At 67.8% G+C, this 115,343-nt stretch carries 88 protein-coding genes, 3 tRNA genes and 1 riboswitch (2 of these 92 running past the window's edge); of the genes, 35 read left to right on the forward strand and 56 right to left on the reverse strand.

Annotation, left to right across the window (positions count from 1 at the left end; genetic code table 11):
- A protein-coding gene (locus AC0VYP_RS19185; protein ID WP_285757457.1) for an Lrp/AsnC family transcriptional regulator crosses the window boundary here: on the forward strand, positions 1 to 196 show its 3' portion. The gene continues 38 nt to the left of window position 1, outside the view; the window shows 196 of its 234 coding nt (coding positions 39-234); its start codon lies beyond the left edge, outside the window; its stop codon occupies positions 194 to 196.
- Between the two features lie 18 nt (positions 197 to 214).
- Entirely contained in the window at positions 215 to 697 is a 483-nt protein-coding gene (locus AC0VYP_RS19190; RefSeq protein ID WP_285757458.1) for a DUF3515 domain-containing protein, read from the forward strand.
- A gap of 30 nt (positions 698 to 727) precedes the next feature.
- Here the strand turns inward: AC0VYP_RS19190 and AC0VYP_RS19195 are convergent, their stop codons facing one another.
- Positions 728 to 1,438 (reverse strand): DUF3105 domain-containing protein, encoded by a 711-nt coding sequence (locus AC0VYP_RS19195; protein WP_475471079.1) that lies wholly within the window; start codon positions 1,436 to 1,438, stop codon positions 728 to 730.
- Positions 1,439 to 1,524: 86 nt separating this feature from the next.
- Between AC0VYP_RS19195 and AC0VYP_RS19200 the strand changes: the two genes are divergently transcribed.
- The 6 genes from AC0VYP_RS19200 (at position 1,525) to AC0VYP_RS19225 (ending at position 9,388) form a co-directional block, all read left to right on the forward strand.
- Positions 1,525 to 2,196: a DUF305 domain-containing protein gene (locus AC0VYP_RS19200; protein WP_432707421.1), complete on the forward strand. Its 672-nt coding sequence runs from the start codon at positions 1,525 to 1,527 to the stop codon at positions 2,194 to 2,196.
- Positions 2,197 to 2,442: 246 nt separating this feature from the next.
- On the forward strand, positions 2,443 to 3,873 hold the full coding sequence (locus AC0VYP_RS19205; RefSeq protein WP_475471081.1) for a cytochrome ubiquinol oxidase subunit I: 1,431 nt from the start codon (positions 2,443 to 2,445) through the stop codon (positions 3,871 to 3,873).
- Positions 3,874 to 3,883: 10 nt separating this feature from the next.
- A complete protein-coding gene (gene cydB, locus AC0VYP_RS19210) occupies positions 3,884 to 4,915 on the forward strand; it encodes a cytochrome d ubiquinol oxidase subunit II (protein ID WP_285757462.1) in 1,032 nt (343 codons plus the stop codon).
- A gap of 15 nt (positions 4,916 to 4,930) precedes the next feature.
- Positions 4,931 to 6,703, forward strand: coding sequence for a thiol reductant ABC exporter subunit CydD (gene cydD / locus AC0VYP_RS19215; protein WP_475471083.1), 1,773 nt, complete (start codon positions 4,931 to 4,933; stop codon positions 6,701 to 6,703).
- Positions 6,700 to 8,433 (forward strand): thiol reductant ABC exporter subunit CydC, encoded by a 1,734-nt coding sequence (gene cydC / locus AC0VYP_RS19220; RefSeq protein ID WP_475471085.1) that lies wholly within the window; start codon positions 6,700 to 6,702, stop codon positions 8,431 to 8,433. Before cydD ends, cydC begins: the two co-directional genes overlap by 4 nt.
- A 169-nt stretch (positions 8,434 to 8,602) precedes the next feature.
- Positions 8,603 to 9,388, forward strand: coding sequence for an EI24 domain-containing protein (locus tag AC0VYP_RS19225; protein ID WP_285757465.1), 786 nt, complete (start codon positions 8,603 to 8,605; stop codon positions 9,386 to 9,388).
- Between the two features lie 46 nt (positions 9,389 to 9,434).
- On the opposite strand, the gene AC0VYP_RS19230 is transcribed toward AC0VYP_RS19225, so the two are convergent.
- The 4 genes from AC0VYP_RS19230 to AC0VYP_RS19245 all read right to left on the reverse strand — a co-directional run bounded on the left by AC0VYP_RS19230 (position 9,435) and on the right by AC0VYP_RS19245 (position 13,689).
- Complete coding sequence (locus AC0VYP_RS19230) at positions 9,435 to 10,550, reverse strand: D-alanine--D-alanine ligase family protein (protein ID WP_475471087.1); 1,116 nt, start codon at positions 10,548 to 10,550, stop codon at positions 9,435 to 9,437.
- A gap of 103 nt (positions 10,551 to 10,653) precedes the next feature.
- A complete protein-coding gene (locus AC0VYP_RS19235; RefSeq protein WP_475471089.1) occupies positions 10,654 to 11,871 on the reverse strand; it encodes a trans-sulfuration enzyme family protein in 1,218 nt (405 codons plus the stop codon).
- 46 nt (positions 11,872 to 11,917) lie between these two features.
- Positions 11,918 to 12,928 carry an NAD(P)H-dependent glycerol-3-phosphate dehydrogenase gene (locus AC0VYP_RS19240; RefSeq protein ID WP_285757468.1) on the reverse strand — a complete coding sequence of 337 codons (1,011 nt, stop codon included), beginning with the start codon at positions 12,926 to 12,928 and terminating at the stop codon, positions 11,918 to 11,920.
- A complete protein-coding gene (locus AC0VYP_RS19245) occupies positions 12,925 to 13,689 on the reverse strand; it encodes a lysophospholipid acyltransferase family protein (RefSeq protein ID WP_285757469.1) in 765 nt (254 codons plus the stop codon). Before AC0VYP_RS19245 ends, AC0VYP_RS19240 begins: the two co-directional genes overlap by 4 nt.
- 229 nt (positions 13,690 to 13,918) lie before the next feature.
- Between AC0VYP_RS19245 and cofC the strand changes: the two genes are divergently transcribed.
- Positions 13,919 to 14,533 carry a 2-phospho-L-lactate guanylyltransferase gene (cofC, locus tag AC0VYP_RS19250; RefSeq protein WP_475474293.1) on the forward strand — a complete coding sequence of 205 codons (615 nt, stop codon included), beginning with the start codon at positions 13,919 to 13,921 and terminating at the stop codon, positions 14,531 to 14,533.
- An 81-nt stretch (positions 14,534 to 14,614) separates the two neighbouring features.
- Here the strand turns inward: cofC and AC0VYP_RS19255 are convergent, their stop codons facing one another.
- From AC0VYP_RS19255 to leuC, 4 genes are all read right to left on the reverse strand, one after another.
- Positions 14,615 to 14,893, reverse strand: a complete 279-nt coding sequence (locus AC0VYP_RS19255) for an HU family DNA-binding protein (RefSeq protein WP_285757470.1) — start codon at positions 14,891 to 14,893, stop codon at positions 14,615 to 14,617.
- Between the two features lie 77 nt (positions 14,894 to 14,970).
- Entirely contained in the window at positions 14,971 to 15,240 is a 270-nt protein-coding gene (locus AC0VYP_RS19260; RefSeq protein WP_475471090.1) for an SCO5555 family protein, read from the reverse strand.
- Positions 15,219 to 15,809, reverse strand: a complete 591-nt coding sequence (gene leuD, locus AC0VYP_RS19265) for a 3-isopropylmalate dehydratase small subunit (RefSeq protein ID WP_475471092.1) — start codon at positions 15,807 to 15,809, stop codon at positions 15,219 to 15,221. The genes AC0VYP_RS19260 and leuD overlap by 22 nt, the downstream gene beginning before the upstream one ends.
- Positions 15,810 to 15,838: 29 nt before the next feature.
- On the reverse strand, positions 15,839 to 17,236 hold the full coding sequence (gene leuC, locus AC0VYP_RS19270; RefSeq protein WP_285757472.1) for a 3-isopropylmalate dehydratase large subunit: 1,398 nt from the start codon (positions 17,234 to 17,236) through the stop codon (positions 15,839 to 15,841).
- A gap of 200 nt (positions 17,237 to 17,436) precedes the next feature.
- On the opposite strand from leuC, the gene AC0VYP_RS19275 reads away from it, so the two are divergent.
- Entirely contained in the window at positions 17,437 to 18,123 is a 687-nt protein-coding gene (locus tag AC0VYP_RS19275) for an IclR family transcriptional regulator (protein ID WP_285757905.1), read from the forward strand.
- Positions 18,124 to 18,166: 43 nt separating this feature from the next.
- Here the strand turns inward: AC0VYP_RS19275 and AC0VYP_RS19280 are convergent, their stop codons facing one another.
- The 6 genes from AC0VYP_RS19280 to AC0VYP_RS19305 all read right to left on the reverse strand — a co-directional run bounded on the left by AC0VYP_RS19280 (position 18,167) and on the right by AC0VYP_RS19305 (position 23,444).
- A complete protein-coding gene (locus AC0VYP_RS19280) occupies positions 18,167 to 19,273 on the reverse strand; it encodes a PQQ-dependent sugar dehydrogenase (RefSeq protein ID WP_475471094.1) in 1,107 nt (368 codons plus the stop codon).
- A gap of 206 nt (positions 19,274 to 19,479) precedes the next feature.
- A tRNA-Glu gene (locus AC0VYP_RS19285) sits at positions 19,480 to 19,555 on the reverse strand.
- 120 nt (positions 19,556 to 19,675) lie between these two features.
- Positions 19,676 to 19,751: transfer RNA gene (locus AC0VYP_RS19290), tRNA-Glu, on the reverse strand.
- Between the two features lie 68 nt (positions 19,752 to 19,819).
- A tRNA-Gln gene (locus tag AC0VYP_RS19295) sits at positions 19,820 to 19,891 on the reverse strand.
- A 144-nt stretch (positions 19,892 to 20,035) separates the two neighbouring features.
- Positions 20,036 to 21,415, reverse strand: coding sequence for a glutamate--tRNA ligase (gene gltX, locus AC0VYP_RS19300; RefSeq protein WP_475474295.1), 1,380 nt, complete (start codon positions 21,413 to 21,415; stop codon positions 20,036 to 20,038).
- A gap of 1,222 nt (positions 21,416 to 22,637) precedes the next feature.
- On the reverse strand, positions 22,638 to 23,444 hold the full coding sequence (locus AC0VYP_RS19305; protein WP_475471095.1) for a fumarylacetoacetate hydrolase family protein: 807 nt from the start codon (positions 23,442 to 23,444) through the stop codon (positions 22,638 to 22,640).
- A 515-nt stretch (positions 23,445 to 23,959) separates the two neighbouring features.
- Between AC0VYP_RS19305 and AC0VYP_RS19310 the strand changes: the two genes are divergently transcribed.
- The 4 genes from AC0VYP_RS19310 to AC0VYP_RS19325 all read left to right on the forward strand — a co-directional run bounded on the left by AC0VYP_RS19310 (position 23,960) and on the right by AC0VYP_RS19325 (position 27,780).
- Positions 23,960 to 25,732: a glycoside hydrolase family 6 protein gene (locus AC0VYP_RS19310; protein WP_475471097.1), complete on the forward strand. Its 1,773-nt coding sequence runs from the start codon at positions 23,960 to 23,962 to the stop codon at positions 25,730 to 25,732.
- Between the two features lie 133 nt (positions 25,733 to 25,865).
- Positions 25,866 to 26,204 (forward strand): antibiotic biosynthesis monooxygenase family protein, encoded by a 339-nt coding sequence (locus AC0VYP_RS19315; RefSeq protein ID WP_285757477.1) that lies wholly within the window; start codon positions 25,866 to 25,868, stop codon positions 26,202 to 26,204.
- Between the two features lie 109 nt (positions 26,205 to 26,313).
- The gene (locus AC0VYP_RS19320; RefSeq protein WP_475471099.1) at positions 26,314 to 27,108 is read left to right on the forward strand and encodes a DUF3152 domain-containing protein; all 795 of its coding nucleotides are present in this window, start codon (positions 26,314 to 26,316) and stop codon (positions 27,106 to 27,108) included.
- A 213-nt stretch (positions 27,109 to 27,321) separates the two neighbouring features.
- Positions 27,322 to 27,780 (forward strand): Rieske (2Fe-2S) protein, encoded by a 459-nt coding sequence (locus AC0VYP_RS19325; protein WP_475471101.1) that lies wholly within the window; start codon positions 27,322 to 27,324, stop codon positions 27,778 to 27,780.
- A gap of 81 nt (positions 27,781 to 27,861) precedes the next feature.
- Here the strand turns inward: AC0VYP_RS19325 and cimA are convergent, their stop codons facing one another.
- From cimA to gatB, 10 genes are all read right to left on the reverse strand, one after another.
- Complete coding sequence (cimA, locus tag AC0VYP_RS19330; RefSeq protein WP_475471103.1) at positions 27,862 to 29,451, reverse strand: citramalate synthase; 1,590 nt, start codon at positions 29,449 to 29,451, stop codon at positions 27,862 to 27,864.
- Positions 29,452 to 29,845: 394 nt separating this feature from the next.
- Complete coding sequence (locus AC0VYP_RS19335) at positions 29,846 to 30,718, reverse strand: hypothetical protein (RefSeq protein WP_285757481.1); 873 nt, start codon at positions 30,716 to 30,718, stop codon at positions 29,846 to 29,848.
- A gap of 161 nt (positions 30,719 to 30,879) precedes the next feature.
- Complete coding sequence (locus tag AC0VYP_RS19340) at positions 30,880 to 31,998, reverse strand: branched-chain amino acid aminotransferase (RefSeq protein WP_285757482.1); 1,119 nt, start codon at positions 31,996 to 31,998, stop codon at positions 30,880 to 30,882.
- Between the two features lie 212 nt (positions 31,999 to 32,210).
- Entirely contained in the window at positions 32,211 to 33,275 is a 1,065-nt protein-coding gene (locus tag AC0VYP_RS19345; protein ID WP_475471106.1) for a 3-isopropylmalate dehydrogenase, read from the reverse strand.
- 699 nt (positions 33,276 to 33,974) lie between these two features.
- Positions 33,975 to 35,561, reverse strand: a complete 1,587-nt coding sequence (gene serA / locus AC0VYP_RS19350) for a phosphoglycerate dehydrogenase (protein WP_475471107.1) — start codon at positions 35,559 to 35,561, stop codon at positions 33,975 to 33,977.
- 256 nt (positions 35,562 to 35,817) lie between these two features.
- Entirely contained in the window at positions 35,818 to 36,813 is a 996-nt protein-coding gene (ilvC, locus tag AC0VYP_RS19355; protein WP_475471109.1) for a ketol-acid reductoisomerase, read from the reverse strand.
- A gap of 71 nt (positions 36,814 to 36,884) precedes the next feature.
- Positions 36,885 to 37,409, reverse strand: a complete 525-nt coding sequence (ilvN, locus tag AC0VYP_RS19360) for an acetolactate synthase small subunit (protein ID WP_285757486.1) — start codon at positions 37,407 to 37,409, stop codon at positions 36,885 to 36,887.
- A gap of 11 nt (positions 37,410 to 37,420) precedes the next feature.
- Positions 37,421 to 39,193 (reverse strand): acetolactate synthase large subunit, encoded by a 1,773-nt coding sequence (locus tag AC0VYP_RS19365; RefSeq protein ID WP_475471111.1) that lies wholly within the window; start codon positions 39,191 to 39,193, stop codon positions 37,421 to 37,423.
- A 579-nt stretch (positions 39,194 to 39,772) separates the two neighbouring features.
- Entirely contained in the window at positions 39,773 to 42,484 is a 2,712-nt protein-coding gene (locus AC0VYP_RS19370; protein WP_475471113.1) for a putative bifunctional diguanylate cyclase/phosphodiesterase, read from the reverse strand.
- A gap of 436 nt (positions 42,485 to 42,920) precedes the next feature.
- Positions 42,921 to 44,471 carry an Asp-tRNA(Asn)/Glu-tRNA(Gln) amidotransferase subunit GatB gene (gene gatB, locus AC0VYP_RS19375; protein WP_475471115.1) on the reverse strand — a complete coding sequence of 517 codons (1,551 nt, stop codon included), beginning with the start codon at positions 44,469 to 44,471 and terminating at the stop codon, positions 42,921 to 42,923.
- Between the two features lie 398 nt (positions 44,472 to 44,869).
- On the opposite strand from gatB, the gene AC0VYP_RS19380 reads away from it, so the two are divergent.
- Both AC0VYP_RS19380 and AC0VYP_RS19385 read left to right on the forward strand, forming a co-directional pair.
- Complete coding sequence (locus tag AC0VYP_RS19380) at positions 44,870 to 45,289, forward strand: hypothetical protein (protein ID WP_475471116.1); 420 nt, start codon at positions 44,870 to 44,872, stop codon at positions 45,287 to 45,289.
- Positions 45,290 to 45,902: 613 nt separating this feature from the next.
- Entirely contained in the window at positions 45,903 to 47,159 is a 1,257-nt protein-coding gene (locus AC0VYP_RS19385; RefSeq protein ID WP_475471117.1) for a thioester domain-containing protein, read from the forward strand.
- Positions 47,160 to 47,386: 227 nt separating this feature from the next.
- On the opposite strand, the gene gatA is transcribed toward AC0VYP_RS19385, so the two are convergent.
- The 7 genes from gatA to mnmA form a co-directional block, all read right to left on the reverse strand.
- Positions 47,387 to 48,883, reverse strand: a complete 1,497-nt coding sequence (gene gatA / locus AC0VYP_RS19390) for an Asp-tRNA(Asn)/Glu-tRNA(Gln) amidotransferase subunit GatA (protein WP_475471119.1) — start codon at positions 48,881 to 48,883, stop codon at positions 47,387 to 47,389.
- A complete protein-coding gene (gene gatC / locus AC0VYP_RS19395; protein WP_285757493.1) occupies positions 48,880 to 49,179 on the reverse strand; it encodes an Asp-tRNA(Asn)/Glu-tRNA(Gln) amidotransferase subunit GatC in 300 nt (99 codons plus the stop codon). The genes gatA and gatC overlap by 4 nt, the downstream gene beginning before the upstream one ends.
- 280 nt (positions 49,180 to 49,459) lie before the next feature.
- Entirely contained in the window at positions 49,460 to 51,520 is a 2,061-nt protein-coding gene (locus AC0VYP_RS19400; RefSeq protein ID WP_285757907.1) for a putative bifunctional diguanylate cyclase/phosphodiesterase, read from the reverse strand.
- 342 nt (positions 51,521 to 51,862) lie between these two features.
- Positions 51,863 to 54,058, reverse strand: a complete 2,196-nt coding sequence (gene ligA / locus AC0VYP_RS19405; RefSeq protein ID WP_475471121.1) for an NAD-dependent DNA ligase LigA — start codon at positions 54,056 to 54,058, stop codon at positions 51,863 to 51,865.
- Positions 54,059 to 54,081: 23 nt separating this feature from the next.
- Positions 54,082 to 55,104: a methionine synthase gene (locus AC0VYP_RS19410; protein WP_475471122.1), complete on the reverse strand. Its 1,023-nt coding sequence runs from the start codon at positions 55,102 to 55,104 to the stop codon at positions 54,082 to 54,084.
- A gap of 39 nt (positions 55,105 to 55,143) precedes the next feature.
- Positions 55,144 to 55,662, reverse strand: coding sequence for a DedA family protein (locus AC0VYP_RS19415; RefSeq protein ID WP_285757496.1), 519 nt, complete (start codon positions 55,660 to 55,662; stop codon positions 55,144 to 55,146).
- A 133-nt stretch (positions 55,663 to 55,795) separates the two neighbouring features.
- The gene (mnmA, locus tag AC0VYP_RS19420) at positions 55,796 to 56,881 is read right to left on the reverse strand and encodes a tRNA 2-thiouridine(34) synthase MnmA (protein WP_285757497.1); all 1,086 of its coding nucleotides are present in this window, start codon (positions 56,879 to 56,881) and stop codon (positions 55,796 to 55,798) included.
- Positions 56,882 to 56,987: 106 nt separating this feature from the next.
- On the opposite strand from mnmA, the gene AC0VYP_RS19425 reads away from it, so the two are divergent.
- Positions 56,988 to 58,142, forward strand: a complete 1,155-nt coding sequence (locus tag AC0VYP_RS19425) for a DUF695 domain-containing protein (protein WP_285757498.1) — start codon at positions 56,988 to 56,990, stop codon at positions 58,140 to 58,142.
- A 127-nt stretch (positions 58,143 to 58,269) separates the two neighbouring features.
- On the opposite strand, the gene AC0VYP_RS19430 is transcribed toward AC0VYP_RS19425, so the two are convergent.
- From AC0VYP_RS19430 to glgP, 11 genes are all read right to left on the reverse strand, one after another.
- A complete protein-coding gene (locus AC0VYP_RS19430) occupies positions 58,270 to 59,439 on the reverse strand; it encodes a cysteine desulfurase family protein (RefSeq protein WP_475471125.1) in 1,170 nt (389 codons plus the stop codon).
- A gap of 124 nt (positions 59,440 to 59,563) precedes the next feature.
- Positions 59,564 to 60,508, reverse strand: a complete 945-nt coding sequence (locus AC0VYP_RS19435) for an electron transfer flavoprotein subunit alpha/FixB family protein (RefSeq protein ID WP_475471126.1) — start codon at positions 60,506 to 60,508, stop codon at positions 59,564 to 59,566.
- Between the two features lie 29 nt (positions 60,509 to 60,537).
- Positions 60,538 to 61,317, reverse strand: coding sequence for an electron transfer flavoprotein subunit beta/FixA family protein (locus AC0VYP_RS19440; RefSeq protein WP_475471128.1), 780 nt, complete (start codon positions 61,315 to 61,317; stop codon positions 60,538 to 60,540).
- A 250-nt stretch (positions 61,318 to 61,567) separates the two neighbouring features.
- The gene (locus AC0VYP_RS19445) at positions 61,568 to 63,379 is read right to left on the reverse strand and encodes a serine/threonine-protein kinase (protein WP_475471130.1); all 1,812 of its coding nucleotides are present in this window, start codon (positions 63,377 to 63,379) and stop codon (positions 61,568 to 61,570) included.
- 342 nt (positions 63,380 to 63,721) lie between these two features.
- On the reverse strand, positions 63,722 to 64,264 hold the full coding sequence (locus tag AC0VYP_RS19450; RefSeq protein ID WP_475471132.1) for a YbaK/EbsC family protein: 543 nt from the start codon (positions 64,262 to 64,264) through the stop codon (positions 63,722 to 63,724).
- 12 nt (positions 64,265 to 64,276) lie between these two features.
- Positions 64,277 to 65,065: an enoyl-CoA hydratase/isomerase family protein gene (locus tag AC0VYP_RS19455; RefSeq protein ID WP_285757504.1), complete on the reverse strand. Its 789-nt coding sequence runs from the start codon at positions 65,063 to 65,065 to the stop codon at positions 64,277 to 64,279.
- 122 nt (positions 65,066 to 65,187) lie between these two features.
- Positions 65,188 to 67,011, reverse strand: a complete 1,824-nt coding sequence (locus AC0VYP_RS19460; protein WP_475471134.1) for a hypothetical protein — start codon at positions 67,009 to 67,011, stop codon at positions 65,188 to 65,190.
- A 223-nt stretch (positions 67,012 to 67,234) separates the two neighbouring features.
- On the reverse strand, positions 67,235 to 68,038 hold the full coding sequence (locus AC0VYP_RS19465; protein ID WP_285757506.1) for an energy-coupling factor transporter transmembrane component T family protein: 804 nt from the start codon (positions 68,036 to 68,038) through the stop codon (positions 67,235 to 67,237).
- A complete protein-coding gene (locus AC0VYP_RS19470) occupies positions 68,035 to 69,528 on the reverse strand; it encodes an ABC transporter ATP-binding protein (protein ID WP_285757909.1) in 1,494 nt (497 codons plus the stop codon). The genes AC0VYP_RS19465 and AC0VYP_RS19470 overlap by 4 nt, the downstream gene beginning before the upstream one ends.
- 61 nt (positions 69,529 to 69,589) lie before the next feature.
- Entirely contained in the window at positions 69,590 to 70,189 is a 600-nt protein-coding gene (locus AC0VYP_RS19475) for an ECF transporter S component (RefSeq protein ID WP_285757507.1), read from the reverse strand.
- Between the two features lie 109 nt (positions 70,190 to 70,298).
- Positions 70,299 to 70,407, reverse strand: a riboswitch (TPP riboswitch).
- Between the two features lie 121 nt (positions 70,408 to 70,528).
- Positions 70,529 to 73,150: an alpha-glucan family phosphorylase gene (gene glgP, locus AC0VYP_RS19480; protein ID WP_475471137.1), complete on the reverse strand. Its 2,622-nt coding sequence runs from the start codon at positions 73,148 to 73,150 to the stop codon at positions 70,529 to 70,531.
- A gap of 538 nt (positions 73,151 to 73,688) precedes the next feature.
- Between glgP and AC0VYP_RS19485 the strand changes: the two genes are divergently transcribed.
- The 7 genes from AC0VYP_RS19485 to AC0VYP_RS19515 all read left to right on the forward strand — a co-directional run bounded on the left by AC0VYP_RS19485 (position 73,689) and on the right by AC0VYP_RS19515 (position 83,945).
- Positions 73,689 to 75,671 carry an alpha-1,4-glucan--maltose-1-phosphate maltosyltransferase gene (locus AC0VYP_RS19485; protein WP_285757509.1) on the forward strand — a complete coding sequence of 661 codons (1,983 nt, stop codon included), beginning with the start codon at positions 73,689 to 73,691 and terminating at the stop codon, positions 75,669 to 75,671.
- A gap of 107 nt (positions 75,672 to 75,778) precedes the next feature.
- Positions 75,779 to 77,593 carry a maltose alpha-D-glucosyltransferase gene (gene treS, locus AC0VYP_RS19490; RefSeq protein WP_475474297.1) on the forward strand — a complete coding sequence of 605 codons (1,815 nt, stop codon included), beginning with the start codon at positions 75,779 to 75,781 and terminating at the stop codon, positions 77,591 to 77,593.
- A gap of 21 nt (positions 77,594 to 77,614) precedes the next feature.
- On the forward strand, positions 77,615 to 79,030 hold the full coding sequence (locus AC0VYP_RS19495) for a maltokinase N-terminal cap-like domain-containing protein (protein WP_475471138.1): 1,416 nt from the start codon (positions 77,615 to 77,617) through the stop codon (positions 79,028 to 79,030).
- A gap of 223 nt (positions 79,031 to 79,253) precedes the next feature.
- Positions 79,254 to 81,425: a 1,4-alpha-glucan branching protein GlgB gene (gene glgB, locus AC0VYP_RS19500; RefSeq protein ID WP_475471140.1), complete on the forward strand. Its 2,172-nt coding sequence runs from the start codon at positions 79,254 to 79,256 to the stop codon at positions 81,423 to 81,425.
- Positions 81,426 to 81,526: 101 nt separating this feature from the next.
- The gene (locus tag AC0VYP_RS19505) at positions 81,527 to 82,585 is read left to right on the forward strand and encodes a DUF418 domain-containing protein (RefSeq protein ID WP_475471142.1); all 1,059 of its coding nucleotides are present in this window, start codon (positions 81,527 to 81,529) and stop codon (positions 82,583 to 82,585) included.
- Positions 82,586 to 82,870: 285 nt separating this feature from the next.
- Positions 82,871 to 83,722 (forward strand): helix-turn-helix domain-containing protein, encoded by an 852-nt coding sequence (locus AC0VYP_RS19510; RefSeq protein WP_475471144.1) that lies wholly within the window; start codon positions 82,871 to 82,873, stop codon positions 83,720 to 83,722.
- Positions 83,723 to 83,735: 13 nt separating this feature from the next.
- A complete protein-coding gene (locus tag AC0VYP_RS19515) occupies positions 83,736 to 83,945 on the forward strand; it encodes a DUF397 domain-containing protein (RefSeq protein ID WP_285757514.1) in 210 nt (69 codons plus the stop codon).
- 6 nt (positions 83,946 to 83,951) lie between these two features.
- On the opposite strand, the gene AC0VYP_RS19520 is transcribed toward AC0VYP_RS19515, so the two are convergent.
- Positions 83,952 to 84,659: a hypothetical protein gene (locus AC0VYP_RS19520; protein ID WP_285757515.1), complete on the reverse strand. Its 708-nt coding sequence runs from the start codon at positions 84,657 to 84,659 to the stop codon at positions 83,952 to 83,954.
- Positions 84,660 to 84,772: 113 nt separating this feature from the next.
- Here AC0VYP_RS19520 and AC0VYP_RS19525 point away from each other — a divergent pair, with 113 nt between their 5' ends.
- The 3 genes from AC0VYP_RS19525 to AC0VYP_RS19535 all read left to right on the forward strand — a co-directional run bounded on the left by AC0VYP_RS19525 (position 84,773) and on the right by AC0VYP_RS19535 (position 88,287).
- Positions 84,773 to 85,972 (forward strand): glycoside hydrolase family 18 protein, encoded by a 1,200-nt coding sequence (locus AC0VYP_RS19525; protein WP_285757516.1) that lies wholly within the window; start codon positions 84,773 to 84,775, stop codon positions 85,970 to 85,972.
- Between the two features lie 90 nt (positions 85,973 to 86,062).
- Positions 86,063 to 87,775, forward strand: a complete 1,713-nt coding sequence (sppA, locus tag AC0VYP_RS19530; RefSeq protein ID WP_285757517.1) for a signal peptide peptidase SppA — start codon at positions 86,063 to 86,065, stop codon at positions 87,773 to 87,775.
- Positions 87,776 to 87,819: 44 nt separating this feature from the next.
- On the forward strand, positions 87,820 to 88,287 hold the full coding sequence (locus tag AC0VYP_RS19535) for a flavin reductase family protein (RefSeq protein WP_285757913.1): 468 nt from the start codon (positions 87,820 to 87,822) through the stop codon (positions 88,285 to 88,287).
- A 281-nt stretch (positions 88,288 to 88,568) separates the two neighbouring features.
- Here AC0VYP_RS19535 and AC0VYP_RS19540 read toward each other — a convergent pair whose 3' ends face one another.
- From AC0VYP_RS19540 to AC0VYP_RS19565, 6 genes are all read right to left on the reverse strand, one after another.
- A complete protein-coding gene (locus AC0VYP_RS19540; protein ID WP_475471147.1) occupies positions 88,569 to 89,477 on the reverse strand; it encodes an ABC transporter substrate-binding protein in 909 nt (302 codons plus the stop codon).
- A gap of 40 nt (positions 89,478 to 89,517) precedes the next feature.
- Positions 89,518 to 90,192, reverse strand: coding sequence for an ABC transporter permease (locus AC0VYP_RS19545; RefSeq protein WP_285757519.1), 675 nt, complete (start codon positions 90,190 to 90,192; stop codon positions 89,518 to 89,520).
- The gene (locus tag AC0VYP_RS19550; protein ID WP_475471149.1) at positions 90,189 to 90,944 is read right to left on the reverse strand and encodes an ABC transporter permease; all 756 of its coding nucleotides are present in this window, start codon (positions 90,942 to 90,944) and stop codon (positions 90,189 to 90,191) included. Before AC0VYP_RS19550 ends, AC0VYP_RS19545 begins: the two co-directional genes overlap by 4 nt.
- A complete protein-coding gene (locus tag AC0VYP_RS19555; protein ID WP_475471151.1) occupies positions 90,937 to 92,091 on the reverse strand; it encodes an ATP-binding cassette domain-containing protein in 1,155 nt (384 codons plus the stop codon). The genes AC0VYP_RS19550 and AC0VYP_RS19555 overlap by 8 nt, the downstream gene beginning before the upstream one ends.
- Positions 92,092 to 92,295: 204 nt before the next feature.
- Positions 92,296 to 92,973 carry an HAD family hydrolase gene (locus tag AC0VYP_RS19560; RefSeq protein ID WP_475474299.1) on the reverse strand — a complete coding sequence of 226 codons (678 nt, stop codon included), beginning with the start codon at positions 92,971 to 92,973 and terminating at the stop codon, positions 92,296 to 92,298.
- Between the two features lie 55 nt (positions 92,974 to 93,028).
- On the reverse strand, positions 93,029 to 93,766 hold the full coding sequence (locus AC0VYP_RS19565) for an NUDIX hydrolase (protein ID WP_475471153.1): 738 nt from the start codon (positions 93,764 to 93,766) through the stop codon (positions 93,029 to 93,031).
- A gap of 146 nt (positions 93,767 to 93,912) precedes the next feature.
- On the opposite strand from AC0VYP_RS19565, the gene nadA reads away from it, so the two are divergent.
- Both nadA and AC0VYP_RS19575 read left to right on the forward strand, forming a co-directional pair.
- Positions 93,913 to 94,911, forward strand: a complete 999-nt coding sequence (gene nadA, locus AC0VYP_RS19570) for a quinolinate synthase NadA (protein WP_475471154.1) — start codon at positions 93,913 to 93,915, stop codon at positions 94,909 to 94,911.
- Positions 94,912 to 95,156: 245 nt separating this feature from the next.
- Positions 95,157 to 96,602, forward strand: a complete 1,446-nt coding sequence (locus tag AC0VYP_RS19575) for an RNA polymerase sigma factor (protein ID WP_475471156.1) — start codon at positions 95,157 to 95,159, stop codon at positions 96,600 to 96,602.
- A gap of 24 nt (positions 96,603 to 96,626) precedes the next feature.
- On the opposite strand, the gene AC0VYP_RS19580 is transcribed toward AC0VYP_RS19575, so the two are convergent.
- Positions 96,627 to 97,481: a hypothetical protein gene (locus AC0VYP_RS19580; protein ID WP_475471158.1), complete on the reverse strand. Its 855-nt coding sequence runs from the start codon at positions 97,479 to 97,481 to the stop codon at positions 96,627 to 96,629.
- Positions 97,482 to 97,968: 487 nt separating this feature from the next.
- On the opposite strand from AC0VYP_RS19580, the gene AC0VYP_RS19585 reads away from it, so the two are divergent.
- Genes AC0VYP_RS19585 through AC0VYP_RS19595 form a run of 3 tightly spaced genes read left to right on the forward strand, consistent with a single transcriptional unit; the run spans position 97,969 to position 101,106 of the window.
- Positions 97,969 to 99,246 carry a glycosyltransferase family 4 protein gene (locus tag AC0VYP_RS19585; protein ID WP_285757526.1) on the forward strand — a complete coding sequence of 426 codons (1,278 nt, stop codon included), beginning with the start codon at positions 97,969 to 97,971 and terminating at the stop codon, positions 99,244 to 99,246.
- A 58-nt stretch (positions 99,247 to 99,304) separates the two neighbouring features.
- A complete protein-coding gene (locus AC0VYP_RS19590; RefSeq protein WP_475474300.1) occupies positions 99,305 to 100,033 on the forward strand; it encodes a class I SAM-dependent methyltransferase in 729 nt (242 codons plus the stop codon).
- A complete protein-coding gene (locus AC0VYP_RS19595; protein WP_285757527.1) occupies positions 100,030 to 101,106 on the forward strand; it encodes a glucosidase family protein in 1,077 nt (358 codons plus the stop codon). Before AC0VYP_RS19590 ends, AC0VYP_RS19595 begins: the two co-directional genes overlap by 4 nt.
- 68 nt (positions 101,107 to 101,174) lie before the next feature.
- Here the strand turns inward: AC0VYP_RS19595 and AC0VYP_RS19600 are convergent, their stop codons facing one another.
- The 5 genes from AC0VYP_RS19600 to AC0VYP_RS19620 all read right to left on the reverse strand — a co-directional run bounded on the left by AC0VYP_RS19600 (position 101,175) and on the right by AC0VYP_RS19620 (position 108,583).
- Positions 101,175 to 104,684: a transglycosylase domain-containing protein gene (locus AC0VYP_RS19600; protein ID WP_475471160.1), complete on the reverse strand. Its 3,510-nt coding sequence runs from the start codon at positions 104,682 to 104,684 to the stop codon at positions 101,175 to 101,177.
- Positions 104,685 to 105,062: 378 nt separating this feature from the next.
- On the reverse strand, positions 105,063 to 105,683 hold the full coding sequence (locus AC0VYP_RS19605; RefSeq protein WP_432707437.1) for a class I SAM-dependent methyltransferase: 621 nt from the start codon (positions 105,681 to 105,683) through the stop codon (positions 105,063 to 105,065).
- Between the two features lie 142 nt (positions 105,684 to 105,825).
- The gene (locus tag AC0VYP_RS19610) at positions 105,826 to 107,016 is read right to left on the reverse strand and encodes a pyridoxal phosphate-dependent aminotransferase (RefSeq protein WP_475471162.1); all 1,191 of its coding nucleotides are present in this window, start codon (positions 107,014 to 107,016) and stop codon (positions 105,826 to 105,828) included.
- An 88-nt stretch (positions 107,017 to 107,104) separates the two neighbouring features.
- Entirely contained in the window at positions 107,105 to 107,485 is a 381-nt protein-coding gene (locus AC0VYP_RS19615) for a BlaI/MecI/CopY family transcriptional regulator (RefSeq protein WP_285757531.1), read from the reverse strand.
- 192 nt (positions 107,486 to 107,677) lie between these two features.
- Positions 107,678 to 108,583 carry an SDR family oxidoreductase gene (locus AC0VYP_RS19620; protein WP_285757532.1) on the reverse strand — a complete coding sequence of 302 codons (906 nt, stop codon included), beginning with the start codon at positions 108,581 to 108,583 and terminating at the stop codon, positions 107,678 to 107,680.
- Between the two features lie 287 nt (positions 108,584 to 108,870).
- Here AC0VYP_RS19620 and AC0VYP_RS19625 point away from each other — a divergent pair, with 287 nt between their 5' ends.
- From AC0VYP_RS19625 to AC0VYP_RS19635, 3 genes are all read left to right on the forward strand, one after another.
- Positions 108,871 to 109,917, forward strand: a complete 1,047-nt coding sequence (locus tag AC0VYP_RS19625) for an NAD(P)H-dependent amine dehydrogenase family protein (RefSeq protein ID WP_285757533.1) — start codon at positions 108,871 to 108,873, stop codon at positions 109,915 to 109,917.
- Positions 109,918 to 110,466: 549 nt separating this feature from the next.
- Entirely contained in the window at positions 110,467 to 114,168 is a 3,702-nt protein-coding gene (locus AC0VYP_RS19630) for a multifunctional oxoglutarate decarboxylase/oxoglutarate dehydrogenase thiamine pyrophosphate-binding subunit/dihydrolipoyllysine-residue succinyltransferase subunit (RefSeq protein WP_475471163.1), read from the forward strand.
- 323 nt (positions 114,169 to 114,491) lie between these two features.
- Positions 114,492 to 115,343: the 5' portion of a DUF4097 family beta strand repeat-containing protein gene (locus AC0VYP_RS19635; protein ID WP_475471165.1), read on the forward strand. Its footprint extends 6 nt past the window's final position; the window shows 852 of its 858 coding nt (coding positions 1-852); the start codon lies at positions 114,492 to 114,494; its stop codon lies off the right edge, out of view.

Below are 115,343 nucleotides of genomic sequence, written 5' to 3' on the forward strand. Positions count from 1 at the left end.
CCGGGCCGCTCAGGTCGCCCGGGAGATCGCCGGGATCGAAGGCGTGACCGAAGCCGAGGACGTCACGGGCCCCTACGATGTAGTGGTGCGAGCCCAAGCCGACGACGTGGACGCTCTCGGTCGCCTCGTGGTCGCCCGGATCCAACGGCTCGAAGGCATCGCCCGCACCCTCACCTGCCCGATCGTCAACATCTGAGTCCGTCTGGAGTGGAACATGCGCGCCTGGGTGCTCGAACGCGCAGCTGGGCGTGTACCGGCGGTGGTGTTGGCGACCGTGGTTCTGGCACTGAGCGGCTGTGGCGCCGTCCGTGTACCCGCGACCGAGCCCGAGGGCCCCGCCGCCGCGGCGTGCCGGACGCTTATGCCGGGGCTGCCGGGCACCCTCTACGAGCAGGAGCGGGTGGAGGTCGAGCCGGACTCGGAGTTCGTGGCGGCCTGGGGCTCACCGACGATTGCGCTGCGCTGCGGGGTTCCGCGCCCCGAGGGCCTGCGCCCCGACTCGGAGCTGTTCGTGGTCAACGACATCACGTGGCTGGGCGAGCCGGCCGAACGGCCGACCCTTTTCACCGCGGTGGGCCGGGAGGCCTATGTGGAGGTGTCGATCCCCCAGGCGTACCAGCCGCCGGCCCTCGGCCTGGTCGCGCTCAGCGAACTCGTCGCCCAGGACGTCCCCGCGCTGCCTGCCGGTGAGCTGTAGCCGGTCTGCGCGGGGAGTCCGGGGCCTTGCTCACCCCGCAGGGGTCTCCTCTTCGGCTGGGGCGCCCTCCTCCTCAGCGGCGGGGTCGTCAGCGGCCCCTTCCTGCTGGGCACGCAAGTCGTCGATCTCGGCGGCGGTGAGGTCCACCTGGCCCGAGCACGCGGCACCGGGCTCCGGCACGTTGGGGTTGCGCTCGTAGAGCTGGACGAAGTTCTTCAGCCGGTCGTCGTCGGGGCCGTCCACCGCGAGCATCTTGCCCCAGGCGGTGGCGACGACGGGCGATTCGAGTTCGCCCTCGTAGGGGGAGACGATGACGTAGCTTCCAGGGGTGTAGAAGGCGTCCAACTGCTCGACCTGGTCGGCGGGCAGGTCGGGATCGTAGTTGATCCAGACCGCCCCGTGCTCCAGGGAGTGGACCGCGTGCGTGGGCTCCAGGGGCGCGGCGTAGACACCGCAGTTCTGCCAGAGGGAGTTGTGGTCGCCGCCGACCGGGGGGCTCTGGTCGTAGTTGACCGACTCGGTGACGTGGTTGTTGGTCAGGCCGGAGAACTCCTGGACGCCGTCGATGTTGCGGCGCTTATACTCCATGTAGCCTGCGAAGCCAACCCCGCCGACGACGACAACGGCGGCGGTGACGGCACCCGCTGTCTTGAGGATCTTGTTCCTCCGGGCCTCGCGCTGCCGCTGGGCACGGATTTCCGCGGCTTTCTCACGCCGTCTCTGCGCTGAGCTCTTGCTCACCCGGGTTTCCTCCTCGACCGTGGTACAGATGTGATTGGTTATGTTCCAGGGATGATATTCGCCCAGAAAACGTTGAATTGACCAGGATGGTTCCCGTGGATAACGAAGGCGCCGAGAGGGACGCACCGTTGACGGCGGAGAAGACCCGACGCACGGTTCCGCTCCCCCTCACGGTCTTCTTCGTCGTGGCTGCGCTCGTCGCCGGTTTCGTACTGGGCCGTCCCGGCCATCCCCTGGACACATCGGCCGACGCGGGCTTCCTCCGCGACATGAGTACTCATCACGCCCAGGCCGTTGACATGGCGATGATCATCTATGACGAGACCGACGAGCCCCGGCTCAAGGCGGTCTCCTACGACATCGCCCGCACCCAGCAGGCCCAGATCGGCCGCATGCAAGGTTGGCTGGTGCAGTGGGGGCTGACCGCTCGGGGTTCGCAGCCGCCGATGACCTGGATGGCCGGTCACGACCACGGAGGCCCCTCAGGTGGGGCCCCCGACCGAATGCCCGGACTCGCGACCGACGAGCAGATGCGCTCCCTCGCCGACGCCTCCGGGACCGACGCCGAGATCTTGTTCCTCGAACTGATGATCGCCCACCACAAGGGCGGCATCGAGATGGCCGAGGCCGGAGCCGATCTCGCCGGGGACCAAATGGTCGTCACCCTGGCCGGCGGCATGGGAACCGCTCAACAGAGCGAGATCGACCTGATGAACGACATGCTCGTCGAGCGCGGAGCCGAACCGGTTGACGACTGATCGACCAGGGCGTGGCCGGACTCACACCGCCTCCGCCCGCCTCCCCCCACGCATCGCCCCCCGTCGCCTTTTCTGGCTTTGGCGCAGCTCACACTGCCTACGAGGCCGCACCGCACTCCTTTTCCCATAGGCGTTTTCGGCTACCGGGAACCCATAGCGGGCACAGCTGCGCTGGATTACTACAAGCCGTAGAACTACACTTCGTAGTACTACCGGCCGTCGGGTCGGGGCGTCTGGAGAGGCCGCATGGAAGCACTAGATCTCGCACGGTGGCAGTTCGGAATCACCACCGTCTACCACTTCCTGTTCGTTCCGCTGACGATCGGGCTGTCCGTGATCGTGGCGAGCCTGCAGACCGCCTGGTACCGAACCGGCAAGCACGAGTACCTCCAGGCGACGAAGTTCTTCGGCAAGCTCTTCCTGATCAACTTCGCGATGGGAGTGGTCACCGGGATCGTGCAGGAGTTCCAGTTCGGAATGAACTGGAGCGAGTACTCGCGTTTCGTCGGCGACGTCTTCGGGGCGCCACTGGCAATGGAAGCGCTGCTGGCCTTCTTCCTGGAGTCCACCTTCATCGGACTGTGGATCTTCGGCTGGGACAAGCTGCCCCGCGGAGTTCACCTGGCATGCATCTGGGCCGCCGCGATCGGTTCCAACCTCTCGGCCTACTTCATCCTGGCCGCCAACTCGTGGATGCGGAACCCGGTGGGCTACACCGTGAACCCCGACACCGGCCGCGCCGAGCTCACCGACATCTGGGCGGTCCTCAGCAGCCCCCAGTCCTCGTCAACCTTCGTCCACGTCCTCGCCGGCTCCTTCATCACCGCCGGCCTGTTCGTGGTCGCGGTCAGCGCGTTCAAGCTCTGGCGGGCACGCTCGGGCGGCGACGGCGGCGCGACCACCGGTGAGCACGAACTGTTCCGCAAAGCTCTGCGAACCGGTCTGATCGTGACGATGATCGCCGGCGTGCTCTCCATCTACTCCGGTGACAACCAGGCCAAGCTCGCGGCCGAGTACGAACCCATGAAGCTCGCCGGCGCCGAGGCACTGTGGAACACCGAAGACGCCGCGCACTTCTCGATGTTCGCCGTCGGTGACACGGAGGCCGGGAACAACATCGTGGACCTGGGGGTGCCCTACGTGCTCAGCTTCCTGGCGACCGGGGAGTTCGGCGGCACGGTCGAGGGCATCAACGACATCCAGGCCACGTACGAGGCCGCCTACGGCCCCGGTGACTACACGCCCAACATCTTCATCCTCTACTGGTCGTTCCGCCTGATGATGGGGTTCGGGTTCTTCGGGATCGGGATCGCCGTCCTGGGACTGTGGCTCACCCGCAAGGGCCGGCTCCCGCGCAGCGGCTGGTTCTACCGCGCAGCGATCCTCGGACTGCCCGCCGCACTGCTGGCCAACACGTTCGGTTGGATCCTGACCGAGATGGGCCGTCAGCCCTGGACGGTGCACGGCGTCCTGCTCACCGCGGACAGCGTCTCACCGGGGGTGAGCCTGACCGAGGTCGCCTTCTCCCTGACGGTCTTCACCCTGCTCTACGGAACGCTGGCCGTGGTGGAGGCGGGCCTGCTGTGGCGTTACGTCAAGGCGGGTCCCACGCACGTCACACCTCCCCAGGACGACGACCCCGACCACTCCGCCAACGTCCCCGCGTTCGTCTACTAGGAGAGCGGCCATGGATCTCGCACTCATCTGGTTCCTCGCCATCGCGGTGTTGTGGACCGGGTACTTCATCCTCGAAGGCTTCGACTTCGGGGTGGGCACCCTCCTCCCCTTCCTCGGACGCACCAATACGGACCGGCGCGTCATGATCAATTCGATCGGACCGGTCTGGGACGGCAACGAGGTGTGGGTCATCACGGCGGGCGGCGCGATGCTCGCGGCGTTTCCGGCGTGGTACGCGTCCCTGTTCAGCGGCTTCTACCTCCCGCTCCTGCTCATTCTCGTGGCGCTGATCGTGCGCGGTGTGGCCTTCGAGTACCGCGCCAAGGTTGACGACGACCGTTGGCGGGCCCGCTGGGACCAGGCGATCTTCTGGGGAAGCGCCGTGCCGGCGCTGCTGTGGGGAGTCGCGTTCGCCAACATCGTGCGGGGCGTGGAGATGGGCCCCGACCAGATCGTCACGGCCAGTCTGCTCGACCTGCTCAACCCCTACGCACTGCTCGGCGGACTGACCACGTTGTCGATGTTCACCCTGCACGGCGCGGTGTTTTTGACCCTCAAGACCGACGGCGAGGTGCGCGTACTGGCCCGACGCGCGGTCGGACGGGTCGCCCTGGTGGCGCTGCCCGCGGCAATCGTCTTCCTGGCCTGGACCCAGGCGGCCTACGGGAAACCGTGGACCCTGCCACTGGCGCTCGGGGCTGCTCTGGCGCTGGCGGCCGGGGTGTGGCTGGCCGTCCGGGGACGCGAGGGGTGGTCGTTCACCTCGACCGCGGTGGCCATCGCCGCGGCGACCGTGCTGTTGTTCGGCTCGGTCTTCCCCGATGTACTTCCCTCCACGACGGACCCCGCGTACAGCCTGACCATCGCCAACGCCTCCTCGGCCGACTACACGCTGACCCTGATGTCGTGGGTCGCCCTGGTGGCGCTGCCCGTCGTGATCGGCTACCAGAGTTGGAGCTACTGGGTGTTTCGCAAACGGGTCACCCGCGAGCACATCGAACCGACCCCCGCTTACGGTGGCAGCGCACCGTCCGCCGGTTAGACAAGGACGACCGCGATGAAGCCCCTCGACCCCCGGCTGGTCCGCGCAGCCAGCGCGGTACGCCTGCACCTGGCGGTGACGGCGGTGTGCGGTGTGGGCGTCACCGCCCTGGTCCTGGCCCAGGCATGGCTGCTCGCTCACGTCATCGCCGGGGCCACCGCGGGGTCGGGGCTGGCGGACCTGTCCTGGGCGGTCACGGCAGTGGCGGCCGTAGCCGTTGCGCGAGCCGCACTGGCCTACGGGTCGGAGGCCGCGGCTCTCCGCTCGGCCGCCAACGCCAAATCGCAGTTGCGCCGCCGGCTCATCGCACACGTGACCGGCACGACCGAAGCCCCCGCCCGCTCCCACGGAGCGGGCGGACCGGGTCCGGTCTGGCTGTCCGGTCAGACCAGACCCGACGAAACGGGAACGAGTACCCCGCGCGCCGGCGAACTGGCCACGCTCACCACCCGCGGCCTGGACGCGCTGGATGACTACTTCGCCCGGTATCTCCCGCAACTGGTGCTCGCGGTGCTCGTTCCCATCGCCGTCCTCGTGGTGGTGGTCCGGGCCGACTGGATCTCGGCCGTCGTCATCGGGCTCACCCTGCCACTCATCCCGGTCTTCATGGCGCTGGTCGGCTGGCACACCCAGGCCAGGACCCAGCGCCAATGGGGGTTGTTGAACCGTCTGGGCGGCCATTTCCTCGACGTGGTGGAAGGCCTGCCGACGCTCGCGGTGTTTCGTCGGGCCAAGGCCCAGGCAGCAATCATCCGACGCATCACCGACGAACACCGCGCCGCCACCATGGGAACCCTGCGCGTGGCGTTCCTGTCCGCGTTCGTTCTCGAACTTCTGGCCACGCTCGCCGTTGCGCTGGTGGCGGTCGAGGTGGGGCTGCGTCTGATGTACGGACAATTGGACTTCGAGACCGCACTGCTGGTCCTGATCCTCGCCCCTGAGGCCTACCTGCCGCTACGCGAGGTCGGAGCGCGTTTCCACGCCAGCATGGAGGGTGTGGCCGCAGCCGAGCAGGTGTTCACGGTCCTGGAGGAGCAGGCCGACACCGGGGTCCCGTCCACCGCATCGACCGAAGCACAGCGTGTCGCCTCACTGCCGGACGGGCCGCTCCAGGTCCGTTTGGAGGACGTGGGGCTGACCTACCCCGACCGCGAGTTCCCTGCACTGTCGGGAATCTCGTTGGTGGTCGGACCGCAGCACCGTCTGCTGCTGAACGGGCCCAGCGGATCGGGCAAGAGCTCGTTGCTGACACTGCTGCTGCGTTTTGCCGAACCCACACAGGGGGCGATCTGGGTGGAGCGTCCTGACGGCAGCCACCCGGCCCTCCTTTCCGAGGTGGACGTACAGCGCTGGCGCGAACGGATCGCCTGGGTCCCCCAACACCCCTACCTCTTCGACGACACCGTGCTGGACAACATCCGGCTGGGCGCACCAGCTGCGAGCACGGCCAGGGTGCGCCGTGCCGCCGAGCTCGCCGAGGCCCACGACTTCATCACCGCACTTCCCGAGGGCTACGGCACCCGGCTGGGCGAACGGGGTGCCCGGCTGTCGGCCGGGCAGCGCCAGCGCATCGCGCTGGCCCGCGCCTTCCTGCGCGATGCCCCCCTCGTGCTGCTGGACGAACCGACCGCGCACCTGGATCCCGACAACGCCGCAGCGGTGCGGACAGGAGTCGCCCGGCTTCTTCAGGGCAGAGCCGGGATCATCGTCGCCCACGACCACGGATGGGCCGATCTGGTGGACGAAACCCTCCACATCGATGCCGGCCGGACCGGAGCCGTCGCATGAGCCGCCTCACTACCGAACCGCTGTGGCGAATGGTCGCGCTGGCCCGCCCGCGGGGCGCCCGATTCGCGCTCGGCGTGCTCCTGGGCGCACTGGCCACCGCTTCAGGGGTCGGACTGCTGGCCACCGCGGCCTGGCTACTGGCCACCGCAGCCACCCACCCGCCGATCACCGCACTGAGCGTCGCGGTCGTGGCAACCCGGGCGCTCGGCGTGAGCCGGGGGGTAACCCGCTACCTGGAACGCCTGGTCACCCACGACGCGGCCTTCCGCACTCTGGCAGACGTGCGCGTTCGGGTGTACGAGCGGTTGGCCCGCACCGAACCGATTCGCCGGTTCCGCTCCGGGGACCTGGTGTCGCGACTGGTCAACGATACCGATGCCACTCAGGACCTTCTGGTCCGCGGACTCACTCCGCCCCTGGTCTCCTTTCTGGTGGGGGCTGCGGTGGTGGGGCTGAGCACCGCCCTGCTCGTCCCGGGCGGCCTGCTCCTGGCGACCGGCCTGTTGCTGGCCGGGCTCGCCGTGCCTCTGGTCGCGGCTGCCCTTGGCAAGGGTCCCGGTGCACGCCAGGCAGCGGCGCGCGGCGAGCTCTCCTCGTCCTTGGTGGACACCCTCTACGGTGCACCGGATCTGGTGGCCTACGGCGCAATGGATCAGGCCGTACGGCGTGTAAAGCGCGCCGACGGCGAGTTGACCCGGATCGCGCGCCGCGACGCGGCACTGTTGGGTTTCGGCGCGGGAGCCAGCGCGCTGGTCGCCGGCCTCACCGTGTGGGCGACACTGCTGCTGGGAGTAGCCGCCGTCGAGGACGGCACGCTGGGCCCGATCCCGATGGCGGTCCTGGTGCTGACGGCACTGGCGGCCTTCGAAGTGGTCGCGCCCCTGCCCGCGGTGGCGGCGCGACTGGGATCGGTACGAGCCAGTGGCGCACGGCTGTTCGACGTCTTGGACACCGAATCAGCGATCGGCGGCACCGACTCCGCCGAGATACTGCCCGAGGGCGACCTCGCCCTGAAGGTACGGGACCTGCGCATGCGCTACGGCACCGACGAGCCCTGGGCCCTGGACGGGATCGACCTGGACCTGGAACCGGGGCGACGGATCGCGGTCCTCGGCCCCAGCGGCGCGGGCAAGAGCACTCTCGCATCGGTACTGCTGCGGTTCCGCGACCCTGACGGTGGCACGGTCGAGCTGGGTGGGACCGCCATAACCGCCTATCCGGCGGACGAGATCCGCCGTGCGATCAGCGGGGTCCCCCAGGATCCACACGTCTTCGCCAGCACGCTGCGCGAGAACCTGCGCCTGGCCCGGCCCGGCTGCACGGACGAGGAACTGTGGTCGGTACTGGAACGGGTCCGGCTGGCCGAGGACGTGCGCGCGATGCCCAGTGGCCTGGATACGGAGGTGGGCTCGCACGGCACCCGGTTGAGCGGTGGCATGCGGCACCGTCTGGCGCTGGCCCGCGCGCTGTTGGCCGCGCCGCGCATCCTGGTACTGGACGAGCCCACGACTCACCTGGACCCCGAGACCCGGGACGTGGTGCTGGCCGACCTGCTGGACGCCGCACGCGGCTGCGCGACCCTGCTCATCACCCACGACCTGACAGGGCTCTCGGAGATGGACAGGATCTACGTGATCGTGGCGGGCAGGGTGGTCCAACAGGGGTCGCACGCCGAACTGCTGGGCACCGAGGGCTGGTACCGCCGCGCGCACGGCCTGGCGTCCCGATGACGTCTTCGAACCGGTCGCCGGTTCGGTTGACGGTCACGGCGTCCTGGGCCGTGGGGGCGCATACGGCACGCCTGCGGTCCGGCCCGCTCGGCCCACCCCGAGGCGCGTATCCGACTCGGCCACACCTCCCGCGCGAGCCGGAACCCCGATACGGCGCTATTGTCGCCTCGTGAGCAATCCCCTGCGTGAGATCTTCACTGGTGTCGGCGTACTGTTGCGCGGATTCGGCATGATTGTGCGTCGTCCCCGACTGTTCCTGCTCGGCGCGATCCCGCCCCTGATCACATCGGTGGTGTTCCTGGGCGCGCTGATCACCCTGTTGTCCCAGATCGACGACATAGCCGTGTGGATGACGCCGTTCGCCCAGGGGTGGGACCCGGCCTGGGCGACCCTGCTGCGGGTGGCGGCGGGCGCCGCCCTGGTGGCCGCATCCGTGCTGGTGATGGTGATCTCGTTCACCACGATCACGCTGGCGCTGGGCTTCCCGCTGTACGACAAGATCGCCGAGGCCGTCGAGGACGAGCTCGGGGATGCCCCTGAACCGGTGGACGAGCCGCTGGTGGGTTCAGTGGTGCGCAGCATACGGCAGTCCGCTGCACTCATCCTGATCTCGGTGAGCGTGGCGATCCTGCTGTTCGCATTCGGCTTCGTCCCGGCCGTCGGGCAGACCGTGGTCCCGGTCGTCTCTGCGGTGTTCGGCGGCTGGATGTTGTGCATCGAACTGGTGGGCGCGGCCTTCGACCGGCGGGGACTGCGCCGCCTGCGCGACCGGCGCGTGGGTATGCGGAGGCGGCGGCTGCGGGTGCTGGGGTTCGCGGTTCCGACGTTCCTGCTGCTGTCGATCCCGTTCGTTGCGGTGGTGGTGTTCCCCGCGGCCACCGCGGGGGGAACCATCCTGGCCCGCTCCCTGACCCCGGCGGGGCCCGTGGCCCCGCAGCCTCCCGCGGCCGCCTGAGGAGCGGACCCGCGGCGGGGCCGCACCGGGGTGCGGCCCGTAGGGCCTAGCGCAGTCCGGTGTCCCTGCGCAGCGCCGTCTGGATCAGCCGGTCCACCAAGGCTGCGTAGTTGACACCGGTGGCCGCCCACATCTGCGGGAAGGCCGAACTGGGAGTGAAACCGGGCATGGTGTTGATCTCGTTGACGTAGATCTCACCGTCGTCGCCGTAGAAGAAGTTGACGCGGGCCAGCCCCTCGCACCCCATGGCCTCGAAGGTCTCCGCGGCCAACGTGCGCAACCGCTCGGTGACGCCCACGGGCAGTCCAGCCGGGATCGTCAGGCTACTGGTCGAGAGGTACTTGGCTTCGAAGTCGTAGAAGTCGAAGCCTTCGGCCACGTGGATCTCGGCAGGCAGCGATACGTCGGGGGCCCCACCGTCCAGGGACTCCAGCACCCCGCACTCGATCTCACGACCGCTGATGCCCGCCTCGACGATGACCTTGGGGTCGTGAGCACGAGCCGTCTCGATCGCGGCCGAGACGGCCTCGGTGTCAGAGGCGTCGGCGACCTTGCTGATGCCGATGCTGGATCCCGCGCGAGCAGGCTTGACGAAGACCGTGCCGCCGAGCGCGGCGACGTCGTCCAGGACACGCTTGCGCTCCCGGGTCCACGCACGGTCGGTGACCGCTACATAGGGGCCGGTTTTGATCCCCTGACCGGTGAGCATGGCCTTCATGAAGACCTTGTCCATCGACGCGGCGCTGGCGAACACCCCGGCGCCCGCGTAGCGCGCGCCCACCATTTCGAACAGGCCCTGGATGGTGCCGTCCTCGCCGAACGGCCCGTGCAGCAGGGGCAGGACGACGTCCACACGCTCCAGGGCACGCGGCGCCTGTCCCGGGGACACCTCCAAAAACGTGGAGTCGGCGTCGAAAGGCAGCGCCAGCGCGGTGCCGTCACCAGACACGGTGGGCAACTCTTTGTCGGTGATCGCCAACGACCGGGGGTCGCCCGCACTGAGCACCCAGCCCCCCGCCCGGGTGATCCCGATCGGGACGACCTCGTAGCGGTCGGTGTCGATGACGGACAGGACGCTTCCCGCTGTCACGCAGGAGATCTCGTGTTCGGAGCTGCGCCCGCCGAAGACGACGGCGACCCGAATCTTTTGCTGCTCGGCCATGGTGCATGACCCTATCTCGCTCATCCCCGCATCCGGAAACACTGGAAGCGTTCCGAAACGGGGAGTTCGACACAATCGAACGGCTCGGTGGTGCACACCGGGGTCAGGCCGTGCCGCACTGGTCGAGTGCGGCCAGGGTGTCGGCGATGAGATCCGCCGGGTCTTCCAGGCCGATGGAGAAACGCACCGCGGCGGGGTCGATCCCGGCCTCGGACAGCGCGGCGTCCGGCATCTGGCGGTGCGTGGTCGATCCCACGTGGCCGACCAGGGTGTGGGTCCCCCCCAACGAGGCGGCGATGGTGGCCACGTGCAGATGGTCGGCCAGGGCCATGCCCGCGGAGCGCCCACCGTGCGGTGTGACGGTGACGACCGCACCATAACGGGTGCCGTGCCCGTCGGCATCGAAGAGCTTGCCCGCGAGCGCGTGCCCTTGATGGTCGGGCAGGCTCGGATGATCCACCCGGGCGACAGCAGGGTGGTCGCGTACAGCCGCTGCGAACTCCGAGGCCGAGGCGCACTGGCGGGCCACCCGGAGCGGAAGCGTCTCCAAACCGCGGTGCAGGAGGAATGCCTCATCCGGGGAGAGGCAGGGGCCCAGGTCCACACGGGCCGAGCGGACCCGCCCCACCAGTTCGGGGCGTCCGACGACCACCCCCCCGGTGGCGTCGGAGTGACCGCCCAGGTACTTGGTGGCCGAGTGCAGAACGAGGTCCGCACCCAGCGCGAGAGGACGGCACACCGCCGGCGAGGCGAACGTGGAGTCCACCACGAGCAGCGCGCCGGCGTCGTGGGCGATCCCGGCCAGCGCGGGCAGGTCGGAGACCACCATGGTGGGGTTGGAGAGCGTCTCGGTGAAGATGAGCGCGGTGTCCGGGCGCACCGTCGCGCGCACCGCATCCAGGTCGGTGATGTCAACGAAGTCGGTGTGCACACCGAACCTGCGCAGCAGCCCGTCCAGGAGCGAGTAGGTGTTTCCGTAGATCGAGACGGCCGCGACCACGTGCGCCCCAGCTCCGGTCAACGCCAGCAGGGTGGTGCTGATGGCGGCCATCCCGGAGGCGAACGCCTGGCCGCGCACGTCGTGGTTGACCCCGTGTCCTTCGAGTGCCGCGACCGCATGGGCGAACGCCTCGGCGGTCGGGGTGTCGATACGGGCGTAGGAATAGCCGTCGCCGCTGTCGAGGACGTCGGCGTACTCCTGGGAGGTGGCGAAGGCATAGGTGGTGCTGCGATGGACCGGGATCCGCAGGGGATCGCCCACCGGGGCGGGAGGCGCAGGGAGACGGAGGGCTCGGGTGTTCTCACCGTGTTCGTGCGACATGTGGACCTTCCAGTGTCCTGCTCGGTGTGGATCCGCCGGTTGGGGGTCAGACCCCATAACGCTCGGGCTTGGAACTGCGCGACATGAATGCCAGCAGCGCCTCGGCCGGGGGGAGTTCGTGGTGCATCATCCCCACGACCGCCTCCGTGATCGGCATGTCCACGCCGTTCGCGCGCGCCAGGGCGAGGATCGACTCCGAGGACTTGACGCCTTCTGCGGTCTGTCGGGTCTCGGCGATGACCTCGGCCAGGGTCATTCCGGTCCCCAGCTTCTCCCCGAAGGTGCGGTTGCGCGAGAGCGGCGAACTGCACGTGGCCACGAGGTCGCCCAGGCCGGCCAGCCCGGCCAGAGTGTGCTCGTCCGCCCCCAGGGAGACCGCCAGGCGCACCGTCTCGGCCAGGCCACGGGTGATCAGGGACGCCTTGGCGTTGTCGCCGAATCCCATCCCGACCGCCACTCCCACTGCGAGTGCGATCACGTTCTTCACCGCGCCCCCTACTTCCGCGCCGACGACGTCGGTGTTGGTGTAGGGGCGAAAGTACGCCGACTTGCAGATGTGCTGGAGACGGGTGGCGGCGTCCTCGTCAACGCAGGCCACCACGGCGGTCGCCGGTTCGCGCTCGGCGATCTCCCGGGCCAGGTTGGGCCCGGAGACCACCGCGATCTGCCCCTCGGGCAGTTGCAGGACCTGGGCGATGACCTCGCTCATCCGGCACGACGTGCCGACTTCGATGCCCTTCATCAGGCTGACGACGATGGCGTGCCGCGGGACCAGCGGCGCCCACGCGGTGAGGTTGGCGCGCAGCGTCTGGGACGGCACGGCGATGACGACGACGTCGGCTCCAAAGAGCGCTTCCGCCGGATCGGTGGTGGCACGCAGCGCCGGGTTGAGCGCGATCCCGGGGAAGTAGTCGGGGTTCTCGTTCCGGGCATCGATCGCTTCCACGACCGAGGCCCGTCTTCCCTGCACCACGACCTCGGCGGCCCCGGCGTCGGCCACCACGTTGGCGAAGGCCGTCCCCCAGGAACCGCTGCCGAGTACGGCGACCTTGGTCATTTCGCCTCCTCGGCAGTGGTTCCGCCCTCGCCCTGCCCAAGGCTCTCCTGCCGGGCCCTCTTGGGATCGAACAGTTCAGCGGGCGGCTCCTCGCCCCGCTGCTGCGCCTGAAGCGCCACGATGGCGGCCATGATCTCGGCGGTCGCGGCGCGCAGCGTCGTCGCCGTCATGGGCTCGTCCCGGTACTTGGACAGGTCCACCGGCGGACCGGCCGTGAACTGGATCTTCTTGCGGGGGAAGGGACGGAACCTGGCGGTTCCGTAGGGCAGCAGGTGCTGTTCTCCCCAGTGGGAGACGGGGATGACCGGGGCCCCGGTCTGCAGTGCGAGCCGTGCGACACCGGTCTTGGCGACCATCGGCCACAGCTGGGGGTCCCGGGTGCAGGTGCCCTCCGGGTAGAAGATCACCGAGGAACCGTCCTGGGTGAGGGCCTTCTCCGCCTCCCGCAGGGCCTTGACCGCGTCGCTGCTTCCCCGGCTGACCGGGATCTGCCCGGTGGCTCGGGCGACCGCGCCGACGAGGGGAATGCGGAACACGCTCTCCTTCGCGGTGAAGGTCGGCCACCGCCGACCAGCCACGTAGAGGTAGTGCGCGATCGTCAGCGGGTCCGACATCGAGATGTGGTTCGCCGCGATGATCACGCCCCCCGAACGCGGGATGTTCTCCTGACCGCGCCAGCTCACCTTGGTGACGAGGGTCATGATCGGGCGGACTATGGAGGCCACGACCACCTTTACCAACGGCGATTCCCGGCGTTTCATGGTGGTCTCCTTCATGTTCGGCGCACCAGCGACCGCGCCGTCCACGGCCCGGCGGTGCGTCTCGTGCCGCGCAACCGCTTCAGTCTAGGTCGTGTCCGGGTGCCCTCCATCGTCGGGCACGAGGTCGGGGCGGGTGCGCAGGGGTGGACTGGGACATACTCTCTTCTGTCGGCCTGGGCGAGACGGAGGGGGGCCGGTGAACGGCGAGCAGTCACGAACGGGTTGGTCGATGGTGGTGCCCGTCAAACGGCTGACCGCGGCCAAGAGCCGGCTCGCCGGCTTCGCCGGACGGCACCGGCACGATCTGGCCCTCGCGGTGGCCACCGACACCGTCCTGGCCGTCCTGGCCACCCCCGGCGTGGGGGCGGTGTTCGTTGTCACCGACGATGCCCGGGCCGCCGCCGTGCTTGCCGGACCAGGCGCGAGGATCGTGGGCGGCGAGCCCGGTCCGGGGCTCAACGCGGCGCTGTGTCATGGCGCCCGGCACGCCGACGCGATACGTCCAGGATCAGGCGTGTGCGCCCTGTCGGCTGATCTGCCTGCGCTGCGCCCGCAGGAGCTCGATCGGGTGTTGGTTGCGGCGGCCGCACATCCGAGGTCCTTCCTGGCAGATGCGCCCGGGGTGGGGACCACCCTGTACGCGGCACGCGGTGCTGTCAACTTCGCGCCCGCGTTCGAGGGGGAGTCCCGACTGCGCCATCTGGCCGGCGGAGCCGCGGAGATCGCTCTGAGCGACGTGGAAACGGTCCGCCGCGACGTGGATACCCCTGACGACCTGCGCGCCGCCGCAGCACTGGGTCTGGGGCCGCACACGGCCAAGGTACTGGCCGAACTGGACGGGTGACGTCCTCGTTCTGCAGACACACGGCTGCCCGGGGCCCTTGGTAAGGGTGTCCCGGGCAGTCCGTGCTTCTGGGTATCGCTACTACTTGTCGCCGTTGACCAGGGCCTTGAAGTCGGCGCCCGCACGGAACTTCGGAACGAAGCTCGCAGGAACGTCGATGCTGGCCCCGGTCGCGGGGTTGCGTGCGGTGCGAGCCGCACGCTCGGACTTCTCGAAGACCCCGAATCCCGTGATGGCAACCTTGTCGCCCTTGGCCACGGTCTGCTGGATGGTCTCCAGTACAGCGTTGACGGCTTCGGTGGCGGTCTTCTTGTCCCCCAGCCGATCCGAGATCGCGTCAATCAGGTCACGCTTGTTCATGGTTCCTCCGGTTCCCCCTTGCTCGCTCGAAATTAGGGGACACCAGGGGCCTTACACAAATACAAACGCCTGGAAAATCAGCGTGTCGGGGGGTCAGGGGCCTGTTCTGACAGCTCTGCGAGCATCCGATCGAGGCGTTCCGAGGCTTTCAGCGGATCCCTTTTGACCCCTTCCGTGACCGTCAAAAGCCTACGTATAAGCGGAATCCGGACAGGCTCCGGCAGCGAGTCCGCTCTGCGGTGGGCTTCTTTGAGCCGCTGTGCCAAGCGAAGGTAAAATTCCTGTCCCTGAAAGGCTTTCGGTCCGCCGTCAGCACCCTCCGGCACTACTGGGTGACCGGCAGCCACGGCTTGCGCTGCTTCTCGAACTCGGTGATGGCGTTGACATGGCGCAGGGTCAGGCCGATGTCGTCGAGCCCCTCCAGCAACCGCCAGCGGGTGTAGTCGTCGAGCTCGAAGGGCTCGGTGAGGCCCTGGGCGCGCACCTCGCGGGCCTCCAGGTCCACCGTGACCTCTGCCGTGGGGTCGCCCTCCACGAGGTTCCACAGGTATTCGATGCTCTCCTGCGGCAGGACAACGGTCAGCAGGCCGCCCTTGAGCGAGTTCCCGCGGAAGATGTCGGCGAAGCGGGGCGCGAGCACGGTCTTGAAACCGTAGTTCTGCAGCGCCCAGACCGCGTGTTCGCGCGAGGATCCCGTACCGAAGTCCGAGCCCGCGATCAGAACGGTTCCGTCCTTGTACTCGGGCTTGTTGAGCACGAAGTCCGGATCGCCGGCTCGCCAGGCGGCGAACAGGCCGTCCTCGAACCCGCTGCGGCTGACCCGCTTGAGGTAGACGGCGGGGATGATCTGGTCGGTGTCCACGTTGCTGTAGCGCAGCGGCACGGCGCGGCCGGTGTGGACGGTGAACTTCTCCATGTCGGCGTTCCTAAAGGGTCGAGGGCTGGCTACAGGTCGGCGGGCGAGGACAGCGTGCCCCGCACCGCGGTGGCGGCTGCGACGAGGGGCGAGACCAGGTGGGTACGGCCCCCCTTGCCCTGACGGCCCTCGAAGTTGCGGTTGGAGGTGGAGGCGCAGCGCTCGCCGGGCTTGAGGGTGTCGGGGTTCATCCCCAGGCACATCGAGCAGCCGGCCTCGCGCCACTCCGCCCCTGCCGCCGTGAAGACCTGGTCCAGGCCTTCGGCCGCCGCCTGTTCCTTGACACGCATGGAGCCCGGGACGATCATCATGCGCACCCCCTCGGCGACCCTGCGCCCCTTGATGACCTCGGCCGCTGCGCGCAGGTCTTCGATGCGGCCGTTGGTGCAGGAGCCGACGAAGACGGTGTCCACGGCGACCTCGCGCAGCGGGGTCCCCGGGGTCAGGTCCATGTAGGCCAGTGCCTTCTCCGCCGCGGCGCGCTCACTGGCGTCGGCGAAGGACGCCGGGTCGGGCACGGAGGTGTCCAGAGGTGCTCCCTGGCCGGGGTTGGTGCCCCAGGTGACGAACGGGCTGAGCTCGTCGGCGTCCAGCTCGACCTCGCGGTCGAAGACCGCGCCCTCGTCGGTGGCCAGCGTCTGCCAGTGCGCGACGGCCTGGTCCCACAGCTCGCCCTCGGGCGCGTGCGGACGGCCCTTCAGGTAGTCGAACGTGGTCTGGTCGGGGGCGATCATGCCGGCACGGGCTCCGGCCTCGATCGACATGTTGCACACGGTCATCCGGGCTTCCATGGACAGGGCCCGCACGGCCTCGCCCCGATACTCGATGACGTATCCCTGCCCGCCGCCGGTGCCGATCTTGGCGATGACGGCGAGAATGATGTCCTTCGATGTCACGCCGGGCTTGAGGCTGCCCTTGACGTTGACCGCCATCGTCTTGAACGGTGCCAGCGGCAGCGTCTGGGTGGCCATCACGTGCTCGACCTGGCTGGTTCCGATACCGAATGCCAGCGCACCGAACGCACCGTGCGTGCTGGTGTGGCTGTCACCGCAGACGATGGTCATTCCCGGCTGGGTGATCCCCAACTGCGGGCCGATGACGTGGACGACGCCCTGTTCGATGTCGCCCATCGGATGCAGGCGCACACCGAAGTCGGAGGCGTTCTTGCGCAGCGTCTCGATCTGGGTGCGCGACACCGGATCGGCGATCGGCAGAAAGATGTTCTCGGTCGGGACGTTGTGGTCCTCGGTGGCGATGGTGAGGTCGGCGCGACGCAGCGGCCGGTCGGCGATGCGCAGCCCTTCGAATGCCTGCGGGCTGGTCACTTCGTGGACCAGGTGCAGGTCGATGTAGAGCAGATCGGGTTCTCCGTCGGCACGCCTGACGACGTGCTCTTCCCAGACCTTCTCGGCCATCGTGCGAGCCATGTGCGACGCCTCCTCGCGTCTCGACGGTGTTGTCGGAAGCTTCTCGCCACCACACACGACCCCGACGGGGCGGCGTGGAAGTCCCCCACGCAGATCCGCCCGTGCGGGCGAGCGAATTTGCATTCCAAATAGCGAGACGGCAATATCAAGCCATGGACAACTCTAGCCCATCCAGTGGCGTAGGTGTGCTGGACAAGACGATGACGGTGCTCGACGCACTGGAATCCGGGCCCGCGTCATTGGCCCAGTTGGTGCAGATCACCGGCTTGGCAAGACCCACAGCGCACCGACTGGCGGTCGCCCTTGAGCGCCACCGCATGGTCACCCGTGACAGCCAGGGCAGGTTCGTGCTCGGCCCTCGCCTCGGCGAGCTCTCCATCGCCACCGGCGAGGACCGGCTGCTGGCTGTGGCCAACCCCGTTCTGGTGCAGTTGCGCGACCTCACCGGCGAGAGCGCCCAGCTCTACCGCCGACAGGGCGACACCAGGGTGTGCGTGGCCGCGGCCGAGCGCACGAGCGGACTGCGCGACACCGTTCCGGTGGGCTCTGAGCTCCCGATGAACGCGGGCTCGGCCGCGCAGGTCCTGGTGGCCTGGGAGGACTCCGAACGAATCCGTCGGGCGCTGCGCGGGGCGCACTTCACCACCGCCACCCTGTCGCAGGTGCGGCGCCGCCGCTGGTCCCAGAGCGTCGGTGAGCGGGAGCAGGGGGTGGCCTCGGTGTCGGCCCCGATCGCCGGTCCGGGAGGACGCGTCATCGCCGCGGTCTCGGTTTCGGGACCGCTGGAACGGCTGACCCGCTCACCGGGACGATTGCACGCCCAGGCCGTCATCGCCGCGGCCGAGCGCATCAGTGAGGCGCTGCACGGCCAGGAGGCCGATCGCTGAGCCGGGCCCGCACCTTTTGGACGCGGAGCGGGCCCGGCCTCGGTCAGTCCTCCAGCGGAACGCGCAACAGGCGGTCGTCGTCCTCCGCGGCGACACCCCGGCCGTCGTGGTTGCTGGTGCTGACCCAGACGGCCGCGCCACCGGGCTCGGCGGCAACTGCGCGCAGACGCCCGTACTCCCCCACGTACAGCGCCTCGGGCTCCAGTACCGGGGCGTCCTCGTCCCCGGTCAACGGCACCCGCCACAGTCGCTCGCCTCGCAGGGCCGCGACCCACAGCGATCCGTCCGCCACCGCCACTCCGCTGGGGGACGCCTCCTCCGTACTCCAGGTGACGATGGGGTCAACGTAGTCGTCGCCCCCGCCCGTCCCTTCGACCTCGGGCCAGCCGTAGTTGGCGCCGGGCTGGATCATGTTGACTTCGTCGAAGGTGTTCTGGCCGAATTCGACCCCGAACAGCTGTCCGTCCTCGTCCCAGGCCAGCCCCTGCACATTGCGGTGACCGTAGCTGTAGACCAGATTGTCGAACGGGTTGCCCTCGGCCGGCTCGCCCTCCGGGGTCATGCGCAGGATCTTTCCCGCGGGGGAATCGATGTCCTGCGAGCGTTCCGGGCTCCCGGCGTCGCCGGTACCCGCGTAGAGCATCCCGTCCGGGCCGAAAGCGATCCGGCCGCCATTGTGCGTACTGGCCTTGGGGATTTTGTTGACGACCACCTCCGCGGCTCCCAGTCCTTCGGCCCGGTCGTAGTCCATGCGCACGATGCGGTTGTCGTCGTCGGTCGTGAAGTAGGCGTAGACCGCGGAGTCGGAGGCGAAATCCGGGGAGATCGCCAGCCCCAGCAGCCCTCCCTCGCCACCGGAAGCAACCCCCTCGACAACACCGGCCTCCTCGGTGTCTTTGCCGGGCTCGACCCGGACGACCCGCCCGGAGTCGCGCTCGGAGACCAGGGCGGCGCCATCGGGCAGGAACGCGATATCCCAGGGGGTACGCAATCCCGTGGCCACGTTCTCGGGTTCCCCTGGCGGCAGCGAACGGCCCTCGGCACCTTCCGGCTGCCGAGCCGGATCGCCGACCTCGGCCGGTCCTCCGGCACACCCGGAGGCCGCCAGCACCAACGCGGCTGCTCCGGCGACCGTCGATCTCATCCGCATGCGCACCCTCCGTGTCGGTCACTCGGTTCGCCCTCGGCCTCCCCCGCCCATCGGCTTTCACACCTGGGACGGGATGCACCGCCGGCAAGGACGACCGGGAAGCACATCGGGCTCGGTACACGGGACCGCTGTCGAAACGACGGGTGGGCAGGAGCGGGGAAAACAAGAGGAGCGCCGCACCTGTGCAGGTGCGACGCTCCTCTTTGTGGTACCCCCGACCGGATTTGAACCGGCGTTACCGCCTTGAGAGGGCGGCGTCCTAGGCCGCTAGACGACGGGGGCCTTGGACTGCTTCGGGACTTATGCTACCCGAATCGGGAAGGCGACTTGTCCCATTGTGAAGGCGAACCCCACGGCTCGACTCCGAGAAAAAAGCTCCCACCGAAGTGGAAGCTGTTTTCTTGGTACCCCCGACCGGATTTGAACCGGCGTTACCGCCTTGAGAGGGCGGCGTCCTAGGCCGCTAGACGACGGGGGCCTTGGACTGCTATTCGCAGTAGAGTTGGAGACCAACTCGGTGCGGGTTTTCGTGAGAGAAACCCGACGCTGGGGTACCAGGACTCGAACCTAGACTAACTGAACCAGAATCAGTCGTGCTGCCGATTACACCATACCCCAGTGCTCTTAGGGGGACGTTGCCCTTTGGCTCTGTTCCCCTCGGCGCAGGAATAACTCTAGCGGACATCCGGAGTGCTCGCGAACGGGTTGACCGGCGGCCGGGAGTGGGGCGCCGAACGGGTCCGCGCCCCACTCCCGAGCCGTTTAAGCGCCGATACTCTCCGCCTTGGCCAGGGCTGCGCGCAACCGCTCCTGAACACGGGCACGGCCCAGTAGCTGCAGCGACTCGAACAGCGGAAGTCCAACGGTGCGGCCGGTGACCGCCACCCGGATCGGGGCCTGCGCCTTTCCGAGCTTGAGTCCGAGGCCGGTACCGACCTCTTCCAGCGCGGCCTTGAGCGCTTCGGGCTCCCAGACGAGGCCGTCGTCGGAGAAGCGCTCGATCGCCGCAGCCAGCATCTCCTTGCCCACGCCGGGTTTCATCGCCTTGTTCCAGCTCTGCTCGTCCTCGACCGGAGCGTCCAGGAAGAGGAAGTTGACGTTGGCCACAATCTCCCCGAGCACCGCGATCCGGCTCTGAGCCAACGGCGCGATGGCGTCAAAGGCAGCGGCATCGAAGTTGGCCGCCGGCCACGGGGCCTTGTCCGGGCCCAGCCACGGCGCGCAGCGCGCGACGAACTCCTCCGGTTCGAGGGCGCGGATGTATTCGCCGTTGAACGCCCGCAGCTTCTTCTCGTCGAAGAAGGCACTGGAGCTGTTGACATCCTCCAGCCGGAACAGCGGCTGCATCTGGTCGAACGGCATGATCTCGCGGTCGTCGCCCGGCGCCCAGCCCAGCAGCATCAGGTAATTGACCATGGCCTCGGGCAGGTAGCCCTCCTCCAGGTACATCTCCAGCGAGACCTTGTCCCGACGCTTGGACAGCTTCTGCCGCTTCTCGTTGACGATGACCGGCAGGTGGGCCCACACCGGTGGCGTGTGCCCCAGCGCCTCCCACAGCAGTTGCTGCTTGGGGGTGTTGGACAGGTGCTCCTCACCCCGGATCACGTGGGTGACGCCCTGGGTGATGTCATCGGCCACGTTGGCGAGGACGAACAGCGGGGAGCCGTCTCCGCGCGCGATCACGAAGTCCTCGATCGCGGAGTTGGGGAACTCCACGTCACCGCGGATCGTGTCGCGCACCACCGTCACGCCGTCGTCAGGGGCACGGAACCGCAGTGCCCGGCCGGGGGCCCAGTCGAGGCCGGCGTCACGGTGACGCCGGTCGTAACGCGCCCCGGTGGGCGCGTCGTCGCCTTCGACCCCCTTGGCCTCCTCGTAGTAGGCGTTCCCGCCCTTGAAGAGCCGCTCGCACAGCTCACGGTGGGCGTCGGCCAGCTGCGACTGGTAGTAGGGCCCTTCGAAGTGCGGGTCCTCCTCGTTGATCCCCAGCGCGGACAGGGCGCGCAGGATGCCCTCGGTCCACTCCGGTTTGTTGCGCGCGGCGTCGGTGTCCTCGATGCGCAGGACGAACTTGCCGTCGGGCTGCTGGCGGGCGATCGCCCAGTTGAACAGCGCTGAGCGCGCCCCGCCGACGTGGAACATGCCGGTGGGCGAGGGCGCGAAGCGTACACGGATCGGATTATCAGACACCCGGCCAGCCTATCGGGGGTGCGCGGGGCAGGGGGGTGAGCCGGTCGGGCCGTATCGGTCGAGGCGACGGCCCCTTCGGCGGGCGGCCCGGCGAGGGGAAACGACCCGGGGCCACCGGGTTCCCCGCACTCGACCGGTCACGACGGGCAGACTGCGAATCGCCCTCGAACAGGGGTTCCGGGAAGGCCGTCCCCGTCGCCACGAGGGACACGCCGGCCGTGTCGTCCGACCGGGCTGGGCGGCTTCCGCATGGCGTCCCCTCCCGCTCGGCGCGAGGCTCCGGCCGGTACCGGCCGGTGGGGATTTCACATCCCCCGCCACGCGAAAGAGGATGAATACGCGACCTCCTTGCCGGGCCGAGAACGCATGGACGACAGAGGAGTTCGTCCCGGCTCGTCGGCGCGGCACCGCCGGGCAGGAAAGAAAACCCCATGGGCCCACGGGCAATCCGTCAACGGGGAAAGCACTGCCGGCACCATCCGGACCATCGAGGCTCTTCCGGATCTACAGCGCGAACGGAAATGGATTCCCAAAAGGACCTCAGCGGCCCGCCTGCCTCAGACAACCCACTCGAACTGCGCGAACGCAAGGGGAAGCATCTCGGACCAATGCGGAGATCCTGCGGATCGGCGCCCCGAGGATAACCAAGGAGAAGAAATTCGCCGTGGAATCGGCAAAGAAATCCAAAGCCTTGTTCCAGGCTCAAGAAGAAGGCGGTCGGGCAATTACCGTTTCGACCACGAAGAACAACAGGAAAAACAGGTTGTGCGGCTCACGAAAACACGAACGGCCGGACTCCGGGCGCTGTCCGACTGGCGGCCTCGCTGTCGCACGGTCATGTGGAAAGGGGTTCGACGCACCGTTCATCGACGACGTCGCCCCTGCGAATACGCCGGAGCGCCGAAGTCCTCCACCGCACGGCCGCAGAACGGAACCCAGGCACAGGACGAGGGGAAAGAGGGGCGGTCCCCCGAACACCCGGCACGTGCACAACCTGCGTCCGCGTTCCCGGGTGGGGCGCCTTCTCGCACGCCCACCGGCACGGCCGCCGTCGGCGGGGCGGCCCACAGCCGGTCGGCGGGAGAAGCTCCCCCGCCGACCGCCGACCCCGGCACCACCCGCTGGTCCTGGCGGAGGACGCACGAGCGGGGCCTCATCGGTCCCGGTCCCCGCCTCAGTCCCGGGTGACGACGGGGTTGGTCAGCTCACCGATCCGCTCGACCGCGACGGTCATGCGCTGCCCGGCTTCGACCGGGCCGACCCCGGCCGGGGTGCCCGTGAGGATCACGTCGCCGGGAAGCAGGGTCATGAACGAACTGACGTAGGCGATGATCGCGGGAATGTCGTGGATCAGCTGAGTGGTGCTGCCGTCCTGGCGGACCTCGCCGTCCACGGTTGTGGTGATCCGAAGGTTGCCCGCCTCCTCCACGCTCAGGCCCGTCTCGATCCACGGCCCGAGCGGGCAGAAAGAGTCGAACCCCTTGGCGCGGGTCCACTGCTTGTCGGTCTTCTGCAGGTCACGGGCGGTGATGTCATTACCGATGGTGTAGCCGAAAACGACGTCCTTGGCCCGCTCCCGGGGAACCTCCCGGCAGACCCGGCCGATGACGATGGCGAGTTCGCCCTCGTAGTCGACGCGTTTGGCAACGGCGGGGTAGAAGACCGGGTCGCCGGGACCGGCAACCGCCGTGAACGGCTTGAGGAAGACCACCGGCTCGTCGGTGGTCTCACCGGTGACGTCCTTCATCTCTGCGACATGGTCGGCGTAGTTCTTGCCGATGCACACGACCTTGCTCGGCAGGATCGGCGACAACAGCCGGACGTCCTCCAGCTTCAGGGGCTCACCGGTGAGCTTGATCGGCCCGAGGAGCGGATGGCCGGCGATCCGGGAGACGAGCCGGTTCCCGTCCGCGTCCGTGTCAACCAGGCCGAAGGCGACCTCGCCTTGGTCGTCAACGGTTGAGAATCTTGCGATGCGCACGGCTGCCTCACCTTTGTCCAGCTGGGAACTTGCGCCGTCCAGGCTATCGATCCGGGTGACCGCCACCGGGCCCACGGCTCCGATGAGGCCGTGCCGGGGCCGATTCGGCGGACGCGGGCAGCCCTGCCCTGCGGCGATCACCGTCTGCGCGGTTTACCCGGAAATCTCGATTTCACAGAACGTTTACACCAGATCCCAAAATAGTTACTCTCATTGGGAGCGCTCCCGTGACCCTCGTCACAGTGGTAGGACCACGAGGGTTTCGGTCAGGGGCCTCGCTGTCCGCAAAACTGAACCGGTTCACCAAAGCCCCCCGCATTTGGGAGCGCTCCCAAATGCGGGCCGTCCGAACCTGACCCCGACCCTCCACCACGGAGACGGCCAGTGCTCCGCACGCTCCGTCCCTCCACAGCAGTCCGCCCACTCACAAATCCGCACACCGGTCGCACGGCAAACCGTTCGGCCCTCTGTTCTCTCCTTCCGACTGACCCCCCGAACACAAGGAAGAAATCGAGATGAGCAAAAACCCCCGTACCGTGGACAGACGTTCATGGGTGCGACGCTGCACAGCAGCCGCTTCCGCTCTGGCACTCGGCGGCACCATGGTGGCCGTCACCTCGGCTCCCGCCGCGGCCGCGACCGGTTGTGCGGTCAACTACCAGGTCAACGACTGGGGCTCGGGCTTCACGGCGAACGTCTCCATCAAGAACCTGGGCGACCCGGTGAACAACTGGACCCTGGGCTGGAGCTTCGCGGGCAACCAGCAGGTGACGAACCTGTGGAACGGTTCACACACCCAGTCCGGCGGGAACGTCAGCGTCTCCAACGCCGGCCACAACGCATCCATCGCCTCGAACGGCACCGTCACCTTCGGGTTCAACGGGTCCTACTCGGGCACCAACGCCAAACCGACCACGTTCTCGCTGAACGGCGTGGTCTGCAACGGGAGCACCGACCCGGGTGAGCCCGGTGAACCGGGCGAGCCGGGCGAGCCGGGCAACCCCGGGAATCCGGGAAACGGCGACCGCGTGGACAACCCCTACGTGGGCGCGGACGTCTACGTGAACCCGGTCTGGTCGGCCAACGCAGCCGGCGAGCCGGGGGGCGCTGCCGTCGCAAACGAGCCGACGGGCGTCTGGCTGGACCGCATCAGCGCCATCGAGGGCAACAACAGTCCCACGACCGGCAACATGGGGTTGCGCGACCACCTCGACGAGGCGGTCGAGCAGGCCGGTGACGATCCCCTGGTGTTCCAGGTCGTCATCTACAACCTCCCCGGCCGCGACTGCTCCGCGCTTGCCTCCAACGGCGAACTCGGCCCGGAGGAACTGGACCGCTACGAGAGCGAATACATCGATCCGATCGCCGAGATCATGGCGGACCCGGCATACGCCGACCTGCGGATCGTCACGACGATCGAGATCGACTCCCTGCCGAACCTGGTGACCAATGTCAGCGGCCGCCCGACCGCGGTCAACGAGTGCGACACGATGCTGGCCAACGGCAACTACGTCAACGGTGTGGGCTACGCCCTGGCCCAACTGGGCGCCATCCCCAACGTCTACAACTACATCGACGCCGGCCACCACGGCTGGATCGGCTGGGAGGACAACTTCGGTCCCTCCGCCGACATCTTCTACGAGGCCGCCAACGCCAACGGGGCCTCCCCCGACGACGTGCACGGCTTCATCGCCAACACGGCCAACTACTCGGCGCTGAAGGAAGACCACTTCGCCATCGGGCAGACCGTCAACGGCCAGCAGGTGCGCCAGTCGAGCTGGGTCAACTGGAACAACTACGTCAACGAGCTGTCCTTCGCCCAGGCCCTGCGCCAGGAGCTGGTCTCCACCGGCTTCGACTCCGGCATCGGCATGCTGATCGACACCTCCCGCAACGGCTGGGGCGGCGCCGCCCGGCCCACCGGTCCCGGCCCGACGACCAGCGTCAACGCCTACGTCGAAGGTGGGCGCTACGACCGCCGCATCCACCCCGGCAACTGGTGCAACCAGGCCGGCGCCGGCCTGGGCGAGCGTCCCACCGCGGCTCCCGAGCCCGGTATCGACGCCTACGTGTGGATGAAGCCCCCGGGCGAGTCCGACGGTTCCAGCTCCCTCATCGACAACGACGAGGGCAAGGGCTTCGACCGGATGTGCGACCCCACCTACACCGGCAACCCGCGCAACAACAACCACATGAGCGGCGCCCTGGCCAACGCGCCGGTCTCCGGTCACTGGTTCCCGGCGCAGTTCCAGGAACTGCTGCGCAACGCCTACCCGCCCGTCTCCTAGCAGATCGGCCGGCGCCCGCCCACCTTCACGGTGGGCGGGCGCCGCCGCGCGCGGCCCCCTCCCTCCAGAGAGGACCCCTTGCCGTGGTCTAGGTTGGCCGGTGTCCTACCTGTGAGCTCTGAGAGGTGACCGTATGGCCGGCGTGGTCAAGTTCAACGTCCTGACCGTTCCCGAAGACGCGGGAAGGACCCTGGAGGAGCGGTTCGCCAAGCGGGCCGGGCTGGTGGAGGACCAGCCCGGTTTCGAAGAGTTCCAGCTCCTGCGGCCGGTGGAAGGCATCGACAAGTACCTCGTGTACACGCGCTGGCGCTCGGAGGAGGACTTCCAGAACTGGCTGAAGAGCCGATCGTTCCAGCAGGGCCATGCCGGCACGGCGAAGGACGCCGGCCAGGCCGGCCACGGCACGCCCGCGGCGACAGGCAGCGAGATCTGGGGGTTCGAAGTCGTCCAGCGGGTCACCGGCAAGGAGTAGCACCGGTTGGCGGAACCGCTCCACCGCCGACCACAGGATCGGGCGTGCGCGCGGCGGCGCCCGATCTGCGATGCTAGAGCGGTCCCCGACCACGCAGAAAGGCCGCACTGTGTCCACGCCCGCGCCCAAAGCAGCCCGCTTGCGTGCGCGTGGGCGGCGCAGACGTCGCCGCGCAGCCCCTTTGGCCATGTTGTCGGGTCTGGCGCTGGCCACCGGAGGCCTCGGTGTACTGATCAGCGGTGGACTGGATCCGGAGCGGTTCGCCCCGCACTCACCGGTCGCGGCCTCCTCCCCGTCGGAGCGTGTGCCCGGATCGGTGTTTCGGCCGCCCATACCCGCGCCGTCGCCCACTCCGGTGCTCTCCCGCTCGGTGGTCAACGAGGTCACCGAAGGCAGCGGTGACCTGAAGGTGGTCAAGGGAAAGAGTGAGGTCTACGGTTCGGGGCCGCTCAAGCGTTTCATCGTCGAGGTCGAGGACGGACTTCCCGGAGAGGCCGACGACTTCGCCGCGGCGGTCGAGAGGATTCTCGGCGACGAACGCAGCTGGGGTCATGAGGGGGCGATGTCCTTCCAACGGGTGGACTCGGGCAGCGTGGACTTTCGCGTGTCCCTCGCCGCCCCGACCACCGTGGACGAGCACTGCGCTCCGCTCAGGACCAACGGATACGTCTCCTGCCAGCAGGGCGACCGCGCGGTGATCAACCAGAACCGCTGGGTGTCGGCGGTACCGCACTTCGACGGGGACCTGGAGAGCTATCGGGTCTACGTCATCAACCACGAAGTCGGCCATGCACTGGGGCACGGCCATGTGGACTGCCCCAAGGACGGCGTGAACGCACCCGTCATGCAGCAGCAGACATTCGGGCTCCAGGGGTGCGAGCGCAATGGCTGGGTCCACCCCTGACCAGGGTGGTCGAGCACCCTCCCGCTTGGCCTCGGAGGAGCGGCCGTGGAGAGACACCGCGACCTTTCCGGAATCCCGTCCGCGGTCGAATCCGATTGCGGTGAGCAGGAGCAGCTCCCTGAACTGAACCTTTGCCGCCCGCCATACGTATTCATGGGTGAGCGCCGGGAGGACCGACGACCCCCGGCACCGTTCACGACGAGGAGATCGCCAATGACCGACGACCGCTATACGTGGACCTGCTCCTCCCGCCGGACCGCGTTCGCCGTGGCCGGCGGGACCGTGGTGGCCGGAGTACTGGCCGGCTGCGGGACCGAGGAGACCCCGGAACAGGAGTCCGGTCGGCAGGACTCCCCGAGTCCCGAAGGCGACGGCGGGGCCGGCGGCACCCCCCTGGCCCAGGTCAACGACATCCCGGTGGGCGGGGGAACCGTGTTCACCGACGAGAAGGTCGTGATCACCCAACCGGAGGCCGGGACGATTCTGGCCTTCTCCGCGCTGTGCACGCACCAGCAGTGCCCGGTCTCCGAGGTCGCCGATGGCACGATCATCTGTCCGTGTCACGACAGCAAGTTCAGCATCGCCGATGGCTCCGTGACCTCCGGCCCCGCGCCGAGCCCGCTGCCGGGGGTCGAAATAACCGTCGAGGGTGACACGATCACCCTCGCCTGACCAGGGCGAACCGTCGCAGCACCGTCGTGGGGGCGCCTCGTGCCGGGGCACCCCCACGACTGTCGAACCGGCTCCGTTTCCCTACCCCGGGTCCGATGCGTGCCCTTGGCGCATGAGGCCGTAGTTGACGGCCGACTCCAACGCCGTCCAGGAGGCGTCGATGACGTTCTCCCCCACCCCGACCGTCGTCCATTCGGAACGGCCGTCGGTGGAGCCCAGCAGTACGCGGGTGATGGCGTCGGTCCCGGAACTGCCTTCCAGGATGCGGACCTTGTAGTCGGAGAGTTCCAGGCCGGCAAGCTCTGGGTAGACGCCCTCCAGCGCGGAGCGAAGAGCGCGGTCGAGGGCGTTGACGGGACCGTTTCCCTCGCCGGTGGCGATCACCCGTTCTCCCTTCACGTGCAGTTTCACCGTCGCCTCGCTGACGTTGGAGCCGTCGTGGCGGCGTTCGGAGATCGCCCGCCAGGACTCCGCCTCGAAGTAGCGGACCGGTTGGCCCAGCTCTTCGCGCAACAGCAGCTCGAAGGAGGCGTCGGCAGCCTCGAAGCTGTACCCGGCGAGTTCCATCGCCTTGACCCGGTTGACGATGCGTCCGAGCGTCTCGCGGTTCCCCTCAAGGTCGAAACCCAGCTCCCTGGACTTGAGTTCGATGGAGGCTCGCCCGGCCATGTCGGAGACCAGCATGCGCATGTCGTTGCCGACGAGTACCGGATCGATGTGCTGGTAGAGGTCGGGATCCACCTTGATCGCGGAGGCGTGCAGCCCGGCTTTGTGCGCGAACGCCGAGATCCCGACATAGGGCTGGTGAGTGGCCGGGGCGATGTTGACGATCTCCGCGATCGCCTGGGAAACCCGGGTCGCCTCACGCAAGCACCCCTCGGGCAGGACCGTGCGGTGGTGCTTGAGGACGAGAGCGGCCACTACCGAGAACAGGTTGGCGTTGCCGACGCGCTCGCCGTAACCGTTGGCTGTGCATTGCACGTGGGTGGCACCCGCGTCCACCGCGGCCACGGTGTTGGCCACCGCACAACCGCTGTCGTCCTGGGCGTGGATTCCCAGGCGTGCGCCCGTCGCCGCGTGGACTTCGGTGACGACGCGGGTGATGTCCGCAGGAAGCATTCCCCCGTTCGTGTCGCAGAGCACGACCACGGACGCCCCTGCCTCCGCAGCCGTGCGGACAACGCCCAGGGCGTAGTCGGGGTTGTGGCGGTAGCCGTCGAAGAAGTGCTCGCAGTCGAGGAAGACCCGCTGACCGTTGTCGCGCAGATAGGAGACGGTGTCGGCGATCATCGCAAGGTTCTCGTCGAGGGTTGTGCGCAGGGCCAGCTCGACGTGGCGGTCATCGCTCTTGGCGACAAGGGTGACGACCGGCGCACCCGAGTCGCGCAGGGCGGCTACCTGGGGATCGTCCGCGGCCTGGACACCGGCTCGGCGGGTGGCACCGAAAGCGGTGAGTTGTGCGTGTTTCAGCGTCAGCTCGGTGCGGGCCCGTTGAAAGAACTCCGTGTCCTTGGGGTTGGCTCCGGGCCACCCGCCTTCGATAAAGCCCACTCCGAAATCGTCGAGCAACGCGGCGATGGCGAGTTTGTCGGCGACCGTGAGGTTGACGCCTTCCCGCTGCGCTCCGTCACGCAGGGTCGTGTCGAATACGTGAAAACCGTCGTCGAGCATGAGTGGAACTCCCAGCAGTGGATATCGCCTGGTGACCGATCCGGTACGTGCCAATAAAAAAGACCCCTCGTGGACACGAGAGGTCAGCGCGCCGGTATGGTCCGATTAGCCGGCGCGCCTCACGATAATGATCACCTGAGACGGCACACGAATAAGTGTGCCACACCCCGCTTGAATCGCAGGCGGGGGCCTCAACATTGGCGCAACTCGTCTCACCAGGTGGAATGACCCTAGGACGACAGAGCAAAAAGCCGAATTGCACGCTTTTTCGCAAACGGTTCCTGGCCGCGGGGCAGCTTCTCCCCCGTGCCCGGTCCGCCCGGGCAGGGAGGCATCGGATTCACTTTCCACGCCCTGGTCGCAACCATCCGCCGCCCTGAAGAAACGGGCCGACTCAGCCCAGGGCAGCGGCGATCTCCTGGACCGCCTGGCGTGCGGAGTGCCGAGCGACAGGGGCCACCGGCGCGTACCCACCGGGCTCTCCTTCGGTGTAGGAGAGGACAGCGACCACGTTGGCCGCCCGAATGCCGCCGGTTATCGCACCGTCGGCGGTACCGGTCAAAAACGTCTCGTCGGCGACATCGGGGGCGCCCAGATCCTCTCCCCCGGAGTCACGGCGCGCCTGGACGAACCAGGAGCGCGCGGCCTCGGTCGCCGTGGTTGCACTGGCCGCATCCGGTCCGGCGAGCAAATAGGTAACGGTGAAGGTGCGTTGCCCGGGGCCCCGGCTCCAGACACAGGTGCTCTTGTCCGCGACGTTGTCGCCGTCGCCCTGCCGGGCGCCCACTCCTCCGAGACAGGTGGTGGTGGCGTCGCTCGCAGCCGAGCACGAGGCCGGAAGGGCAGCGCGTTCACCAGGGGCGAATCCCATGAACTCGCTGCTCAACGGAGGAGGAAGCACCGCCGCGAGGCGGTTGGGCCCGTCGTCGGACTCGACCGCCCCCATCGTCTCCCCGATGGAGGCCCACCACTGCGGCACTCGCGGAGCCGCTAACACTGCAGCGCCCAGCAGCAGCCCGCCGGCAAGCACGAGGGCCGCGACGCGCACCCTGCGCCGGCCGGACGGCTCCGAGAGAAGCGGATCGGGTCCAGACGCTTCGGCCGGTGCCGCGGCAGTGGAATCGTGGGCGTCTTGCCCCTGGTAGATGGATGACCATCCCGGCGCGAACGCGCCGACTTCGCGCTCGACGAGCGGCCTTCTGGAGAAAGCGCTGAGTCCGTCGGCGTCCGGCCCGCCGCACGCCCCCGAGCCGTCCTGATGGTTCACGCACTCCCCCCGACACAACCATTGTCAATACCCAGAGTAATTATCTGGTAACTCTAACGGCTTGGTCGTGGAGAGGCGAGCCGAATGCAAAGCCCGATGGGCGAAGGTCCGTACCGGCCGGCCCCGGGGCCGATACTCTCGCGGCCCCGGGGCTGTTGCGTCTACCCGAAGACGTGCACCCAACCGTGCTCGTCGGCGACGGTCCCGTATTGACGCCCCACGAGTTCCTCGCGCAGGCGCATGGTGACGGGGCCGGGTTCTCCGTCGCCGATCCGGAACTCGCCCTGGGCGCTCTTGACGTGGGCGACAGGGGTGATCACGGCGGCGGTCCCACAGGCGAAGACCTCGGTCAGTTCACCGCTGAGCGCCGCGGCACGCCACTCTTCGGTGGACAACCGGCCTTCCTCGACGGGAATCCCCAATTCCGGTGCCAGCTTCAGCAGCGAGTCGCGGGTGATGCCGGGAAGAAGGGTACCGGTCAGCTCGGGCGTGAGCAGGCGGGCCTCGGCCCCGGAGCCGAAGACGAAGAACAGGTTCATCCCGCCCATCTCCTCGACCCACCTGTGTTCGAGCGCGTCGAGCCAGACGACCTGGTCGCATCCCTTCTCGACGGCCTGGGCCTGGGCGAGGAAACTGGCCGCGTAGTTGCCGCCCGCCTTGGCGGCACCGGTGCCGCCGGGGGCCGCGCGGGTGAAGTCTTCGCTCAGCCAGACCGTCACCGGCTTGATCCCGCCGGAGAAGTAGGGGCCGGACGGCGAAGCGATCAGGATGAACAGGTAGGTCTGCGACGGACGATTGACCCCCATGCCCACATCAGTGGAGATCATGAAAGGGCGTAGGTAGAGGCTTGCGTCCGCCTGGGTGGGAACCCAGTCGCCGTCGTGCTCCAACAGGGTCGTGATGGCACCGAGGAAGAGATCCTCGGGAAGCGCGGGCATCGCCATCCGCGCGGCGCTGCGGTTGAAGCGCGCGGCGTTGGCGTCGGGACGAAAGGTGGCGATGGCGCCGCTGGGGTGCCGGTACGCCTTCAACCCCTCGAAGATTTCCTGGGCGTAGTGCAGGACGGAAGTCGCCGGGTCGAGGGAAAGGGGACCGTAGGGCTCGAGCCGAGCGTCGTACCAGCCTTTTTCCGCGCTGTAGCGGATGGTGACCATGTGGTCGGTGAAGACATTGCCGAACCCGGGGCTCTGCAGGATCTCAGCTCGCTCCTGCGGGGTCTTCCGCTGGGTCGAGAGCTGGATGTCGAACGTCAACCCGCTTGTGGTGGTGGCGTTGCTCATGTGCGTGTGGGTCCTCTCGGTACATCGGAGTCGGCAGCGCAGCCGCTCCGGGGACTAGTGTGGCGGAAACGACGCTTCCGATGCCAGCACAGGCACGCGGCAGGGCCTGGACACGGCGACGGGCGCGCCATATGGCGCGCCCGTCGCATCAACAGGGGTTGGTGCCTCAGCCGCGCCGCAGGGTCAGCAGGGGCCGCGACACGGTCGTCCGGCTATCCCTGCTCGGCTACTCGGCGAGCGATGTCGTCGCCGATCTGGCTGGTGGAGCGGACCGCTCCGCTATCGGCCCGGGCCCGCAGGTCCTCGGCGACAGCCGTCTCGACCTGGGCTGCCGCCTTGGCGTACCCCAGGTGCTCCAGGAGAAGCGCGACAGAGAGGATGGTCGCCGTGGGGTCGGCCTTGCCCTGGCCGGCGATATCGGGAGCCGAGCCGTGCACCGGCTCGAACATGCTGGGGAATTCGGCCTCGGGGTTCACGTTGCCGCTGGAGGCAAGGCCGATTCCTCCGGCCACAGCCGCACCGAGATCGGTGATGATGTCGCCGAAGAGGTTGTCGGTGACGACGACGTCGAAGCGCTCCGGCTGGGTCACGAAGAACATGGTGGCGGCGTTGACGTGCAGATAGTCGGTGGTGACCTGCGGATACTCGGCGCCTACCTCGCGCACGACGCGCTGCCAGAGCTCACCGGCGAAAGTGAGGACGTTGTCCTTGTGCACCAGGGTGAGCTTCTTGCGGGGACGCTCGGCGGCCTTCGCGAAGGCGTAGCGCACGACGCGCTCGACCCCGAACCGGGTGTTGACGCTGTCCTGGGTGGCGATCTCGCCGGGCGTGCCCTTGCGCAGCACACCACCGGCTCCGGCGTAGGGGCCTTCGGTGCCCTCGCGCACGACCAGCATGTCGATGTCCTCGGGCGCGACGCCGGCCAACGGAGTGCGCACACCGGGGTAGAGCCGCACCGGACGCAGGTTGACGTAGTGCGCGAAGCTGAACCGCAGACGCAGCAGCAGTCCGCGCTCCAGGACTCCGCTGGGCACGGTGGGGTCCCCGACCGCGCCGAGGAGGATGGCCTCCTGGCCGCGCAGCTCCTCCTCGACCGCATCAGGGAGGGTCTCGCCGGTGGCGTGCCAGCGCTTGGCGCCCAGCTCGTACTCGGTGGTGTCCAGGGCGAGCCCGTGGGCGGGGGCGACGGTGGAGAGGACCTTGAGCCCTTCGGCGACGACCTCGGGCCCGATTCCGTCACCGGGGATGACGGCCAACTTCACGGTACGAGCGGACATAAGAAGCCTTGCCTTTGAATTCGACGGTGTCCCATGACTGCGGCGCCCGCTGACGGCTCGGACGCCGGACACCACCACCGTCGTCTCAAATAGCGAGACGAAAGATGGCGGGAATGAGACAAGAGTACCGAAGCGGGAGAGTGTCCGCGGCTGCCCGGGCAGGTCGAACCCGCTTTGCCATCAATGGCCGGTGGGGCCGCCGTTATCCCGGCGGTCCAGAGCGGCTTGCAGCGCACGGGTGGCCTCGTCGTCGGTTTCGACGGGAGTGGTCTCATACATGGCGATCCTCGTTTCGCGATCCGGATGACTGGCCGACTGACGGCACATGCGGGAGATCGGCCGACGTGGCTGCCGGTGCCCAGGGTTTCGGGGCACGACTCAAGCCGATGGCCGCGCTGTTTCCGGTGGGGATCGCCTGACCGGGAGAACGCCGCACGGTCCCGAATGTGGGCGGCGGCGATTCGTGCGAGGACGGCCCGGGCCCGCGATCGCGGAACACCATGAACCATCTTCTAGGACGACAGAATATCGGATGCCCAACTAAATGGCCACAACCCACTGCGCGTTTCGTGGGACGTGGCGATCCGGGGGCACGAGGAAAGCACGCACACGCCCCGCACCGTTCAGGACACACCGCCGGCACCGTCGGAAAGGGCCCGCACAGCGCTTGCCGTACGGGCCCTGAAAAGCAGCTCGACGCTAGTCCAGGTTGACGCTGCGCGTGCTCTCGGCGCCGATCTCCACGGAGATGGCGTTCAGGGTGTCGTCGGGGATCGCGGAGTCAACCGTGAGCGTGATCAACGCCCTGCCGCCCTCTTCGTCCCGGCTGACCTGCATCCCGGCGATGTTGATGCCCGCCTCACCAAGGAGGTGACCGACCGTTCCCACGATGCCGGGACGGTCGTCGTAGAAGAAGAAGGCCATGTGCTCGCTGGGTGCGAGCTCCATGCCGTAGCCGTTGAGCTCGACGATCTTCTCGTTCTGCCGGTGTCCCGACAGGGTTCCCGACACCGACACCCGCTGGCCGTCGGCCATGACACCGCGCACGGTGATGAGGTTGCGCCAGTCGGGGCTCTCCTCATCGGTGGTCAGGTTGACCTCGACGCCCCGGTCCTTGGCCAACAGCGGCGCGTTGACATAGGTGACGGCCTCTTCGACGATGTCGCCGAAGATCCCCTTCAGTGCGGCGAGCTCGATGATCTTGACGTCGTGGGCGGCGATCTCGCCGCGTACCTCGACGTCCACCCGGGCGGCCACACCACCGGCAAGCGCGGTGAAGATCCGACCGAGCTTCTCCGTCAGAGGCAGGCCGGGCTTGATCTCCTCCGAGAGCCCACCGCCCTGGATGTTCACGGCGTCGGGCACGAACTCGCCCGACAGCGCGAGCTTGACCGAACGGGCCACCTGGGTGCCCGCCTTCTCCTGCGCCTCGTGCGTGCTGGCCCCCAGGTGCGGGGCCACGACGACGTTCTCCAACTCGAACAGCGGACTGTCCGTGCAGGGCTCCTTGGCGAACACGTCGATGCCCGCGCCGGCGACCCGGCCTTCCTTCACCGCGTGGTACAGCGCGGTCTCGTCCACGATCCCGCCCCGGGCGGCATTGATGATGCGCACGCTCGGCTTGACCTTGCGCAGCGCCTCGTCACCGATGAGGCCGAGGGTGTCCTTGTTCTTGGGCAGGTGAACCGTGATGAAGTCGCTGCGCTCCAACAGCTCGTCCAGCGACACCACCTCGACGCCGATCTGCGCGGCGCGTGCCGGCTGCACGAAGGGGTCGTAGGCGATCAGCTTGGTACCGAAAGCGGAGAGGCGCTGGGCGACGAGCACACCGATACGGCCCAGGCCCACGACGCCGACGGTCTTGTCGTAAAGCTCGACGCCGGTGTACTTGGAGCGCTTCCACTCCCCGTTGACGAGGGCTGCGTGTGCCGGCGCCGTGTTGCGGGCGGAGGCGAGCAGAAGGTTGATGGCCTGCTCGGCAGCACTGATGATGTTGGAGGTGGGCGCGTTCACGACGAGTACGCCAGCCTTGGTGGCGGCCTCGACGTCAACGTTGTCCAACCCCACGCCTGCACGGGCCACGACCTTCAATGCGGTCGCGGCGGCCAATGCCTCGGCGTTCACCTTGGTCGCGCTGCGCACGATCAGGGCGTTGACACCGGCGAGCGCCGGGAGTAGCTGTGAGCGGTCGGCGCCGTTGACGGAGCGGACGTCGAAGTCCTCCTCCAGCAGCGCGATTCCAGCGGGCGAGAGTTCTTCCGCGACCAGGACGACTGGCTTGGGCACAGCGAGTTCCTTATGGGGAGTGCGTGTGAACTGCGGCGGAACCGCAGTCTTGACAGGGACGGCGCCGGGGCCGGCCAGGACGCCCGACCGCACCAGAAGTCTAGTGCTCGGTTACGGCTGCGTTTCGAGAAGCCCCGGATTGATCCACTGATCCGGTTGACGATCGTCTCGGACCTTAAGGTGCTGCGGCCGGGCACGAGCCGGGCCCCGGAACGCCACGGCGTCCCGGGGCCCGGTCACACTCGACTCGAAGGCCCTACGCCTTGAGCCAGCTCATCAGCGGACGGAGCTGGCTGCCGACCTTCTCGATCTGCTCGTTCTGCTCGGCCTCGCGGCGCTTCGCGAAGTTGGGGCGCCCGTTGTCGAACTCCTCGATCAGCTCACGCGCGTAGGTGCCGTCCTGGATCTCGCCCAGGATCTTGCGCATCTCCTCGCGGGTGGACTCGGTGATGACGCGCGGGCCGCGGGTGTAGCCGCCGAACTCGGCGTTGTCGGAGACCGACCAGTTCATCTTGGAGATGCCGCCCTCGTACATGAGGTTGACGATCAGCTTCAGCTCGTGAAGGCACTCGAAGTAGGCGACCTCGGGCTGGTAGCCCGCCTCGACCAGGGTGGCGAAACCGGCCTTGACCAGCTCCTCGGCGCCACCGCACAGCACGGCCTGCTCGCCGAACAGGTCGGTCTCGGTCTCCTCGGTGAAGGTGGTCTTCAGCGCACCCGCACGGGTACCGCCGATGCCCTTGGCGTAGGAGAGCGCGAGGTCCCAGGCGCTGCCGGACGCGTCCTTCTCGACCGCCACGAGCACCGGGACGCCGCGGCCGGCCTCGAACTGGCGGCGGACCAGGTGTCCCGGCCCCTTCGGGGCGACCATGGCCACGTCCACACCCTCCGGCGGCTGGACCAGGTCGAAGCGGATGCTGAAACCGTGGCCGAAGAACAGCGCGTCACCCGGGTTGAGGTGCGGGGCGATCTCGTTTGCGTAGAGGTCCCGGTGGATGTGGTCGGGGACCAGGATCATGATGAGGTCGGCCTCCTGGGCCGCCTCGGCCGGGGTGACGACCTTCAGACCGGCTTCTTCGGCCTTGGCCTTGCTGGACGAGCCCTCCGCGAGGCCCACCCGCACGTTGACGCCCGAGTCGCGCAGGGAGAGCGCGTGCGCGTGCCCCTGACTGCCGTAACCGATCACGGCGACCTTGCGCCCCTGGATGATGCTGAGGTCGGCGGCGTCGTCGTAGTACATCTGTGCTGCCACTTCGGCTTACTCCTTGGTGAAAATGTGCCCCGTCGCGCGGGAGCACTCGGTGGTGTTGGGGTGAGAACGGGTCAGGCGCTGCGTTCGACGGCGCGCAGGGACCGGTCCGTGATGGACCGGGGACCGCGGCCGAGAGCGACCAGCCCGGATTTCACCAGCTCCTTGATACCGAAGGGCTCCAGGTTGCGGATCAGCGCTTCGAGCTTCTCGGGTTTTCCGGTTGCCTCAAGGACGACCACGTCCGGGCTGACATCCACGACATTGGCGCGGAAGAGCTCGGCCGTCTCCAGGACGTGGGTCCGGCTGGCGGCGTCGGCCTTGACCTTCACCAGCAGCAGTTCCCGACGCACGGAGGCATCGGAGTCCATCTCGACGATCTTGATGACGTTGACCAGCTTGTTGAGCTGCTTGGTCACCTGCTCCAAAGGGTGGCGGTCGCAGTTGACCACGATCGTCATTCGGGACAACCCCTCGTACTCGGTGGGTCCCACCGTGAGGGAGTTGATGTTGAAACCACGACGGGAGAACAGCGCGGATGCCCGCGCGAGCACGCCCGGCGTGTCCTCGACGAGGACGGACAGCGTGTGCATACTCATCGAAACTGTTCCTATTCCTCGTCGTCGTCCCAGTCGGGCGCCATGTCGCGCGCGTACTGGATGCTGTCGTTGCTGACGCCGGCCGCGACCATCGGCCAGACCATCGAGTCGTGGTTGACCGTGAAGTCGACGACGACGGGTGCGTCGTCGATCGCCATGGCCTTCTCGATGGTTGCGTCCACATCTTCGACCCGCTCGCAGCGGAGCCCGACACAACCGTACGCCTCGGCCAGGCGGACGAAGTCGGGGATCCGGACCTTCTTGCTCTCCGCGCTGGGCGAGGTCTGCAGGTTGGTATTGGAGTAGCGCCCCTCGTAGAAGAGAGTCTGCCACTGCCGGACCATCCCGAGGTTGCCGTTGTTGATGACCGCGACCTTGATCGGGATGTTCTCGACCGCACAGGTGGCCAACTCCTGGTTGGTCATCTGGAAGCAGCCGTCGCCGTCGATGGCCCAGACGGTCTGGCCGGGGTTGCCGACCTTCGCGCCCAGCGCCGCCGGAACCCCGAAGCCCATCGTTCCCGCCCCACCGGAATTCAGGAAGGAACCGGGCTTCTCGTAGTTGATGAACTGCGCGGCCCACATCTGGTGCTGGCCCACACCCGCCGCGTAGGCGGCATCGGGACCGACGATCTCCCCCAGCCGCTTGATGACGTGCTGGGGCGCCAGCGAGCCGTCTCCCGGGTCCTCGTACCCCAGGGGGTAGGACTCGCGGAGCCGGTTGAGCTGGTCCCACCAGGCGGCGTAATCGCCCTGACGTCCGGCCGCCTGGTCGTTGCGGACCGCGACGACCAGGTCGGCGATGACCTCGCGGCAGTCGCCCACGATGGGGACGTCGGCGTGCCGGTTCTTGGAGATCTCGGCGGGGTCGATGTCGGCGTGCACGATCTTGGCGCCGGGCGCGAAGGAGTCGAGCTTGCCGGTGACCCGGTCGTCGAACCGAGCGCCCAGCGCGATGATCAGGTCCGCGCGCTGGAGGGCGCCGACCGCGGAGACCTTGCCGTGCATGCCGGGCATACCGACGTTCTGCGGGTGGGTCGCGGGGAACGCGCCCAGCGCCATGAGGGTGGTGACGACCGGAAGCCCGGTGATTTCCGCCAGCACCCGCAGTTCCTGGGCCGCGCGGGCCTTGAGGACGCCGCCGCCGACGTAGAGCACCGGGCGCTTGGCCTCGGCGATCATGCGAGCCGCCTCGCGGACCTGCTTGCCGTGCGGCTTGGTGACCGGACGGTACCCGGGGAGGTCCAGGCGCTGGGGCCATTCGAAACGGGTGTCGGCCTGGAGTGCGTTCTTGGCGATGTCCACCAGGACCGGACCGGGGCGACCGGTGGAGGCGATGTGGAACGCCTCGGCAATGGTGCGCGAGATGTCTGCGGCATCGCGGACCAGGAAGTTGTGCTTGGTGATCGGCATCGTGATACCGCAGATGTCGGCTTCTTGGAATGCGTCGGTGCCGATCGAGGGAGCGGCCACCTGGCCGGTGATCGCGACCATCGGGACGGAGTCCATGTGCGCGTCGGCCAGTGGGGTGACCAGGTTGGTCGCACCGGGGCCGCTGGTCGCCATGCAGACGCCCGGACGGCCGGTGGCGTAGGCGTAGCCCTGGGCCGCATGGCCCGCCCCCTGCTCATGGCGCATCAGGATGTGGCGGACCTTCTCGGAATCGTAGAGCGGGTCATAGGCCGGGAGGATCGCTCCACCAGGGATCCCGAACACGACGTTGACGCCGACTTGCTCCAACGACCTGATGAGCGATTGGGCTCCGGTCATCTGCTCGGTCATCACTAGATCCTTTGGCGAGAGGCAGGTTAAGCGGGTCTGGCAACAAAAAACCCCTCACCGCGAAGCGGTTGAGGGGAGCGCGCAGCATTGACTGGGTCAGCTGGCTGCGCGCCGACCAAGTACGAGAATCAGGGAGTTGTTCTGCACGCTGTCCACCTTGGCCGAGGCACGGCGGTACGTCAACCGAAACGGCATTTTGTCTCAACATTTGAGATACTAGGACCACCATGCGAATTTTGCCCAGGTGGCGGACGGCATGGACGCATACCTGAAAGGACAAGAAGTGCAAAATCCGTGGATCGGTCCGGTCAGGGGCCTCCGACCGTCGATCCGGAAGCGGGAAAGCAGGAGGGGCCCCGTCCCGGCAGGCGATCCGGCGCGGACCGTGCGCCGACCGACGCCCTCGATCCGGGGCTCCCAAATCGTCCGGCAGACGCCGGGGCGGGACGGTCTGGGCTGCACACCGCGGCCGGATCGGTGCGGAGGCTTCCCTCCGGCAGACACCGGAGCGCCCTTTCCGGCCGCAACTCCGTGGACGTACCCGTCCGTTGCAAAGCGGCGGGCCCCGGAACGGACACCCGCTCAAAGAGCGGTCGCGGTCTCTCCCCCGACAAGGGCCTCGACTCCGTCAGCGGGCATGGGCCGGGCGACGAGAAAACCCTGACCGTAGGCGCACCCCATCGCGCGCAGCCGGTCCAGTTGACGCGGGTGTTCGATCCCTTCGGCCGTCACCTGCATCCCCAGGTCCTGGCCGAGCCGGATGATCGTCTGGGTCAACAGCGTCACGGTGCCGTCCCCGCCCAGATCGCGGATGAACGAACGGTCGATCTTGATCTCGTCCACGCGGAGCTGACGCAGATGTGCCAATGAGGCGTAGCCCATGCCGAAATCGTCGATGGCCAGACGCACCCCGAGGTCGCGCAACTCGGCGAGGCGGTCCACCGCCTGGCCGGGGTTCTCCAGCAGGACCTCCTCGTTGACCTCCATCGTCAGGACATCCGCGTTGAGCGCGCACTCGGCGAGCACACCGGCCACGGTCTCGACGAACCGCGGCGACAGCACCTGCTTGACCGAGATGTTCACCGAGAGGCGGATGTCCAACCCGGTGGTCCCGCGCCAGACCGCTACCTTCTGGCACGCCTCGCGCAGGATCCACTCCCCCAGAGGCACGATCAGTCCCGACTCCTCCGCAGGCGCGATGAAGTCGTCGGGCGGGACGAGTTGGCCGTTCTTGCGCCAGCGCACCAGCGCCTCCACTGCGGTGACCCGCGAGGTCTCCAGGTTCACCACCGGCTGGTACTCCAGCGTGAAGGCGTTGTCGGCGAGGGCCTGACGCAACTCGGTCTGCAACTCCAACCGCCCCACGACCTTGGCGTGCATGTGAGCGGCGTAGAGCTCCAGGCGTCCCCCTCCGCCCTCCTCCTTTGCGCGGGCCATTGCCATGTCGGCGTTGCGCAGCAGTTCCCCGCTGCCGGTCTCGGGAGCGGCGAAGGCGACCCCCGCACTCGCCGTCAGCACCACCTCGCGGTCGGCCACCTGGAACGGCTCTCCCCCGATGACCCGGATCAACCGCTCCGCGAGGTTGACCACGTTGTCCGCGCGCGGACTGTCCTCGATGAGGACCGCGAACTCGTCACCCCCCCAGCGGGCAAGTGTGTCTCCCGCACCCATCGTGGCGCGCAGCCTCCGGCCGGCCTGGGCCAGGAGATAGTCACCGAAGGTGTGCCCGGCGGAGTCGTTGACGGCGGTGAACCCGTCGAGATCCAGGAAGATCGCGGCGATCTCGGTCTTGGGTTGGCCTTCCTCGGGCTCGGTGCGCCGACTCAGGACCTCCCTGGTCCGCTCTTCCAGGTAGGCACGGTTGGGCAGACCGGTGACACCGTCGTGGAAGGTGAGGTGGTCCACCTGCTTCTGCAGCTCCACCTGGGCGCTGATGTCCCGGGTGGTGAAGAGCAGTCGCTTGGGCTCACCCGGACGCTCGTAGACCGAGGCCGTGGAGGTGGTGTGGCGCCAGGTCCCGTCGGCCGCACGGACCCGGACCCTGAGGTGGATGCCGTCTCCGGAGTCCCTGCGGAAGGTCGCCATGGCCCGTTTCACCTGCGGGAGGTCCTCTGGGTGGATCAACGCCGTGACAGGGTCGGCAAGGATGTCGTCGAGACGGTAGCCGAACGCCTCCGCGGTGCCGGGACTGAGGGAGAAGATCCTGCCGTCGTCGTCCAGGATCAGAATGACGTCGCCACTGTGCTTGGCCAATTCGTGGAAGTGCCGCTCCCTGCTGTGCACCATCCGGCTGAGGGTGGAGTTCTCTTCGAGAAGTCCCAGCAGGCGCACCAGAAGGACCAGGACCGCGGACCCCGCCACGAGGGGCAGGACCGGGGCAACCCCGTTCACCCACAAACCGCCCACCGTCAACGCCACCGTGGCGATCGCCAATGCGAGCGAGGCGGCGATCTCGGGGGCGAACCGGTAGAGGCCCCGTCCGGTGATGCGGCGCGGCGCGGCTCCGGTCCTGCCCAGGATGAGCCACGGCAGTCCCGCCAACAGCGCGAAACCGAACAGGCGCACCGGGTACTCGATCCCCCCTGCCGGAGCCTCCCCGGTCAACCGGGTGATGGTGCCGATCAGGTCCGCGCCGCAGATCACGATGAAGGCGCCCATTGCCAGCAGGACCGCGCGCCGGGTGCTGTGCGGCGAGGTGAACACCAGCGGCGCCAAGAAGCACAGGACCGCGATGTCGGCCACCGGGTAGACCAGGGCGAACGCCACGAAGCCCGACCCCTCCCCGAGGTCGCGGTAAAGGGGCTGGAACAGCACCAGCCACACCACGGCGAAGACCGCTGCGGCACAGACGTAGCTGTCGGTCAGGTGGCGCACCACTGTCCGCGCCCCGTGGGGCAGTGGCGCGAACTTCAAGAAACCGAGGAAGAAGAGCGGAAGCGCGATCAACGAGAACAGATCGCCGAAGGTGAGCGAGAAAGCCGCTGCGGGACCGAACAGGCCGGTGACGCCGTTGGTAATCGCCCCCGCACACCAGGCCAGGGCGGAAAACCCGAAAAAGCGCAGTCCAGCGGCACTGTCGGCACCATCGGCGCTGGCCTGGCCGTCATCGGCGATCGAATGCAGCCGGGCGGCGTAGAGCATCGAGATGCCCGCGAGCCCTGCCGCGATCGCGGTGGGCCAGGTCCCCGCCCAGACGGTCAACGAGATCCCCTGGACGGGGAACAGCGTGCCGAGGGCATAAACAGCGGTGACGATCAGGATGGCAGCGAACCAGACGCGCGAATCGCTCTTCACGGCATCCCTCCTTGCCCCGAGGGGCAGGCCTTCGACAGTGCTCGCGCACTCGTGCGACAGCGCCCCCTCGCGGTGTGGACCGTGGACATGAGCACCCTTCCGGTCGGTGGCGCTTGGGCCGCTCGGGCGACCGCGGATCCCGCAGGCGCACTGATGCCCCGGAGTGGAGTCAGGGCTTGGGTGATCGTGCCGGGGCGCACGTCGCCCGTTGTTTCCGGCGACTGTGGCGAAGGAGCACTCGGGCGGCGCTCCAGGCGCGGTGTCGCGTGCTGTTACGAGAGGGCCGCCGCTGCTTACTCCGTATGAGGCTATTGGGTCAAGGTCACGTTCCGATTGAGAGGAAGCTGAGAGGTGGTGACGACGGGATCACGGAAAGTCACTGTTTTCTCACCTCTTCGACGGGATTGGGTGGGCCGCGGTGCGGCCCACCCCCGGGTCAGCCCTCCACGCCGAGTTTCTGCAGAATCAGCTGCCGGGCCCGTCCTGCGTCAGCCTGACCACGCGTGGCCTTCATGACCGCACCCACCAGCGCACCCACGGCGGCGACCTTGCCGCTGCGCACCTTGTCCGCGGCGTCGGCATTGGCGACGATCGCCTGGTTGACTGCGGCACCGAGCGCGGAGTCGTCGTTGACGACCTTGAGTCCGCGTGCCTCGACGACCGCGTCCGGGCCGCCCTCCCCCGCGAGCACGCCCTCGATCACCTGGCGGGCGAGCTTGTTGGTGAGCGCCCCCTCTTTGACGAGAGCGACGACTCGGGCGACGGCCACCGGGGTGATGGGCAGCGCGGACAGCTCGACCTCGGCCTCGGTGGCACGGCGTGACAGCTCGTTGAGCCACCACTTGCGTGCGTCCGCCGAGGGGGCGCCCGCCTCTACGGTCTCGGCGACCAGGTCCACGGCGTCGGCGTTGATGAGGTCGCGCAGTTCCTCGTCGGAAAGGCTCCACTCCGCCTTGATCCGGCGGCGCTTGGCCGCCGGAAGCTCCGGGAGCGTGGCGCGCAACTGCTCGACCCACTCTGCGCTCGGGGCGACCGGAACGAGGTCGGGGTCGGGGAAGTAACGGTAGTCCTGCGCCTCTTCCTTGCTGCGGCCCTCCAGGGTGCTCCCGGTGTTCTCCTGGAAGTGCCGGGTCTCCTGCACCACGCGCCCGCCCGCCGCCAGGAGGGCGGCCTGGCGCTGGATCTCGTAACGGACCGAACGCTCGACCGAGCGCAGCGAGTTGACGTTCTTGGTCTCGCTGCGGGTGCCCCACTCTGTTGCACCGCGCGGCATCAGGGAGACGTTGACGTCGCAGCGCATCGACCCCTCTTCCATGCGGACGTCGGAGATTCCCAGCGAACGGACGAGTTCGCGCAACTCCGCGGCGTAGGCACGGGCCACCAGCGGCGCCAGGTCACCGGTGTGCTCGATCGGCTTGGTGACGATCTCCAGCAGCGGGATACCCGCCCGGTTGTAGTTGACGATGGAGTACTGCGCGCCGTGGATGCGCCCGGTGGCCCCTCCGACGTGCGAGGTCTTCCCGGTGTCTTCTTCCATGTGCACGCGTTCGATCTCGACCCGGAACTCGCGGGGCCCCTCGGGGGTGTCAACGGTGACATCGAGGTGGCCGTTGACGCAGATCGGCTCGTCGTACTGCGAGATCTGGTAGTTCTTCGGCATGTCCGGATAGAAGTAGTTCTTCCGGGCGAACCGGCCCCAAGGAGCGATGGAGCAGTCCAGGGCGAGCCCGAGCAGAATCGCGCTCTCCACGGCGACCTCGTTGACCACCGGCAACGATCCGGGCAGCGCGAGGCATACCGGGCAGACCTGGGTGTTGGGCTCCGCCCCGAACGCGGTGGCGCAGGAGCAGAACATCTTCGACCTGGTGCCCAGCTCGATGTGGGTCTCCAGACCGAGCACGGGCTCGTACCCGCGCAGGGCCTCGTCGTAGGCCATCAGCGCCGAAGCGCCGCCCGTGGCAGGGCTACTCGTTACCGCGCTAGCCATCGCCGCACAACCCGTTTCCGTATTCCGTGGAGAGTCCGGCCCGGCACCGCCCCCGCCGGAGGGGACATCCCTGATTGGTCATGGTGGACGCCCCGCGCGGGCGGTGCTGTGCATACGCGGCGTCATCGTCTTGAGCCTACCGATGCCCAGGCCCCGGGCGGACCTCCCGCGCAGCAGGTGGGCGGGTGTGCGCACCGCGCCCCTCGGTCCGCCCGGACCAGGACGGGGGCCGAGGGCGCGGACAGGGGCGTATCACCCTGGCGCGGCCGATGGTCCCGGGCGGAACCAGCCGGTTACCCTGGCGGTTCCGGGCCATCGCGGGAACGCGGTTTCGGAAGCGACCTTTCGGCCCGGACCTTCTTTGACCTGTCATCCGGATCATCAGGTGAGGCCTCGCCGTGTCCCGATCCATCAGCCGCGCACGACGCGGCCCCGCCGGCGCCGCAGCCCAGATCGCGATGGCGCTGGCGATGGCGATGGCGATCTGGGCTGCGGCGCTCGGACCGGCCATGGCCGACAACCGGGCCGAGACGACCGCCGACGCGCGTGGCCGGACCGCCGTCAGCGCGGTGGATCCGGCTGCCGACGGCGAAACGGACCGGCCGACCGGAACCGGGACACGAGCGGGGCATCCGGTTTTCTCCGGGAAACCCCCAGGCGCTACTTCCGCCCCACGGTCAACGGTGCGATCGGCGGCCTCTCCGCGGTCGGTCGCCGGGACCTGGTTGGGGACGGTGCTGGCCGCCGGGGCGGGACTGCTGGTCCTGGGTGCAGCAGTGATGCTGCTGACCCGTGGCGGCGGCCGGGACGAAGAGTAGTCCGGGCCGACACACTTCCCTTGCCCCCGAGGAGCGGCGGGATGCCTGATCACCCCCGGAACAAAAACGTTTTTATTCAACTAATTGGATAACGCTTGGGCAACGATGCGAATTTCCCAGGAGTTCTCCGGAAGGCGGCACGGAACCGCCGCCGAGCACAGAAACAACGGTCGCCCATCCCCCGGAGCAGGGCCCTCTCTTATGCGGCACTTACGGACACGAGGACTGGGCCCGATGGCCGAAATCCCTGAACTGACAGTCGCTCCGCGGCAGCGGAGCATGACGAAGAGCAGGTCATTGGGACAGCCATCATCATAATCGACTAATTTCGGCACTACCCGGGCGATACCTATTGGAAGGACCGATCAGGCTCGCTAGTATCTGGCGGTGCGGTGATCAACCCCCCGTCAACCCGGCATCGATCAGGTCTCGACGAGCGATTCCAACGTTCGACCATGAGCGATCCGCTTTTGCTCCCCATCCGACCGGACCCCGTATCGAGGTCTCGGCCAAGGCCCGACCCACCCTCGCGGGGCTGTTCGCCCGCCCCTTGACGGCTGTCACCCAACCGCTGGCGAACGGCATCCGGTTCCTACCTTCATCGGGACACAACTTGACCATTACTGCTCCTCCCGCATCCCCCAAGGCCGGCAAGGGCGTCAAGCGCACGCTGACCTCCCTGGCCGCGACCACGGCCGCCGGCCTGCTGGTCCTGGGCTTCGCCGGCCCGGCATCGGCCGAGCCCGAGGTCCTCAACGGCGGCGCCAAGGGCACCTACGTCGGCAACTGGTTCAGCGGCCCCACCGTGCACACCAGCGGCGGCAGCTTCGGCACCAGCCTCTTCAAGCTGAAGCTCGAAGACGGCACCGTCCTGAAGACGTACTGCATCGACTCCAAGACCAGCATCCTGGACAAGGCCAACTACACCGAAGACTCCTGGGCCAACTACCCGGGCAAGGGCAACTTCAACACCCAGCCCGCCAAGGTGCACTGGATCCTGCAGAACTCCTACCCCACCGTCAACGTCGCGGCGCTCGGCGCGGCATCCGGTGCCGAGGGGCTCAACGAGAAGCAGGCCATGGCCGGCACCCAGGCCGCCATCTGGCACTTCAGCAACGGCGTTGAGCTCAAGGAGAGCGGCAACAAGAAGAACAACGCCAACGTCGTCAAGGTCTACGAGTACCTGCTGGCCAACGCCGAGGACCTCCCGCAGACCGCCGAGCCGGACGCCTCCCTTGCGTTCACCCCGCACGAGGCCTCGGGCGAGGCCGGCAAGGCCATCGGCGAGTTCACCGTCGAGACCAGCGCCACGAACCCGCTGCCGCTGACCGTCAACGGCCCCGAGGGTGTCATCGCGGTCAACCTCGAGGGCAACCCGGTCGAGAACGTGTCCAACGGCGACAAGTTCGCCGTGCTGGTCCCCGAGGGCACCGAGCCCGGCGAGGCCACCGTCTCGGCCTCCGTCGAGGCGCACGTGAACGTCGGCCGCCTGTTCAAGGGCAACAAGGACGGCAAGCAGAGCCAGACGCTGATCACCGCCGAGAAGGACAGCACCAAGGTCAACGCCGGTGTGAAGGTCACCTGGGTCAAGGGCGAGGAGCCCAGCCCCGAGCCCTCCCCGGAGCCCAGCCCCGAGCCCTCCCCGGAGCCCAGCCCGGAGCCGACCCCGACCCCGACCCCGTCCACCCCGGTGGAGACCCCCTCGGAGTCGCCGAAGCCGACCCCCACCCCCACCCCTGACGACAAGCCCGGTCTGCCCGTGACCGGTGCCGCTCTGGGCGGCCTCATCGCCGCCGCGGTCGTGGCCATCGGTGGTGGCGGTGCCGCGATGTACCTCTCGCGCAAGCGCAAGAGCGGTCACAGCGCCTAGTCACAGAACGCCTGTTCCACGGCTTGAGGAACAGACAGGGCGATAGCGCGAGCGCCCCCGTCGCAGTCACCTGCGACGGGGGCGCTTCGTCGTTCGGACGGAGTCCGCAAACCAGCACCCCGGAAACAGCGCGGGGCGCCCCTGGGAAATCATCACCCGAACGACGGGTGGGATCTCCCGGGGGCGCCCCCGAAGCACGTTGCCGTAGCGGCCCCGGAGCGCCTGACTCAGACGGCGAAGGCGTTCTTGGACAACAGGTCGCCGCCCCATTTCTCCCGAAGCGCCGCCTCGACGGCCGCGCCCACCAGGTAGGTGCGGTCGTCGGCGAGCGCCGGGGCCATGATCTGCAGGCCCACCGGGAGGCCGTCCTCTGCGGCGAGCCCGCACGGCACCGACAGCGCGGCGTTGCCGGCCAGGTTCGTGGGGATCGTGCAGAGGTCGGCCAAGTACATCGCCATCGGGTCGTCGCTGCGCTCACCGATGGGGAATGCCGTGGTCGGCGTGGTCGGCGACAACAGCACGTTGACGTGCTCGAAGGCGGCGTCGTAGTCGCGCTTGATGAGGGTGCGCACCTGCTGGGCGGACCCGTAGTAGGCGTCGTAGTAGCCGCTGGACAACGCATAGGTTCCCAGGATGATGCGGCGCTTGACCTCGGGCCCGAACCCCTGGGCACGGGTCAGCGACATCACCTCCTCGGCGCTGCGGGTGCCGTCGTCACCGACACGGAGGCCGTAGCGCATGGCGTCGAAGCGGGCAAGGTTCGAGGAGCACTCGCTCGGCGCGATCAGGTAGTAGGCCGAAAGCGCGGTGGCGAAGCTCGGGCAGGACACCTCGACGACCTTGGCGCCCAGAGACTCCAGCAGTGCGACCGACTCGTTGAAGCGTTCCAGGACACCCGCCTGGTAGCCCTCCCCGGAGAGCTCGCGGACGATGCCGACGCGCAGCCCCTCGACGTCGGCGCGGCGCGCCGCCTCGACCACCGGGGGGACGGGAGCGTCGATGGAGGTGGAATCGCGTGGGTCGTGCCCGGAGAACGCCTCGTGCAGCAGGGCTGCGTCAGTTACGTTGCGCGCGAAGGGCCCCGGGGTGTCCAGGGAGGACGCGAAGGCGATCATGCCGTATCGCGACGCTCCACCGTAAGTGGGCTTGGCACCGACCAGACCGCACACGGCGGCCGGCTGCCGGATGGAACCGCCGGTGTCGGTACCGGTGGCCAGGGGCGCCTCGAACGCGGCGACGGCCGCCGAGGAACCACCGGAGGAACCGCCCGGGATGCGGGTGAGGTCCCAGGGGTTGCGGGTGACTCCGTAAGCGGAGTTCTCGGTGGAGGACCCCATGGCGAACTCGTCCATGTTGGTCTTGCCGAGGATCACCAGTCCGGCTTCGCGCAGTCGCGCGGTCACCGTCGCGTCGTAGGGCGGCTGCCACCCTTCGAGGATCTTGGAGGCGGCGGTGGTGGGCATGTCCTTGGTGGTGAACACGTCCTTGTGGGCGATGGGCACACCGGCCAGCGGTCCGAGCTCCTCACCCGCTGCGCGGCGGGCGTCCACCGCGCGGGCCTGCTCCAGGGCCGCTTCATCGGCGACGTGCAGGAACGCGTTGACTTCACCGTTGACGGCGCTGATGCGGTCGAGGTAGGCCTGGGTGGCTTCGACCGATGAGGTCTCGCCGGAGGCGATGGCGGCACCGAGTTCGGCGGCGCTCAGTCGGATCAGCTCGCTCATTCCTGCTCTCCCAGGATCTGCGGCACGCGGAACCGGCCGTCCTCCACCGCGGGGGCTCCCGCCAGCGCCTGGTCGGGGGTGAGGCCCGGCTGGGACTCGTCGGGGCGGTAGACGTTGGTCAGCGGCAGGGCGTGCGAGGTCGGCGGGATATCGCCCTTGGCGACTTCCTGGACCTTCGCCACAGCGGAGATGATCTCTCCGAGCTGGGCGGCGAGCTGGTCGAGCTCGTCCTCGCGCAGCGCCAACCGCGACAACCGGGCGAGGTGCGCGACCTCATCGCGGGTGATGGCGGACATGAATGGCAAACCGTTTCTTCGGCGGATTCGGACAGGTCAATCCTATTGCTGCGCGAAGGCACTCGGGGGTGCGGTCGAGCGTCCGAGGCGGATGCAGACCGCCCGTGCGCTCACGTCTTCATCCGGTCCGGGACGAAAACGGCACACCCGGCAGCTCAGAGGGGCGTGCGCCTTTCTGCGACCGGACACGGCACGTGTTTCACGGGTCGCCTACGACGGTGGCGAACGTCGTGGACGGCCCGTCGGAGGACCGGCCGTGTGCGCCTTGCCGGCGCCCGCTTCAACCGGCGGAGCCGGTCCGCTCTGAGGGCTGCTCGGCCAGTCCCCCGTGCTCGTAGAGCCAGCGGGTGGTGGCGGCGACGTCCAGCGGCGGGGTGAAGTACTGGCCTTGGGCGGCGTAGCAACCCAAGGCGCGTACGCTCTCGGCGTCCGAGTCGCTCTCCACCCCCTCCGCGACGGCGCGCAGACCGAGCGTGCTCATGAGGTCCACGGCCGAGCCCACGATGACCCGACCGTCGGAGGTGTCGGAGATGCGCCGGACGAAGGACTCATCCACCTTGACCTCCTCGACCGGGAGCCCGTTGAGCCGGGCGAGGGTGAAGTACCCGGTGCCGAAGTCGTCCAGGGCAAGCGAAACCCCGAGGTCCGCCAAGGCCAGGATGGTGGGGGTGATCGCCTCGGCGTCCGAGACCATCACACGCTCGCTGATCTCCAGGCGCAGCGAGCCGGGGCGGACTCCGTGACGGCGCAGTCCTGCTGCCACGATCTCGGGCAGGGTGGGGTCAAGGAGTTCGCGCGCGGAGAGGTTGACCGACACCGGCAGCCGAATACCCTCGTCCCACCAACGGGCGATCTGGGGCAGCGTCTGCTCGATGACCTCATGGGTGAAACTACGCATCAGGTAGGACTGCTCGACCAGCGGGACGAATTCCTCCGGGGGGAGGATTCCGCGGTGACGATGCCGCCAACGGACCAGTGCCTCCAGCGCGACGGCACGATGGTCGGTCAACGAGACGACCGGCTGGTAGAACATCTCCAGCTCGTTCTCGATGAGGGCCCTGCGCAGTTCGCTGAACAGGCTCAACCTGGCCGTGGAGTTGCGGTCCTTGTGGGGCGCGTAGAGCTCGACGCCCGTGCGGCGTTCCTTGGCCACGTACATCGCCACGTCCGCTCGCTGGAGCAGGAGCTCGAAGTCGGGGGCGTGATTGGGGTAGAGGGCGATACCGACACTGGCCTCCAGGTCGAAGTCCATGCCGTCCAGACGCATCGGCTCGGCGAGCGCCACACGCAAACGGGTGGCTACCTCGCGGGCCGAGACCGCGTCGCGAACCTGCGGCAGCAGCACCGCGAACTCGTCGCCGCCCAGTCTGGCGACCAGGTCGCCGGGGCGAACGCTGTGGGTGAGACGGTGGGCGACCGTCTGCAGCAGACGGTCGCCGGTGGGGTGCCCAAGCGTGTCGTTGACCTCCTTGAAGCGGTCGAGGTCGAGCAGCAGCAGCCCCACCCTGCCTCGGTGGACCTGGGCCTCGCCGAGTGCCTCCTGGGTTCGCAGGATAAGCAGTTTGCGGTTGGCCAGACCGGTGAGTTCGTCGTGATTGGCCTGGTGCTCGCGTTTCACCGACAACGAGGCGCTGCTGTAGAGGGCTGCGAGCGGAAAGAAGAAGAGCGGGACCAGCCAGACCGAGTGCGCCATTGCGACGACGACGAGTGGGGCCAGGCTCAACAACACGCCGGCGACGAACAGGCGCTGGCCGATGTTCTTCATCAGGACCTTGTGCAGCGGTGCGCGCTCGTGCATGGCGACCGCGCACTCGACCAGGGTCAGATTGGTGATGAAGTAGGCCGCACCGGCCAGGGCCACCAGCAGCAGTCCCCAGCCCTGGGGCACCCAGGCAGTCTCAGCGGATCGCGGGTAGGCGAACTGGATGATGGCGTCGGCGACCCCGAAACTCAATGTGTACTGCGCGATGTTGAAGGCGGTGCGATGCGGGGCGTGGCCGCGTACTCCACCGGCGACGACCGTGGCCAGGGCCTGTACCAGTCCCGCGACGGGCAGGCCGAAGTAGATGACGAGGGCGAAGGAGAAGGGCAGCGAGGTGGGGTTGCCGTTGTCGCCGTCGGCGCTCTGCGCTGCGATGGGACGCAGTTCACCGGCGATGACCATGCCCAGCAGGACCCACACCAACGGCTCGCCCGCGAATGTCTGTAGTCGGTCGAGGCCGAGCCAGAACACAGAGGCACCCAGGAGGACACAACCGGCCACGGTGGTGCTGACCAGATACAGCCACAGTGGTGTCCCCACCCGGGGGCCGACGTCCCGGGTGTTGTTGGGATCCTTCATAAGGTCCTCGGGGTGGTTCATGGGGCGCACCCCGGCGGGCCGGGCGCCCTCTCCTGCTGTAGCGCCCCTCATGGGCTCTGTGTCAACGATTTCGGTCACCCCCATGACCGAAACGGCCGTAAAACGGCTTCAGCCGTTACTGGTCAGCTTACGTTGCTTCGTCACCACGTGTCGCCGATTGCCGACTTTAGGTGAACTACCGTCTACCTGAAACAATCACCCGTTTCGGTCCAGAATACTGCGCGAGGTAGCCCGGTGACTGCGTATCGTGTTAGGCATTCGACCTGGTGATCCCGAGGCGCCCGGGAGTTCCGGCCCCTGGCTCTCCCGGGCGCGTCGGGATCACTCCGCCTCGGGAACAGCGGGATTGACCCGCAACAGGCTGGCCGCTTCCGGCCCTTGGCGCAGCAGTACCGTGAACCCGCCCTCGTCCAGGATCGGGATCCCCAGTTTGGCAGCCTTGTCGTACTTGGAGCCAGGGCTTGCGCCGGCCACCACGAAGTCGGTCTTCTTCGAGACCGAACCGGTGACTTTCCCGCCCAGGTTCTGCACGGCCTCTTTGGCGCCGTCCCGGCTGTACGCCTCCAGGGAACCGGTGACCACCAGGGTGAGCCCGTCGAGGAGGCGCGGGCCGTCGTCGGCTCCCTCCTCCTCCATCCGGACACCGGCGGCTCGCCACTTCTCGACGATCTCGCGATGCCACTCCACGGCGAACCACTCCGTGATGGAGTGCGCGATGGTCGGACCGACGCCGTCCACCGCCACCAGCTCCTCCTCGCTCGCCGCCGCGATCGCGTCCATGGAACGGAAGTGACGGGCGAGGTCCTCGGCCGCGCGGGGGCCCACGTGACGGATCGACAGGGCGACCAGCACCCGCCACAATGGCCGCTGCTTCACCTCTTCGAGCTGGTCGAAGAGCTTCTGGACGGTCTTCTTGGCCTCCCCTTTCTGGTTGGCGAAGAAAGTGACGACCTTCGGTTCACCGGTCTTGGGATCGGTCTTGGGCTCGGTGGTGTCGGGGTCCAGGACCAGCGTGCGGATGGGCAGCAACTGCTCGACCGTGAAACCGAAGAGGTCTCCCTCGTCGCGCATCGGGGGATCGACTGGCTCCAGAGGCTGGGTCAGCGCGGTGGCCGCGACGTAGCCCAGCGCCTCGATGTCCAGGGCCTTACGTCCGGCGATGAAAGCGAGGCGCTCGCGCAACTGCCCCTTGCAGTAGCGGGTGTTGGGACAGCGCAGATCGACGTCGCCCTCCTTCTGCTGCCCCAGGGTCGCGCCGCACTCGGGGCACTTCTCGGGCATGACGAACGGGTGCTCCGCTCCGGTGCGTTTGTGCACGACCGGTGCGACCACCTCGGGGATGACGTCACCTGCCTTGCGCAGGACGACGGTGTCCCCGATCAGCACCCCTTTGCGGGCGACCTCGGAAGCGTTGTGCAGGGTGGCGAACTCGACCTCGGACCCGGCGACCTGGACCGGCTCCATGACGGCGTAGGGCGTGACCCGGCCGGTGCGGCCGACACCGACCTTGATGTCCAACAGCGTGGTGGTGACTTCTTCCGGCGGGTACTTGTAGGCGATGGCCCAGCGCGGGGCACGACTGGTGGAGCCGAGACGGCGCTGCAGGGAGACGTCGTCCAACTTCACGACCACCCCGTCGATCTCGTAGGCGGGGTCGTGCCGGTGCTCCGCATAGTGGGCGATGTAGGCGCGGACCTCGTCCAACGAGTTCACGACGGAGGTACGGTCGCTGACCGGGAGCCCCCAGGACGCCAGCAACTCATAGGACTGCGACTGGTGGGTGAAGGTGGCGCCCCGATGCGCTCCGACACCGTGCACGAGCATGCGCAACGGACGGGTGGCGGTGATGCGGGGGTCCTTTTGACGCAACGACCCCGCAGCGGCATTGCGCGGGTTGCGAAACGCGGCCTTGCCCTCTTCAACGAGGCGCGCGTTGAGCTCCTCGAACGCCTGGACCGGAAGGAAGACCTCGCCCCGTACCTCGAGCAGTTCCGGGGCCGGATGCACTGACTCGTCGAGCTGCACCGGAATCGTCTCGATGGTGCGCACGTTAAGAGTGATCTCCTCACCGACACGACCGTCACCACGGGTCGCGGCACGGACCAGGCGCCCGCGTTCGTAGACCAGGTCCACGGCGAGACCGTCGATCTTGAGCTCGCACAGGTACGCCTCGACCGGGACCTCTGCGGTGACCCGCTGGCCCCAGGCCGCCAGTTGCTCGTCGTCGAAGGCGTTGTCCAGGCTCTGCATCCGCTCCAGGTGCTCGACCGCGGCGAACTCGTTGCTGATCGGCGCCCCGACCTTCTGGGTGGGCGAGTCGGGGGTGATCAGTGACGGGTGGTCGTCCTCCAGCGCACGCAGCTCCAGCATGAGCCGGTCGTACTCGTCGTCGGTGATGACCGGCGAGCCCAGGTAGTAGCGGTAACTGTGGTCGTCGAGGTCCTGGCCCAACTCGGCATGGCGCTCGCGCACCTTGGCGGGAACCCCGTGAACGGAGGTCGAGTCTTGCGCGCTCACGCACATGTCCTTTCGAGAACGAACTAACGCCGTGGTTCCTCGTGCAGCACCCGCGCGGCCTCGCGGCACAGTTTGAGTGCGGCCCGAGCATGCCGGGGAGAGGCTCCGGCCAGCCCGCAGGTGGGTGTGACGACCACTGCTCGGGTCGCCAGCTCTGGTGCGAGACCGATCCGGTTCCACAGATCACGTACAGGATCGACGGTAGCGTCGGGGGCTGACAAAGTCCGCTCGACAGCCGGCACCACGCCGAGCAGGAAACCGGTTCCGGCTTCCACCGCCTCTCCGACCCGGTCGTCCGCGTCCCGGGGGAGCCGGGTTGCGTCGAGGCTGATCGCACGTGCCCCGGAACGGCGCAGCAGGCCGATGGGCACCTGGGGCGCGCAGCAGTGCGCGACCGGATAGCCCCCGGCATCGGCGACCGCGGCGAACACCGCACGCAGGCGCTCCTCCACCACCACACGGTTGACGGCGGACAACCGCCCGTATCCGCTGGCAGTGGGCACCGAGCCCAGGAGTGCCGCGGGCAGCGAGGGCTCGTTGACCTGGACCAGGATCTGGGCGTGGGGCAGTCGGGCGCGCACATCGGCGAGGTGGACGCGCAGGCCCTCGATCAGGGATTCGGTGAGGTCGGCGACAGCCCCCGGGTCTGCGAGCAGTTTCTCCCCGCCGCGCAGTTCGACAGAGGCCGCCATCGTCCAGGGGCCGGCCAGCTGGATCTTGAACGGCCCCGCGTACCCATCGGCCTGACTCTGCACCGCGTCGAGATCCCAGGACAAGAAGTCCCGACCGCGGGCTAGGTCCCTCCCCGGCCGCTGGACCACCCGCCATGCTGTGGGCTGGACCTCTATGGGAAATTCCACCAACAACGCGCCGGTACGTCCGATGACGTCGGCCCCCGCCCCCCTGTCGGGGAGCTCTGGCAGGTGCGGAAGGTCGGGGAGCTCACCGAGAACGGTGCGGACGGCCTCTGTCGGATCGTCGCCGGGATAGGACCCGACTCCGCTGGAAGAGGCCGGGGCCCAGGGGTAGCGCTGCTGCTCAGTCACGTTGCAACAGGGTAGGGCAAGGAGCCGTTCGCCGTGGCCTCAGGCGCTCGGCCCGACCAGGTCCCCCGTTGGCTCGGACTCGGACTCGGCAGGGCCCCTGCGGGAACGACGCCACCACAGGACGAGGGCGAGACCTCCGAGGAGCAGCAGGACCGCTGCCACCGCGAGAGACGGTGAGTGCAGGAAGAGACCGCGCAGGGCGTTGAGAACGACGACGACGCCGACGCTGTAGATGCCCGCCCAGATCAGGCAGCCGACGAACATGGCGACGAGGTAGCGGGGAAAGGCCATCCGCATGGCGCCGGCGGCCAGGTTGACCGCTGTCTGGATGCCGACGGTCAGGAAGGAGAAGGTGACCGCCGGCGGCCCGAACCGGTTGATGAGGTGCTCGGCCTTGGCGAGCTTGGCGCCGATCCGCTCGGCAAGGCGCGACCGGTGCAGGCCGGCACCGACGCCCCGGCCGATCCAATAGGTCATCTGTGCTCTGGCGAGAACGATGCCGAGCAGCGAGAAGTAGACGACCCAATAGGGTTGCCCGTCCAAGAACGCGTACGGCATCCCGATCCTCCCAGCGCGGCACCGCGGAACAACAATGCTATGCCTTGCCTAACTTCACGCGGGACCGGGTGCGATCAATCCGACAAAATGGAATTTTCACCATGAACTGTCCGCGCCTGTTTCCGACGGCGGTTCAGCCTGCGGAGGCGGCCTCTCCCGTGCGCGAGGTCGTGGCGATCGTGGCCGAACCCATGACGACGTCGCCGTCGTAGAGCACTGCGGCCTGCCCCGCGGCCACACCCGTGGCAGGTTCGACCAGGGTGATCACGAGTTCGCCGTCGCGCTCGTGCGCGTGGCAGTCGTGCACCTCTCCGTGTGCGCGCAACTGCACGGTGAAGGGGGTGGGCTCGGTCGGTGCGGCGCACCCCGACCACACCGGGCGCTGGGCGATGATGCCGTCAACTGCGAGCGAGGCCCGTGGGCCCACCGTGACGGTGTTGTTCACCGGCTCGATGGAGAGGACGTAGCGCCGATTGACGGCTCCTCCCAGGTTGAGCCCCTTGCGCTGCCCCACGGTGAAGGCGTGTGCTCCTTCATGGGTTCCCAGGACCGCACCGGACTCGTCCACGATCGGCCCCGGTTCACTGCCGAGCGTGCGGTTGAGGAACCCGGCGGTGTCACCGTCGGCGATGAAGCAGATGTCGTGGCTGTCGGGCTTGTCGGCCACCGACAGTCCCCTGCGATCGGCCTCGGCCCGGACTTCGGCCTTGGTGCAGTCCCCCAGGGGGAACATGGAGTGCGCGAGCTGCTCCCGGTTGAGAACCGCGAGGACGTAGGACTGGTCCTTGGCGTAGTCAACGCTTCGGCGCAAGCGGCCGTCGAGCATCCGGACGTGGTGACCGGTGCACACCGCGTCGAAGCCCAGCGCGATGGCGCGGTCCAGAACCGCCTCGAACTTGATCTTCTCGTTGCAGCGCAGACAGGGGTTGGGGGTGCGGCCCGCCGCGTACTCGGCGACGAAGTCCTGCACCACTTCCCGGTCGAACTCTTCGGCCATGTCCCAGATGTAGAAGGGGATACCGATGACGTCGGCAGCTCGCCGGGCGTCCCGGGAGTCTTCCACCGTGCAACAGCCGCGGGCCCCCGTGCGGTAGGACTGGGGGTTCTTGGCCAGGGCAAGATGGACACCGGTGACGTCATGGCCGGCCTCAGCCGCGCGGGCCGCGGCCACCGCGGAATCAACGCCGCCCGACATGGCGGCCAGTACTCGCAAAGTCATAGCCCTACCAGACTAAGCGGTGCAGAAGGCTGCATCCGCCCTATTTTCCCGTGACCAGTCAACGTCACTGCCGGGAGCACCGTCCGACTCTGCGAAAATCGATGTCATGGCTCTGTTCCGTCGCCGTCGCTCCGCCGATTCCCTGTCCGCCGTCGCCATCGACGACTTCTGGTCCTCATGGGCCGACGTCCGCGAGGCGCTGGCCGCATCCATCGATGCCCGAACCGCCGTTCCCGCCGAGGAGGCCCAACGCCTCGACGAACGCGTGCAGCGCATCCACCAAGGGCTCGGCTGGGAGGTGTCACCCGCTCCGGCACCGGACCCCGCCGACCTCGCCGTCTCCTTCGACGACCCCGCCGCACTGTTCGCGAGCCTTGAGTCCCCCTCGGACGCATCGGCTCCCACCCCCGCCTATGCACTGACCCTTCGCGCGGGCGAGGACGACGACGCACGGGTGCTGGCCGAGCGCTGGTACCGCGCAGCTCCGGAGGACGCCGCGTGGGCGTTCTTCCCCTCCGTACCGGCCGACCACGGCAGGCTCACGAAGAGCACGGTCGTCAGCGACCACGAGCTCGACCTGTCGCACACGTCGGTGAGCCTGCGGGTGGACCACGCCAGTGGCCGGATCGAGGTGGGCGTCTACCATCCCGACTTCATGTTCCTGCCCGAGGAGGTCCAACTGGAGGTGGCCGAGCAGGTGACGATGCTCGCGCTGGGCGAGGACCACGTCGTGCGCTGGATCTCCACCGTTCGCCCTCTCGTGGAGAAGCCGCTCGATCCGCTTCCCCCGACCTCGATGCCCTCGGTGGTGGAACAGCTCTCGGGTATAGGCAGCAGCGGGGGCTGGGTGACGCTGCAGGGCAGGGTACCGCTGCGCGGACCGGTGCAGATCGCGGTGCGCCATCCGCTACACCGCCGTGATTACCCGGCTTTCTCTCTGTACGTACAGGTGGTCGTGGGTTACGCCGATACCGACGACGACAAACTGCCTGCGCAGTCGTCGGCGGCCGCTCTGGACGCCTTCGCGCTGGGGTTGCGCGGCCTGCTTGGCAACAACGGGGCGCTCCTGGCCCACCAGACCATCGGTGGACAGCGAATCTTCCACTTCTACCTCGACCCCGAGTCCGGCGTACTGCCGGAACTGCAGAAGGCCGTGGCGGAGTGGCCTGAGGGCAAGACCCAGTTGCAGAGTGCCCTGGAGCCCGAGTGGGACACCATCAATCAGATCCTGAAACCGATCAGGCGCCAGCTGGGTCGCTGAATGTCCATCGTCCTGGGGCGACGCAGCCGCCCCAGGACACGGACGGACCGGCACTCGCAGTGCGCCGCTCGCCCACGACAGTGGGCGGCAGCCTTCGCCGGGGCGCATCCGGCCACCGTGGGACCGCCTAGTGACGTTTGGCCCGGGCCTTTCGGGCGCGTTCCACGATCGGTCCCAGGGCTCGGGCGAGGGCGGCGATGTCGGCTCTGGTCGATCCTCGTCCCAACGAGAGGCGCAATGAGCCCCGGGCGGTGTCGGGATCGGCGCCCATTGCAAGCAGTACATGGCTGGGCTGGGAGACTCCTGCGGAGCAGGCCGAACCGGTGGAGCACTCGATGCCCTGGGCGTCCAGCAGCATCAGGAGGGCGTCCCCCTCGCAGCCCGGGAAGGCGATATGGGCGTTACCGGCCAGCCGGTCGGTGGGGTGACCGTTGAGCGTGCTGTCGGGCACCGCTTCACGGACCGCCCCGATCAGTTCGTCGCGTAGTGCGGCGAGCTCCGCGGCGTGGTGGTCGCGTTCGGCCACGGCCAGGCCGACGGCCGTGGCCAGGCCGCGCAACAGAGGAGTCGTCAAGGTGCCCGAACGCACCTCTCTCTCCTGGCCGCCGCCGTGCAGGACCGGGACCGGATCCACACCGCGGGCAAGCAGCAGCGCCCCCGCCCCCGTCGGCCCACCGAGCTTGTGCCCGCTCAAGGTCAGGGCGGACACTCCACTGGCCGCGAAGTCCACGGGCAGCACCCCCACTGCCTGCACGGCATCGGTGTGGAAGGGAATCCCGTATTCGGCGGCCACAGCGGCGAGCTCTGCCACCGGCTGGATGGTCCCCACCTCGTTGTTGGCCCACATCACCGAGACCAGGGCGACGTCGGCGGGTTCCTGCTCGATGGCCGCGCGCAGCGTCTCGGGGGCGACCCGGCCGTAGCCGTTGACCGGCAGCTCTTCGCAGACCGCGCCCTGGTGGTCGGCGATCCAGCGGGCGGGGTCGAGTACCGCGTGGTGTTCGACAGCACTGACGAGAACACGCCGGCGTGCCCGGTCGGCGGCATTCCTGGCCCAGTACAGTCCCTTGATCGCGAGGTTGTCGGCCTCGGTACCCCCGCTGGTGAAAACCACCTCGTTGGGGGTGCAGCGCAGGGCGTCGGCGATCTCCTCGCGGGACTCCTCCACCACTCTGCGGGCTCGACGTCCTGCGCCGTGCAATGAGGAGGCGTTGCCGAGGACACCGAACTGGTCCGTCATAGCGGCGATGGCCTCGGGGCGGACAGTGGTCGTGGCGGCGTGATCGAAGTACACCATGGCGATCACCGATTGTAGACGGCCCGCGCCGACACCGATCAGGGAAGTCCCTTCGAGCGGTGTCCGCTCCGGCAACGACGACGGCCCGGACGGTCGGTCCGGGCCGTCGTCGAGGCGCAGGCGCCTACTTGCGCTTGTTGATCTCCTCGGTCAACTGCGGGGTGACCTTGTGCAGGTCGCCGACGACCGCGAAGTCCGCGATCTCCAGCAGCGGAGCCTCGGGGTCCTTGTTGACGGCGACGATCGTCTTGGACGTCTGCATGCCCGCCCGGTGCTGGATGGCACCGGAGATTCCCAGGGCGATGTAGAGGTTCGGGGCGACGGTCTTACCGGTCTGGCCGACCTGGAAGGCATTGGGGTACCAGCCGGAGTCGACCGCGGCACGGGAGGCGCCCACCGCGGCTCCCAGGGAGTCCGCCAGTCCTTCGACGACGGAGAAGTCGTCGCTGCCCACACCGCGGCCACCGGAGACCACGATGGCGGCCTCGGCAAGCTCCGGGCGCGAGCCCTTGCTCTCCTTGACCCGGTCGGTGATCCTGGCGGCCTTGGCACCCTCGGACAGCTCGACGGTGACTGCCTCCTGGACCGCCGCCCCCTGCGCTGCCTCGGCCGGGATGGCGTTGGGGCGCACGGCGACGACGGGGACGCCGGTGGTGACGCGGGCGTGGGCGACCACGCCGCCACCGAAGATGGAATGCTCGGCGACGAGGTCGGCGGTGAGGTTGACCACATCGGTGAGTACGCCCGAACCGAGCTTCACAGCGGTGCGTCCGGCGATTTCCTTGTTCTCGGCGGTGGCCGAGACGAGGACGGCGACGGCGGACTTGTCCGCGGCAAGGGTGGCCAGCAGTTCGGCCTTGGGTGCGACGACGTAGTCGTTGAGTTCGGCCGGAGCGGTGTAGACCTTCTCCGCTCCGTACTCGCCGAGCTTGGCGGTGATGTCTCCGGTCGCTTCCCCGACGACGACCGCCGAGGGCTCACCGACGCGGCGGGCTGCGGTCAGCAGCTCCAGGGTGACCTTCTTGACCTCTCCGTCGGCGTGATCGACGAGAACGAGAACTTCAGCCATGATCGTGTTTTTCCTCTCTCGTCCGTCGCTTACACGAACTTCTTGGCGGCGAGGAAATCGGCGATCTGGACGCCGCCGTTGCCCTCGTCCTTGACAACGGTGCCTGCGGCACGCGGCGGGGCCTCTGCGAAGTTGACGACCGCAGTGGTGGCGTTGGCGACGCCGACCAGGGCGGTGTCGATCGCGGCGTCGGCCGCGCCGAGCTTGGTGACCGGCTTCTTCTTGGCCGCCATGATCAACTTGAACGACGGGTAACGCGGTTCGTTGATCTTCTCGACCACCGACACAACGGCCGGCAGCGTCGCCTCGACCACGTCGTAGCCGTCGTCGGTCTGGCGCTGGACGCGCACGGACGAGCCGTCGATGTTGACCTTGTTGGCCAGGGTGAGCTGCGGCAGGCCGAGGTACTCTGCGAGCGCGGCGGCGACCACGCCGGTACGCGCGTCGGTGGACTCCGACCCAAGGATGACCAGGTCGAACTCGATGGTGCCCAATGCCTTGGCGAGCGCATAGGCGGTCTGGAGCGAGTCGGAGCCGTGCAGCGCCTCGTCGTTCAGGTGCACCGCCTTGTCGGCCCCCATCGACAGGGCCTTGCGGATGGAATCCGTGGCCTGGTCGGGCCCGGCGCTGAGGATGGTGACCTCGCCGCCGTGCTTCTCCTTGAGCAGGAGTGCCTCTTCGATGGCGTACTCGCACAGCTCGTTGATGACGCCGTCGGAGGAGGCACGGTCCACCGTGCTGTCCGCCGGGTTCAACTTACGCTCGGTCGCGGTGTCCGGGACCTGCTTGACCAAAACGACAATATTCATGGCCGGTGGCCGACCTCCCTGCACTTACCTGCGCCGCCCGGGTGGACGCCGTGGACGCGGGCGCGTCCGTGGTTCTTTGTCAAGAGTGCCAAACACTCGGATGAGGTCCGGCAACGGGCTGGCGTTCTGGACCCGCCGTCCCGTGGTGTCTCGTCTGCTCTTCCTTCAATGTTACTGACTGGTAGCAAGAAGGCGAACGCCGCCCTCGAATTTTTTCCTGAGGGAAGGCTCGCCTAATCTTTGTTCGACTCTAGTTGAACCAGGTTGACGGCGCGGGGAGAGGGCTCCACACGGCCCCGCCGATCTGGACCCCGAAGACGATCAGGAAGAGCGAGAACAGGCTGACCGCGACGATGATCCCCCAGTAGATGTAGGGGTTGCGGATGGCGGCCTTGCCCATCAGCCAGCGCGACTGCCGGTGCGCGCCGCGGGCGTGCGGACCGAACAGGAAGTTCAACAGCACCACGATGGCAAGCGCCCAGGAGCCGACGTAGTTGGCCGAGCCGTTGCCGGTGACCATCCCGACCCCGAGTCCGACCACGATGCCGCCGAGCAGATAGCCCAGCCCGTACATCGCTGCCGATCCGAGGGTGCGCAGGAACGCCCACGGCAGGCTCAGTGCCACGACCATGTTGTCGGAACCGCGGGGCCCCCGCTCGTGGAGGCGCCGGGCGTGCTCACGCTTGGCGATGTCCAGGCCGCCCAGCACCGTGACCCCGAGCAGTCCCAGGAACAGACCGAACACGGGAAGCATGAGGGTGATCCCGACGACGGCCAGCGCGGCCGGGACCACGAGCAGCCAGGGCAGCGTCTTGACCTCGCGGTCGTCGTAGTAGTCGTCCTCGTCGTCGGAACCGAGGTAGTCGCTGATCCGGTCCTCGCCCTTGCGGCGGGAGCGGAAACGGTCCACCAGACCGCGGGGTTCGTCGTCCTCGTACTCGTCGCCCGAGAAGGTCGAGGTCTGCTTGGCCCTGCCCTTGTCGTAGTTGACCGGGGTCAAGATGTCGCGGAACTCGTCCGGGCGCAGCGTCGAGTTGAAGAACTGGGTGTGCGGCGGCGCCCCTTCTTCCGCACGGTCGTCCTCGTACTCGTCCTCCGCAGGGGCCATGGCGGTGTCGGTGGGCCCTGCGACCTGGGTCGCGTCGGGGCGCGGCGACTCGATCGGCTCGGGAACACTGGCGGCAACCGTGTGCGATCCGGTCAAGCCGCTCGGCTGGTAGCCCTCCTCCGCCCAGGGGAGGTCGAGATTGAGGCGCTCGGCTGCTGCGAGCAGGCGCGCCGCGTCGGGCCGGGAGCGTACGTCGCGTGCCACAGCGGAGCCGACCAGCGGACGAAGCGCGTCGGGCATTCCGTCGAGGTTGATCTCCCCGTTGAGGATGCGGAAGAAGATGACCTCGAACGCACCCGCACCGTAGGGCGGGTTGCCGGTGGACGCGAAAGCGACCGTTGCCCCCCAGGCGTGGATATCGGTAGCCGGGCTGAGGTCGGAGCCTTCGATCACCTCGGGCGACAGATAGCTCGGGGTCCCCACGAAGGTACCGGTCTGGGTGAGCTTGGCACCGTCCACCGCATGGGCGATACCGAAGTCGATGACGATCGGCTCACCATTGGAGATGATGACGTTTCCGGGCTTGAGGTCGCGGTGGATGACCTCGGCTGCGTGGATGTCGCCGATGGCCCTGGCCAGACCGGTGACCAGCCTGGTCAGCGCACGGCCCCGCAACGGGCCGTGGTCGGTGACGGTGGCGTCCAGGGTGGGGCCGGGAATGTACTCGGTGACGACCCAGGGCAGCCGGGCATTGGTGTCGGCGTCGATGACGGCCGCGACGTTGCGGCTCTGCACCCTGCGCATCGTGGTGACCTCGCGGGCCAGCCTGGCGCGGGCGATGTCGTCGCCGGCGACCTCCGAACGCAGCACTTTGACTGCGACCAGCCGATCCTGAGGGTCTACGGCTTGGTACACAACGCCCATTCCGCCTTGGCCGATTCGCCTGCGGATCTTGTATGGGCCGATGTGTTCCGGCAGCCCCTCACCATCGGAGAAACCTGCCGTCATTGCCATAGTGAACCCATCTCCTCAAACCCCACGTACCACCTCGTGCAGCCTATCGGCCAGAAGCGATCGGGCTCCGAATCAGTACCGGTCGGTGCCACGTGCCGCGCTGCTCGTCATGAACCACAGCACCTACAGTCACCCGGTCGGTCCCGGCCAGGCTACAAAAGCCGACGGGACCGCCCCCACCCCGAAAGGTCGGGCACCCGGGTCGCGCGAACACGCGCCCCCGTCGAGTGACCACATGAGTATGACGGAAAAACCGGGACTTCGGTTCCGCTCAAGGGCTCGTGCGAACGCAGGCCCGTCCGGGGCGGGAGACGTGTGCGTCCCGCCGCGGACGGGCCGGCGTCAGACCTGGCGGGCCAGCCCCTCGATGACCTGGGCGCCGGGCAACTCGGCCAGCACCGCTCCCGGAACAGCGAGCTTGGAACGGCGAAGCCCGCTGCCCACGACGACATAGGGCTGGGCCGCAGCTGCGGCGTTGACCAGAATCGGCCAGTCGGCGGGCAGCCCCAGCGGAGTGATCCCGCCGTACTCCATTCCGGTGGCCTGCACGGTGTCGTCCTGGGGAGCGAAACTGGCCTTGCGGGCCTCCAGGTGTCGGCGCACCGTCCCGTTGACATCGGCGCGGGTGGTGGCCAGGACCACACACGCCGCGTACCGCACCTCGCCACCGCGCTTGGCAGCGATGACGACGCAGTTGGCGGACGCCTCCACGGGAACCTCGTAGGCGGCGCAGAAATTGGCGGTATCGGCCAGGTCCGCATCGATGGCGGCCACCAGTAGCCGCTCGACCGGGGTCGTGTGTTTCCAGGCGGCCACCGCCGCCGCGACCGGCCGAGCCAGCAGATCGGCCCGTTCGACAGCAGGACGGGTGTCGAGTCCCCACATGGTCTGGCGCCCTTACTTTCCGGAGAATTCGGCCTTGCCGGGGCCCTGCTCGACGAAGCTGCGCATCCCGGTCTTCTGGTCCTCGGTGGCGAACAGCGCGGAGAACTGCAGCCGCTCGATCTCCAGACCGGTGGTGAGATCGGTCTCCAGACCCGCGTCGATGGCCTGTTTGGCCGCGCGCAGGGCGACCGCCGGTCCACCGACGTAGCGCGCGGCCATCGCCACTGCGGCGGCGTACACCTCGCCTGCCGGTACGACCGCGTCAACGAGCCCTATGGCCAGCGCCTCTTCGGCTCCGACGTGGCGGCCGGTGTAGATGAGGTCCTTCGCCCGGGAGGGGCCGATGAGCCGAGGCAGCCGCTGGGTGCCACCGGCGCCGGGGATGACCCCCAGTTGGATCTCGGGCTGGCCGAGGACGGCGTTGTCGGCAGCGACCCGGAAGTCCGCGCACAGCGCCAACTCGCATCCACCCCCCAAGGCGTACCCGGTCACGGCTGCGATGACCGGCTTGGGGACCTTGGCCACCGCGGTGAAACAGTCCTGGAGGACGCGGGAGTGCTCGGCCATCCGCGCATAGTCCAGATCGGCCATTTCCTTGATGTCGGCTCCGGCCGCGAACACCCGCTCGCCCCCGTAGACCACGACGGACGCGATCGTGTCGTCGGTGCCGACCCGGACCGCGGCCTCGGCGATCTCGACCTGTACCTGGGCGTTGAGCGCGTTCATCTTCGGTCGGTCCAACCGGATGACGGCAACGGCGGGGTTGTCGGGATCGGTCTCCACACGCACGAACTCGGCCACGGTCCACAACCTCTTCCATTCGGCTCGGAACTTCGGGGGCTCCTGCCTATCACCCCTTGCCCTTTTGATGCGCGCACCGCCCCCGCTCTGCGGTACGGACGCGCCGACGCCGAGCCGTGGGATCACTCGAAGACGGTCATCTTCTGTCCTTCGGCGTTCACCGCGGTGACGGTGACCGCCCCCGCCGGCTTCTCTCCGGCCGGCGGCCCCGTGACCGCGAGTTGCGGCCCCTCGCCGGTACCGGTGACCGCCCCCTCGACACGGATGGAGACGGCGTCCCTGGAGGCTCCCGCAAGGTAGTGCCACGCTCCGTCGTCGTCCTGCCACCAGGCGCCGGCGGCGACCTGTCGGCTGAGATTGCTGCAGTCCCAACCGTTCTCGTGCGTCGCGACCTCGACCTGACGTGTGCGTCCTTGAGAGGCGAGGAGGGTCACGACGGCACTCCCGGTGCCGTCCGCGAAACCGAAACGGGTGCATGTCCAACGACCGCTCCCTCCGCCTGGGAGGTCGGTGACGGCGAACTCCCACACGGTCGAGGTTCGTGCCGGCCGATCCAATGGCGGGAGTAAGCAGTCGAGTTCACCCCACAGCTTGAATCCCGTCGGGTCTCCGGTGAGTTCATGTGGGCCCAGACGGCGGATCTCGGCCGGCGGGGGCGGCATGTAGCCGATGTGGGAGGTACTGCTCCAGCCACCGTCCATGACCGTGTAGGGCTGGCCGTGAGCGACGTCAGGGGCCCGGAGCCGAAGAATCTGGCCGCGGGCGCAACCCGGCTCCCGCACAGTGGGAACGTGATCGGTGACGCCGTCATCGATCCGCAACGAGCTCCACTGGGGACCGTCTTCGGCGAGTGGCGCGGTTTCGGCCTGGACGACCCAGGGCGGCAGGAGGAAACGCACACCTTCGTCGGTGGCGAGGAGCCGCACTGCCGGCCAGTTGGCGACCCCGTTGCCCGGCTCGGGGAAGACCTCCACCGCGGCCCGGTCTGCGCCCTCCACGTAACGGGCCAGCCGAGGAGCGTCGTGCAGCAGGACGACGCGATGGCCGTCAACCTCCCCCGCGAAGAGCAGGAGCGGAGCAGCACTCGGGGCCAGGGCCTCCGCCCCCTCCCTGCCGCGCCCGGCCGAGCCCGGTTCCTCGATCCCGTACCAGGCCGCGAGCGCGCGCTGCACAAGCCGGTCGTCGTCGAGAAGGTCACCGCGGGCGTCCCAGGCGCTGAGGTCGAGTTCGAAACGCTCCCGCCATGTCTGGGCGGCCAGGACGCGCACCTGGGTGGAGTGGGCCGCGGCCGGAGCGGCTCCGGTCTCGTGCCGCAGGACGGTCCCTCCCCGAACCTGGGGGATCGCCACGATGGCGACCAGGATCAGGGCGACCCCGACCGTTGCCGCAGCCGCAGCAGGCCGTGCGGAGGACCGGCGGCCGTATACGCGGACGATGGTCGGGTCGAAGGGCGGACGCTCCAGGAGGCGGTCCTGCTCTGTTTCCGAGGCCGCCAACCGGCCGCCGACGCCGGCGGCCTCGGTGATGGCGGCGTCGGGGGCGACGGCTCCGGAGCGTTGCAAAACGTCGCGCACCTCGTCGGGCGGGATCTGCTCGATCCGGCTCAGCACATAAGCGGCGCGCCCCTGAGGCGTGAGTTCGTCGAGGGCTGCGAACAGGGCGATGTCGTCGCTGAACCCGGTCGCGGGAAACATCCGCAACCAGGCGGTGCCGCGCTGCCACCATCGTTTGGGACGCAGTGCACGGCGCAGTACCCGAACCCGGAACACGTCGTAGTCGCCGGGATCGAGGTCGCCGCGTCCTGCGAGCACCGCGGTGACGATTCGATGCGCCTGGTAGAGGCGTCCCTGATCCGGGCTGCGCCCCGGCAGGACCAGGTAGGCGATGCGGGCCAGGTCACGATAAGCACGCATCTGCCCCGGGGGGATGTTCCTACCTGTGGACACGATGGTTCTCCTGCTCGGCAGCGGCTCCGGTTGCGAGCGCGACGACCGTGCGTAGTCACTCGGATCCCATGCGTCGCGCCCCAGTAGAAGGAGCGTAGGGACGGAGGGCGACCAGCCGTCGGAGAACAGCGATATCCGCCCCATAAGAGACGAAGATCGACTAAGTGGCTTAAGTAGGTTTTCGTCGTGTACCGGCGGTCGCGGTCGGGGATCCCGGCACGCCCTAGGCGACACCGCCGAACAGGAAGGTGAGCGTGCCGAGCCGGGCCGAGACGGTGTAGGCGGCGGCGAGGAGCAGGAAAGCCCCGACGATGACGAGCGTGTCGGCCGCGCGCCAGTGGCTGGCCCGCGCGTGACTGCGCGGACCGGTGCCGAAGGCGCGCGCCTCCATCGCGGTGGACAGCAGTGTCCCGGTCCGGATGGCCCGCACCAGCAGCGCGAACGTTTTGCCGACGAAGACCCTCGTCGCAGCGAACGGGTTGCGGCCGGCATCGATCCCCCGGGCCCGGCGGGCCAGCGAGATGGTGTTCCACTGCCCTGCGAGGAGGGGAAGCAGCCGCAGGGCGGCCAGCACGCTCAGGGCCGGGCGTTCGGGCACTTTGAGCTTTTGGATCAGAGCGTCGGTCAACTTGGTCGGATCGCTGCTGATGGCGGCCAGGAGGCCGGGCAGCGCAATGGCCAGGAGGCGCAGCATCGACCCGAGCGCGCCCCACGCCCCATACTCCCCGTAGAGGTAGTTGACCAGGAAGTTCGAGCACCCCATCAGGACGAACGGAACGCCCAGGATCAAGGTCGTCCGGCGGTCGAGCCCGCTGAACGGAACCAGGAGCAGCGCGGCGGCCAGGACGATGCCGCCGGTGACGGGATCGATCGCGGGGATGAGACCGAAGGAGAGCACCAGCGCGGCGATCACCTTGGCTGCGGGGTTGAGGCCGAGCAGCCAGTAGCGGGCACCTCCCCCGTCGGGACGGGCGATGATCAGCAGCTCGCTGCGCGGGCCGGATTCCTCAGGCGATCGGATGGTCATCGACCGTCCCCCTGCTGGACAGGGCGAACCGTTCCCTCTGCCACCCGGAGCCGCGCGTCAACGCAGCGGTCCATAAACAGGTCGTCGTGGGTGGCGGCCAGGACGGCACGTCCCTGAGCACGCAGCTCGGCCAGGAGTTCCACCAACTCGGTCCAGGTGATGGTGTCCTGACCGAACGTGGGCTCGTCCAGGACGAGCAGATCGGGAGCGTGGGCGGGGCCTGAGCTCAGGGCGGTGGCCACCGAGAGCCGACGCTTCTCTCCTCCCGAGAGGGTGAAGGGATGCACGTCGGCCAGCTCTGTCAGGCGCAGACGGTCCAGGAGCTCATCCACCCAGGCGTCGGCCTCGTGTTCGGGGGTGCCTGCCTTGAGCGGGGCGAAGCGCAGTTCGTCACGGACCGTGGCCGTGACGAACTGGTCCTCCGCATGCTGGAACACCGTCCCGACATGGCGGGCGAGACGCCGGGCGGGCCATCGGGCGAGCGGACGGGCGTCAACCTCGGCGAGCACTCCGCGCGGCGCGATCGTGCCGTCGTACGGGGCGGCCAGCCCGGCGAGCATCATGAGCAGGGTGGACTTACCGGCTCCGTTGGGCCCGGTGAGGGCGGTGGTGGTACCGGCGAGCAGGTCTGCGTCCACTCCCTCCAGGACGGTCCTCGGAGCGGCTCCTCTGATCCCCAGTTCACGGGGGGTGCGAGCGTGCACGCCCACGGCCTCCAAGAGGACGGGGCCTCCCGGAGCGGGCGGGAGGGCGGGGCTCGGCTCGTAACCGGGTACCCAGACGCCTTTCCGGGCAAGAGCAGCGCCGTGTCGGGCGAATATCTCACTCGGGACCCCGTCCGCCAGGACACCCCCTCCTGCCTCCACGACGACGACCCGGTCAACCAGGTCCATGACCTGGGCGACACGGTGCTCGACGATGACCATGGTGGCCTGGGTCGCGCTGAGCAACTCCGCTATCAGGGATCTGACGAGTTCGGCTCCCGCGGGGTCGAGGTTGGCGGTGGGCTCGTCCAGCAGAAGCAGCCGCGGCCGCATCGCCAGAGCCCCTGCGATGACCAGCCGCTGCTTCTCCCCTCCGGAGAGGGAAGCGGTGGAGCGGTGGCGCCCGTAGGGGAAGCCGACCTCGGCGAGACCTGCGTCAACCCGATCCCAGATCTCGGCGGGGTCAACGGCGAGGTTCTCCAGCCCGAAGGCCACGTCGTCGCCTGCCTGGGCCATGACGAGCTGGGTCTCGGGGTCCTGGCTGACCAGTCCGACTCCGCGGCGACGCTGCTGGGCGCTGTGGCCGTCCAGCAGCAGGACGCCTTCCGCCTCCCCGTTGATGGCACTGTCCGGCCCGGTGAGACCGGCCAGGGAGTGCAGGAGCGTGGACTTTCCGGCGCCGGAGGCGCCCAGCAGCAGGACGCGCTCCCCCGGCTGGATCTCCAGGGTGACACCGCGCAGCGAGTAGTCCTCGCGGCCTGCGTGTTTCCACCCCCAGTCGCGCATGCGGACGTGCGTGCCGGGTCCGTTCTTCCCAGCAGGGCCGGCGTCGGGTCGAGTCACCGGATCAGCCCTTGGCCGAGGGGAAAGGGGCCAGGGCACCGGCCTTGGCGAGGGAGGTGGTGAGCAGCCGGGAGCCGACCCCGGCGATGACCGCGGAGCTGGCGATCACGATCGCGGCATAGGAGAGCTGGTAGGACAACGGCCAGGTCACGTTGCTGACGATGTTGTCGCGCACGGCCGGGTAGAGCGCCGAGGCCACGGCTGCCAGGACGGCCACGCCCATTCCCCAGCGCCGGTATCCGAAGGCCAGGAAGACCAGTTCGGCTCCCAGTCCCTGCAACGCGCCCGAGACCACGACCTCCCAGCCCCATTGGACCCCCAGGATCGCCGAGACCGACGCCGCTGCGATGGAGGTGAGGACTGCGGCGCCGCGTTTACGGATGATCAGTCCGGACAGGACCCCCGTGACCAGCCACATTCCGTAGATCACCGCCCATGCGGGGGGAAAGATCGGAGCGGTGAGTGTGGCGGCCACCGAGTAGAGAAGGTTCCAGATCCAGAAGACGAAGCCGAGTGCGACTCCGATGACTGAGGCGACCACGATATCGACGGTGCGCCAGGTCGTGCTGGGTGCGGTGGACTTCTCCACGGGTTCGGTGCTCATTGCAGGACGTCCCTTCGTCAATGACGAGAGGGCTTACGGCCAAGAGTGGCCGCCGCGGACATGACGCGCACCGCCCCAATGACGGGACGGCACGCGGAACACGCCATCGGCGACGGTTCCCACGACTTCCTTCGCTGGCATTACCCAGATCAGGTGTGTAAGGGTCTGCGGCTCGCTGGCCGCACTCTCAGCGCCGAAGCGCTCCCCTGTCGGTATTCCCCCCATTATGGCCGTATGGCATCGCCTCCGGTCAAGGAGGGGGCCCGCCGACGGGGTGGCCGCCTGCGCCCGACCGCGCAGCGGGCCGGCGAGACGTCTCGCCGGCCCGCCTCGCCGCGCTCAGCGCAGCACGAGCGCGCCGATCCCCTGAGCAGGCTCGGGGACGACCACCAGGCCCATCTCGGCGGGGGTGGCCAGCAACGGATGCTTGGGCAGCACCCTGACCGTGTACCCGGAGACCCCCGAGCGCTCCAGCGGCACCGAGCCGGCGTAGCGGACCAGCGGCCCCTCCCCCTCCTGGCCGGGAACCACCGACAGTTCGGCGAAGGACGGGTCCACCAGCTCGTCGAAGGAGTTGACCCGCCCCAGTGCCACCTCGACGCACAGGTCGCCGGGGTCGGCCTCACCCAGGACGAGGGTGGCCCTCACCATCAGCTCTCCCCCGACCTGGGGAGGCTCGTCCATTCCGGTGACCTCGACGTGCTCGATGCGCACGCCCGGCCAGGCCCGCGCGACCCGCTGCTTCCAGGCCGCGAGGGCGTGCACGCCGCGCAGGTCGTCGGCTGCGAGCTGCCGCGAGGAGCGGGCCGCGGGCTGGTAGAGCCGTTCGACGTAATCGCGCACCATCCTGGTGGCCAGGACCTTGGGCCCCAACGAGACCAGAGTGTGCTTGACCATCTCCAGCCAGCGCTTCGGCAGGCCGTCGTCATCGTGGTCGTAGAACAGCGGTGCGACCTGCTCCTGGAAGAGCTGGTAGAGCGCGGCCGCCTCGATGTCGTCGCGCCGGTCCGGCTCCTCCACCCCGTCCGCCGTGGGAATGGCCCAGCCGTTGGAACCGTCGAACCACTCGTCCCACCATCCGTCGCGGATGGAGAGGTTGAGGCCACCGTTGAGCGCGACCTTCATCCCCGAGGTGCCGCACGCCTCCAACGGGCGCAGCGGGTTGTTCAACCACACGTCGCTCCCCTGGGTCAGGGCAGCCCCCAAGGCCATGTCGTAGTCAGGGAGGAAGACGATGCGGTGGCGGACCGCGGGGTCGTCGGCGAAGCGGACGATCTCCTGGATGAGCCGCTTGCCGCCTTCGTCCGCCGGGTGGGCCTTGCCCGCGATGACGATCTGGATGGGGCGCTGAGGGTCCAGGAGCAGGGCCTTGAGCCGGTTCTTGTCCCGCAGCATCAGGGTGAGGCGCTTGTAGGAGGGCACTCGACGGGCGAAACCGATCGTGAGCACGTCGGGGTCGAGGACGTCGTCGATCCAGCCGAGCTCGGCGTCGCTGGCGCCGCGCTGGTGCCAGGAGGCCCGCAACCGACGCCGAACGTCGTGTACGAGCCGTTCGCGGAGCGCACGACGCATATCGCAGAGCTCGCGCTCCCCCACCTCGACAACCTTCTCCCACCCTTCGGCGGTGTCGAAGTCGGCCGAGTCGGGGACCAGCCGCCTGGCCATCTCGAATGCCTCGTCGGCCACCCAGGTGGGGGCGTGCACGCCGTTGGTGATCGAGGTGATCGGCACCTCTGAGCGGTCGAAGCCGGGCCACAGGCCCTGGAACATCCCGCGGCTGACCGCGCCGTGCAGTTTGCTCACGCCGTTGACCCTCTGGGCCAGGCGCATGCCCATGACGGCCATGTTGAACAGGTGGGGGTCACCGCCCTCGTAGCTCTCCGCGCCCAGCGCCATGACCCGCTCGACGGGCAGGCCCTCCAGCGCGACGTCGCCGCTGAAGTGGCGCTCCACCAGATCGCGGGGGAACCGGTCGATCCCGGCCGGCACGGGCGTATGCGTGGTGAACACCGTGCCGGAGCGGGTGGCCTCCAGTGCCTGTTCGAAGGTGAGTCCGCTGGTCGCGATGTACTCGCGCACCCGTTCCAGACCGAGGAATCCGGCGTGGCCCTCGTTCATGTGGAAGACCTCGGGCTCGGGGTGGCCCGTGCTGGCGCAGTAGGCACGGACGGCCCTGACCCCACCGACGCCCAGGAGCAGTTCCTGGCGCAGCCGTTGCTCGTTGCCGCCGCCGTAGAGACGGTCGGTGACGCCCCGCAGTTCGGGGTCGTTGGTTTCCTGACAGGCGTCCAGGAGCAGCAGCGGCACCCGGCCGACGCGCACGACCCAGACGTGTGCCACGAGGGAACGCGCGTCCGGCAGGTCGATGACGATCCGGATCGGGACGCCGTCGTCGGTCAATTGGGTCATCGGCAGACCGCGGGGATCGATTTCGGGGTACTGCTCCAACTGCCACCCTTCCGGCGACAGGGACTGGGAGAAGTAGCCGTGCCGATAGAGCAGCCCGACGCCGATGATGGGGACACCGAGGTCGCTGGCGCTCTTGAGATGGTCGCCGGCCAGGATGCCCAAGCCGCCGGAGTACTGGGGCAGCGCCGCGTCGATGCCGAACTCGGCGGAGAAGTAGGCGATCGCCGAGGGGGGTTCGGCACCGGGATCGCTGGGCAGCCGCTGGTACCAGAGCTCTGCTCCGAGGTAGCGGTCCAGGTCGGCTGCGGCCTCGTTGAGGCGGGTCTTGAAGTCTGCGTCGGCTGCGAGCTCGGCGAGTCGTTCGGAGCCGACTTCGCCGAGGAGCCGGACGGGATCGCGGTCGACTGCCTGCCACATGTCGGGGTCGACGGCGGCGAACACGGCGCGGGTCGGGGCATGCCACGCCCAGCGCAGGTTGGCCGCGAGCCGGCCCAGGGGAGCCAGCTCGTCAGGTAGGACGGTACGGACGGTGAACCTACGAATGGCCTTCACGGAGCGTGAGGCTAGTCAATGTGCTCGCTCTATGCGAGTACTCCACGCCATCTCGCCCTACATGTCATGAAATAGGGTTTTTCGGCCCAACTTTCCAGTGTACGAGATCTGCCGGAAATAAGAGCGCCACTTTTGCCGCCGAAACACACTCACAAGAAGCAATGGTTTATCAAGGCTTTAATGCAATTAGGTTTCATGCGGCCCTCAAAGGGCAACGCGGAGCTTAAGCCAACGTGCCCCTTGTGGCCACTGTGAAGCAAGTCCGTTTTGTCCATGTACGTCTTCCCTGGTCACGGACCGGAGGGCTTCCCATACACCTTTTGTCATCTGTGACTACTCTCACAAAAATAGGAACCCTCAGACTGTCGGAGAGCGGCGAATCGGGCCTGACGATAGACATTGGAACGACCGACCGTTCTAGCGCGAAAACCCCAACACGCCGGGCTTTTCGGGCACTTACTGCTGCCCGAATCCGATTCGGCCCTATCCAGTCCCACCAGACCGCCCCCGCAGCAACCTCTACCTCTACGGTGCACTTGTGATCGGACGATTTCCCATTCTCGACGTCTCACCCGTGGTCGAACCCGGAACGGCAAAAGCCGTCGTCGGTGAGACCTTCCCGGTGAGCGCGACCGTGTTTCGCGAGGGGCACGACGCGCTCAGCTCGGGGGTGGTCCTCTACGACCCCGCGGGACGCAGGCAGCCACTTGTACCGCTCCATGAACTCACCCCCGGTACCGACCGCTTCGGAGCAGAGGTCACCGTCACTTCCGAGGGCCGCTGGTCCTTCTCCATCGAGGCGTGGAGCGACCCTTACGCGACCTGGCTCCACAACGCCGAAATCAAGGTGCCGATCGGTCAGGACGTCGAACTCGTCCTTGAAGAGGGCGCCCGTCTACTGGACCGCGTAGCCCGACGCGTACCCCGCCGGCCCGCGATCGCCGAGATCGCCGCGCGCATGCGCGACGACTCTCATTCGACGGCCGAACGGCTGGCGCTGGCCTCCTCCGCAACGGTGCGCGAGGAACTGGCCGCACGTCCGCTCCGCGAACTGGTCACCAGGTCCAGGCGATTCCCGGTGACCGTCAGCCGCAAACGGGCGCTGTTCGGCTCCTGGTACGAGTTCTTCCCCCGCTCCGAAGGCGCGGTGTCCGGCGGGACGGACGGCGAACAGCGGTCGGGCACTTTCGCCTCGGCGGCCCAGCGCCTGCCCGCTATCGCGGCGATGGGCTTCGACATCGTCTACCTGCCCCCGATCCACCCCGTCGGGTACTCCTACCGAAAGGGCCACAACAACTCGGTCACCGCCCAGTTGGACGACCCCGGCTCGGTGTGGGCGATCGGCTCGCACGAGGGCGGACACGACGCCGTTCACCCCGACCTCGGCACCATCGAGGATTTCGACGCGTTCGTGGCCAAGGCGGGCGAGCACGGCCTGGAGATCGCACTGGACCTCGCGCTCCAGGCATCCCCCGACCACCCATGGGTCAAGGAGCACCCCGAGTGGTTCACCGTACGCGCCGACGGATCGATCGCCTACGCCGAGAACCCCCCGAAGAAGTACCAGGACATCTACCCGATCAACTTCGACCGGGACCCCGAAGGGATCTTCGTCGAGGTGCGCCGGATCGTGCGCTACTGGATGGCGCACGGCGTGCGCGTCTTCCGAGTGGACAACCCGCACACCAAGCCGGTGGCCTTCTGGGAGCGGCTGCTGGCCGACATCGCCTCGACCGATCCGGACGTGCTGTTCCTCGCCGAGGCGTTCACCCGCCCGGCCATGATGCACACCCTGGCGAAAGCTGGGTTCCACCAGTCCTACACGTACTACACCTGGCGCAACACCAAGGAGGAACTCGAGGACTACCTCAACGAGCTCAGCGGCGACGCCGCCGCCTACATGCGTCCCAACTTCTTCCCCAACACGCCCGACATCCTGCATGCCTTCCTCCAGCACGGAGGGCGGCCTGCATTCGAGCTCAGGGCGATCCTGGCCGCGACCCTCTCACCGACCTGGGGAATCTACTCCGGCTACGAGCTGTGCGAGAACGAGGCGGTTCGCCCTGGAAGCGAGGAGTACCTCGACTCCGAGAAGTACCAGTACCGACCTCGTGACTGGGACGCCGCCGAAGCAGCCGAAATGACGATCACGCCCCTGATCAGCAGGTTAAACTACCTGCGGCGGAGCCATCCTGCACTGCAAGAACTGCGTAACCTGCGGTTCCACCGTGCCGATCAGCCCGAGATCATCTGCTACTCGAAACGGCTGGCGGTCGCCGACCAGAAATCACCGGACGTCGTCCTGGTCGTCGCCAACCTCGACCCGCACAACGTCCGCGAAGCGACAGTGTGGCTGGACATGCCCGCTCTCGGCTTCTCTCCCGGTGACCGGATCACGGTCACGGATCAATTGTCGGGTCGCACGTATTCCTGGGTAGACGCCAATTATGTCCGCCTCGACCCACACGTTCAGACCGCTCACGTATTCACAGTCAGTTCCGCCGTAATCGCTCCGAGCTGACCAGCTCATACCGAAGCGCTTCGGGGAACACACTGGACAGCCAACTGGTGGAGAAGTACATCGTGACCACACCCGAGCAGGTGCCCGGCACCAGTCTCACACCCCTCGTGTCCGTGCCGAACACGTTCACACACGAGAAGCCCCGCGATCCCTACTGGTACAAGCACGCGGTCTTCTACGAAGTCCTCGCCCGAGGGTTCTACGACTCCAACGGCGATGGAACCGGCGACCTGCGCGGCCTGATCGAGAAGCTCGACTATCTCGAATGGCTGGGAATCGACTGCATCTGGTTGCTTCCGCTGTACGAGTCACCGTTGCGCGACGGCGGCTATGACATCTCCGACTACATGAAGATCCTCCCCGAGTTCGGCCAGATCGCGGACTTCGTGGAACTGGTGGAGAGGGCCCACGAACGCGGCATCCGGGTCATCGCCGACCTGGTCATGAACCACACCAGCGACCAGCACCCGTGGTTCAAGGCCTCACGCGAGGACCCCGACGGCCCCTACGGCGACTTCTATGTCTGGTCCGACACCACGGAGCGCTACTCCGACGCGCGGATCATCTTCGTGGACACCGAACAGTCCAACTGGTCCTACGACGAGGTGCGCGGCCAGTACTACTGGCACCGTTTCTTCTCGCACCAGCCCGACCTCAACTTCGAGAACCCGGCGGTACAGGAAGCGATCCTGGAGGTGCTGCGGTTCTGGCTGGACCTGGGCATCGACGGGTTCCGCCTGGACGCGGTGCCCTATCTGTACGAGCGCGAGGGGACCAACTGCGAGAACCTCAAGGAGACGCACGAGTTCCTCAAGCGTGTGCGCTCCGAGGTTGACCGGCTCTATCCCGACCGGGTGCTGCTCAGCGAGGCCAACCAGTGGCCCTCCGACGTCGTCAACTACTTCGGCGACTACGAGTCCGGCGGCGACGAGTGCCACATGAACTTCCATTTCCCGCTGATGCCGCGGATGTTCATGGCGGTGCGCCGCGAGCAGCGCTACCCGATCTCGGAGATCCTGGCGCAGACTCCGGCGATTCCGGAGAACTGCCAATGGGCGATCTTCCTGCGCAACCACGACGAGCTGACGCTTGAAATGGTCAACGACGAAGAGCGCGACTACATGTACTCCGAGTACGCAAAGGACCCGCGTATGCGGGCGAACGTCGGTATCCGACGGCGGTTGGCACCGCTCCTGGACAACGACCAGAACCAGATGGAGCTGTTCACCGCGCTGCTGCTGTCGCTTCCGGGATCGCCCGTCCTCTACTACGGCGACGAGATCGGTATGGGGGACAACATCTGGCTGGGGGACCGCGACGGCGTGCGGACCCCCATGCAGTGGACGTCCGATCGCAACGCCGGATTCTCCCGAGCCGATCCGGCCCGACTGTACCTGCCGTTGATCATGGACCCGATCTACGGCTACCAGGGGATCAACGTCGAGGCCCAGCGCGGGAATCCCAGTTCGCTGCTGAACTGGACCCGCAAGATGATCCAGATCCGCAAGCAGCACGCGGTGTTCGGGACCGGGGCCTTCACCGAGCTGCACGCCAGCAATCCCAGTGTCCTGGCGTTCGTGCGCGAGTACGGCGACGACCGGATGCTGTGCGTCAACAACTTGTCGCGCTTTCCCCAGCCGGTGGAACTGGATCTGCGCCGCTTCGAGGGAACCACACCGATCGAGTGCATGGGCGGGGTGCAGTTCCCCCCGATCGGGGAACTCCCCTATTTGCTGACCCTGCCCGGACACGGCTTCTACTGGTTCCAGCTGCCACCCGTCGCCGACGAGGGGCAGAGCGCCAAGGAACAGGAGACGCCCCAACCTGCGGTGGTGACAGCGGCCCCGGTCGCCCGAGCCACCAGCTCCACCACAGCGAGGACCACGCCCGGCGCGGGCCGGCGGCCCGACCCGCAGCCCTAAGGAGAAACGGATCTCTTCATCATGACTCGGCTTGAGGAGCTGCTGACCGACTGGTTCCCGCTACAACGCTGGTTCGCCGGCAAGGGAGTGCCCATCGACGCGTTGCGCGTCGAGACCGAGCACGTCCTGATAGCCGGAGAACCGGGACTTCGGGTTCTGGTGGTAGCCGTTGACCAACGCGGGACAACCGACCGCTACCAGGTGCTCCTCGGGCTGAGGCCGGAGGGATCGCTCGGCGACGAGCTCGCACACGCCGTAATCGGGGTGTGCGAGCCTGCGCCGGACGGCGCGGGCCTCACCTCCGCCGCGGTGGTCTACGACGCCGTTCACGATCCGGAACTGACTGCACACCTGCTCGATCAGATCTCGGCCGGGGCCGGCGACGGTCCGGTGCGCTTCCGGTCGATGCCGGGGAGCCGGGTACGCACCGGGCTGCGCAGTCTGGTTCTCACCGGCGAACAGTCCAACACGACGCTCGTCTACGGCGAGGAGTACATCCTCAAGGTATTTCGCCGGTTGTGGCCCGGCCCCAACCCGGACCTGGAACTCACCTCGGCCCTGGCGGACTCGGTGTACGCGGCCCGCCCGCACGGGTGGATCGAGACGGATCTGCGCACATCGGCCGACGGCACGGCGGTCTCAACGACGCTGGCGATGCTGCAGGAGTATCTGCGCAGCGCAACCGATGGCTGGGTCCTGGCAGCGACCAGCGTGCGCGATCTCTACGCGTCTCCTGAGACCACGCCCTCCGATGCCGGCGGCGACTTCGCGGGCGAGGCGCAGCGCCTGGGGGCCGCGACCGCTGCGGTGCACCGAGACCTGGCCCGGGCACTGCCAACGGACGTGCTCACCCCTCGGACACGCGCTGAGATGGCTGACGGTATGGTCGCGCGTCTGCATACGGCCGTGGCCGAGGTCCCGGACCTGGCCCCGTATGCGGTGGCGCTGCGGGCGGCTTTCGAGGCGTTCGCCGCCCTGGACGCAGAGCTGCCTGTCCAGCGGGTACACGGCGACTTCCACCTGGGGCAGGTGGTGCGTACCGACACCGGGTGGGTGCTCCTGGATTTCGAGGGAGAACCTGCCGTCCCGGTGCACGAGCGCCAGAAACTGTCGAGTCCGCTACGCGACGTGGCCGGAATGTTGCGCTCCTTCGACTACGCAGCACGTCACCAGCTCATCGGGCATACCGGTGACACCACCGATCTCACCGAGGCGGCAAGGGCCTGGGCCCAGCGCAACCGTGAGGCGTTCTGCGGGGGCTACGCATCGGGGGGCGGCACGGACCCGGAGAAACACCAGGTCGTCCTCCGCGCCTTTGAATACGACAAGGCCGTCTACGAGGTGATGTACGAAACGCGGCACCGTCCCGGCTGGGTCGGAATCCCACTGGATTCGATCGCCGCACTGACCGGCCAGACCATCCCGCTCTCGGGGTAGTCGGCGTCGTCTCGGGGTCAACGACAGACCAACGGGGCCGCAGTTTCGACGCGGCCGTCCGAATCGCCCCACCCGCCAGAAGCTACCGCGCCGGGACGGTTCGGACACGGCACACGCAGTGTCGGACATCCGAAACCCCTGGCGTATCAATCGGACCGAATGGGTTGTACGCCCTACGTTGGGTAACTATGCACTCGGCCCCCTCGACGCAACCAGGAATCTCATGAACGACGCTCTGCTGTCCGAGATCGACCAACTGGTCTCCGGCCATCACCACGCACCGCACGACCTGCTCGGCGCGCATCCCGGCACTGACGGGATCACGGTGCGCGTGTTGCGGCCGATGGCCTGGTCGGTCCACCTGCTGCTTGCCGACGACAGCCGGATCGAACTCTCCCATCTGCACCGCGGCGTGTTCGCCGGGACGGTTCCGGGCACGGAGGTGCCCGACTACCGCCTCGTGGTGCGCTACTCGGCGGAAAGCGGCGAGACCGTCACCGACGACCCCTACCGCTTCTGGCCCACGCTGGGCGCGATGGACATGCACCTGATCGGGGAGGGCCGACACGAGGAACTGTGGCGCGCGCTGGGCGCACACACCAGGCGCTACCCCTCACGGATGGGAGAGGTGCACGGGACCTCTTTCGCGGTGTGGGCCCCAAGCGCTCAGGGGGTACGGGTGATCGGCGACTTCAACCACTGGGACGGAACCGCGCACCCGATGCGCTCACTCGGCTCGACCGGTGTGTGGGAACTGTTCGTACCGGGCGTGGGCGACGGAACCCGTTACAAGTTCGCGGTCCTGGGCGCGGACGGGGTCTGGCGGGAGAAGGCCGACCCGATGGCGTTCGCCGCACAGGAACCGCCCCAGACCGCTTCGGTCGTTTACACCTCCGATTACTCATGGGATGACCACGGCTGGCTGACCGACCGCAAGACCGAGGACTGGACCAGGCGTCCGATGAGCGTCTACGAGGTCCACCTGGCCTCGTGGCGACCGGGGTTGTCCTACTCCGAGCTCGCCGACCAGCTGGTGTCCTATGTACAGGAGCTCGGTTTCACGCACGTGGAATTCCTCCCGGTCTCCGAGCACCCCTTCGGAGGATCGTGGGGATACCAGGTCACCTCCTACTACGCTCCCACGTCGCGGTTCGGCTCCCCCGACGAGTTCCGGCACCTGGTCAACGCCCTGCACGGCGCCGGCGTCGGAGTCCTGCTGGACTGGGTCCCCGCGCACTTCCCCAAGGACGAGTGGGCGCTGGCCCGGTTCGACGGCACTGCGCTGTACGAGCACGGTGATCCCAACCGGGGCGAACACCCCGACTGGGGCACGATGATCTTCGACTACGGCCGCACCGAGGTGCGCAACTTCCTGGTCGCCAACGCGCTCTACTGGCTGGAGGAATTCCACATCGACGGCCTGCGGGTGGACGCCGTGGCCTCCATGCTCTACCTCGACTACTCCCGCGAGTCCGGTCAGTGGACGCCCAACACCTACGGCGGCCGGGAGAACCTGGAGGCGATCGAGTTCCTGAAGGAACTCACCGCCACCGCATACCGGCGCAACCCCGGGATCACGATGATCGCCGAGGAGTCCACGGCCTGGCCGGGGGTCACCCGACCGACCGACGCCGGCGGCCTGGGGTTCGGCTTCAAATGGAACATGGGGTGGATGCACGACACCCTTTCCTATTTGCAGCACGAACCGGTTCACCGGCAGTACCACCACAACGAGGTCACCTTCTCGATGGTGTACGCGTTCAGCGAGAACTACGTGCTTCCGCTGTCGCACGACGAGGTCGTACACGGCAAGGGCTCACTGCTGAACAAGATGCCCGGTGACGAGTGGCAGCGCTGCGCCAATCTGCGTGCGTTGCTGGGCTACATGTGGGCCCACCCGGGCAAGCAGCTGCTGTTCATGGGCGACGAGATCGGCCAGGGCACCGAGTGGTCGCACGAGGCGGGCGTGCAGTGGTGGCTGCTGGAGCACGCCCACCACCGAGGCGTGCAGCAGTTGGTGGCCCGGTTGAACCAGGTCTATCGTGCGACCCCGGCACTGTGGTCGCTGGACACCGAGCCCGCCGGTTTCACCTGGTTGGACGGTGGGGACGCGGCCGGGAACACGTTGTCCTTTTTGCGCTGGGGGGAGGACGGGTCGGTCCTGGCCTGCCTGGCGAACTTCAGCGGGTCCCCGCACACGCAGCGCCGTGTGGGCCTGCCCTCTGCCGGCCGCTGGCGCGAGGTGGTCAACACCGACGACCGCGACTTCGGCGGTAGCGGTGTCTGCCAGCCCGGGGTCATCGAGGCCACGGAGACTCCTTGGAACGGCCAGCCGGCCTCGGCGACGGTGACCTTCCCGCCGCTCGGCGTGTCCTGGTTGGTGCGCGAAGAATAAGCAACTTCCGGGGGCGGTCTCGGCCGTTCTGCCGAGGCCGCCCCCGGATCTCGGCCACTCGGCCGATGTGACCGGTACGGCCCGACCGTAGCGTCTAGTAGATGACTTCACGAGACGAATTACAGGAAGCGCCCGTCCCGCGACGACGGATCGATGTACTGGACGTCCTGCGCGGGTTCGCGCTGTGCGGAATCCTGCTGGTGAACATCCAACCCGTCACGCACATGGGCTACGGAATGTCGTCGGCCGATTTGCAGACGAGCGGCCAGCACCTGGCCCCCCAGGTCCTGAACCTTCTGGTGGCCGGACGGTTCATGCCCGTCTTCGCGTTCCTTTTCGGGGTGGGCTTCGCGCTTTTCCTGGACTCCGCGTCCGCGCGTACCGCCTCACCCCGATGGGTGCTGGCCCGGCGCCTGACCGTGCTGGGAGTGCTCGGATTCGCCCACGGGTACCTGCACCCCGGTGAGGCGCTGCTGCCCTATGCGGTGGCGGGCCTGGTGGTCCTCCTGCCCGCCTCCTACCTTCCCCGCTGGCTGGTCCTGGCCGGCGGAACGATCGCCTGCGTATTGGGCGTGACGGTCGTGAACGGCGGAATCAGCCTGATCCCGGGACTGTTCCTGCTGGGGCTGGCGGTGACCCGATACGGCGTCTGGCGCTCCCTCCCGCAACAGGGCACTGCCTTGGCCATCACTTTTGTCGTGTTCGTCGCCACGGCGGTCCCTGCCGCGTACTGGCAGTTCACCGAGCTTTCGATGAGCGGTTTCAGTCATTCGAGTGCTGTGGCCGGCCTGCTGATGGCGGGGGTCTACGTCACGGGGCTGTGCCTGTTGATGCGCACTCGACTGTCGGGGCTGCTGCATGCGGTGTTCGCACCGCTGGGGCGAATGGCCCTCACGAACTACCTGAGCGCCACGGTCATGGTGGTCGTGGCCGGATGGCTGCTGGACTTCGAGAGCTCCATGCAGTGGGGGGCGCTGTTCGTCCTGGCCGGCGTCGTGCTGATGGTGCAGTGGGGATGGAGCACGCTCTGGCTGCGCCGTTTCCGTTACGGACCGGCGGAATGGGTATGGCGGTGTCTCACCTGGTGGGAACTCGTCAACAACCTCAGGCCCGCCGAGTCCGCGGCAAACAAAAGCGCGCGGCTCGACGCCGGGGCCTGATTCCCGGCGGCCGCGAGTCCTGGTGCTCCTCCCACACCAGGTCGCGTGTCCACCGGAGTCAACCGCCCGAACCCAAGGCCCTCGTCGTCCCTCCTCAAAGACGGCGCGGGTGCTTCCCCTCCCGTGGGACGTCGGGCGGCCGACGATCGAGTGCGGATCGCAACGACTTCTCCCAAAACCGTGCGTAGCCGTTCCAATACCGCAATGGTTAATAGTATGACCGTTACACAGTAATGTTGGCAAGTAACTTCGGTTACTAACCAAAAGAGTCCGTAGGATGGCCCCATGGAGAGCGAAAGCCCCACCGTCGCACTCTGGCAGCTCGCTCGGGAACTGGTACGGCTGCGGGAAGAGCGCGGGCTGACCAGGGCAGAAGCGGCGCGGCTGGTCGAGATCAGCGGGGCGGCGGTGGGACGCTGGGAGAGCGCCGAGCGCGTCCCCAGGGAAAAAGACCTCAAGCACCTACTCACGGAATACGAACTCTCCGAGGACGAAATCGTCAACCTCGTGCAGCTGCGCCGCCAGGCCGGCAAGCGAGGATGGTGGCAGCCCTACTCCCTTGACCGCCAATACGGCACCTTCATCGGCCTGGAAGCCGACGCGACCAGTATCGAGATCTACGAGAGCAGCTGGATCACCGGCCTCCTCCAGACGGAGGACTACGCACGGGAAGCCATCAAAGGCACCCTCTCCCGAGGCGCTCCGGAGAGTATCGAGCAGCAGGTAGAAGCGCGACTCAATCGGCAGAAGCGGGTCCTGTCCGACTCCGGTCCGCAGGTCTGGGTGATCATGGGCGAGGCAGCCGTACGCCAGCTCATCGGCGGCGCCAAGGTGATGCATGCTCAACTTGAGCACCTGCTGGACCTGATGGACCACCCTCGTCTCACCATCCAGGTAATCCCTTACACCGCAGGAGTGCACGTCGGACTGCGGATGCAGAGCTTCCTGCTATTGGAGCTCGCAGATTTTGGCTTGACCACCGTCTATGTCGAGGGGCACGGCAGTAACCTCTTCCTCGAGAGTGACGAAGACATCCTGGAACACCGGGAGATCTTCAATCAGCTCCGCCTCGCCGGAGCGGGCGGCGACATAGTGCGCTCGTTGCTGAGCAGCGCATTACGCGAGGTCGCGCTATAGAGGGAGGCCCTAGATGACGGCGGGGATCGGGAAGCGGACGAGTGCACGCGGGGTGTGGCACACATCCAGCTACAGCGGCGACATGGGCAACTGCGTAGAAGTCGTCTCCCTTCCCCGCAGCCACGGAGTACGTGACACCCAGGACCGGGACGGTGCCACGCTGGGTTTCGCGACGACCGAGTGGACCGCCTTCGTCAACTCGGTCAAGCACGAAGCCCTCTAGCCCCGCCTACCGGTTGTACTCGGTCACGTCCATGGACTCCGCGACCTGGAGATAGACGGGTTCGTAGCGCTGGTCGATCGACCACGCGTAGACCAACACGTCACTGGTGGGCAGGAACCACATTCGGACCTCGAAGGTCTCATCGTTGTCGCAGGTGACCGACCAGACCGAATAGTGGGACTTGAGCCCGTCGGCGTGCGTGGTGAGGCCGTTGCCCACCACCTGGTGTCTGGCCTCCTTGATCCCGACCTCGCCGGCAGCAGCGGTATTGGGGCTGCGGCACGCGGAGGTGTCGGCCGCCCACCCGTCGTCCTTGTTGAACGCGTCGCCCTTCTTGGGCCAATTGGCGGAGTCGCGCTCGGCTGCCTTGGGCCGCACCTGGATCGCACCGTAGCCGCAGTCGGACTGCCCCGGAGGACGCATGCACAGCTGCCCGTCTCCTTGGTCCACCTCCCACCCCTCGGGGGCGTCGATCACGACTCCCTCGATGTTCTGGGAACTGAATCCCTCCGGCGCCGGCGCCTGCGCGGCGGGCAACAGGCCGCCATAGGTGGCGTCAGGCTCGGGAACCGCTCCGGTCGGAACGTCGCCTCCCCCGCCGCAACCCGCTACGAGCAGCACGGTCGCAGCCGCGGCTGCCGCGGCAACCGTGCTGTGGGTACCCGTGCGACGACCCTGGGGCCTGAACCGCGATCGGCGAGGCGTGCCGAGCATACGATTCCCTTCCTCCGGAAAGCTTGACCTCAACGACGATAGCGGGCGAATCTGACGTTCTGCGCCACAGCACATCCTGTGACGCCAGCCGCTCATCCGCGAGAGGACATCCGGTGCGCATCGTCGGTTACTTCCCCCAGTGGGGTATCTACGACCGTCACTACTTTCTCCGCGATGTCCACTCCAGCGGGCAGGCGGCCAAACTGACCCACCTCACCTATGCGTTCGGTGAACTGGACCCGAGCGGTGTGTGCGTCATGACCGACGAGGCCACCGGTGACGCGTGGGCGGACTATCAGTGCCGTTTCGACGCGAGTGAGAGCGTGGACGGCAAGGGGGACTCCTACGAACAGCCCCTCGCAGGCAATTTCTATCAGTTGCGCAAGCTGAAGAAGCGCCACCGCCAGCTCAGGGTGGGCATCTCCTTCGGAGGGTGGAACGCCTCCAAGCACCTGTCCAATGCGGCGCTTACCGCCGAGTCACGAGCGGCCTTCGCCGCTTCGGTGGTCTCGACCTACCTGGACGGCAACCTTCCTGTGTTGCCGGGCGAGCCGCAAGGCGGGCCCGGAGCCGCCGCAGGCGTCTTCGACTACGTGGACTTCGACTGGGAGTGGCCGGCCTCTGACGGCAACGACCACAACATCGTGCGCCCCGAGGACCGGCGCAACTTCACGCTGTTGTTGGCCGAGACCCGCCGTCAGCTCGACGCCTTCAGCCAGCGCACCGGACGACTGGTGGAGATCAGCGCCTACCTGCCGGCCGATGCCTCCCGAATCGAAGCCGGGATCGATGCCGAGGTGTTTCGCTACCTGGACTTCGCGATCGTGCAGGGATACGACTTCAGCGGCGACTGGGACCTCACCACCAACCACGCCTCCCAGCTCTACACACCCCGTGCCGACCCTTCCCCCGGCCGGCTGAGTGTGGACTCCGGCGTAGTGAACTACTTGGAGTTGGGGGTCCCCCCGGAACGACTTCTTGTGGGCGTTCCAGGTTTCGGTCGGGGCTGGAGCGGGGTCCCGAGGGTGGACAACGGCCTCTACCAGCGCGCCGCGAACGTGGCCCCCGGAACATGGGATCCGGGAGACGAGGACTACAAGGTCCTGAGCCGCCGTCCCGGCCCCCGGTTCCGCGACTCCGAGAACGGGGCGGTGTGGCTCTACGACGGCACCGAGTTCTGGAGCTACGACGATCCCGACCTGATCCGCGCCAAGGCCGCCTACGTCCGCGAGCTCGGGCTGGGCGGTCTGAGCCTGTGGTCCCTGGACGGTGATGACGCACAGGGTTCCCTTGTTCGGGCCATGCACGGGTGACCGTTACCGACAGACCACGGGTGTCCGGCAGCGGGGCCGGGTGTGGACGAACCCGGTCGGCCGGTTGTCGCAGCAACTAGCCTGGGACGCATGGTGGATGTCGTGAAACTGCTCGAACCCGTGTCCAAGCTCCACCAGCGGCGCAACGCCCCGCTGGTCCTGGAACTCGACCTGACGGAGGGGATCTCCGACGAGACGCCCGGCGACCCCGTCGGCCAACTCCTTGCGATGCGCCGGCAGCGGATGTCCGACGTCATCGAGGGGATCAGACGCGGCGCACGCGACCGTCGGGTCAAGGCGCTTGTGGTGAAGATCGGCGGCTACCCCATCGGCATGGCGAAGGTTCAGGAGCTGCGCCAGGCAGTCGAGGTGTTTCGTCGTTCGGGCAAGGCCACGGTCGCCTGGAGCGAGTCGTTCGGCGAGTTCGGCCCCGGTTCGGTCCCCTACTACCTGGCGACGGCCTTCGAAGAGGTCGCGCTTCTTCCGTCCGGCACCGTCGGCCTGACCGGCCTGAGCGTCACCAGCAAGTTCTTCCGGGACGCCATCGAGAAGCTCGGCGTGGAGTACGAGATCGGCGCGCGCCACGAGTACAAGACCGCCGTCAACACTTTCAAGGAGCGAGGGTTCACCGAGGCGCACCGCGAGGCCAGCGGACGGATCGTCGAATCGTTCACCGAGCAGATCGTGGAGGGGATCAGTACCGGACGCGGTTTGTCCCCCGAACAGGCCCGAGGCCTCATCGATCGTGGACCGTTCCTGGCCGCCGAGGCATTGGACGCCGGGCTGGTTGACCGCTTGGCCTATCGGGACGAGATCTACGCCGACCTGTTGGGACGCTGGTCCACCGCGAAGACGCCTGCGCACCTGCAGTACGTATGGCGCTATCAGCGGGCACGCTCCCTGCCCGACCGGGTCCCCTCGGTGCAGCGCGAACGGTACGTCGCGATGGTCTCCGGGGTCGGTCAGATCGTTTCGGGACGCAGCCGACGCTCCCCGCTGGGCGGCGGCTCTGCCATGGGCTCCGACACCGTGGCGGCCGCGCTGCGCGCGGCTCGACAGGACCCTCAGGTCGGGGCGGTGGTGTTCCGTGTGGACAGTCCGGGAGGCTCGGCTACGGCCTCGGACGTGATCTGGCGTGAGGTGAAGCTGACCCGTGAGTCGGGAACCCCGGTCGTGGTGTCGATGGGCGATGTCGCGGGGTCGGGCGGTTACTACGTGGCGGCCAGTGCCGACGCCATCGTGGCGCAGCCGGGCACCATCACCGGATCGATCGGTGTGTTCGTCGGAAAGGCGGTACTTTCGGGGCTGCTCGACCGGATCGGGGTGGCCAGCGACTCCATCGACGGCAGCGCGCACGCGGGCATGTTCAGCGCGGACCGTCGGTTCAGCGAGTCGGAGTGGGAGCGCGTCAACGCGATTCTCGACCAGATCTACGACGATTTCACCGCCAAGGTCGCCGAGGGGCGCGGGATGACCCGTGAGCAGGTCCACGAGGTGGCCCGCGGGCGGGTCTGGACCGGAAAGGACGCATTGGCCAACGGACTGGTGGACCGATTGGGCGGCCTGGAGACCGCGGTGCGGCTGGCCCGGGACAAGGGCGGGCTGGCCCGCCTCGCGCCGGTCCGGCACTATCCTCGACCCAACCCGCTGGAGCGGCTGATCCCGGCCGAATCCAGCGAGGACAGGACGGCCGTGGCTGGTGTGCGCCTGAACGCTTGGGGCCCGCTGGCCGAGGTGTCCGCGCGGCTGGGGCTGCCCGCCGCCGGTCCCCTGGTCATGCCGGGTACGTGGGAGGTTCGTTGACCGGGGCAGCTCCCGCCTTCGCAACCACGGAGTTCACCGACGCGATGGGGCGGTTCGCCACCGGAGTCACAGTGGTGACCGTGGCCGACGGGCGAGACGACATCGGCAGCACCGTCAACGCGTTCGCCTCGGTCTCGGCCGATCCGCCGATGGTACTGGTGAGTGTCTCCACGGACAGCTACCTCACCGAGGTCATCGACCGGCAGGGTGGTTTCGCGGTGAACGTGCTCGGTTCTGCGCACCGGGCGATCGCGGGGCGTTTCTCTGCGGAGGGCCGGCCCAGTGCCCGACTGCTCCTGGCAGGGGAACCCCACCACCGCGGCACGCTCACCAACGCGCTCATCCTCGACGCGGCGATCGCAGCCGTGGAGTGCTCGGTGCATCAGCGGGTGGAAGCCGGCGACCACATCGTCTATCTGGCCCGGGTGCGGTCCCTGCCCGAGGTCGGTCGGACCGGTTCGGAGTCCAAGCCGCTGATCAGGTACAAGAGCCGGTATCACCATCTCGGATAAACAGGCATACCAGTGTGCGGCCAGATTATCGACGGTGCCACGGGGTCAGTACTTGCGGGAGGGTCCGCCTGCTAGCGCCTCGGCGCCAGGGTCTTGCCCCCGGGGCGGCTAGTTCACGCCGCCCCGGATCAGCGATCCAATGGAGGCATGGAAACAGCCTTCACCGTCCTCGGAGTTCTGGCCGTGGGACTGATCCTCGCCGCGATCCTGTAGCCGAGCACGCCGTCGCCGCCCGCACGTTCCACGTGCGGGCGGCGACGACCTCTGGTCATGGCCTTCGGCTAGAGAAGGCCCGCCGACTCGAGCCACTCGGCGGCGACCTCGTCGGGGTCCTCCTGGTCGATGCTCACACGCTGGTTGAGCTCCAGAAGCGTCTCGGTGGTGAGCTGCGCGGAAACCGCGTTGAGCGCTTCCCGGGCGGTCTCGTTCACGCTGGCGCTGTGGATCAGCGGGGTGACGTTCTGGGAGCCGAAGAGGTTCTCGGTGTCTTCCAGGACCACGAAGTCGTTGGCCACGATGACCGGGTCGGTGGTGAACAGGTTCGCCACCTGGATCTCGTCGTCCTTGAGCGCCTGCCAGACGATACCGATGTCCAGCGAACGGAACTCCTTGAATTCCAGGCCGTAACGGTCCTGCAGCCCCGGAACCCCCTGGGTCCGGGTCTCGAACTCGGGCGGACCGCCGAGGACGAGCTCGCCGGCGACGGGTTCGAGGTCGGCGATGCTGGTGAGCTCGTACTCGTCAGCAGTCGCGCGGCTGACCGAGAGGGAGTCCTTGTTCTCCGCCTCGGAGGAGTCGAGGATCTCCAGGCCGTCGGGGAGCTCCTCGGTGACGGCGGCGTTGGTGGCGTCGGTGTCACCGGAGGTCGCCCCGGGGTCGAGGTAGAACTGGATCGCCCCGTTGTATTCGGGGAAGACCGACAGGTTTCCCGAGGCGATCTGGTCGTAGTAGACCTCGCGGCTGCCGATGCCGAACTTGGTCTCCACCTCGATGTCCTTGGCTTCAAGGGCCTGGGCGTAGATGTTGCCGAGAAGCGTGCTCTCCGGGAAGTCCGCGGAGCCGACGACGACCGTACCGGCTTCGGGAGTGTCACCGTCCCCCTCTTCGAAGGGGTCGCTTCCGCCACCGCAGGCGGTCATGAGCATCAGGAGCGGAACGCCTGCGGCAGCCAGGCGGGTGAAAGTAGGCATGTGGTGGTGTCTCCTCAAGCGGGGATGGTGGTGGCGAAACTTATTTGGCCGCGGCCTGGCGTAGTCCTGGAGCGACCAGGAAGCGGCGCAGCAGATAGAACATCAGGGTGACGAGCACGGCCAGCGCAACGACGAGCAGGGAACCGCCGACCACCATGTCGAATTCGCGTCGGGCCTGTCCGTCCACGATGAACCGGCCCAGGCCACCGATTCCCACGTACGCGGCAATGGTTGCGGTGGACACCACTTGGATGGCGGCAGTACGCATTCCGAGCAGGATGAGCGGGAGCGCGACCGGCAGCTCCAGCTTGAGCAACACCTCGTGGCCGCGCATACCCATTCCCTGGGCCGCGTCTTTGAGCTGGGGATCGACGCCGCGCACCCCTTCATAGGTGTTGACGAGGATGGGGGGCACGGCCAGCGCCACGAGCGCGACCATGACAGGGGCGACGCCGATTCCCACCGCGATCACCACGAGCATGAGCACACCGATGGTGGGCAGTGCGCGCGCGAAGTTGGCGATGCTGGCGGTAAGGAACCCGCCGCGTCCGGTGTGGCCGGTCACCAGTCCGACCGGCACTCCGATGAGGGTAGCGAGGGCGAGCGCCTGCGCGGAGTACAGGACGTGCTGTCCGAGTCGCGTGGGAATTCCCGCTCCGCCGCTCCATTGGGCCGGGTCGCTGATCCAGAGCCAGAACTCAAGGAAAAGGTTCATGTGGCCTCCGCTCGCCGGGAACCGGTGTCGGTAGCGGGAGCGGTGGTTCCGGCGCCTGCTTCCCTACGGGCCGCGGACGTGCGCCGGGCAGCGCGTTCACTGCCTCTGGTCCACGGCGTGAGCAGACGCTGCATCAGCACCAGCAGTCCGTTGACCAGGAAGGCGAGCAGCACCGACAGAACGATTCCCACGATGATGGGAGTGGGGAACTGCCGTCGGAAACCGTCGGTGAGGATGAGCTGCCCGAGACCGCCGAGGCCCACCAGCGAGGCAACACTCACCATGCTGATGGTGGCCACGGCCGCAACCCGCAGTCCGGCGATCGCCACGGGAAGTGCGATGGGCAGTTCGACCTGGATGAGGCGGCGCAGCGGTGAGAAGCCCATGGCGATGGCGGCCTGGCGCACGTGTTGGGGCACCTGGTAGAGGCCGTCCACGACGTTGGGGACCAGGATCGCCAACGTGTAGAGCGAAAGCGGAATGATCGCGGTCCACTGGGTGAAACCGGTATAGGGAAGCAGCAGGAAGAACAGCGCGATCGAGGGCACCGCGTAGAGGATGTTCACACCGGTGAACACCGAGGGGTAGAGCCAGCGCCAGCGGGCGCAGACAACCCCGAGCGGAACGGCGATGAGGAGGCCGATGAGGATCGGCACCAGTGCCAGCTGGATGTGCTCCAGGAGGCGGGTGCCGACGGGGTCGTCCCAGTTGCGTGCGATCCAGTCCCAGCGGATCAGCGGCTGGTCACCCATCGGAACGCACCGGCTCGGCGGTGGGGGCCTCCTCGGCGCCCACCGACCAGATCGCGGAGCCCAACTCCGACTGGGCGACCACGCCGACCACGCGGCCGTCGGCGTCAACACCGACTGCGCGCCCCGCAGGAGAGAGCACTGCTGCGTCCAGAGCGGCCCGCAGGGAGTCGGTCTCGACGGTGAAGACGTGCCCGTAGTTGACCAGGTCGAGTGAACCCACCACGGTGCCGGGGTCCGCGGCCCCCAGGGTCTCGGTCGAGACCCAGCCACGCGGACCGCGCTCGCCGTTGACGACCAACAGCCACGGTTCCCCACTGCGCAGGGCCAGTTCCCTGGCCCGACCGGCCTGGACGTCGTCGCCCACGACCGTGTCGGTGCGGGGGGTGAGCAGCCTGGCCGGGAAGAACGACAGACGCCGAACGCCTCGGTCGTAACCGATAAAACCTTCGACGAAGGAGTTGACGGGGTTGGCGAGCAGACGCTCCGGGGTATCCAGCTGGGCCAGCTTGCCGCCCGGGCGGAAGACAGCAATGGAGTCGCCCAGCTTGACGGCTTCGTCGATGTCGTGGGTGACGAAGACGATGGTCTTGTGGAGTTCTGCCTGGAGGCGGATCAGTTCGTCCTGAAGGCTCGTCCGCACGACCGGGTTGACCGCGCTGAAGGGCTCGTCCATGAGCAGGACGGGCGGATCGGCTGCGAGCGCCCTTGCCACGCCGACCCGCTGCTGCTGTCCGCCGGAAAGCTGGTGCGGGTAGCGCTTGGCCTGCTCCGGTTGCAGGCCGACGAGCTCCATCAGCTCGCGGGCGCGCGCACGCGCGCGCGACTTTCCCCAGCCGAGCAGGAAGGGCACCGTCGCGATGTTGTCCACGATGGTGCGGTGCGGGAAGAGGCCCGCCTGCTGGATGACGTAGCCGATGGAACGCCGTAGAACAGCTGGATCTCGGTCCCGGATGTCTTGGCCCTCAACGGTGATCAGACCGGTGGTCGGCTCGACCATCCGGTTGATCATCCGCAAGGAAGTGGTCTTGCCGCACCCTGACGGGCCGACGAAGACGGTGGTGCGCCCGGCCGGGATCTCGATATCGAGGTCGTTGACGGCGATGGTGCCGTCGGGGTAGCGCTTAGTGATGCCCGTGAAGGTGATCATGACGCTTGTACGGGTCCTTCGGTAAGCAGCCGTTTTGTCATGGGCTCGCTCGTTCCCGCTGTTAGACGACTCAAACAACGCCAACCTACCAAAAACCTACCGGACCACTCGAGAATGACTCACCTGGAGATTCGTCCTCCCGCCCCGTCACGGTGGGTTCGGGACCCCGGCCACCCGTTGGAACACCATCGGCACGAAGGGTCCTCACCCGCGTGGGGCGCGCCCGCTCCCGCTCGGCTCGCCCGCGACCCATTCGGCCAACTGGGTCAGGTCGGAAACGACCACGTCGGCCTGTTCTGCGCCAAAGCGCTCGGCATGCAGATAACCCCACATCCCGCGGCGCAGGAGGGCTGCACGGAATCCGGCCGCCTTGGCGGGAAGCACATCGTTGTCGAGGCGATCGCCCACGTAGAGAATCTCCTCCGGGGCGTACCCGGACTCGGCCGCGACCCGCGCGAAGAACGCCGGGTCGGGCTTGGCGATTCCCCAGGCGTCGGAGACGTGAACGGCGTCCACCGGCAATCCCATCGCTTCAAGTGCGGGACCGGCCTGTACGGGCTGGTTTCCGGCGATGAGGATCTGGAGGCCCGCGGCGCGCAGGGCCGCGAGGGAGGTGCGGACATCAGGGTAGAGGTCATCCGCATCGAAGTCCTCGCGCAGGGAGCCGGGCTCGGCGCGCCGCCAGGCCTCGCTCTCCGCGTCCAGGTCGAAACCGGGCTTGACCAGCCGAAAGGCGTCGATCATCGGACGCCCCTCGGTGAGGACCCCGCCGAGGATCCCGAAGAAGGTCAGGTGGGGGACTTCGAGGCGGTCTGCCCAGCGGCCGAAGATCCTGGTCTCGTCGATCAGGGTCTCGCCGACGTCGAAAACTACGCTGCGGATCGTCACCAACCGGACGCTAACACAGTGCTCGTGGCGCCCTTCTCGGCAGTCGAGGCTAATCAGCGGGTGGCCGCAGGACCGCGAAGGCGTCGGTGATCTCCAGCGTCCGCGCACGAAATCTGAACAGCGCGGCAGGGCGCCCCCCTGAGCGGCCCGAGGGGACGCTCCGGCCGGTCTCCTCGATCTGCCCCCTGCGCAGCAGGACCCGTCGCAGGTTCGTGGCGGCCACATCATGGCCGAGCGCGGCGCGGTAGTAGCGCGAGAGCTGCGACATGGTGAACTCCGGCGGAGCGAGAGCGAACCCGATGTTGGTGTAGGAGAGCTTGGCGCGTAGCCGGCGTCGGGCGGAGTTGACCATGGCGGTGTGGTCGAAGGCCATCGGCAGTAGTTCGGACGCGAAGCACCATTCGGTGTCCGGGGGGACCACCGGATCAATTCCTGCGGGCACGAGCCCCAGGTAGGCGGTGGCCAGCGTGCGCGCGAAAGGATCGCGGTCGGGGTCGCCCCGGGTCTCCAACTGTTCCAGGTGGGAGAGGTCGCGCACGTTGACCTTCTGGGCGAGCTGTCGGCGAATGGACTCCCCCAGTCCTTCGAGCATCCCCAGACTTCCACCGGGCAGCGCCCACAGGCCCTCGCACGGAGGACGTCCGCGCCTCCACACCAGGACGCACAAGCGCCCTTCCCGAACCTGGAAGACGACCGCGAGCACTTCGTGGCCCACCCGGGGCGCCCCGGTGTGCGCCGCTGGGCCGAACCCGTCCGCGAACCGCTCTCCGGTTCCGTTGATATCCACCCCTGTTCCCTCCATCAGTCACCATGTTAGGCTGAATCGAGTTTTAGCCTGAAAGACAAAAACTAGATGTGACCACATCGGCACATCCGGGAATCCCCACCGCCCCGCAGCGGAAACGCCCCCGGTCAAAGGAAGAAGCACCCACTATGGCAACGGTCACCGTCGCTGAAGACGCGCAGACCAGGCAGGAATGGGCCGCGGAGGTTCGACGCCTCGCGGCCGAGCGGGACGCCGTCATCCTCGCGCACAACTACCAGCGCCCCGAGATTCAGGACGTCGCCCACTTCACCGGCGACTCCCTGGCCCTGTCCCGCCTGGCAGCCGAGGTCGAAGCGAGCACGATCGTCTTCTGCGGCGTGCACTTCATGGCCGAGACCGCCAAGATCCTGTCGCCGGAGAAGACGATCCTGCTGCCCGAACCCAAGGCAGGGTGCTCGCTGGCCGACACCGTCACAGCCGACGACGTGCGTGCCTGGCGCGGCGAGCATCCCGACGCAGTGGTCGTGGCCTACGTCAACACCACCGCCGCGGTGAAAGCGGAGACCGACGTGTGCTGCACCTCCTCCAACGCGGCCGACGTCATCCGCTCCATCCCCGAGGACAGGGAGATCCTGTTCCTGCCCGACCAATTCCTGGGTGCGCACGTCAAACGGGTGACCGGGCGCGACAACATCCGGATCTGGATGGGCGAGTGCCACGTGCACGCCGGGATCGACGGTCACACACTGCGCGCACGGGCCGAGGCAGAACCCGACGCCGAGCTTTACGTGCACCCCGAATGCGGCTGTGCGACATCGGCGCTGTACCTGGCGACCTCGGGTGCGGTTCCCGAGGAGCGGGTGAAGGTGCTGTCCACAGGCGGCATGCTGAGCGCGGCCGAGCAGACGACCGCGAACAAGGTGCTGGTCGCCACCGAGACCGGGATGCTGCACCAGTTGCGCGCCGCCAATCACACGACGGTCTTCGAGCCGGTGAACGCACGGGCGGAATGCCACTACATGAAGATGATCACCGCGGACAAGCTGTTGTGGGCACTGCGCAACGGCACCACCGAGATCCACGTGCCCGAAGAGATCGCGGCCAGGGCTCGCCAGTCCGTGGAACGAATGGTGGCGATCGGCTCGCCCTCGCGCGGCGGCGAATAGACACGGGCCACGAGGGGCCCGTCATGAAGGGGCCCGCCGGGCCGGCAGGCCGTACGGCGGGCCCCTTCATGACGGGTGGAGAGCCTTGGAAGAAGGCAACCCACCCGGTAAGGGAAAGCTTGCCGTTTGGACACAGATTGGAGAACCCAAAGGACAGCGATAGCCATAATCGCTAGCGTCTCGGACAACTCCGACTTTTCTGAAGCGAGTCGGCGGCAGCGTGGAAACGAATGGGTTGGGGGGGCGTGACTACGCAGCGAAGACCGGGACACCGGCACGACATCACCGATGACGGCGAGTTCGTCATACTCCTGCGCGAGGGCAGAGGACACGAACAGTGTTACGACACGTTCGCCCCCGCTCTCTACCGCTACTGCTGGATCATGCTCGGCCCATGCGGTGACGAGAGTGGTGATGCCCCGGGTGAGGCTGTTCGGGAGGCGTTCCTCGCAGCAGTGGAGCTACGCCCGCAGCTCCGCGACCGAGAAGCGTTCAAATCCTGGTTGTTCGCGTTGGCGCGCACCGCGTGTCAGCGACGTGGGTTCACCCGGCGCTCACCCTATGCCGCGCTGGCGGTGGTCCCCGCGGAGCGACCCATGGTGGAGGCCATGTCCCAGGTCCCGCCCAGCCATCGCGAACTACTCGAACTGAACCTGCGGCACGGGCTCACCTCCACAGAGATCGCGACGGTCCTGAGTCTGGACCCCGAGACGGTCAGCGAACTGTGCCGCTCAGCGCTCAGGCGCGTCACCGACCTGCTCTCCGAGCAGGAGCCGGTCGTGTCCGCGCACCGGGCGGCGGGTCCGCAACCCCTGACCGACATCGCCGGGACACTCATCGGAGTCGCTCTGCCCGGACCGCCCGCGGCTCTTCGCGCACGTGTGCTCGAAGAGTGCACCGCACAGGAGGCAGCCGCAGCGCGGCTGGAAGCCGCCGCGATCGTTCGACCGCTGAGGCCCGACGGATTTCCGCTGCATCGACCGCGCGGCCCGGTCGGCACCCTCGACATAACCGACGACTTCGTCGAAGACCTGGAGCAGGAGGAAGACCTCACCTCGGTCCGAAGCGACCGGACGACGACAGCCGATGTTCCTGCGCGCCGGACGGCCGAGCCCGTGGCCGAACTCGTCGCGGCCACTGGCAAGGAGCTGCCCGGCCCCCAGGGCGAGGACGATCGGCGCTCCCGCTGGCTGGTTCCCGCGGCGGCGGGAGTGGCAACCGCCGTTGTCGCATGCTCGCTGTGGGGTATGGGAGCGTTCCTACAGAACCGTCCCAGCAGCACGGTCGCCGACGGCCTCTTTCCGGGGGAACGGATCGAGGCACCGGTCGATCCGAGCGACACCACCGCAGAACCCCCGTCCGACCACAACCCCGGCCCTGCGCCGGCCACTGACGAACAGCTCGATCCCGCGCAGGTCGGGACCGCTGTGCCGGAGACGGCCTCCCCCGGCTCCCTCGTGCAGGAAACCGAGGCCGTGGAAGCCCCTGGGGAGCAGTCCCCCGGCTCTCCCGAGCAGCCCGCACCACCCGTCGAGCAACCGGGCCCGGAGCCGGAGCCGGCACCCGAACAACCGGAGCAGCCCGTGGTGATACCGCCGGTGGAGATTCCCGACGAGCAGCCGCCGGGGCGCACCAACGTCGTCACCGAACTGGTCGGCGGCGTTCTCGGCCTTCTCGGCCTCGGCGCGTAGGCGGTGCGACCCCGATGCCCCGCATCAGGTGGGGTAGGCGACCGAGCACTCCCCCTGAGGGAACTCACTCCCCAGGTCATAGGGGTTGACCACTGCCCCGCCCCTGCCGGGGCCGTCCGTTTTTAGATCCGTCGGGAAGAGCGGGACGAGATAGCTGTCGTCATCGAGGTCGCAGTGCACGGGGGTCGCGCTGTTGGCGAGGCTGAAGGTCCGCAGCCGAACGTCCGGCTCGGCCACCGGGTCAACGGAGAAGACAAAGGTCCCCTCGGCTCCGATGACCAACCGGGTGGAGGCAGACTCATCCGGCTTGGCGATCGGATAGACGAAGTTGTAACGAACGGCGACCTCGATGAGGTCGTCAACGCGACTGTCCGACTTCCGCACCGTCGTCTCCCCCAGAGCCCGGACCTGTGTTCCGATGAGTTCGGCGCTTCCGGGGGCGAGGTTGAGCACGACGGCCCGGGTGCTGTTCTCGCCTTCTGCGTCGAGTCCGTCCTCGAACCAGGAAAGGAGTTCCGGTTCGAGTATTTCCTGGAAGGCCGAGTTGTCACCGTCGAAGACTGCTTCCGGGGTGAGATAGACCGCTGTGAGCAGTTCCTCGGTGGCCGTCAGGGCCGCGTCAACCCGGGACTGCTCGACTCCATGCAGGACGGCGTCAACGGGGCCCCTGCTGATCGCCTCGGCCGCGAGCGGATAGTCCGCGGCGGGTGAATCCCCGAAAGGGTCTGCCGGATCGATCGCGTATTCGGGGCCCTGTTCCCGAACGAGAAAGGTCAGCGGGTCCAACGCCGTGCACCCGGGGACGGTGAAGGCCAAAGAGGTGGCGACCATGGCGAAAGCGGTACGCCCCGGGGTGACAGGGGCGGTGAACAGCGTCATGGCGGAGCTTCCTCTGCAAACAGTGCGGTCGTGACCGGGCAGCAGGGCGACACGGTTCACCGGGGAGCGGCCCGGGCGAGCAACCCGCGGCAGGAACACGTTAACCATCCGGAACGGGAATCCCAACAGGAAACCGCGTCCGCCGGAGAACCTCGGCCCGAACACGCGGTCGTCATGACGGGGCCCGCCCTGAACGTCGGGCTGCTGCCGCCCGGGCAGGCGTCGCCTCATCGACGACCGGACGTTGTTCGTTCACCGCCCGTTCGCCGCAGAAAGGCGGGTACTAAACTGGCTGGTAACGTCTGGGGCGTGTGACAAACGAGGTGATCCGTTGACTCTGCCGGAAAGAGTGGTGTCCCATCCGGCTCTGCCTTCCCACCGCCCTGAGACCCTTCCGGTCGCCCTCACCACCCCGTTCTACTCCGCTATCGCCACCGTGCCGACGCGTCGGCCGCCGCGGCCTCGCCTGTGATGGGTTGTCAACGACATGTCTCTTGACCGTCCCCTGCGTATCGCCCTGCTCTCCTACCGCAGCAAACCGCACTGCGGCGGCCAGGGCGTCTACGTCCGGCACCTCTCGCGGGAACTCACCGCTCTGGGACACGATGTACGGGTGCTGTCCGGACAGCCCTACCCCGAACTCGACGACGGCGTCACGCTGGAAAAAATCCCCAGTCTGGACCTCTACAACGATGCCGACCCGTTCAAAGCCCCGCCGCTGAGGCAATGGCGCGGCTGGATCGACGCCCTCGAAGTCTCGACCATGTGGACTGCGGGCTTTCCCGAGCCGCTGACCTTCTCCCTCAGGGCGCTGCGTGAACTTCGCTCCCGACGCGGCGAGTTCGATGTGGTGCACGACAACCAGACCCTGGGATATGGCCAACTCGGCATCCAGGCGCACGGTTTCCCGCTGGTCACGACCATCCACCACCCGATCACCGTCGATCGCCGCATCGAGGTCGAGGACGCCACCGGCTGGCAGCGACTGTCCAAGCGCCGTTGGTACAGCTTCGTGGGGATGCAGGGCAGGGTCGCCCGGCGGCTTCGCACCATCCTGGTGCCCTCACAGTCCTCTGCCGATGACATCGTGCGCGAGTTCGGTGTGCGTCGCAGCGTGATCGACGTAGTGCCTTTGGGGGTCGACACCCGTTTCTTCCATCCCCGCCCCGATGTTGCCCGGGTTCCCGGACGGATCGTCTGTGTGGCCAGTGCCGACAGCCCGCTCAAAGGGGTCCCCACGCTACTGCGTGCCGCGGCCAAGCTGGCCACCGAACGCGACGTGTCCCTGACGATCGTCAGCCGCCCCAAACCGGGCGGCCCGACCGACCGGCTCGTGGACGAGTTGACCCTGCGCGACCGCGTCACCTTCGTCAGCGGCATCGACGACACCGAACTGGCCCGGCTGTTGTCCAGCGCCCAGATCGTGGTGATTCCTTCCCTCTACGAGGGATTCTCCCTGCCCGCGGTGGAGGCCATGGCTGCAGGCACCCCATTGCTGGCCAGCCGGGCCGGCGCTCTGCCCGAGGTAGTGGGTGAGGACGGCGACGCCGGCCGGCTGATCGCTCCGGGCGATCCCGAGGAAATGGCCGCAGCGATCGCCGACCTTCTCGACGACGATGCCGCACGCGCCCGGATGGGCGCCGCCGCCTGGCAACGCGTCCAGGAACGGTTCACCTGGCGGGCGGTCGCCGAAGCGACCGCTCTGCGCTACATCGAAGCCATCGACGCCGCGCAGTCACGTCCCGGCCGGCCCGGCCCTCCCTGACTCGCACCGCCCGCTCTCCCGCACACCGGTGCGAGCACAGACCGCTAAGGAGCCTGCACTGATCACCGTCAACTTCACCCTGTTCCCCGTCGGGCCCGGCAACCGCGTGCTGGACCTGGGCTGCGGCGGTGGCAGACACGCGTTCGAGATCTACCGGCGGGGCGCCGACGTGGTGGCCTTCGACCAGAACGAGAACGATCTCGCCGACGTCGCCACCATGTTCACCGCGATGCGCTCCGAAGGGGAGGCTCCCGGAGGGGCCGAGGCCGAGACGGTCAAGGGCGACGCCCTGGACATGCCCTTCGACGACGCGTCTTTCGATCGGGTGGTAGCCGCCGAGATCATGGAGCACATCCCGCATGACACGGCAGCCATGGCCGAGCTGTACCGGGTGCTCAAGCCCGGCGGGATCGCCGCGGTCACGGTTCCGAGCTGGCTGCCCGAGCGAATCTGCTGGGCGCTCTCGGAGGAGTACCACACCAACGAAGGCGGTCACATTCGGATCTACACCCGCGCCGAGCTGGAGGCCAAACTCAAGGCCACCGGATTCGAGATCGGTCCGCACCACCACGCCCACGCTCTGCACGCGCCGTACTGGTGGATCAAGTGCGCGGTGGGCACCGACAACGACACGCATCCGCTGGCCAGCGCCTACCACCGGATGCTGGTGTGGGACATGTTCACGGCCCCCCGGGTCACCCGGATCGCCGAGCGCCTGCTCAACCCCTTGATCGGTAAGAGCGTTGTCGTCTACCTGCGAAAGCCCCGTGGCGAGGGCGCCGGATGATCCGAAGCGACCTTCCCGAACTCCCCGGCGTCCTGTCGGGCGACGAGATTGCGCAGAGTGCCCGCTACCTCCTCGACTGCCAGGAGCACTCGGGCGCGATCCCGTGGTTTCGCGGCGGGCATCTCGACGCCTGGGACCACGTGGAGTGCGCGATGGCCCTCTCGGCGACCGGCCACCGGGATGCGGCCGCACGCGCCTACGACTGGTTGGCCGACGTCCAGGACGCGGACGGCGCGTGGCCGGCCAGAATGCGCCAGGGACGGGTCGCCGACCCGATCCGCGAACCGAACCACGCTGCCTATCTGGCGGTGGGGGTCTGGCACCATGTCCTGGTCACGGGCGACGACGCGTTCGCCCGACGGCTGTGGCCGGCGGTGCGCCGCGCCGTCGATTTCGTGCTCGGACTGCGCACCGAGCGCGGCGAGATCCGTTGGGCACGCGACCCGGACGGTTCCGCGGGTGACCATGCCCTGCTCACCGGGTGCGCAAGCATTCACCAAGGACTGCGCTGCGCGGTGGCACTGGCCGAACATCTGGGGCGGCCCCAGCCCGACTGGGAACTGGCCGCCGCCCAACTGGGCCACCTGGTGTGCGAGCACGAGTCGGTGTTCGCCGATCGGTCCCGTTATTCGATGGACTGGTACTACCCGATCCTCGGCGGCGCGATGCGCGGCGAACGGGCACGGGACCGCGTGGCAGAGCGCTGGGACACCTTCGTCGTCCCGGAACTGGGCATCCGCTGCGTGAGCGACCAGCCCTGGGTGACCGGGGCCGAATCCTCCGAGCTGGTGTTGTCCCTGGCTGCAATCGGTGAGACGGACCGGGGCGTGGAGGTGCTGTCGTGGATCCAGCACCTGCGCGACCCCGACGACGGTGCCTACTGGACCGGCTACCAGTTCGCCGAACAGGTGCGCTGGCCGGTGGAACGCAGCACCTGGACGGCGGCTGCGGTGATCCTGGCCGCGGATGCGCTGTGCGGGGCGACCCCGGGTTCCCGGGTGTTCACCGACCTGCCCGTGGAGACCGCCCCCGTCGATCCGGCACACTGCGGGTGCACCTCTCTCGTGGGTTGAGGCCCCGTAGTGACGGCGAAGGCCGGTTTCCCCTCCGAGAGGGGAAACCGGCCTTCGCCGTCAGGACCTCACCCGATGGGGAAGCCGCCTCCGGTGTCCTCGCCCGGAGGCCCGTTCGGGTCGGGATCGCTCGGGGCCGGATCGACGGGCGGCTGATCCGTCGAGGGGTCGTTGACCGGTGGCTCATCGGTCGGCGGAGCGTCGGCGTCGGGATCGCTCGGGGCCGGATCGACGGGCGGCTGATCCGTCGAGGGGTCGTCGGCGGGGACCTCCTCCTGGGGAGGCGGCGCCGGCGCGTAGTTCTCCGAACTCCCGCCGTAGACGGGCTGGGGGAAGTCCGCGTACTCGCCATAGGCGCTGGCTGCGGCCTTCTCCATGAAGTCACGCCAGATGATCGAAGGCAGGCCGCCACTGGACATCTCGCCCCAGCCAGGCACCACAGCGGTTTGGTTGTTGCCGTTGTAGACACCGGAGGCCGCCGCGAGATTGGGCGTGTACCCGACGAACCAGGCTGCGACACTGTCGCTGGTGGTACCGGTCTTGCCCGCCGCGGGACGCGAGATGGCGGCGTTGGTCCCGGTGCCCGACGTGACCACGTTGCGCATCGCGTACGTGGCATCGGCGGCCTCGCCCTCGGTGAGGACCCGGTTGCTTTCGATCTCCGGGCGCTCTTCCTCTCCCTCGCGGTTGGTGATCGAGCGGATGACGTGCGTCTCGATGTGCTCGCCGCCGTTAGCGAAGGTCGCATAGGCACCGGCCTGGTCGGTGGGGCTGACGCTGTTCACCCCCAGGGGCATGACCGGGACCAGGTGGTCGTCCAGGCTCCCCTCGGGCAGGCCCATCTCGTAGGCGGTGTCGGCGACCTTCTGCAGGCCGACCCGGTCGGCGAGATCGATGAACCCCAGGTTGTTGGAGACCGTGGTGGCCTGGACGAGGTTCATCGGCCCGCCGGGGGCGTTGCCGGCGTTCTGCACACGCGAACCGGCGATCATCTGGGGACCGCTGCCGTCCACGACGGTGTTGATGCCCATCCCGTTCTTCAGGGCCGCTGCAAGTACGAACGGCTTGAAGGAGGATCCGGCCTGGGCGGTGCCCAGGAAGGCGCTGTCGTACTGGTTCTTCTCGTAGTCGGAACCGCCGTAGAAGGCGACGACCTCACCGGTTGCGGGGTTGACCGCGCTCAATCCGATCCGGACCTCCTCGGGGAGGTCGTTGACGTTGACGTTGTCCTCGACCGCCTCTTTGGCGGCGGCCATCAGGTCCTTGTCGAAGGTCGTGGTGATCGTGAAACCACCGCGGTTGATGTTGTCCTCGGTGTAACCGAGGGCCTCGAGTTCCTTCATGGCCTGCTGGAACATGTAGCCGTTGTAGCCGCTGAGGTCCATACCCGTCATGGGCCGTTCCTTCTCGGGCTTGGGGAACTCGTAGCCGGCGGCTTCGGCCGGGGTGATGGACTCCATCGTCACGAGGCCGTTGACGACGTACTGCCAGCGGTTCTCCATGTCCGGAGTGGTGTCGGAGTCGGCGAAGCCGAACCTGGTGGGCTGCTGGATGGCAGCGGCCAGGAACGCGGCCTCGTCGGGAGTGAGGTCGCCGACGTCCTTGTGGTAGTACGCCTCCGCCGCCGCTTGGATGCCGTAGGCGTTGCGACCGAAGTAGATGGTGTTGAGGTACTGCTCCAGCACCCACGCCTTGCTCTTGGACTTGTCCACCTTCAAGGAGATGACGATCTCCTTGAGCTTGCGATCGATGGACTGCTCCTGGCTGAGGCCCTCGTAGTAGTTGCGCACCATCTGCTGGGTGATGGTGGAACCGCCCTGGACCTGGTTTCCGCTGACCGTTGACCACACGGCACGGGCGGTCCCGGTGAAGGAGACTCCGGGCTCGGTCCAGAATCCGCGGTCCTCGGCGGAGAGGATGGCGTTCTGGACGTGCTCGGGCACCTCGTCCAGTTCCACCGGGTCGCGGTTGACCCCACGTTTGGCGATCACCGAACCGTCTGCGTAGGTGATGGTGGACCCCTCGGCGACCGCGTCGGCCTGGGTGGCGTCGGGTACGTCGATCGTGGTGAAGGCGTAGGCGAAACCGCCCGCGACCAGCAGGCAGATAAACAGCGCGGCGATCAGTCCGACACGAGTGATCCGCCACCACAGCGGTTTTTTCTTCTTGTCCTTCTTGTTCTTCGGGTCCTTGCCCGGCGCTCCCTTGGGACCGGTCGCGTCTTCGCGGCCTTCGGGGCCGTTGCCCGCTCCGCCCGTGCCATCGGCGGCAGCCGTCTGTTCGGGCTCGCGATCGACAGCGGCTGACGTCTGCGCGCCCACCGTTTCGAACCCGCGGGTCGCCGCGACGTCAGCCGTGGGCTGGGCAGCGGCGTCGTCCCCGTTTGCACGGGCCGTCTCGGGCTGTCTGGTGGAGTAGACCGCGGCAGCGAGTCCGGTCTTCTTGGCCGGTGGTGTGTCGGCTGTCCGTTCGGGGGGCGGCTCGGAAGCCGCGGCCTCGTCCGTCCCGGCGGGATCTCCGGCCGTGGGCTGCCCTGCGGGATCGCGGGTCGCAGCGCCCTCGTCGGTCTCGCCCGAACCCGCGCGAACGGAAGTGCCCGCCTCTGCGCCGGCGGGAGTGGACTCGACGTTCGCTGTCGGGGCGGGAGCCGCCTTGCCCAAGTTGTAGTGGTAGCGCGCCGGGGGCCGCTGCTCGTCAGCGCCGTCGGAGGCGTCCTCGGTCTCAGGAGCCTGGTTCGCGGAGGCCCGATCCGCGGAGGTCATGGCTCCCGCGGCGAGTCCGACACCGGCTATCGCGGCACCGGTCGCAGCGGTGTCCGCGGCGGCGGAGCCCGCGGCAGCGGATTCCGCTGTTGCGTCGGCGTCGGCGTCGTCGTCGGTTGCGCGCGGGCTCTCGGAACGGGCGGAGTGCTCGGGGTCGTCGGCGTCGTCGAAGACAGGGGTGAACTCGGCCGTGCCCTCCGGGTCCCACTCCTGTGCCGGTTCCGCGGACGCGGCGGACGGTGAATCATCGTCGTCATCGTCGTCGAAGACCGGCCGGAACTCGGCGGTGCCTTCCGGGTCCCAGTTCTCGTCATCGGAACGCTCGGCGGCCGTGGCAGGAGTCGCTGCCCCACCGTCGGTCTTCGCGGAGGAAGCCTCGTCGGTCCGCTCGACAACGGCGTCGGTTTCCGCGGCCGACTGTTCGTCGCCCTCCACAGCCCCGGGCGTACCGGTCCTGTTGACGGAGCCGTCCTCGTTCAGGCTGAGCCCGTACTGGTCGGCCAGGTTGCGGGCCACCGTGTCCCGGAAGAAACTTCCGCTGTCCTTGAAGGCGCTGGCCGCAAGATAGGGCGACTCCTCACCCTCCTGCGCGCCGTCCGAGCCGGCGAACCAGCCGAAGTCGCCGTCGCCGTCAGGTGCGTCCGACCGGGTCGTCAACTGCGGCTCTGCGTCGTTCGCACCCGGGGCATCGCGGTCGGCGGCCTCCGTCTCGTCCGACACGGTGCCGTGGTCGGCATCATCGGTGTCGGCTGGGCTGGGTCGCTGATCGAAACCGTCAGCAGGACGGTCATCGGGGTCGGGGTGCTTGGGATCCACGTCACTCGTCGTCGAAGAAGGTGTACCGGTGTCTGGTGTCTGGGCCTCGGGGTGCGGCTCGCTCCCGCCAACGCCTTTGCTACTGTCGCTCAGTTCTTCCGCCCCCTGAAGTCTTCGCTCCCCACCATCGGGCGCTAACGCGTAGGACGCGCAGATACACCCATTCGGTTCACGAAAAAGTGTGAGATTCGGGATGGCGCCAGCGGGGGTCCGCCTGATCCCTGTCGCACCACGATACCCGGCCTGGCCGACGATCCTGTCGGCCCGGCACCGGCTATGACCTGGCTCTAACAGGACTCTTATATTCGGCCCCGTGTTCTCGGGGCGGCTCCGATCACTGGTTTCGCCACCCCTAGCAGGGCAGAGGCGTGAAGACGGTCAGCGTTGGCGGCGCAGTACGCGCAGTGATCCCTTCACAGCAATCTCAGCGAACTCCCCGGAGTCCAGCGCACGCCGATAGACGTTGTAGGGCGGCCGTCCGCCGTCGGCCGGATCGGGGAACACGTCATGGATCACCAGCGCCCCTCCGACGCACACGTGCGGGCTCCAGCCTTCGTAGTCGGCCTGGGCGGCCTCCTCGGTGTGCCCGCCGTCGATGAAGAGCATCCCCAAAGGTGCTCGCCACAGCCGGGCGACGGCTGCGGAGCGCCCCACCACCGCCAGCACCTCGTCGTCGAGCCCGGCGTCCGCCATGGTCGCCCGAAAGGTTCCCAGGGTGTCGAGTCTTCCGGTGGCCGGATCGACCATGCTGGTGTCGTGGTACTCCCAGCCGGGCTGGTGCTCCTCGGATCCGCGGTGGTGGTCCACCGTGATCACCGTCGATCCGGTGGCCCGCGCGGCGGCGCCCAGGTACACGGTGGACTTGCCGCAGTAGCTGCCGATCTCCAGGACCGGACCGAGGGGGGCATGGTCCAGTGCCGCGCGGTAAAGGGCGAGGCCCTCGTCGGCAGGCATGAAACCCTTGGCGCTCTCTGCGACACGCAGCAGCTCAGGAGGCATGGAAACGCTCACGTGGGGCCTTTCGTCAAACGGTTGTCGCCGCACATCATCGCCGACCGGACCGTGGACGGCCGCACCAGCCCCGGCGCGGACCGCCCGGCGCTTCACGACGCGAAGGGCGGCGCACCGGCCCGGCGTGTGGTCAGCCCTGGCTGCGGTCCCCGAAAGCACGGAGCCGACGGGCTGCCTCGTCGAGAATCTCGTCGCGCTTGCAGAATGCGAATCGGACCAGGTGACGACCCTCGTCCTCGTTGGCGTAGAAAACCTGCGCGGGCACTGCCGCCACCCCGGTCAGCCGGGGCAGAGCACGAGCGAGGTTGACACCGTCGCTGTGCCCCAGTGGGCGGATGTCGGCCATCAGGAAGTAGGTGCCTTGCGGGTTCGACACCTGGAAACCCGCTTCGGTGAGCCCTGCTGCCAAGCGGTCGCGCTTGTCCTGGAGCGCGTCCCGTTGCGTGCGCACCCAGCCCTGCTCGTCACGCAGCGCATCGGCCAACGCGAGTTGGAGCGCGCCGTTGGCGCTGAAGGTGAGGAACTGGTTGACGGTCTGGACCGCCCGCACGAGTGGGCGGGGCCCCATCACCCAACCGGTCTTCCATGCGGTGACGGAGAAGGTCTTGCCCGCGGAGGACACGGTCAGGGTGCGCTCGGCCATACCGGGCTGAGCGGCCAACGGTACGTGCACGGTCCCGTCGAAGACGAGGTGTTCGTAGACCTCGTCGGCCAGTGCGATGACGTCGTTGTCCCGGCAGACCTCCGCGATGATCGCGAGTTCGTCGGGGGTGAACACCGTGCCGGTGGGGTTGTGCGGGGTGTTGACGATGATCATCCGGGTACGCGGGGTCACCGCGGCGCGCAACTCGTCCGGGTCGAAGGTGAACCGGGCGTTCGGCCCGGAACCGCTGGGACGCAGTGTGACCGGGCGGCGTACCCCCTGGGCAAGGGCGATGACCCCCGAATAGGAATCGTACATAGGCTCGAACAGTACGACCTCGTCGCCCGGTTCGACCAGGCTCAGCACCCCCGCGGCTATCCCTGCTGTCGCGCCCACGGTGATGTAGACCTCGGTCTCGGGGTCGAGGTCGATGCCGTAGCGGGCCTTGCGATCCTCGGCGACAGCGGTGCGCAACTCGATCCGGCCGGGCCCCGGGGGATACTGGTTCACCCCTTGGCCGATCCAGTGGGCCGCCCCCGCGAGCAGTGACGGCGGTCCGTCCGTGTCGGGAAAGCCCTGCCCTAGGTTGATGGCGTCGGTCTCATTGGCCAGGCGGGTCATCTCCGCGAAGATCGTCTCCCCGAAGCCACCCATTCGCGATATCAGAGGTTCATCCACACCGCACACCCTAGACCGCTCGCCCCGACCGGGCGAAGAACAACCGGGTCTTCTCCTCACTTACGGGAAGAGGGAGGAGAAGACCCGGTCACGATGCGATGCCGCGGCGGGTACGCGCCTCCGCGAGTACATCATGCAGGCGCGCAACCTCCTCGTCGCTGAACTGTTCGATGAAGCGGAGCATCGTCGCCCCGCGGTCCCCGCCTTGGTCCAGTATCTGGCCCATCACCCGCGCTGTGTGCTCCTCCCGGCTCTCCCGGGGCCAGTAGCACCAGGCACGACCGGACTTCTCCCGGTGCAGCAGCCCCTTGTGGAACAAGATATTGGTGACGGTCATGACTGTCGTGTAGGCGATGTCGCGGTCATAGGTCATGGTCTCCCGGACCTCGCGGACCACCAACGCCCGGTCGGCTGCCCACAGGGCGTCCATGATGGCGGCCTCCAGTTCGCCGAACTCCCTAACCTTCACCCTCCCACCTCCGGTCCCCAATGCTAGGAACGGAGGTGGGGCTTCGGGGCGAAATGCGACCAGCCGAACCGATCCGCAGTCACCAACCCGCGGGGCTAACCGATTCGCCACCAAAAACAGGGACAGGGCGGTTTTTTCGGTAGAAATAAAGCCGTTTCCACGGCCTATGGACAGCAGCCAGGAGGCTCGGGGCTAGAGCAGATCCCGGAAGTGCACCTCGGTCTGCTCGGCGAGGTTGCGCGGGATGACGTACGGGCGCTCGGCGTTGATGTCGGGCCAGTTGTCATGGACGTCCTCGGGCGTCGCGTCGCGCAGGACCACACCGGGCCCTTCGGCCACGAACACCCTGGCAACCCTGCCGCCGCCCACCGAGTACACCTCTCCGGTGGTGTCGCAGTCCTCGTGCGCCAACCACAGGACGAGTGGCGTGACCTGTTCCGGGCTGAGCTTCGCGGCGGCGTCGGCCGGGAAGAGGTCCTCGGTCATGCGGGTGTAGGCCACCGGGGCGATGGCGTTGACGTTGATGTCGTATTTGGCGCCCTCGATGGCCAGGGTCTTGGTCAGCCCGACCACGCCCATCTTCGCCGCCGCGTAATTGCTCTGCCCGAAGTTGCCGAACAGCCCCGAAGGCGAGGTGGTGTTGATGATACGGCCGTAACCGTGCTCGCGCAGGTCGGCGAAGGCCGCCCTCGACACCAGGAAAGAACCGCGCAGATGGACGCCGATGACGGCATCCCAGTCCTCGGCCGAGATGTTCTTGAAGGACTTGTCCCTCAGGATGCCCGCGTTGTTGACCACGACGTCTACCCGGCCGAACGCCTCATTGGCGGCGTCGATGAGCGACTGCGCGCCTTCCTCGGTGGAGATGTCACCGACGTGGGCGTGGGCGACTCCCCCGTTCTCCCGGATCTGCTCGGCGACCGCTGACGCAGGGTTGCCCGCGCCGGCGCCCTCGGCTCTGCCGTCCACCCTGCCACCCGCGTCGTTGACCACCACCTTCGCGCCGCGCGCTGCGAATCCGAGGGCGTGCGACCGGCCCAGTCCCTGCCCGGCCCCGGTGACGACGACAACCCGCCCGTCGAACCGCAGATCAACCATGTTTTTCCTCCTCAACGACCGGACTGACCCGCCCGCCCGGGGGGTGTACCGGACGCGACGGTCCAGAACTACCTACCCCATCTGGACGCACATGCGCCAATCGGCCGTGCCGACTGCCCCCGAATCGACACCAACTGCGATTACACGCGGCCACCTCCTGTGTTCTCGGAGCAGCCATTGGTAGATTCGACAACTGTCAACCAACCCGCCCGATAGTCGCCGCTCAGACCGCACAGTGATGCTGCCGGACCGCTCTGGCAGCACGCCAACCTGGACGGAGACCGGACGTGCCGATCCGTGTCATTCAGTGGGCCACGGGCTCCGTCGGGGGCGCGGCTCTGCGTACCCTGCTCAGCCGGACGGAATTCGAACTGGCCGGTGTGTACGTCCATTCCCCGGCGAAGGCAGGACGTGACGCAGGGGAGATCGCCGGGCTTCCCGACACGGGGATCCGTGCCACCGACGATCCTGAAGAAATCCTGGCGTTGGACGCCGACTGCGTCACGCACATGCCGCTGCCCTCCGCCTACTTCACCGACGACCCCGACCGCGATACGCGCGTCATCTGCGCGCTGCTGGCGTCGGGCAAGAACGTCGTGACCACAACAGGGTTCAGCCACCCCCGCACGCAGAGCCCTGAGCTGGTCCAGCGGTTGGAGGAGGCGTGCGCCCGCGGAAAGACGTCGCTGTACGGCGCCGGGATCAACCCCGGTTTCATGTCCCAGGTGCTGCCGCTGGCCCTCACCGGTCTGGGAGCACGAATCGACCACGTCTACCTGCGCGAGTGCTCGGATTTCGCCGGCAATCCCTCTCGTGCCGTGGTCACCGGGACCATGGGGCTGGGCCGCTCACCGGGTGACTACCGCCAGATGATCCGGCCGTTTCGCGCCTTCCAGGAGCAGTCCTTCGCCGAGAGCATCCACCTGGTGGCCGAGGGCCTGGGGCTGCGCCTGGACGATGTGGAGGCCCGCGACGAGATCGCCGCTGCCACGTCCGCGTTCGACGTCGCCGCCGGTTCGATCCCTGCCGGTGCTGTTGCGGCCTCGCGCTGGACCTTCAGCGCCACCATCGAGGGCCGCCCGGTGATCGACATGGAGTGCGTCTACAAAAGCGACTCCGCCCAGCTCCTGCCATGGGGGGACCCAGGGGTGGTTCTGCGCGTCCAGGGACACCCCGAATACGTGGTGCGGGTCGAGGAGTTCAGCAACGGGCTGGTCGGCGCGGCTGCCTATACCGTCAATGCCATCCCAGCCGTCTGTGCGGCGGCACCGGGGATCCGCACCTGTCTGGACCTACCGCTCATCACCGGGCGGGGCGCGGTCCGGTTGGGGTGACGGCCGCTCCCTGGACGGTCCTCCGGGTTGGCGCGGTCGTGGCCGCCTCGATGACGGGCGCACCGAGGGAGTCCTTGGACACACCTGAGGCGCAGAAATGCCTCGCGGCGAGCAGCCGTAAGCGGGTGGACGTGCTCATGACCGTCGAACGGGTCGTGAGCTGGGATCACAGCAAGCTCTAGGTTCTTGGTGGAAGCATGGGACGACGCGCCCGGGCCGCAGCGAGGATTTTTGTGGCGCACACCAGGATTGATCCTGCCCAGAACTGGGCATGGTGGGCCGCACAAGCCGTCGAGAATGATCGAATCCCGAGGTCACGACGGCGCATCCGATACAACTACCGCACTTTTTTGTGAATAAATGTTAGGTATATCCCAGTCCAGTACGGGGCCGGGGTCCACATCCGAACGCCTGGACAAGTAGCCTGTTACCACGAGATGGCTGGCCGGGCGTGTTCTCAATAGCGGCCAAGTGGACCCGTTGTGCCCTGTGCGTGGCTGTCTCACCATCACATTCACAAGCGAGCAGCGGAAGAGGGCGATCTCCGCCGTGTCGTCTGAGGCGTCTCAACCCCTGACAGATTTCGGCCCGAACGAGTGGCTGGTTGACGAGCTTTACCAGAAGTACCTTCGCGACCCGAACTCGGTTGACAAGGCATGGTGGAATTTCTTCGCGGACTACAAGTCCGGATCCGCCGCCGCCAACGGAGCCAGTGCTCCGTCAACGGGTGGAAAGTCCGGTGAGAGCGCTGCCCGCAGCGCCACCGAGGCATCCACCAAGCCGGTGTCCCCGGCACCCGACCCGGCCAAGGCCGCGTCGGCTTCCCCCAAGAGCACGGCGAACGCGTCCGACAACTCCAGCGCAGAGCTGGACCCGGACAACCCCCTCGCCGTCAGCGAGGAGCGGCTGCGCGGCGCGTCCGCGCGCACGGCCACCAACATGGAGAGCAGTCTCACCCTTCCCACGGCCACGAGCGTGCGCGCGGTTCCGGTGAAGCTGCTGTTCGACAACCGCACGGTCATCAACAACCATCTCCGCCGCGGCCGCGGCGGAAAGATCTCCTTCACGCACCTCATCGGCTACGCCATGATCAAGGCGCTCAAGTCGATGCCGGAGATGAACTACTCCTACACCGAGATCGGCGGCAAGCCCGGCATCGCCAGGCCCCTGCACGTCAACTTCGGTCTGGCGATCGACCTGGCGAAGCCCGACGGGACCCGTCAGCTCGTGGTGCCCAGCATCAAGAGCGCCGAGTCGATGGACTTCAAGGAGTTCTGGACCGGCTACGAGGACATCGTCCGCAAGGCCCGCAACAACAAGCTGGGGGTGCCCGACTTCCAGGGCACGACCATCAGCCTCACCAACCCAGGCGGTATCGGCACCGTGCACTCGGTTCCGCGCCTGATGCCCGGACAGGGCGCCATCCTGGGCGTGGGCGCGATGGAGTACCCGGCGGAGTTCCAGGGCGCCTCCCCGGAGACCCTGAACAAGCTGGCCGTCAGCAAGGTCATGACGCTCACCTCGACCTATGACCACCGCATCATCCAGGGTGCGCAGTCGGGGGAGTTCCTGCGGACCATCCACCGTCTGCTGCTGGGCGAGGAAGGTTTCTTCGACGAGATCTTCGAGTCGCTGCGCATCCCGTACGAGCCCGTGCGGTGGGTGCAGGACATCTCGATCAGCCACAGCAACCAGGTGGACAAGGCCAGCCGGGTCCAGGAGCTCATCCACGCTTACCGCGTGCGCGGGCATCTGATGGCCGACACCGACCCGCTGGAGTACACCCAGCGCCGCCACCCCGACCTGGACGTCCTCGAACACGGCCTCACGCTGTGGGACCTGGACCGCGAGTTCCCCACCGGTGGTTTCGGCGGCAAGCAGGTCATGAAGCTCCGGGACATCCTGGGCGTGCTGCGCGATACCTACTGCAGGACGGTAGGCATCGAGTACATGCACATCCAGAGCCCCGAGGAGCGCGAGTGGATCCAGGCGCACGTCGAGCGTGACCACGAGAAGGTCAACCGCGACGAGCAGCTGCACACGCTGCGCCGCCTGAACAGCGCCGAGGCGTTCGAGACGTTCCTACAGACCAAGTTCGTGGGACAGAAGCGCTTCTCCCTCGAAGGCGGAGAGTCGCTGATCCCGCTCCTCGACGGCGTGATCAGCAAGGCGGCGAAAGCCGAGCTGGACGAGGTCGTCATCGGCATGGCCCACCGCGGCCGGCTGAACGTGCTCGCCAACATCTGCGGCAAGTCCTACGGGCAGATTTTCGGTGAGTTCGAGGGCAACCTCGACCCGCGCAGCGCGCACGGCTCGGGCGACGTGAAGTACCACCTCGGTACCGAGGGCACCTTCACAACCGCCGAGGGCGAGAAGATCGCGATCTCGCTGGCTGCCAACCCCAGCCACCTGGAGACCGTCAACCCGGTCGCAGAGGGCATCGTCCGCGCCAAGCAGGACGTGCTGGACAAGGGGCCCAACGGCTTCACCGTCCTGCCGGTCCTGATCCACGGCGACGCGGCGTTCGCCGGCCAGGGGGTGGTCGCCGAGACCCTGAACCTGTCGCAGCTGCGGGGCTACCGCACCGGTGGCACGGTGCACGTCATCGTGAACAACCAGGTCGGGTTCACCACCTCGCCCACCGACAGCCGTTCCAGCGTCTACGCCACCGACGTCGCCCGCATGGTGCAGGCGCCGATCTTCCACGTGAACGGGGACGACCCCGAGGCCGTGGTCCGAGTCGCACAACTGGCGTTCGCCTACCGGCAGACGTTCAACAAGGACGTGGTGATCGACCTCGTCTGCTACCGGCGCCGTGGCCACAACGAGGCCGACAACCCCTCGTTCACCCAGCCGCTGATGTACGACGTGATCGACGCCAAGCGCTCGACCCGCAAGCTCTACACGGAGTCGCTGATCGGCCGGGGCGACATCTCGGTCGAGGAGGCCGAGCAGGCGCTGCGCGACTACCAGCAGCAGCTGGAGCGCGCCTTCACCGAGACCCGCGAGGCCGGCCGCAAGCCGGTCGAGCCGGGCGCGGTGATCAAGCCCGAGGTGTTCAACGAGGGTCGGGTCAACCACTCGACGGTCGAGACGGCCATCTCCGAGGAGACCGTCAAGCGCGTGGTGGAGACGCAGACCTCGCTGCCCGAGGGCTTCACTCCGCACCCGCGCCTGCTACCCCAGTTGCAGCGACGCGCGCAAATGGTCGAAGAGGACAAGATCGACTGGGCGTTCGGCGAAACGCTGGCATTCGGTTCGCTCCTCATCGACGACCACCCGGTCCGCCTTGTCGGTCAGGACAGCCGGCGAGGCACCTTCGGTCAGCGCCACGCGGCCCTCGTCAACCGGGAGACCGGCGACGTGCACACCCCGCTGAAGGCATTCGACAAGGGGACCTCGAAGTTCTACGTGCACGACTCGCTGCTGAGCGAGTACGCGGCACTGGGCTTCGAGTACGGCTACTCGGTGATCCGTCCCAACGCCCTGGTGGCGTGGGAGGCGCAGTTCGGCGACTTCGTCAACGGCGCACAGACGATCATCGACGAGTACATCAGCTCGGGTGAACAGAAGTGGGGCCAGCGCTCCAGCGTCACGCTGCTGCTGCCGCACGGCTACGAGGGGCAGGGGCCCGACCACTCCTCCGCACGCATTGAGCGCTTCCTGCAGATGTGTGCGCAGGAGAACATGACGGTCTCGATGCCGAGCACCCCGGCGAACTACTTCCACCTGCTGCGCTGGCAAGTGAAGTCGCCGTATCAGCGTCCGCTGGTGGTCTTCACACCCAAGTCGATGCTGCGGCTGAAGGCAGCGGTTTCGGCCGCGTCGGACTTCACATCCGGCTCGTTCCAACCGCTGATCCCCGACAACAGCGGGATCTCCCCCGAGGACGTGCGCCGTGTGGTGCTGTGCTCGGGCAAGGTCTACTACGACCTCGACGGCGCGCGTAAGCGTACCGGGGACAAGCACACCGCGATCGTGCGCGTGGAGCGGCTCTACCCGCTGCCGATCGAGGAGATCCGCCAGCAACTCCGGGCCTTCCCCAACGCGGGCGAGGTCCTGTGGGTGCAGGAGGAACCGGCGAACATGGGTCCGTGGCCCTTCGTCGCGCTGGTCTTCTCCGAGCAGTTGGACCGGCCGTTCACCCGGGTGTCGCGGTCGGCGAGTTCCTCGCCCGCGGCAGGCTCGGCCAAGCGGCACGAAGTAGAGCAGCAAGCCCTGGTCAACACGGTTTTTCCGCCGGCAGACTAGGGACAGGCACACGGGGTCGATGAGTGGGCGGGCCGCATGGACGGTCCACCCGGGCAGCACGAGCGACCTCTGATCGGGCCCCGGCCGTTTGGCCGGGGCCTTTTCGCGTCCAAGGACGTGACTGCGGAATCGGCTGGGTACGGATAAGGAGAGGCCCTCCCCAGCCGGCCCGGACCGGCTGGTCCCGGAGTGGTGGCGGGGGCTCCCCTAGGGGAAGACCGGAAAACTGCGCGCAACACCCCCGGTATTTCGCGACATATCTTGAGTCTTGACCGATCGCGACATAACGTGTTCTCACGGAGTCAAATTCGAAGGGAACCGCGATGGCACGATGGACCATCGACCAGCCGACCACCCGCACGCTCGAAGGAATCGTGGCGCTGCGGATACGCATCATCGGCGGTCATGTGAATGTCCTGCCCACAGACGACCCGGTGACCTTCGAGGTCTCCGACATCCAGGGTGAGCCGGTACTGGTCACTCAGGAAGCGGGGATCCTCACGGTCACCTACGACGACCTCACCCGCAGCGGGCTGATGGACCGGTTGCGTCCGGTCCAGCTGTCGGGGTACCGCGGAATGGGGAAGAGGTCCGCGACCGTCAGCCTCCGGGTGCCCCGCGACTGTCCGGTGGAGATCACCACTGCTTCGGCATCGATCGTGGCCGCCGGACTCACCGCCAGGACCCAACTGCGCAGTGCGTCGGGCGACGTCACCCTGGACGGTCTGGGCGGCTCGATCGACGTCAACACGGTCTCCGGCAACCTGGAGGCCAGAGACCTCAACGGCAAGCTCACCTTCAACAGTGTGAGCGGTCACCTGGAAGTAGCGGGGGGGCGGTTCGCCCACTTCGCGGGAAAGACCGCCTCGGGCCGGCTGCTCGCTGACGTGGATCTGGGGCCGGCCGCACGCGTCCGCCTCGGCTCGATCTCCGGTTCCGTGGCACTGCGCATCCCGGCGGGAACGAGCGCCGACGTGGATCTGCGTTCGGCGACCGGCGAGCTGGACTCCGAGTTCGGCCTGGACCGGCGAAGCATGCGCGGCCGCAACCACCTCAGCGGGAAGATCGGCGGCGGAGTCAACCCGGCGAACATCCAGACCACGACCGTGTCGGGCGCGGTGAACTTGTTGAGGCGCGCAAGTGACGCCCCGGCCGCGATCCCTAGGGGGGATGAC

This window comes from Nocardiopsis sp. iso_186, assembly GCF_056173365.1.

What these genes read in the sequence shown, in the direction of transcription:
- AC0VYP_RS19190 (WP_285757458.1), top strand. Translation starts at nt 215, where the DNA reads ATGCGCGCCTGGGTGCTCGAACGCGCAGCTGGGCGTGTACCGGCGGTG.
- AC0VYP_RS19200 (WP_432707421.1), top strand. Translation starts at nt 1,525, where the DNA reads ATGGTTCCCGTGGATAACGAAGGCGCCGAGAGGGACGCACCGTTGACG.
- AC0VYP_RS19205 (WP_475471081.1), top strand. Translation starts at nt 2,443, where the DNA reads ATGGAAGCACTAGATCTCGCACGGTGGCAGTTCGGAATCACCACCGTC.
- cydB (WP_285757462.1), top strand. Translation starts at nt 3,884, where the DNA reads ATGGATCTCGCACTCATCTGGTTCCTCGCCATCGCGGTGTTGTGGACC.
- cydD (WP_475471083.1), top strand. Translation starts at nt 4,931, where the DNA reads ATGAAGCCCCTCGACCCCCGGCTGGTCCGCGCAGCCAGCGCGGTACGC.
- cydC (WP_475471085.1), top strand. Translation starts at nt 6,700, where the DNA reads ATGAGCCGCCTCACTACCGAACCGCTGTGGCGAATGGTCGCGCTGGCC.
- AC0VYP_RS19230 (WP_475471087.1), bottom strand. Translation starts at nt 10,550, where the DNA reads ATGGCCGAGCAGCAAAAGATTCGGGTCGCCGTCGTCTTCGGCGGGCGC.
- AC0VYP_RS19235 (WP_475471089.1), bottom strand. Translation starts at nt 11,871, where the DNA reads ATGTCGCACGAACACGGTGAGAACACCCGAGCCCTCCGTCTCCCTGCG.
- AC0VYP_RS19240 (WP_285757468.1), bottom strand. Translation starts at nt 12,928, where the DNA reads ATGACCAAGGTCGCCGTACTCGGCAGCGGTTCCTGGGGGACGGCCTTC.
- AC0VYP_RS19245 (WP_285757469.1), bottom strand. Translation starts at nt 13,689, where the DNA reads ATGAAACGCCGGGAATCGCCGTTGGTAAAGGTGGTCGTGGCCTCCATA.
- cofC (WP_475474293.1), top strand. Translation starts at nt 13,919, where the DNA reads ATGGTGGTGCCCGTCAAACGGCTGACCGCGGCCAAGAGCCGGCTCGCC.
- AC0VYP_RS19255 (WP_285757470.1), bottom strand. Translation starts at nt 14,893, where the DNA reads ATGAACAAGCGTGACCTGATTGACGCGATCTCGGATCGGCTGGGGGAC.
- leuD (WP_475471092.1), bottom strand. Translation starts at nt 15,809, where the DNA reads ATGGAGAAGTTCACCGTCCACACCGGCCGCGCCGTGCCGCTGCGCTAC.
- leuC (WP_285757472.1), bottom strand. Translation starts at nt 17,236, where the DNA reads ATGGCTCGCACGATGGCCGAGAAGGTCTGGGAAGAGCACGTCGTCAGG.
- AC0VYP_RS19275 (WP_285757905.1), top strand. Translation starts at nt 17,437, where the DNA reads ATGACGGTGCTCGACGCACTGGAATCCGGGCCCGCGTCATTGGCCCAG.
- AC0VYP_RS19280 (WP_475471094.1), bottom strand. Translation starts at nt 19,273, where the DNA reads ATGCGGATGAGATCGACGGTCGCCGGAGCAGCCGCGTTGGTGCTGGCG.
- gltX (WP_475474295.1), bottom strand. Translation starts at nt 21,415, where the DNA reads ATGTTCCACGTCGGCGGGGCGCGCTCAGCGCTGTTCAACTGGGCGATC.
- AC0VYP_RS19310 (WP_475471097.1), top strand. Translation starts at nt 23,960, where the DNA reads ATGAGCAAAAACCCCCGTACCGTGGACAGACGTTCATGGGTGCGACGC.
- AC0VYP_RS19315 (WP_285757477.1), top strand. Translation starts at nt 25,866, where the DNA reads ATGGCCGGCGTGGTCAAGTTCAACGTCCTGACCGTTCCCGAAGACGCG.
- AC0VYP_RS19325 (WP_475471101.1), top strand. Translation starts at nt 27,322, where the DNA reads ATGACCGACGACCGCTATACGTGGACCTGCTCCTCCCGCCGGACCGCG.
- cimA (WP_475471103.1), bottom strand. Translation starts at nt 29,451, where the DNA reads ATGCTCGACGACGGTTTTCACGTATTCGACACGACCCTGCGTGACGGA.
- AC0VYP_RS19340 (WP_285757482.1), bottom strand. Translation starts at nt 31,998, where the DNA reads ATGAGCAACGCCACCACCACAAGCGGGTTGACGTTCGACATCCAGCTC.
- AC0VYP_RS19345 (WP_475471106.1), bottom strand. Translation starts at nt 33,275, where the DNA reads ATGTCCGCTCGTACCGTGAAGTTGGCCGTCATCCCCGGTGACGGAATC.
- ilvN (WP_285757486.1), bottom strand. Translation starts at nt 37,409, where the DNA reads ATGAGTATGCACACGCTGTCCGTCCTCGTCGAGGACACGCCGGGCGTG.
- gatB (WP_475471115.1), bottom strand. Translation starts at nt 44,471, where the DNA reads ATGGCTAGCGCGGTAACGAGTAGCCCTGCCACGGGCGGCGCTTCGGCG.
- gatA (WP_475471119.1), bottom strand. Translation starts at nt 48,883, where the DNA reads ATGAGCGAGCTGATCCGACTGAGCGCCGCCGAACTCGGTGCCGCCATC.
- gatC (WP_285757493.1), bottom strand. Translation starts at nt 49,179, where the DNA reads ATGTCCGCCATCACCCGCGATGAGGTCGCGCACCTCGCCCGGTTGTCG.
- AC0VYP_RS19400 (WP_285757907.1), bottom strand. Translation starts at nt 51,520, where the DNA reads ATGAAGGATCCCAACAACACCCGGGACGTCGGCCCCCGGGTGGGGACA.
- AC0VYP_RS19415 (WP_285757496.1), bottom strand. Translation starts at nt 55,662, where the DNA reads ATGCCGTACGCGTTCTTGGACGGGCAACCCTATTGGGTCGTCTACTTC.
- mnmA (WP_285757497.1), bottom strand. Translation starts at nt 56,881, where the DNA reads ATGACTTTGCGAGTACTGGCCGCCATGTCGGGCGGCGTTGATTCCGCG.
- AC0VYP_RS19425 (WP_285757498.1), top strand. Translation starts at nt 56,988, where the DNA reads ATGGCTCTGTTCCGTCGCCGTCGCTCCGCCGATTCCCTGTCCGCCGTC.
- AC0VYP_RS19430 (WP_475471125.1), bottom strand. Translation starts at nt 59,439, where the DNA reads ATGGTGTACTTCGATCACGCCGCCACGACCACTGTCCGCCCCGAGGCC.
- AC0VYP_RS19435 (WP_475471126.1), bottom strand. Translation starts at nt 60,508, where the DNA reads ATGGCTGAAGTTCTCGTTCTCGTCGATCACGCCGACGGAGAGGTCAAG.
- AC0VYP_RS19440 (WP_475471128.1), bottom strand. Translation starts at nt 61,317, where the DNA reads ATGAATATTGTCGTTTTGGTCAAGCAGGTCCCGGACACCGCGACCGAG.
- AC0VYP_RS19445 (WP_475471130.1), bottom strand. Translation starts at nt 63,379, where the DNA reads ATGGCAATGACGGCAGGTTTCTCCGATGGTGAGGGGCTGCCGGAACAC.
- AC0VYP_RS19450 (WP_475471132.1), bottom strand. Translation starts at nt 64,264, where the DNA reads ATGTGGGGACTCGACACCCGTCCTGCTGTCGAACGGGCCGATCTGCTG.
- AC0VYP_RS19465 (WP_285757506.1), bottom strand. Translation starts at nt 68,038, where the DNA reads ATGACCATCCGATCGCCTGAGGAATCCGGCCCGCGCAGCGAGCTGCTG.
- AC0VYP_RS19470 (WP_285757909.1), bottom strand. Translation starts at nt 69,528, where the DNA reads ATGCGCGACTGGGGGTGGAAACACGCAGGCCGCGAGGACTACTCGCTG.
- AC0VYP_RS19475 (WP_285757507.1), bottom strand. Translation starts at nt 70,189, where the DNA reads ATGAGCACCGAACCCGTGGAGAAGTCCACCGCACCCAGCACGACCTGG.
- AC0VYP_RS19495 (WP_475471138.1), top strand. Translation starts at nt 77,615, where the DNA reads ATGACTCGGCTTGAGGAGCTGCTGACCGACTGGTTCCCGCTACAACGC.
- glgB (WP_475471140.1), top strand. Translation starts at nt 79,254, where the DNA reads ATGAACGACGCTCTGCTGTCCGAGATCGACCAACTGGTCTCCGGCCAT.
- AC0VYP_RS19505 (WP_475471142.1), top strand. Translation starts at nt 81,527, where the DNA reads ATGACTTCACGAGACGAATTACAGGAAGCGCCCGTCCCGCGACGACGG.
- AC0VYP_RS19510 (WP_475471144.1), top strand. Translation starts at nt 82,871, where the DNA reads ATGGAGAGCGAAAGCCCCACCGTCGCACTCTGGCAGCTCGCTCGGGAA.
- AC0VYP_RS19515 (WP_285757514.1), top strand. Translation starts at nt 83,736, where the DNA reads ATGACGGCGGGGATCGGGAAGCGGACGAGTGCACGCGGGGTGTGGCAC.
- AC0VYP_RS19520 (WP_285757515.1), bottom strand. Translation starts at nt 84,659, where the DNA reads ATGCTCGGCACGCCTCGCCGATCGCGGTTCAGGCCCCAGGGTCGTCGC.
- sppA (WP_285757517.1), top strand. Translation starts at nt 86,063, where the DNA reads ATGGTGGATGTCGTGAAACTGCTCGAACCCGTGTCCAAGCTCCACCAG.
- AC0VYP_RS19535 (WP_285757913.1), top strand. Translation starts at nt 87,820, where the DNA reads ATGGGGCGGTTCGCCACCGGAGTCACAGTGGTGACCGTGGCCGACGGG.
- AC0VYP_RS19540 (WP_475471147.1), bottom strand. Translation starts at nt 89,477, where the DNA reads ATGCCTACTTTCACCCGCCTGGCTGCCGCAGGCGTTCCGCTCCTGATG.
- AC0VYP_RS19545 (WP_285757519.1), bottom strand. Translation starts at nt 90,192, where the DNA reads ATGAACCTTTTCCTTGAGTTCTGGCTCTGGATCAGCGACCCGGCCCAA.
- AC0VYP_RS19550 (WP_475471149.1), bottom strand. Translation starts at nt 90,944, where the DNA reads ATGGGTGACCAGCCGCTGATCCGCTGGGACTGGATCGCACGCAACTGG.
- AC0VYP_RS19555 (WP_475471151.1), bottom strand. Translation starts at nt 92,091, where the DNA reads ATGATCACCTTCACGGGCATCACTAAGCGCTACCCCGACGGCACCATC.
- nadA (WP_475471154.1), top strand. Translation starts at nt 93,913, where the DNA reads ATGGCAACGGTCACCGTCGCTGAAGACGCGCAGACCAGGCAGGAATGG.
- AC0VYP_RS19580 (WP_475471158.1), bottom strand. Translation starts at nt 97,481, where the DNA reads ATGACGCTGTTCACCGCCCCTGTCACCCCGGGGCGTACCGCTTTCGCC.
- AC0VYP_RS19585 (WP_285757526.1), top strand. Translation starts at nt 97,969, where the DNA reads ATGTCTCTTGACCGTCCCCTGCGTATCGCCCTGCTCTCCTACCGCAGC.
- AC0VYP_RS19595 (WP_285757527.1), top strand. Translation starts at nt 100,030, where the DNA reads ATGATCCGAAGCGACCTTCCCGAACTCCCCGGCGTCCTGTCGGGCGAC.
- AC0VYP_RS19605 (WP_432707437.1), bottom strand. Translation starts at nt 105,683, where the DNA reads ATGCCTCCTGAGCTGCTGCGTGTCGCAGAGAGCGCCAAGGGTTTCATG.
- AC0VYP_RS19620 (WP_285757532.1), bottom strand. Translation starts at nt 108,583, where the DNA reads ATGGTTGATCTGCGGTTCGACGGGCGGGTTGTCGTCGTCACCGGGGCC.